Annotated in this window: 76 protein-coding genes and 4 pseudogenes; 37 read left to right on the top strand and 43 right to left on the bottom strand. The window is 75.5% G+C overall.

The window, feature by feature from the left end; all coding sequences use genetic code 11:
* Positions 1 to 109, top strand: a pseudogene (locus AB0442_RS21780) (electron transfer flavoprotein subunit alpha/FixB family protein); the annotation flags it as partial.
* Positions 110 to 208: 99 nt separating this feature from the next.
* Here the strand turns inward: AB0442_RS21780 and AB0442_RS21775 are convergent.
* The 6 genes from AB0442_RS21775 to AB0442_RS21750 all read right to left on the bottom strand — a co-directional run bounded on the left by AB0442_RS21775 (position 209) and on the right by AB0442_RS21750 (position 7,655).
* Positions 209 to 547, bottom strand: a complete 339-nt coding sequence (locus AB0442_RS21775; protein ID WP_344625157.1) for a transcriptional regulator — start codon at positions 545 to 547, stop codon at positions 209 to 211.
* Positions 544 to 1,290 carry a hypothetical protein gene (locus AB0442_RS21770; protein WP_366164619.1) on the bottom strand — a complete coding sequence of 249 codons (747 nt, stop codon included), beginning with the start codon at positions 1,288 to 1,290 and terminating at the stop codon, positions 544 to 546. The genes AB0442_RS21775 and AB0442_RS21770 overlap by 4 nt, the downstream gene beginning before the upstream one ends.
* Before the next feature lie 445 nt (positions 1,291 to 1,735).
* Positions 1,736 to 2,410 (bottom strand): TetR family transcriptional regulator, encoded by a 675-nt coding sequence (locus AB0442_RS21765; RefSeq protein ID WP_366164626.1) that lies wholly within the window; start codon positions 2,408 to 2,410, stop codon positions 1,736 to 1,738.
* A 128-nt stretch (positions 2,411 to 2,538) separates the two neighbouring features.
* On the bottom strand, positions 2,539 to 3,600 hold the full coding sequence (locus AB0442_RS21760; RefSeq protein ID WP_366164617.1) for a TIGR03617 family F420-dependent LLM class oxidoreductase: 1,062 nt from the start codon (positions 3,598 to 3,600) through the stop codon (positions 2,539 to 2,541).
* 214 nt (positions 3,601 to 3,814) lie between these two features.
* Entirely contained in the window at positions 3,815 to 5,902 is a 2,088-nt protein-coding gene (fusA, locus tag AB0442_RS21755; protein WP_366164625.1) for an elongation factor G, read from the bottom strand.
* 481 nt (positions 5,903 to 6,383) lie between these two features.
* Positions 6,384 to 7,655, bottom strand: a complete 1,272-nt coding sequence (locus tag AB0442_RS21750) for an MFS transporter (protein ID WP_366164616.1) — start codon at positions 7,653 to 7,655, stop codon at positions 6,384 to 6,386.
* A 127-nt stretch (positions 7,656 to 7,782) separates the two neighbouring features.
* Here AB0442_RS21750 and AB0442_RS21745 point away from each other — a divergent pair, with 127 nt between their 5' ends.
* A complete protein-coding gene (locus tag AB0442_RS21745; protein WP_366164614.1) occupies positions 7,783 to 8,598 on the top strand; it encodes a hypothetical protein in 816 nt (271 codons plus the stop codon).
* Positions 8,599 to 8,651: 53 nt separating this feature from the next.
* Here the strand turns inward: AB0442_RS21745 and AB0442_RS21740 are convergent, their stop codons facing one another.
* Complete coding sequence (locus tag AB0442_RS21740) at positions 8,652 to 8,999, bottom strand: hypothetical protein (protein ID WP_366164612.1); 348 nt, start codon at positions 8,997 to 8,999, stop codon at positions 8,652 to 8,654.
* Between the two features lie 4 nt (positions 9,000 to 9,003).
* A complete protein-coding gene (locus AB0442_RS21735) occupies positions 9,004 to 9,639 on the bottom strand; it encodes a peptidoglycan-binding protein (RefSeq protein ID WP_366164610.1) in 636 nt (211 codons plus the stop codon).
* 443 nt (positions 9,640 to 10,082) lie between these two features.
* Between AB0442_RS21735 and AB0442_RS21730 the strand changes: the two genes are divergently transcribed.
* Positions 10,083 to 12,173 carry a SpoIIE family protein phosphatase gene (locus AB0442_RS21730; RefSeq protein ID WP_366164608.1) on the top strand — a complete coding sequence of 697 codons (2,091 nt, stop codon included), beginning with the start codon at positions 10,083 to 10,085 and terminating at the stop codon, positions 12,171 to 12,173.
* A gap of 38 nt (positions 12,174 to 12,211) precedes the next feature.
* Here the strand turns inward: AB0442_RS21730 and AB0442_RS21725 are convergent, their stop codons facing one another.
* Positions 12,212 to 14,170 carry an FAD-dependent oxidoreductase gene (locus AB0442_RS21725; RefSeq protein ID WP_366164606.1) on the bottom strand — a complete coding sequence of 653 codons (1,959 nt, stop codon included), beginning with the start codon at positions 14,168 to 14,170 and terminating at the stop codon, positions 12,212 to 12,214.
* 81 nt (positions 14,171 to 14,251) lie between these two features.
* Between AB0442_RS21725 and AB0442_RS21720 the strand changes: the two genes are divergently transcribed.
* The 3 genes from AB0442_RS21720 (at position 14,252) to AB0442_RS21710 (ending at position 17,445) form a co-directional block, all read left to right on the top strand.
* Positions 14,252 to 14,845: an XRE family transcriptional regulator gene (locus tag AB0442_RS21720; RefSeq protein ID WP_366164604.1), complete on the top strand. Its 594-nt coding sequence runs from the start codon at positions 14,252 to 14,254 to the stop codon at positions 14,843 to 14,845.
* 171 nt (positions 14,846 to 15,016) lie between these two features.
* Positions 15,017 to 16,003 carry an ion transporter gene (locus tag AB0442_RS21715; RefSeq protein WP_366164623.1) on the top strand — a complete coding sequence of 329 codons (987 nt, stop codon included), beginning with the start codon at positions 15,017 to 15,019 and terminating at the stop codon, positions 16,001 to 16,003.
* 128 nt (positions 16,004 to 16,131) lie between these two features.
* Positions 16,132 to 17,445 carry a cytochrome P450 gene (locus AB0442_RS21710; RefSeq protein ID WP_366164602.1) on the top strand — a complete coding sequence of 438 codons (1,314 nt, stop codon included), beginning with the start codon at positions 16,132 to 16,134 and terminating at the stop codon, positions 17,443 to 17,445.
* Between the two features lie 17 nt (positions 17,446 to 17,462).
* On the opposite strand, the gene AB0442_RS21705 is transcribed toward AB0442_RS21710, so the two are convergent.
* Entirely contained in the window at positions 17,463 to 17,735 is a 273-nt protein-coding gene (locus AB0442_RS21705; protein ID WP_363541608.1) for a hypothetical protein, read from the bottom strand.
* 64 nt (positions 17,736 to 17,799) lie between these two features.
* The gene (locus AB0442_RS21700) at positions 17,800 to 18,594 is read right to left on the bottom strand and encodes a TetR/AcrR family transcriptional regulator (protein WP_366164600.1); all 795 of its coding nucleotides are present in this window, start codon (positions 18,592 to 18,594) and stop codon (positions 17,800 to 17,802) included.
* 130 nt (positions 18,595 to 18,724) lie between these two features.
* Here AB0442_RS21700 and AB0442_RS21695 point away from each other — a divergent pair, with 130 nt between their 5' ends.
* Positions 18,725 to 19,894, top strand: a complete 1,170-nt coding sequence (locus tag AB0442_RS21695; RefSeq protein ID WP_366164599.1) for an NAD(P)/FAD-dependent oxidoreductase — start codon at positions 18,725 to 18,727, stop codon at positions 19,892 to 19,894.
* A gap of 3 nt (positions 19,895 to 19,897) precedes the next feature.
* Here AB0442_RS21695 and AB0442_RS21690 read toward each other — a convergent pair whose 3' ends face one another.
* From AB0442_RS21690 to AB0442_RS21670, 5 genes are all read right to left on the bottom strand, one after another.
* On the bottom strand, positions 19,898 to 21,229 hold the full coding sequence (locus tag AB0442_RS21690; RefSeq protein WP_366164597.1) for a DUF4419 domain-containing protein: 1,332 nt from the start codon (positions 21,227 to 21,229) through the stop codon (positions 19,898 to 19,900).
* A gap of 93 nt (positions 21,230 to 21,322) precedes the next feature.
* Complete coding sequence (locus AB0442_RS21685) at positions 21,323 to 22,213, bottom strand: hypothetical protein (protein WP_366164595.1); 891 nt, start codon at positions 22,211 to 22,213, stop codon at positions 21,323 to 21,325.
* Between the two features lie 41 nt (positions 22,214 to 22,254).
* Positions 22,255 to 22,806: an isochorismatase family cysteine hydrolase gene (locus AB0442_RS21680; RefSeq protein ID WP_366164594.1), complete on the bottom strand. Its 552-nt coding sequence runs from the start codon at positions 22,804 to 22,806 to the stop codon at positions 22,255 to 22,257.
* Between the two features lie 37 nt (positions 22,807 to 22,843).
* Positions 22,844 to 24,304 (bottom strand): MFS transporter, encoded by a 1,461-nt coding sequence (locus AB0442_RS21675; RefSeq protein ID WP_366164593.1) that lies wholly within the window; start codon positions 24,302 to 24,304, stop codon positions 22,844 to 22,846.
* Entirely contained in the window at positions 24,301 to 24,753 is a 453-nt protein-coding gene (locus tag AB0442_RS21670) for a MarR family transcriptional regulator (RefSeq protein WP_366164591.1), read from the bottom strand. The genes AB0442_RS21675 and AB0442_RS21670 overlap by 4 nt, the downstream gene beginning before the upstream one ends.
* Before the next feature lie 180 nt (positions 24,754 to 24,933).
* On the opposite strand from AB0442_RS21670, the gene AB0442_RS21665 reads away from it, so the two are divergent.
* Together AB0442_RS21665 and AB0442_RS21660 are read left to right on the top strand one after the other, a co-directional pair.
* A complete protein-coding gene (locus AB0442_RS21665) occupies positions 24,934 to 25,908 on the top strand; it encodes a hypothetical protein (RefSeq protein ID WP_366164590.1) in 975 nt (324 codons plus the stop codon).
* Positions 25,909 to 26,143: 235 nt separating this feature from the next.
* A complete protein-coding gene (locus AB0442_RS21660) occupies positions 26,144 to 27,265 on the top strand; it encodes a Ku protein (RefSeq protein WP_366164588.1) in 1,122 nt (373 codons plus the stop codon).
* Between the two features lie 39 nt (positions 27,266 to 27,304).
* On the opposite strand, the gene AB0442_RS21655 is transcribed toward AB0442_RS21660, so the two are convergent.
* The gene (locus tag AB0442_RS21655; RefSeq protein WP_366164586.1) at positions 27,305 to 27,646 is read right to left on the bottom strand and encodes a hypothetical protein; all 342 of its coding nucleotides are present in this window, start codon (positions 27,644 to 27,646) and stop codon (positions 27,305 to 27,307) included.
* Positions 27,647 to 27,710: 64 nt separating this feature from the next.
* On the opposite strand from AB0442_RS21655, the gene AB0442_RS21650 reads away from it, so the two are divergent.
* Positions 27,711 to 28,037, top strand: coding sequence for a hypothetical protein (locus tag AB0442_RS21650; protein ID WP_366164584.1), 327 nt, complete (start codon positions 27,711 to 27,713; stop codon positions 28,035 to 28,037).
* A 113-nt stretch (positions 28,038 to 28,150) separates the two neighbouring features.
* On the top strand, positions 28,151 to 28,642 hold the full coding sequence (locus AB0442_RS21645) for an STAS domain-containing protein (protein WP_366164583.1): 492 nt from the start codon (positions 28,151 to 28,153) through the stop codon (positions 28,640 to 28,642).
* A 36-nt stretch (positions 28,643 to 28,678) separates the two neighbouring features.
* Here the strand turns inward: AB0442_RS21645 and AB0442_RS21640 are convergent, their stop codons facing one another.
* The 3 genes from AB0442_RS21640 to AB0442_RS21630 form a co-directional block, all read right to left on the bottom strand.
* Positions 28,679 to 29,638 carry a D-2-hydroxyacid dehydrogenase family protein gene (locus AB0442_RS21640; protein ID WP_366164582.1) on the bottom strand — a complete coding sequence of 320 codons (960 nt, stop codon included), beginning with the start codon at positions 29,636 to 29,638 and terminating at the stop codon, positions 28,679 to 28,681.
* A 139-nt stretch (positions 29,639 to 29,777) separates the two neighbouring features.
* Positions 29,778 to 30,410: an AAA family ATPase gene (locus tag AB0442_RS21635; protein ID WP_366164580.1), complete on the bottom strand. Its 633-nt coding sequence runs from the start codon at positions 30,408 to 30,410 to the stop codon at positions 29,778 to 29,780.
* 35 nt (positions 30,411 to 30,445) lie between these two features.
* On the bottom strand, positions 30,446 to 31,381 hold the full coding sequence (locus AB0442_RS21630; protein ID WP_366164578.1) for an NAD-dependent epimerase/dehydratase family protein: 936 nt from the start codon (positions 31,379 to 31,381) through the stop codon (positions 30,446 to 30,448).
* A gap of 245 nt (positions 31,382 to 31,626) precedes the next feature.
* Between AB0442_RS21630 and AB0442_RS21625 the strand changes: the two genes are divergently transcribed.
* The gene (locus tag AB0442_RS21625) at positions 31,627 to 32,346 is read left to right on the top strand and encodes a TetR/AcrR family transcriptional regulator (RefSeq protein WP_366164577.1); all 720 of its coding nucleotides are present in this window, start codon (positions 31,627 to 31,629) and stop codon (positions 32,344 to 32,346) included.
* Between the two features lie 9 nt (positions 32,347 to 32,355).
* On the opposite strand, the gene AB0442_RS21620 is transcribed toward AB0442_RS21625, so the two are convergent.
* The 3 genes from AB0442_RS21620 to AB0442_RS21610 form a co-directional block, all read right to left on the bottom strand.
* Positions 32,356 to 33,213, bottom strand: a complete 858-nt coding sequence (locus tag AB0442_RS21620; RefSeq protein ID WP_366164575.1) for a hypothetical protein — start codon at positions 33,211 to 33,213, stop codon at positions 32,356 to 32,358.
* A gap of 92 nt (positions 33,214 to 33,305) precedes the next feature.
* Positions 33,306 to 33,950: a GAP family protein gene (locus AB0442_RS21615; protein WP_366164573.1), complete on the bottom strand. Its 645-nt coding sequence runs from the start codon at positions 33,948 to 33,950 to the stop codon at positions 33,306 to 33,308.
* A gap of 246 nt (positions 33,951 to 34,196) precedes the next feature.
* Positions 34,197 to 34,757 (bottom strand): TetR/AcrR family transcriptional regulator, encoded by a 561-nt coding sequence (locus tag AB0442_RS21610; protein ID WP_363541585.1) that lies wholly within the window; start codon positions 34,755 to 34,757, stop codon positions 34,197 to 34,199.
* A gap of 92 nt (positions 34,758 to 34,849) precedes the next feature.
* Here AB0442_RS21610 and AB0442_RS21605 point away from each other — a divergent pair, with 92 nt between their 5' ends.
* On the top strand, positions 34,850 to 36,289 hold the full coding sequence (locus tag AB0442_RS21605; RefSeq protein ID WP_366164571.1) for an MDR family MFS transporter: 1,440 nt from the start codon (positions 34,850 to 34,852) through the stop codon (positions 36,287 to 36,289).
* Between the two features lie 263 nt (positions 36,290 to 36,552).
* Positions 36,553 to 37,038, top strand: a complete 486-nt coding sequence (locus tag AB0442_RS21600) for a hypothetical protein (protein ID WP_366164569.1) — start codon at positions 36,553 to 36,555, stop codon at positions 37,036 to 37,038.
* Here the strand turns inward: AB0442_RS21600 and AB0442_RS21595 are convergent.
* A complete protein-coding gene (locus AB0442_RS21595) occupies positions 37,017 to 37,430 on the bottom strand; it encodes a hypothetical protein (RefSeq protein ID WP_366164567.1) in 414 nt (137 codons plus the stop codon). The two genes, AB0442_RS21600 and AB0442_RS21595, sit on opposite strands and share 22 nt — an antisense overlap.
* A gap of 83 nt (positions 37,431 to 37,513) precedes the next feature.
* Here AB0442_RS21595 and AB0442_RS21590 point away from each other — a divergent pair.
* Positions 37,514 to 37,904: pseudogene (locus AB0442_RS21590) on the top strand (DNA alkylation repair protein); the annotation flags it as partial.
* Positions 37,905 to 37,975: 71 nt separating this feature from the next.
* Here AB0442_RS21590 and AB0442_RS21585 read toward each other — a convergent pair.
* On the bottom strand, positions 37,976 to 38,698 hold the full coding sequence (locus tag AB0442_RS21585; RefSeq protein ID WP_366164565.1) for an SMI1/KNR4 family protein: 723 nt from the start codon (positions 38,696 to 38,698) through the stop codon (positions 37,976 to 37,978).
* Between the two features lie 345 nt (positions 38,699 to 39,043).
* Here AB0442_RS21585 and helR point away from each other — a divergent pair, with 345 nt between their 5' ends.
* From helR to AB0442_RS21570, 3 genes are all read left to right on the top strand, one after another.
* Positions 39,044 to 41,209, top strand: coding sequence for an RNA polymerase recycling motor ATPase HelR (gene helR, locus AB0442_RS21580; protein WP_366164563.1), 2,166 nt, complete (start codon positions 39,044 to 39,046; stop codon positions 41,207 to 41,209).
* Positions 41,210 to 41,275: 66 nt separating this feature from the next.
* Entirely contained in the window at positions 41,276 to 42,211 is a 936-nt protein-coding gene (locus tag AB0442_RS21575) for a helix-turn-helix domain-containing protein (protein WP_366164562.1), read from the top strand.
* A 109-nt stretch (positions 42,212 to 42,320) separates the two neighbouring features.
* Positions 42,321 to 43,187 carry a carbohydrate-binding protein gene (locus tag AB0442_RS21570; protein ID WP_366164560.1) on the top strand — a complete coding sequence of 289 codons (867 nt, stop codon included), beginning with the start codon at positions 42,321 to 42,323 and terminating at the stop codon, positions 43,185 to 43,187.
* A 13-nt stretch (positions 43,188 to 43,200) separates the two neighbouring features.
* Here AB0442_RS21570 and AB0442_RS21565 read toward each other — a convergent pair whose 3' ends face one another.
* A complete protein-coding gene (locus AB0442_RS21565) occupies positions 43,201 to 43,995 on the bottom strand; it encodes a class I SAM-dependent methyltransferase (RefSeq protein ID WP_366164559.1) in 795 nt (264 codons plus the stop codon).
* 193 nt (positions 43,996 to 44,188) lie between these two features.
* Positions 44,189 to 44,833 (bottom strand): LysE family translocator, encoded by a 645-nt coding sequence (locus AB0442_RS21560; protein WP_359988737.1) that lies wholly within the window; start codon positions 44,831 to 44,833, stop codon positions 44,189 to 44,191.
* A 230-nt stretch (positions 44,834 to 45,063) separates the two neighbouring features.
* Between AB0442_RS21560 and AB0442_RS21555 the strand changes: the two genes are divergently transcribed.
* Positions 45,064 to 45,906, top strand: coding sequence for an alpha/beta hydrolase (locus AB0442_RS21555; RefSeq protein ID WP_366164557.1), 843 nt, complete (start codon positions 45,064 to 45,066; stop codon positions 45,904 to 45,906).
* 67 nt (positions 45,907 to 45,973) lie between these two features.
* On the opposite strand, the gene AB0442_RS21550 is transcribed toward AB0442_RS21555, so the two are convergent.
* On the bottom strand, positions 45,974 to 46,375 hold the full coding sequence (locus tag AB0442_RS21550) for a hypothetical protein (protein WP_366164555.1): 402 nt from the start codon (positions 46,373 to 46,375) through the stop codon (positions 45,974 to 45,976).
* Between the two features lie 265 nt (positions 46,376 to 46,640).
* Here AB0442_RS21550 and AB0442_RS21545 point away from each other — a divergent pair, with 265 nt between their 5' ends.
* Positions 46,641 to 48,662 carry an NADPH-dependent 2,4-dienoyl-CoA reductase gene (locus AB0442_RS21545; RefSeq protein ID WP_366164553.1) on the top strand — a complete coding sequence of 674 codons (2,022 nt, stop codon included), beginning with the start codon at positions 46,641 to 46,643 and terminating at the stop codon, positions 48,660 to 48,662.
* A gap of 36 nt (positions 48,663 to 48,698) precedes the next feature.
* Here AB0442_RS21545 and AB0442_RS21540 read toward each other — a convergent pair whose 3' ends face one another.
* The 6 genes from AB0442_RS21540 to AB0442_RS21515 all read right to left on the bottom strand — a co-directional run bounded on the left by AB0442_RS21540 (position 48,699) and on the right by AB0442_RS21515 (position 54,568).
* Complete coding sequence (locus tag AB0442_RS21540) at positions 48,699 to 49,547, bottom strand: class II glutamine amidotransferase (protein WP_366164551.1); 849 nt, start codon at positions 49,545 to 49,547, stop codon at positions 48,699 to 48,701.
* A gap of 58 nt (positions 49,548 to 49,605) precedes the next feature.
* The gene (locus AB0442_RS21535) at positions 49,606 to 49,992 is read right to left on the bottom strand and encodes an STAS domain-containing protein (protein ID WP_366164550.1); all 387 of its coding nucleotides are present in this window, start codon (positions 49,990 to 49,992) and stop codon (positions 49,606 to 49,608) included.
* Positions 49,993 to 50,134: 142 nt separating this feature from the next.
* Positions 50,135 to 50,707 carry a TetR family transcriptional regulator gene (locus AB0442_RS21530; RefSeq protein WP_366164548.1) on the bottom strand — a complete coding sequence of 191 codons (573 nt, stop codon included), beginning with the start codon at positions 50,705 to 50,707 and terminating at the stop codon, positions 50,135 to 50,137.
* Positions 50,704 to 52,182 carry an MFS transporter gene (locus AB0442_RS21525; RefSeq protein WP_366164546.1) on the bottom strand — a complete coding sequence of 493 codons (1,479 nt, stop codon included), beginning with the start codon at positions 52,180 to 52,182 and terminating at the stop codon, positions 50,704 to 50,706. The genes AB0442_RS21530 and AB0442_RS21525 overlap by 4 nt, the downstream gene beginning before the upstream one ends.
* Before the next feature lie 485 nt (positions 52,183 to 52,667).
* On the bottom strand, positions 52,668 to 53,816 hold the full coding sequence (locus AB0442_RS21520; protein WP_366164545.1) for an NAD(P)/FAD-dependent oxidoreductase: 1,149 nt from the start codon (positions 53,814 to 53,816) through the stop codon (positions 52,668 to 52,670).
* Between the two features lie 56 nt (positions 53,817 to 53,872).
* Positions 53,873 to 54,568, bottom strand: coding sequence for a TetR/AcrR family transcriptional regulator C-terminal domain-containing protein (locus AB0442_RS21515; protein ID WP_366164543.1), 696 nt, complete (start codon positions 54,566 to 54,568; stop codon positions 53,873 to 53,875).
* A gap of 121 nt (positions 54,569 to 54,689) precedes the next feature.
* Here AB0442_RS21515 and AB0442_RS21510 point away from each other — a divergent pair, with 121 nt between their 5' ends.
* The 4 genes from AB0442_RS21510 (at position 54,690) to AB0442_RS21495 (ending at position 57,235) form a co-directional block, all read left to right on the top strand.
* Positions 54,690 to 55,031: a hypothetical protein gene (locus tag AB0442_RS21510; protein ID WP_363541562.1), complete on the top strand. Its 342-nt coding sequence runs from the start codon at positions 54,690 to 54,692 to the stop codon at positions 55,029 to 55,031.
* 163 nt (positions 55,032 to 55,194) lie between these two features.
* On the top strand, positions 55,195 to 56,307 hold the full coding sequence (locus tag AB0442_RS21505; protein WP_366164541.1) for an ABC transporter substrate-binding protein: 1,113 nt from the start codon (positions 55,195 to 55,197) through the stop codon (positions 56,305 to 56,307).
* 86 nt (positions 56,308 to 56,393) lie between these two features.
* The gene (locus AB0442_RS21500) at positions 56,394 to 56,570 is read left to right on the top strand and encodes a hypothetical protein (RefSeq protein ID WP_366164540.1); all 177 of its coding nucleotides are present in this window, start codon (positions 56,394 to 56,396) and stop codon (positions 56,568 to 56,570) included.
* Positions 56,571 to 56,638: 68 nt separating this feature from the next.
* A complete protein-coding gene (locus tag AB0442_RS21495) occupies positions 56,639 to 57,235 on the top strand; it encodes a hypothetical protein (RefSeq protein WP_366164538.1) in 597 nt (198 codons plus the stop codon).
* A 33-nt stretch (positions 57,236 to 57,268) separates the two neighbouring features.
* Here the strand turns inward: AB0442_RS21495 and AB0442_RS21490 are convergent, their stop codons facing one another.
* The 3 genes from AB0442_RS21490 to AB0442_RS21480 all read right to left on the bottom strand — a co-directional run bounded on the left by AB0442_RS21490 (position 57,269) and on the right by AB0442_RS21480 (position 62,131).
* Complete coding sequence (locus AB0442_RS21490) at positions 57,269 to 58,897, bottom strand: alpha-amylase family glycosyl hydrolase (protein WP_366164536.1); 1,629 nt, start codon at positions 58,895 to 58,897, stop codon at positions 57,269 to 57,271.
* A gap of 205 nt (positions 58,898 to 59,102) precedes the next feature.
* A complete protein-coding gene (locus AB0442_RS21485) occupies positions 59,103 to 59,747 on the bottom strand; it encodes a DUF2993 domain-containing protein (protein WP_366164534.1) in 645 nt (214 codons plus the stop codon).
* Between the two features lie 98 nt (positions 59,748 to 59,845).
* Positions 59,846 to 62,131: an MMPL family transporter gene (locus AB0442_RS21480; protein ID WP_366164533.1), complete on the bottom strand. Its 2,286-nt coding sequence runs from the start codon at positions 62,129 to 62,131 to the stop codon at positions 59,846 to 59,848.
* A gap of 130 nt (positions 62,132 to 62,261) precedes the next feature.
* On the opposite strand from AB0442_RS21480, the gene AB0442_RS21475 reads away from it, so the two are divergent.
* The 5 genes from AB0442_RS21475 (at position 62,262) to AB0442_RS21455 (ending at position 68,348) form a co-directional block, all read left to right on the top strand.
* On the top strand, positions 62,262 to 63,023 hold the full coding sequence (locus tag AB0442_RS21475) for a TetR/AcrR family transcriptional regulator (RefSeq protein WP_366164531.1): 762 nt from the start codon (positions 62,262 to 62,264) through the stop codon (positions 63,021 to 63,023).
* 131 nt (positions 63,024 to 63,154) lie between these two features.
* Positions 63,155 to 63,304 carry a hypothetical protein gene (locus tag AB0442_RS21470; RefSeq protein WP_366164530.1) on the top strand — a complete coding sequence of 50 codons (150 nt, stop codon included), beginning with the start codon at positions 63,155 to 63,157 and terminating at the stop codon, positions 63,302 to 63,304.
* Positions 63,301 to 63,477 carry a YciI family protein gene (locus AB0442_RS21465; protein WP_366164528.1) on the top strand — a complete coding sequence of 59 codons (177 nt, stop codon included), beginning with the start codon at positions 63,301 to 63,303 and terminating at the stop codon, positions 63,475 to 63,477. Before AB0442_RS21470 ends, AB0442_RS21465 begins: the two co-directional genes overlap by 4 nt.
* Complete coding sequence (locus AB0442_RS21460) at positions 63,474 to 64,715, top strand: DUF6596 domain-containing protein (protein WP_366164526.1); 1,242 nt, start codon at positions 63,474 to 63,476, stop codon at positions 64,713 to 64,715. The genes AB0442_RS21465 and AB0442_RS21460 overlap by 4 nt, the downstream gene beginning before the upstream one ends.
* 228 nt (positions 64,716 to 64,943) lie before the next feature.
* A complete protein-coding gene (locus AB0442_RS21455; RefSeq protein WP_366164525.1) occupies positions 64,944 to 68,348 on the top strand; it encodes an AAA family ATPase in 3,405 nt (1,134 codons plus the stop codon).
* A 10-nt stretch (positions 68,349 to 68,358) separates the two neighbouring features.
* Here AB0442_RS21455 and AB0442_RS21450 read toward each other — a convergent pair whose 3' ends face one another.
* Together AB0442_RS21450 and AB0442_RS21445 are read right to left on the bottom strand one after the other, a co-directional pair.
* Positions 68,359 to 69,297, bottom strand: coding sequence for a TIGR03619 family F420-dependent LLM class oxidoreductase (locus tag AB0442_RS21450; RefSeq protein WP_366164523.1), 939 nt, complete (start codon positions 69,295 to 69,297; stop codon positions 68,359 to 68,361).
* Between the two features lie 81 nt (positions 69,298 to 69,378).
* Positions 69,379 to 70,062: a hemerythrin domain-containing protein gene (locus AB0442_RS21445; RefSeq protein WP_366164521.1), complete on the bottom strand. Its 684-nt coding sequence runs from the start codon at positions 70,060 to 70,062 to the stop codon at positions 69,379 to 69,381.
* A 320-nt stretch (positions 70,063 to 70,382) separates the two neighbouring features.
* Between AB0442_RS21445 and AB0442_RS21440 the strand changes: the two are divergent.
* Both AB0442_RS21440 and AB0442_RS21435 read left to right on the top strand, forming a co-directional pair.
* A pseudogene (locus AB0442_RS21440) lies at positions 70,383 to 71,171 on the top strand (serine/threonine-protein kinase); the annotation flags it as partial.
* Between the two features lie 495 nt (positions 71,172 to 71,666).
* Positions 71,667 to 72,896, top strand: a complete 1,230-nt coding sequence (locus AB0442_RS21435) for a branched-chain amino acid ABC transporter substrate-binding protein (RefSeq protein WP_366164622.1) — start codon at positions 71,667 to 71,669, stop codon at positions 72,894 to 72,896.
* Here AB0442_RS21435 and AB0442_RS21430 read toward each other — a convergent pair.
* Positions 72,890 to 73,945 carry a serine hydrolase domain-containing protein gene (locus AB0442_RS21430; RefSeq protein ID WP_366164519.1) on the bottom strand — a complete coding sequence of 352 codons (1,056 nt, stop codon included), beginning with the start codon at positions 73,943 to 73,945 and terminating at the stop codon, positions 72,890 to 72,892. The genes AB0442_RS21435 and AB0442_RS21430 overlap by 7 nt on opposite strands.
* Before the next feature lie 321 nt (positions 73,946 to 74,266).
* Here AB0442_RS21430 and AB0442_RS21425 point away from each other — a divergent pair, with 321 nt between their 5' ends.
* The 3 genes and pseudogenes from AB0442_RS21425 to AB0442_RS21415 all read left to right on the top strand — a co-directional run bounded on the left by AB0442_RS21425 (position 74,267) and on the right by AB0442_RS21415 (position 75,308).
* The gene (locus AB0442_RS21425; protein ID WP_366164517.1) at positions 74,267 to 74,542 is read left to right on the top strand and encodes a DUF6400 family protein; all 276 of its coding nucleotides are present in this window, start codon (positions 74,267 to 74,269) and stop codon (positions 74,540 to 74,542) included.
* Positions 74,529 to 74,747, top strand: a pseudogene (locus AB0442_RS21420) (hypothetical protein); the annotation flags it as partial. The gene AB0442_RS21425 and the pseudogene AB0442_RS21420, both read left to right, overlap by 14 nt.
* A gap of 159 nt (positions 74,748 to 74,906) precedes the next feature.
* On the top strand, positions 74,907 to 75,308 hold the full coding sequence (locus AB0442_RS21415) for a PPOX class F420-dependent oxidoreductase (RefSeq protein ID WP_366164515.1): 402 nt from the start codon (positions 74,907 to 74,909) through the stop codon (positions 75,306 to 75,308).
* Positions 75,309 to 75,400: 92 nt separating this feature from the next.
* Here AB0442_RS21415 and gap read toward each other — a convergent pair whose 3' ends face one another.
* The 3 genes from gap to AB0442_RS21400 form a co-directional block, all read right to left on the bottom strand.
* Positions 75,401 to 76,399 (bottom strand): type I glyceraldehyde-3-phosphate dehydrogenase, encoded by a 999-nt coding sequence (gene gap / locus AB0442_RS21410; protein WP_344625503.1) that lies wholly within the window; start codon positions 76,397 to 76,399, stop codon positions 75,401 to 75,403.
* A gap of 180 nt (positions 76,400 to 76,579) precedes the next feature.
* Positions 76,580 to 77,527: a helix-turn-helix domain-containing protein gene (locus AB0442_RS21405; RefSeq protein WP_344625504.1), complete on the bottom strand. Its 948-nt coding sequence runs from the start codon at positions 77,525 to 77,527 to the stop codon at positions 76,580 to 76,582.
* A 115-nt stretch (positions 77,528 to 77,642) separates the two neighbouring features.
* A complete protein-coding gene (locus tag AB0442_RS21400) occupies positions 77,643 to 78,557 on the bottom strand; it encodes an aldo/keto reductase (protein WP_366164513.1) in 915 nt (304 codons plus the stop codon).
* Between the two features lie 113 nt (positions 78,558 to 78,670).
* Here AB0442_RS21400 and AB0442_RS21395 point away from each other — a divergent pair, with 113 nt between their 5' ends.
* The 3 genes from AB0442_RS21395 (at position 78,671) to AB0442_RS21385 (ending at position 83,708) form a co-directional block, all read left to right on the top strand.
* Complete coding sequence (locus tag AB0442_RS21395; RefSeq protein ID WP_366164620.1) at positions 78,671 to 79,627, top strand: helix-turn-helix domain-containing protein; 957 nt, start codon at positions 78,671 to 78,673, stop codon at positions 79,625 to 79,627.
* A gap of 1,099 nt (positions 79,628 to 80,726) precedes the next feature.
* On the top strand, positions 80,727 to 81,137 hold the full coding sequence (locus AB0442_RS21390; protein WP_366164512.1) for a VOC family protein: 411 nt from the start codon (positions 80,727 to 80,729) through the stop codon (positions 81,135 to 81,137).
* A 168-nt stretch (positions 81,138 to 81,305) separates the two neighbouring features.
* Positions 81,306 to 83,708, top strand: coding sequence for an excinuclease ABC subunit UvrA (locus AB0442_RS21385; RefSeq protein ID WP_366164510.1), 2,403 nt, complete (start codon positions 81,306 to 81,308; stop codon positions 83,706 to 83,708).
* The last annotated feature ends 75 nt before the right edge of the window (positions 83,709 to 83,783 follow it).

Raw genomic sequence — 83,783 nt, 5'->3', positions numbered from 1 at the left:
GGTCAACAAGGACCCCGAGGCCCCGATCTTCGAGCTCGTCGACTACGGCGTCGTCGGCGACCTGTTCACCGTCCTGCCCCAGCTCACCGCCGAGGCCAAGGGCCGTTGACCCGGCCGCGGCCCGGCCGCGCGGGACCGCACGCAGAACGCCCGACCGGGCTTCCCGGTCGGGCGTTCCTGCGTCCTCGCCGCGGTCAGGACTCCGCGGTCAGGACTCCGCGGCCGGGTCGGCCTGCTCGATCTGCTGGATGAGGCGCTTGAGCTGGGCGACCTCCTCGCGGAGGGCGCGGTCGCCGGCCGGGGTGAGGGAGAGCCAGGTGCGGGCGCGCCTGCCCTCGTAGCCCTTCTCGATCTCGACCAGGCCGGCCTTCTCCAGGACGGCCAGGTGCTGGCTGAGGTTGCCGGCGGTGAGGCCGAGGGTCGTGCGCAGGAAGCCGAACTCGACGCGGCGCGCCTGGTGGGCGACGGTCAGGATGCCCAGCCGGACGCGTTGGTGGACCACGTCGTCCAGGCCGTTGACGGGATGCTGCTCGGGCTCGTCGCTCATGCCGCGCGGCGCCTGCCGGACAGCTCGGCCAGGCCGAACCCGAGGGCCCCGAGCAGGAGCAGCGCGCCGGGCACGCCGTAGCGGGGCAGCACGGACCAGGGCGAGGCGGTGTCGATCCCCGCCCAGCCGGTGGTGAGCGGGACCAGTTCGATCGCCAGGTACACCGCGGCGAGCAGCAGCAGGGCGCGGCTGCGTTCCACCCGGGCGAGCACGAGCAGCGGCAGTCCGACGGCTGCGGCGTTCCCGTTGAGGCGCTCGACGAACCTCGTCACCCCGGAGTCGGGGTCGAGGCGCAGACCCCAGAGGTCGACCGGGTCGCCGGGCTGCGGCAGACCCTGGCGCACGCTCCAGTACGCGGTCGCGCTCACGACCCCGACCAGGACGATCCCGGTCAGGACGTACGGCCTGACGGGGGTGCCGACGCCCCGGTTGCGGGAGCGCCGGATGTAGAAGACCGCCGTCGCGGCGTAGGCGAGGGCGAGTCCGACGGGCCAGTAGACCGGCGAGCCCTGCTTGATCAGGGTGCAGCCGGCGCCTGCCGCGGCCTCGGCCGCCGGACAGGGCACGGTCGAGACCTCGAAGGTGAGGCGGCCGACCAGGACGCCGCCCAGCGTGAGCAGGCCGAGCAGCAGCAGGGGGAACCAGGTGCCGCGTTGCGCGGCACGGACCTTGCGGGTCAGGGCGTCGAGGCCGGCGAGGACGTCACGAGGGGTGCCCGACGACGGCACTGTGGCATCTGTCATGCAGTCATCTTTGCATCACAAACCATTTGGGGCAAGAGACCTCACCCGGGCCCCGGTCGGCGGAGGGGTCCGGCGGGGTGCGCCGGAGGTGGGCGGCGTCCGGCACGGCCACCCGACGCCCCGGCTCCTCGCGGGCACCGCCGGGCAGCTCGCGCACGACCTCGTCGAGGACGTGCCGCGCGTGCCGCACGTCGTCGAAGGAACACGCGGCAGTCCGTCGAGAGCGCCTCGACACGATGCACCGCCGGGCCGGTGCGGGCCGAGGGCCGACGGATGCGGCCCGGCGGCGGATCGCCCCGGGCACGCGGGTCGTGTCGTCGATCGGCGCGGAGCGCGCCGGGCCGCCCACGCGGCACGGGCCCTTCGGCCTGCGGGCACGCCGCCATGATGCCGGAACCCCGAACAGGAGGCGGCGCACCGCGCCGGGACGAGGAGGCGGGACGACTCAGTCGCGGCGCAGGCTCGCCTCGACGTCCCTGACGACGCGCCACATCGGGGTGCTGCGCTTGGCGATGACGACCACCACGTCGTCCTCTCCCTCTTCGACGGCCGGCTGGGCCTGCGGCTTGGCGGGCCAGGCGTTGCGGACGTACTCGAGGGCGTGGTCCACCTCGGCCTCGGCGTCGCCCTGGCCGTTGGCGCGCAGCCAGGAACGCAGGCCGTGGTTGTGCGCGGCGACCACGGCCGCGGCGACCACGTCGGCGCGCAGGGTGCCGTCCTTGCGGGCGGCGAACCGGCCGCGCAGGTAGTCGGCGAGGGTGCGCTCGTAGCGCCAGACCACGGAGAGTTCGTAGGCGCGCAGGCCCGGGACCTTCCGGGTGAGGCGGTAGCGCTGCACCGAGAACGTCGGGTTCTCGGCGTACATCCGCAGGACGAGCCGGGCGGCGTCGCAGACCTTGAGGACGGGGTCGTCGGTGTCCGCACTGTCCTGCAGGAAGGCCGTCATGTCGGCCAGGCACTGCTCGTGGTCGGGGAAGACCACGTCCTCCTTGGAGGGGAAGTAGCGGAAGAACGAGCGGCGGCCGACGCCGGCCAGGCCGACGATGTCGTCGATGGTGGTCTGCTCGTAGCCCCGGTCGAGGAAGAGCTGGAAGGCGGCCGCGATCAGGGAGTCGCGCATCGCGGGCTTCCCGGTGGCGGCCGCGGCCTCCCCCTCGGTCTTCTGCGGGTTGCTCATGCCGTGAACCTAGCATCAATCACGCGACAGGGCACTCAGTGCACTGCTGCGAAGGTACTCGGTGTTGCATATCACCCCGAGGTGGTGTCGATCCGCCGGACGGCGCCGAGGACGTCCAGCATCAGCTCCGGGTCGGCGCCGTCCGGGGCGTGCACGGAGAGCCGGGTGACCAGGCCCGTGTACCGGCGGTGGATCTCCCGGGCAGCCTCGGCCGGCTCCCCCGCCACGGCGAAGGCGTCGAACACCTGGTCGTCGATCAGTTCGCCCATCTCCTTCCAGCGGCCGCGGACGGAGAGCGGGTGCAGCTCGTCGTGCAGGCCGCCCCAGCCGTGTGCCTCCAGCACGGGACGGTAGGCCGGGGTGGAGGCGTAGAAGGCGATCCGCTCGCGCACCCCGCGGACGTTGGCGGCCAGCTCCTCCTCGGTGCGGCCGGTGGCGGTGAGCACCGAGCCGACCACCTCGAACGGGCGGGACGTCCACGGCTCGGCGGCGGCCTCCGCCGCGGCGCGGGCGTCGCGCACGGCGGGCAGCACCGTCCCGGCGAGGTGCTGCACCGAGCTGAAGGGGTGACAGATCAGGCCGTCCGCGACGGCGCCCGCCGCCCTCGTCATCAGCGGGCCGACACCGGCCAGCAGGATCGGCGGGGTGCCGGCCGCCACCGGCTCCGGGGCGAACACCGGAGTCATCAGGGTGTGGCTGTAGAAGTCGCCGCGGAAGGCGAGGCGTTCGCCGGTCTGCCAGCTGTGCCAGATCGCCCGGACGGCGGCCACGTACTCGGTCATCCGGGCGGCCGGGCTGTCCCAGGGCATGCCGAAGCGGCGCACCACGTGCGGCTTCACCTGGGAGCCGAGGCCCACCACGGCCCGACCGCCGGACGCCTCGTGCACGCCCCAGGCCTCGTAGGCGAGGGTCATCGGGGTGCGGGCGAAGGCGATGGCCACGCCGGTGGCGAGTTCGATCTCCTCCGTGCGGTCGGCTGCGCGGGCCAGTTGGAGGAAGGGGTCGTAGGAGGTCTCGGAGAGGGTGAAGCGGTCGATGCCGCGGCGCTCGGCCTCGGCGGCCGCGGCCGGGATGCCGGCCGGCCGGCCGACGGAAGTCGCCTCCAGGCGGAGCGGGGCGGGGGTCTCGGGCATGGGCTTCTCCTCGTGGGACACCGGCCGACCGCGCGTGATCGCGATCGGCCGGTGTCCATCATGACGGGCCCAGGAGGTCACCCCGGGGGCGCGGGAGAACTGCACGGTCCGGGGGTGGGTGTCGCTGCGCATCAGGGCCGAGCCCTGGTCCGTACGGCACCCGCATCCCGATTGCGCAGTCCCCCGCGCCCCCTGGCCCGGCCCTGCCCCGGCCTCAGGGGGCGGGGGCGTAGCCGGCGGGGCGGGTGGTGAAGGTGCCGCGGCCCTGGGTGCGGCTGCGCAGGCGGGTCGCGTAGCCGAAGAGTTCGGCCAGCGGGACGGTGGCGGTGACCTGGGCCGTGCCGGCCCGGGTGGTCTGTCCGGTGACCCGTCCGCGGCGGGCCGCGAGGTCGCCGATCACCGCGCCGACGGCGTCGTCGGGTGCGGTGGCGGTGACTTCGACCACCGGTTCGAGCAGGATCGTCCGGGCGGCGCGCAGCGCCTCCCGCAGGCCGAGCCGCCCGGCGGTGCGGAACGCCGTCTCGGAGGAGTCCTTGACGTGCGTGGCGCCGTCGGTGAGCGTGACCCGTACGCCGGTGACCTGGTGGCCGCCGAGCGGGCCCTCGGCGAGGGCGTCGCGGCAGCCGGCCTCGACCGCCTGGACGTACTCGCGCGGGACGCGTCCGCCGGTGACGGTGGACCGGAACTCGAAGCGGACGGCCCCGGTGTCGCCGTCCGGGCCGGAGCGCGGGTCCGGCTCCAGCGGTTCCAGGTCGAGGACGAGGTGGGCGAACTGGCCGGCGCCGCCGTCCTGCTTGACGTGCCGGTAGACCAGCCCGGTGACGCCCTCGGTGACGGTCTCCCGGTAGGAGACCTGGGGGCGGCCGACGGCGACCTCCGGGCCGTTGGCGCGGCGGATCTTCTCCACGGCGACCTCCAGGTGGAGTTCCCCCATACCGGACAGCAGGACCTGTCCGGTCTCGGGGTCGGTGCGGACGGTGAGGGACGGGTCCTCCTCGACGAGCCGGGCGAGGGCCGTCGCCAGCCGTTCGGTGTCGGCGGTGCGGCGGGCCTCGACGGCCACCGAGACGACCGGGTCGGCGGTGGTCGGGGGTTCGAGGACGAGCGGTGCCGCGGGGGCGCAGAGGGTGGCGCCCGCCCGGGTCGTCTTCGGGCCGACGACGGCGACGATGTCGCCGGCCGTGGCGCGGTCGGTCCCGGCGTGCCGGTCGGCCTGGACCCGCACGATGCGGGCGATCCGCTCGGTGCGGCCGGTGGCGGTGTCGAGCACGGTGTCCCCCTTCGTGACGGTTCCGGAGTAGACGCGGAGGTAGGTGAGGCGGCCGGTGGCCGTGGCGTTGACCTTGAAGGCGAGGGCGGCGAACGGCGCCGCCGGGTCGGCGGGCCGGTGCTGTTCGGTGCCGTCCAGGGTGCCTCGGACGGCCGGCACGTCCAGCGGGGACGGCAGGTAGTCGACGACGGCCTGGAGCAGCGGTTCGATGCCGCGGTTGCGGTAGGCGGAGCCGCACAGCACCACGACGGCCTCGCCGGTGCGGGTGAGGTCGCGCAGGGCCGCGGCGAGGCTCTCGGCGGAGAGCGTGCCACGGGTGCAGAACTCCTCCAGGGCGGCCGGGTGGAGTTCGGCGACGGCCTCCTCCAGGGCGCGCCGCCTCCGTTCGGCCTCGCCGCGGAGCGTCTCGGGCACGGGACCCTCCTCGCAGCCGTCGAGGCCGTCGGTCCACACCTGGGCACGCATCCGGAGCAGGTCGACGACGCCGGTGAAGCCGTCCTCGCGGCCGATCGGCAGCTGCACCGCCAGCGGGGCCGGGTGGAGCCGGTCCCGGACGGAGGCGACCGCGGTGTCGAGGTCGGCGCCGGCGCGGTCCAGCTTGTTGACGAAGGCGATCCGGGGCACGCCGTGCCGGTCGGCCTGCCGCCACACGGCCTCGCTCTGCGGTTCGACGCCGGCGACGGCGTCGAAGACGGCGACGGCGCCGTCCAGGACGCGCAGCGAGCGTTCGACCTCGTCGAAGAAGTCGACGTGGCCGGGGGTGTCGATCAGGTTGATCCGGTGGCCGTCCCAGGAGCAGCTGACGGCGGCGGCGAAGATGGTGATGCCGCGGTCGCGTTCCTGCGGGTCGAAGTCGGTGACGGTGGTGCCCTCGTGGACCTCGCCGCGCCGGTGGACGGCGCCGGTGAGGTAGAGGACCCGCTCGGTGACGGTGGTCTTGCCGGCGTCGACGTGGGCGAGGATGCCCAGGTTGCGGACGCGTGCCGGCGGCCCGGCGGGGCGGGCGGCGGCGGTGGCAGTGGTGGTGACGATGGGTCGGTTCAGGTCGGTGCGCACGGCCCGGTGCCTTTCGGTGGTTCGGGAAGTGGGGCGGCGCGATTTCCGGACGGAACGGAGCGGTCCCCCGGGCCCTGGTCGGGCGGGCGGGCGGGTGCCCGTCGGCGCGGCGTGCGGCCGCGGTGCTGCCGGCCCTCGCCGGGGACTCCGGCGGAGGTGTCGGTGCAGGCAGGCTGGGCTCAGGTGTTCGTCACGGACCTCCGGTGCGGGCCGCGCAGCCTGCACCGGGTCGACGAAGACACCAGGATCACCTCGTAGCGCGAGGAGGGGACGACGGCGGCGGTGCGGTTGCGCACGGCTCTGCTCCCCTCGACTCGTCGTGGCGCGCACCTGACCTGTGGCGCGCGGCTCGCGGCGAGTCTAGGGACGGTGGCGGCCGGAGGGCACGCGATTTTCCGCGCACCACCGCACACCACCGCGCACCACCGCTCCCCGCCATCCGGGCCTCGACGTGCGGTCAGTCGGTCGGCAGGACGGTCCGGCTGACGACCGGTCGGGGTTCGGCGGCGGTCGGTGCGCGCAGGGTGCGGACGGCGGGGACGGCGAGGACGGTCGCGCAGGCGGCCACCTGCCAGAGGGCGCCGAGGCCGAGGACGGGCGCGGCGCCGAGCCGGGCGGCGAGCGGGCCGGCGGCGGCGAGGCCGATCGGGCCGAGGACGAAGGCGCCGAGCGCTTCGAAGGAGTGGACGCGGCCGAGCGCCTCGGCGGGCACGTGCTGCTGGGTGGCGGTGGTGAACAGCGTGTCGCAGACGGCGGTGCTGATCCCGGCGCCCAGCGCGGCGAAGGCGGTCCACCCGGTGCCGGCGCCGGCGGCGAGCGCGGCGGAGGGCAGTGCCCAGCCGACGGCGGCCGCGGTGGCGACGGCCAGCGGCCGGCGGGGGCGGCGTCCGAGCATCAGCAGCCCGCCGCCTACGGCGCCGGCGCCGTAGGCGGCCATCACGGTGCCCCAGGCGGCGGCGCCGCCGAGCCGCTGCTGGGCGAGCAGCGGGCCGAGGACCAGGAACGGCGCCCACACCAGCAGGTTGAACAGGCCCATCTGGGCGGTCGTCAGCCAGAGCCAGGTGCGGGAGCGGAATTCCGTCCAGCCGTGCCGCAGGTCGTCGAGGACCGTGTCGGCGGGACCGCGCGGCACGGCCGGCACGGCGACCGCGGCGAGGGCGAGCGCACCGATCGCGTAGGAGGCGGCGTCGAGGGCGAGCACGGCGGCGGGGCCGGCGGCCGCCACCAGCAGGCCGGCGAGTGCCGGACCGGCCACGGTGCTGGTCGAACGGGCCAGTCCGAGCAGGCTGTTGGCGTCGGCGAGGCGGGCCGGGTCACGGACCAGGCCGGGGACGAGGGCGCCGAGCGCCGGCAGGCCGAGGCCCTCACCGAGGCCCCAGAGGGCGACCAGCGCGGCCGTGCCCCACAGCGGCGGACGGTCGGTCAGCAGCAGGGCGGCGAGGGCGGTCTGCACGGCGCAGCGCAGCACGTCGGCGGCGAGCGCCACCCGGCGGGGGCCGAGCCGGTCGGCGACGATGCCGGCGACCGGCAGGACGAGGACGACGGGAAGGATCCGCGCGGCCATCACGGCGCCGAGGGCGGTGCCGTCTCCGCCGCTGCCGAGGACGGCGAAGGCGACAGCGACCGAGGCCATCGCCGAGCCCAGCAGCGAGGTGGTGTGACCGAGCCAGTAGCGGCGGAAGGCGCGCTCGCGCAGCAGGGCCCAGCGGCCCGGGGTGGTGGGGATCATGCGAGGAGTCTCGCGGTGTTGAGCTCCGCCGCACAAGCATTCTTGAGCCTTTGCGGCGCAACGATCGGGTGCCGCAGTAAACGACCCCCGCGGAGGGTGAGAGCGATTGCAGTGTTCTAATGACGGGGTGATTTACTGCGACAGTCCCGCACCGGTGGAGTACGCCGTCGCCGTGGAGGGCTACCTCGCCGCGGCGCCGCTCGGCGACGGCTCGCGGCGGGTGTACCGGATCGCGCTGGCGAACTGGTCCTGGCTGCTGGCCGGTCGGCCGGTGCCGGCGGGTTCGGCGCGGCGGGGTGCCGTGCCGCCGGTGCTGCCGCTCTCGGTGCTGGACGGCGCGGACGCCGCGGGGCTGCTGCGGGCGGCGCTGGCCCGGCGCGCCGCGGAGGCCGATCCGCGGACCCTCAACCGTGAGCTGTCGATCCTGCGCGGTGCGCTCGGCTGGTGGCGGGGGCAGGGCTGGCTCTCCGCCGATCCCGCGGCCGGTCTGCGCCCACCGCCGCTGCCGGACCCGTCCGGGGCGGCGCTGGGCCCGGACGAGCTGCGCGCGGTGCTGGCGCTGCGGGTGCCGCTGCGCGAGAAGCTGACCTGGCGGCTGCTGCACGAGAGCGGCGCCGGTGTGGAGACGGTGCTGGCGCTGAACGTGGACGACCTCGACCTGCTGCACCGCTGCAGCCGCCCGCGCCCGGACCGGCCGGCCGTGCACTGGCGGGCGTCCAGCGCACGGCTGCTGCCGCTGCTGATCGCGGGCCGCTCGGACGGGCCGCTGCTGCTGACCGAGCGCCGGGCGCCGGCCGGCACCCCCGCGGGCGACCGCTGCCCGTACACCGGGCGCAGCCGGCTGTCCTACCGGCGGGCCGCCGAGCTGTTCACCACGGCGACCCGCCGGCTGGACCCGGCGGGCCGCGGCTACACGCTGCACCAGCTCCGGCCCCGCGGCTGACCGTCCGCCCGGCGGGCCCGGAGGAGGGGCCGGATCGGGCGGAACGGGCCCGGTCAGGCGCGGAGGATCACCTCGATCAGGTAGCCGACCGGGCAGAGGCCGGTGTCGGTGGCGGAGGTCTTGACCCGGCCGACGGAGACCTTGGAGTCGCCGTCCTGGACGGGCACGCCGACCCGGCCGGCCGCGGCGGTGACCGTCAGGGTGGAGACCCGCCAGGAGCGGGAGGTGTCGTTCCAGACGGCGATGCGCAGCTGGGCGTCGCCGAAGTCGCAGCCGAAGGACAGGTAGACCTGGCCCCAGCCGACCGCGCCGCCGTTCTGCGGCGGCAGCGGGATCAGGGTGGCGTTGTCGGGGTGGCCGTCCAGGAAGCCGGGCTCGATCCGGCCGATCACGAGTGCCACGGTGTCACCTCACTTCTTCGTCGAGTCGGCGCCGGTCGGCGGGGGTGGTGTTCGGGACGCTGCCGAACAGGTCGGGCATCGGTCCGGGGTCGGTGTGGTCGTTCTCCGGCACCTGGGAGTGCCCGTAGTGGCCGCTGCGGGTGTCCCAGACCGTGGCGGACCGGTTGGCGGACCAGGTGGGCGGGCCCATCGGCCAGACGTCGGGGACGCCCCAGGAGCGCAGCCAGGGGACGATCCGGTCGAGGCCGGTGCAGGGCGCGTCGGCGAGGGTCGGGTAGACCTTGCCGCCGACCCGGCAGTACGGGAAGAACAGGCTCTCGATCTGGAGGCAGACGTCGCCCTTGCGGTTGGTCTCGACTCCGCCGGCGGCGTTGACGACGGACTTGCTGCGGGAGGTGGCGGCGAAGAACTGGGCGCACCGGCCGGTGAACGGGTCCCAGAGCAGGTGGGGGGCGGCGCCGGAGCCGGAGCCCGCGAAGTAGCCGGCGAGGGTGTCGAAGGGCACCAGGTCGGCGGGGGCGTCGGCGGTGGCGTTGCGGTCCCAGGTGATGTGCCAGATGGTGCGGGACCCGCCGTCCCCGGCCATCGGGGCGTCGTCGAGTTGGCGCCGTTCGGCGCCGGGGAGGTAGAGGTCGGCCATCGGGTACCCCTTTCGTGGTGCGGCGGCCGTCGCGGCATGGCAGGGCACCGCCCGGCGGCGGCCGCGACGGCCCGGGGGCCTGGGGGTGGCGTGGGATCGGGGCGCGGGGGCCCGTCGGACGGGCCGTGGGGGCGCGGCGCCCGGTCGTCGTTCGGCAGGGGTCGTGCTCGACGCCGGTGTCCTCGCGCGGGCGGTGGGCCTCCGCGGGCGTGCCTGACGTCCTGTCGGACGATATGTGCCCGTCCTGGTGCGCCTGGAACATGCCAATGAGCCGAACACGTCCGCAGGTCGGGCCCGGGTCCGCCGCCCCGGGCGGGGCCCCGCCGGGGTGCCCGCCCGGGGCGGCGGGCGTAGCGTCGCTGGTATGGGCGTTGTCCGGTTGATGCTGTGGCCTGCGCGGTCCTCCCGGCCACCGGGCGTACCGGGCCTGCGGGGAGCCCCCCGTGCCGGCCGCCGCTGACCCGGGTCCGGCGGGCTGGGACAGGCGGATCGACGGCGCGCTGACCGGTGTCGTGGAGCTGTGCGGAGCCTCGTCCGGGTGCCTGTACCTGCTGCCGGAGGGCGAGGAGGTGCTGCACCTCACGGTGGTGCGGGGCCTGCCGGCCGAGTTCGTCGCACCGTGGACCCGGGTCGCGGTGACGGCGCCCGTGCCGGTCGCCGACGCGGTGCGGCGCCGGTCGCTGGTGTGGTCGGGCAGCCAGCAGGACTTCGCCCGGGAGTACCCGCGGTCCGCGGTGACCATGCCGTACCACTTCGCGCTGGCCGCGGCGCCGGTCGAGGCGGACGGCGTCTGCGTGGGCGCGCTGCTGCTGCTGTGGCCGAGCGCCCACCCCCAGTACCTGCGCGAGGCGGAGCGGGCGGTGGTCACCGCGGGCTGCGCGCGGCTCGGCGAACTGCTGGCGGAGGCCGCCCCCGCGGTGCCGTCCCGGCCGCGGGTGCTTCCGCTGCGGCTGGCCGCGGCGAAGCTGCCGGAGACCGCCGCACGGGCCTTCGCCGAGCGCCTCCCGGGCGGCAGCTGCGCGATGGACCTGAACGGCCGGATCGTCTTCCTCACCGACACGGCCTGCGCGCTGCTCGGCGCCGGCCCGGAGAAGCTGCTCGGCGCGCTGCCCTGGCAGGCGCTGCCGTGGCTCGACGACCCGGCGTACGAGGACCGCTACCGGGCGGCCATCATCAGCCGGGAGCCGGCCGCGTTCACCGCGATGCGCCCGCCGGACCGCTGGCTGGCCTTCCGGCTGTACCCGTCCGGCGACGGCATCAGCGTAAGGATCACCCCGGCCGCCGACGGGCCGGAGCCGGTGCCGCCGCCCCGTCCGGTGCCGGTCTCCCGGGCCGGGCAGATCTACCAGATCATGCACCTGGCCGCGGCCCTCACCGAGGCGGTCTCGGTGGACGACGTGGTGGCGCTGGTCGCCGAGCAGGTGCTGCCCGCCTTCGGCGCGGACGGGCTGGCGCTGCTCACCGCCGAGCACGGCCGGCTGCTGGTGACCGGCTACCGGGGCTACAGCGCGGACGCGATGGCCCGCTTCGAGGACATTCCGCTGAAGGTCCGGGACACCCCGACGCTGCGGGCGCTCACCACCGGGATCCCCGGCTTCTACGGCAGCTCGGCGGAGCTGGCGGAGGCCTACCCGGACGTCCCGCAGGTGACCGGGAAGCAGGCCTGGGCGGTGCTGCCGCTGATCACCTCCGGCCGTCCGGTCGGCTGCCTGCTGCTGGCCTACGACCGGCCGCACCCCTTCGCCGCGGACGAGCGGACGGTGCTGACCTCGCTGGCCGGCCTGATCGCCCAGGCGCTGGACCGGGCCCACCTGTACGACACCAAGAACCAGCTGGCGCACGACCTGCAGCAGGCGCTGCTCCCCCACACCCTGCCCGCCGTGCACGGTCTGCAGGTCGCGGCGCACTACCTGCCGACCACCCGCGGCATGGACGTCGGCGGGGACTTCTACGACCTGATCCGGCTGGGCCCGAAGGCCGCCGCCGCGGTGATCGGCGACGTCCAGGGGCACAGCTTCCCGGCGGCGGCGCTGATGGGCCAGGTCCGCACGGCCGTGCACGCCGCCGCGGGCGCCTCGCCGGAGGAGGTGCTGGTGCGCACCAACCGGCTGCTCTGCGACCTCGACCCGGGCCTCTTCACCACCTGCCTCTACGCGCACCTCGACCTCGCCGCGGGCCGGGCGTACCTGGTGAGCGCCGGCCATCCGCCGCCGGTGCTGCGGCCGCCCGGCGGTCCGGCCCGGGTGCTGGACATCCCGCCGGGCCCGCCGATGGGCATCGACCCGGACGCGATCTACCCGATCACCGAGACGGCGTTCGAGCCGGGCGCACTGCTGCTGCTCTACACCGACGGCCTGGTGGAGGCGCCCGGCACCGACCTGGGCCGGGCGATCGCCGCGCTCGCCGGGCAGCTGGACCACTCGCTCTCCGGCGACCTGGAGGTGACCGTCCGTGAACTGGTCGCCCGGGCCCGGCGGGCGGGCCGCCGGTGGGACGACATCGCCACCCTGCTGCTCCAGGCCGGGCCCGCCTGAGGGCCGCCGCGGCGCGGCGGGCCGCGGCGGACGCTCCGTCAGACGGGCAGCCTGCGCAGCTTGAGGGTGTTGTCGGGCCGGGTGGCCGGCCGGCCGTCGGGGCCGGTCATCGGCTGCAGGAACTCCTCGCTGGTCAGCAGTTCCCACTCCCGCTCGGGCAGACCCAGGGCCGCGTGGACCTCGGCGGGCGTGGGCAGCCCGGCGTGGTTCCTGCACTCGGGCCCACCGTGCCCGGGGCGGTGCTCCCCGTCGGCATGGCCGTGCTGCGCGTCGCCGTGCTGGGCGTGGCGGTGCTGGGCGTCGCCGTGCTGCGCGTCGCCGTGCTGCGCGTCGCCGTGCTGGGCGTGGTCGTGCTGCGGGTGGTCGTGCCGGTGGCCGTTCCCGGGGTGACCGTCGGCGCCCGGCTCCTGCTGCCAGGACGGTGCGCCGGCGTGGCCGACCACCAGCAGCGTCCCGCCGGGCGCGACCGCCTCGGCGGCCCGGCGCAGGATCGCGTCCCGCGGCAGCTCCACGTCGGAGTGCAGGTACTGGGCGCACACCAGGTCCCAGCTGCCCTCCGGGAAGGCTGCGGCCAGGTCGGCGCGGCGGAACTCGATCAGGTCGGCGAGTCCGGCCTCCCGGGCGTGCTCGGCGGCCCGGCCGAGGGCGACCTCGGAGATGTCGACGGCGGTGACCCGCCAGCCCTGCGCGGCCAGCCAGACGGCGTCGGCGCCCTCGCCGCAGCCCAGGTCGAGGGCACGGCCCGGCCGCTCCCCGGAGACCTCGCGGACGAGCGCGCCGTTCGGCCTGCCGCTCCAGATCCGCTCGCGCTCCCCGTAGCGGGTGTCCCAGAAGGCGGCGACGTCCCCGCCCTCCGGCGGTCCGGCCGCGTCGGCCGGACCTGCGGGACCTGCGGGATCTGCCGCGTCCGCCGGACCTGCCTGGTCCGCCGGCTCCGCCAGCCCGTGCCGGCGCTCGCCGAGGACGCGTTCGCACACCTCCTGCTCCCCGGCCGCCCCGAACGGGTCGCGGCGGGCGGCAACGGCCCGGCGGACCTCCTCGGCGACCAGATCGGCGTTGATCGCCGCGGCCGCCCTGACTCCGGCGGCCGCGGCCCCGACCACCTGGTCGAAGGGATCGGCCGCGTTGCCCGCCACCCAGAGGCCGGGAACGGCCGTGGCACCGGTCGGGTCCGCGGCGATGCGGCTGCCGATCACCTGCTCGCCGTTGACCACGTCGACGGGCTCCAGGCCGAGGGCTGCCGGCACGCCGCCGCGGGCGGTGAAGCGCGGCGCCACCACCAGGGCGCGGCAGGCGACCGTCCGGCCGTCGGCCAGCCGGACGCCGGTCAGTGCGCCGTCGGCGGTCTCCACCGCGGCCACCTCGCCGGGCACCACGGCGATGCCGCGGGCGGCGAGCCCTTCGGCCTCCTCGCCGGTCGGCGCCGCGGCGGTGTGCAGCAGCAGCGTCAGGTCGTCCGTCCACTGCCGCCACAGCTGCGCCTGGTGGACGGCGAGCGGACCGGTGGCCAGCACGGCGACCGGCAGCCCGCGGGCCTCCCAGCCGTGGCAGTAGGGGCAGTGCAGCACGTCGCGGCCCCACCGCCCGGCGAGCCCGGGCACCTGCGGCAGCTCGTCGACCAGGCCGGTGGCGACCAGCAGCCGTGCCGCCGTCACCGCCGTCCCGTCGGCGAGGGCGAGCCGGAAGCCGCCGCCGTCGAGGCGTTCGGCGCCGACGACGGTGCCCGCCAGGAACCGTGCCCCGTAGCCCTCCGCCTCGGCGCGGCTCGCGGCCAGCAGTTCCTGCGGCGGGACGCCGTCCCGGCTCGGGTAGCCGTGCACCCCGGCCGCGGGGGCGTTGCGGGGCCTGCCGTCGTCGACCACCAGCACCGAGCGCCGGGCACGGGCGAGGGTGATCGCACCGGCGAGTCCGGCGGCGCCGCCGCCGACCACCACGGTGTCGTACGGCTGCGCGGTGTCCGCGGCCGGTTCGGGGAGCTTCGGGGATTCTGTCGTCATGGTGTGGACCTCCGTTCTCCTCGATCGTCGGCGGACCGCCCCGGCTTGACAAACATTCTTGCCGAACCGGCAAATGGAGGCATGGCGGACGACGACATCAGCGGTGTACTGGCAGGTGTGGGGCCCCGGCTGCGGGCGCTGCGGCAGAAGCGGGGCACCACCCTCGCCGAGGTGGCCGAGGAGACGGGCATCTCGCTGAGCACGCTCTCCCGGCTGGAGTCCGGGCAGCGCCGCCCGACGCTGGAGCTGCTGCTGCCGCTCGCCAAGGCGTACGGGGTGCAGTTGGACGAGCTGGTGGGCGCGCCGCCGACCGGCGACCCGCGGATCCACCCGCGCCCGTTCACCCGGCACGGCCAGACCTTCGTGCCGCTCACCAAGCACCTCGGCGGGCTGCACGCCTACAAGCAGATCCTGCCCGTCCGACCGCTGCCCGAGGGCACCCGGCCCGCCCTGGGCACGCACGAGGGCCACGAGTGGCTGTACGTGCTGTCCGGCCGGCTCTGGCTGGCCCTCGGCGACACCGACCTCGTCCTGACCGCCGGCGAGGCCGCCGAGTTCGACACCCGCACCCCGCACGGCTTCGCCAACGCGGGCGACCGGCCGGTGGAGTTCCTGTCGCTGTTCGGCGCACAGGGCGAGCGGATGCACGTCCGGGCCCGACCTTCCGGGGACTGAGCGGCGCCCGGGCGCGGCGGCACCGGGACGGGTGCGCCGGGAGTGACCGGTGGGGCCGGTGGTCGTTGAGGGGCATGGCGCGCGGCTCGACCAGGCGCCGCCGGGCCGTCGGGGCACGGCGGCCGCGCGCGCCGCCGACCGGCCGTGGAGGGGTTGTCCGTGGGGTTGTCCATGCAGAGCGGTGGGAGTGCACGGGCGGGACGGGCCCGGCTGGCGGCACGCTGCCGCACGGTGACGGAGGCGCCCGCATTCTCGCTCGTGGTGTTCGCCGCGATCCTGGTCAACGCGGCACTGCTCGGGATGGAGACGTACAGCGGGCTCACCGCCGAGTACCAGCAGGGCCTTCAACTGGCCGAGCGGGCCTGCCTCGGGGTGTTCACGGTGGAGATGCTGCTGCGGCTGGGCGCGCACGCGGACCGGCCGGGGCAGTTCCTGCGCGACCCGTGGAACCTCTTCGACCTGGCCGTCCTCGCCTCGGCCTTCCTGCCGCTGGTCCGCGAGAACACCACCGTGCTGCGGCTGCTGCGGCTCGCCCGGGTGCTGCGGACGGCCCGGTTCCTGCCGCAGCTGCGGGTCCTGCTGGTCGCGGTCGGCCGCAGCCTGCCGGGCACCGTGAGCTTCCTGTTCGTCGGCGCCCTGGTGCTCTACGTCTACGCGATGGTCGGCTGGGTCTGCTTCGCGGACAGCGACCCCGGGCACTACGGCTCGATCGGCCGGGCGCTGCTCACGCTCTTCCTGCTGATGACCCTCGACGGGCTCGGCGAGGCGGTGCACGCGGGGCTGGAGATCTCCCGCCTGAGCATCCTCTTCTACGCCTCCTACGTGCTGCTGGCCTCGTTCGTGCTGGTGAACGTGCTGATCGGCGTGGTGCTCAACTCCCTGGACGAGGCCCGCGTCCTGGAGGCCGAGGAGGCCGCCGGGCGGGAGGCCGGCCGGCGGGACGCACCGCGTGCCGGACAGCACGGCGGCCCGGCCGGGGCCGAGGAGCTGCGCGAGCGGATCGCCGCCGTCCGGCTCGCCCTCGCCGAGCTGGAAGCCGGCCTGGAGGCGGGCTCGGGGTCGGGCTCGGCAACCGGTCCTGACGGTGCGTCGGGACGTCCGGTCGGCGCCGGCGCAAGTGCCGCGGTGACCGCGGCGAGCGTGGACACCGTGGCCTGACCGACGCACCGGGCCGCGCGGGGACGTACTTCCCGAAGGCAGCTCGGCGACGTTTCGCGTTCGGTAGCATACGCAGCGTCGGCAGGTCCGAGCTGCCCCGGGGGCGGCGATCCGAGCAGGAGAAGCCCGTGGCCACGCAGATCCCCCAGACCCCTCCCGTCACGGGGGTCGCCGTGCCCGAGCTGCCGTCCGCCGAGGTGGAGCGGTGGCGCGCGGCGGGTCGGGGAATGCCCGAACTGCTCCGCCGGGTGGGCCGGTTGGGCCCGGTGGCGGGTGTCCGGTTGGACGGGCGGCCGACCGTGCTGGTCACCGGCCCGGAGGCCGTCCAGCACGTGCTGGGCCGCAATCCGGACCGCTACGTGAAGCGCTCGCACCGCGGCCGGATCCTGCTCGGCGACGGCGTGCTCTCCGCCTCCGGCGAGGCCTGGCGGGCGCAACGGCGGCTGTTGCAGAGCCAGTTCACCGGCGCCGGGATGCGCCGCTGGGAGCAGCGGATCGCCGCCGCCGCACGGCACACCGCCGCCCGGTGGGCCGAACACGCCGACGCGGGCCGCACGGTGGACCTGCGCGAGGAGATGCACCGGTTCGCGCTGGACACCATCTGGCGTTCGCTGACCGGCCATCCGCTGGAGGACCGGACGGTCACCGAACTCACCGCGCTGGAGGCCGTGGTGGCCGTCCTGCCGGTGCTGCCGTCGAACGCGGAGGACGCCCGGTCGGCGGTGGCCGGGGAGCTGGCGCGGATCGACGCGGTGGTGCACGTCGCGATCGAGGCGGCCCGGTCGGCGCCGCCCGGTCCGCACGGGCCGGGCCTGCTGCACGTGCTGCTGTCGGCGGCGCAGGACCGCCCGGAGTACACCGACCGGTTGATCCGGGACGAGTTCGTGACCCTGATGGTGGCCGGGCACGAGACCACCGCGACCACGCTGACCTGGCTGTACCTGTTCCTCGCCGAGGACCCCTCGGCCCGCGTCCGGGCGCTGGCGGCCGGGCCGGCCGGCTCCGAGGAGCGCCGCGCGGCGATCCGGGCGCTGGTCAGCGAGACGCTGCGGCTCTACCCGTCGGCCTGGCTGCTGCCCCGGCACGCCGCGGCGGAGGACCTGCTGACGGGCTTCCGGATCGAGGCCGGCAGCGAGGTGCTGGTCTGCCCGTACCTGGTGCACCGCGACCCGGAACTGTGGCCGGAGCCGGAGGTGTTCGATCCGCGGCGGTTCACCGTGCCCGGGCGTCGGCCGGCCGATCCGGGTGCCTACCTGCCGTTCGGCATCGGCGCACGGGCCTGCCTCGGTCTGCAGTTCGCTCTGCGGGAGACGGTCGCGCTGCTGGAGCTGCTGCTGCCGGCGTTCGAGGCCGTGCCGGCCGGGCCCGCCCCGGGGGCGTCCTTCGGCATGGTGGTGCGGCCGGGCGGGCCGGTGCCCGCGGTGCTGACCCGGACCGGCTGACGGCCGGGTGGCCGGGCTCAGGGCGGGGTGTCGCCGCGCCAGTCCCAGTGCCGGGGGTCGCCGGTGCGGGGTGCGTACTGGGCGCGGCCGCCCGGGCCGTGGGAGCCGATCTCGGTGGGCAGCGCGGCCCCCTCGGCGAGTTCGGCCTCGCTCCAGCCGGTCACGTCGAGCAGCAGTCCGTCGAGCGGCCCGGCGACCAGTTCGCGGTAGGCGTGCCCGGGCTGCGGCCCGGGATCGGGATCGTCGTAGTCGGCGCCGTAGACCCGCCCGCGCATCAGGTGCTCGTCCATGACGGCAGGATCGCAGCCGCCACCGACAGCGCCGTGCCGCGGCACGCCCCCGGGCCGGGCCCGGTCAGCCGCCGGGCGCGAGTCCGGCGGCGATGCCGTCGAGGACGACGTCGAGTCCGGCCTCGAAGGCGGTGGCGGGGTCGGTGTGGGTGCCGTACCGGACGGCGGCGGCCAGCGCCGGGTAGTTGCCGGCGGCGAGCATCCGGGAGAGGTAGGGGCCTTCCGAGCGCCGCCAGGCGTCCTTGTCCAGGCCGGTGTCCCGCTCGGCGCGCAGTTCGGCGGTCTCCCGGCGCAGCGCGCCGACGAGGTAGTCGTCGACCGTCCCGACCGCGCGCAGCACGGCGTCGATCCCGAGGAAGCCGGGCGCGCCGTAGAGGGCGGCGAGGACGGTCTCCCGGTTGCCGAGCGCGTTCGGGCCGAGCCCGGGGCGGCCGCCCAGCAGGTCGGCGAACCAGGGGTGGCGGAGCGCTGCGCGCCGGGTCCGGTGGGCGGAGGCGCGCAGCACCGCGCGCCAGTCGCCGTCCGTGCCGCCGGAGTCCGCATCCGGTGCGCCCGCGTCCGGGGCGTCCGCGTCCGGGGCGGCGATCTCGCCGTGAACGGCGTCGGCCATGAGGTCGAGCAGTTCCTCCTTGGTCGAGAGGTAGCGGTACAGCCGCATCGGGCCGGCGTCGAGGGCTGCCCCGACCTTGCGCAGCGAGACCGCCTCCAGCCCGTCGGCGTCGGCGAGTTCGACGGCGGCGGCGACGATCCGTTCGCGGCTCAGCGGGCTCGGTGCCGGTCGGGCGGCAGGCTCCGGACGCTCCCACACGCTGGACCGGGCCGCCCCTGCGGCACCGTCCGCCCCGTCCCGCCGCACCATGCCCGACCTGCCCTTCCGCGGTCCCTCCGCACCGGGGCTCACAGTACGCCGTCGCGGCCGATACAGTGTATCGACCGATACGGCGTATCGATCCGGTGGCGGCGCCGCCGGATCCGGAGGAGGGGACACCGTGGAGACCGACACCCGAAGCCCGCGGATCGCCGTGGTCGGGGCCGGGCCGGGCGGCCTGACGTTCGCCCGGATCCTGCACCTGCACGGGATCGAGGCCGTGGTGCACGAACGCGACCGCGACCGCACCGCCCGCCCCCAGGGCGGCACGCTCGACCTGCACCGGGAGAGCGGGCAACGGGCGCTGCGCGAGGCCGGGTTGGAGACCGCCTTCCTGCGCGCCGCCCGCCGCGAGGGCCAGGACCTGCGCCTGCTCGACCACACCGGCACCCTGCTGCTGCAGGAGGACACCCCGGACGACGCCCCGATGGACCGGCCCGAGATCGACCGCGCCGACCTGCGGGACCTGCTGCTGGATTCGCTGCCCGCCGGCACCGTCCGCTGGGGCCGGACCTTCCGGCACGCCACCCGCCGGCCGGAGGGCGGACGGCGGCTGCACTTCGAGGGCGGTGCGACGGACGACTGCGACCTGCTGGTCGGCGCGGACGGCGCCCACTCCCGTGTCCGCCCGCTGGTCACCGCCGCCCGGCCGGCCCACCTCGGCAGCAACACCGTGGAGAGCGGCATCTCCGCCGCCGACCGCAGCCACCCCGAGTTGTCGGCGCTGGTCGGTCGCGGCAACTACTGGGCGCTCGGCCCGGGCCGTTCGCTCGCCGCCCAGCGGCAGGGCGGGGGGCGGATCCGCGTCTTCCTCTCCTTCCACACGCCCGAGGACTGGCTCGCCACCTGCGGCGTCCCCTTCGCCGACCGGGACGCCGCGCGCCACGCCCTGACGGGCCTGTTCTCCGACTGGGCGCCGCAGTTCCGGGCGCTGATCGAGGCGTGCGACGAGCCGTTCGTCCCGCGTCCGCTCACCGCACTGCCCGTGGGGCTGACCTGGCCCTCCGTGCCCGGCGTGACCCTGCTCGGCGACGCCGCCCATCTGATGCCCCCGGTCGGCCTCGGCGCCAACACCGCCATGCTGGACGCCGCGGAACTCGCCCGGGAGATCGCCGCCGCACCGGACGACCTCGCCGGGGCCGTCCGCCGCTACGAGACCGCCATGTTCGAACGCAGCGCCGTGGCGGCCCGGGAGTCGGAGCGGATCACGGCGATGCTGATGTCCGAGGACGGCGCGGCCCGGCTGGTCCGGTTCTTCCGGCCCGACGGCGAGGGCACCGCGGACGCCTGACGGTCAGGCCAGGCGCAGGGCGTCGGCGAGGTCGGGCCCGGTGCTGCGCCAGCAGGAGACGTCGTTGGCCGCGGAGACCAGGTCGCCGAGGTGCCAGCCGCCGTCGGTGTCGCGGACCGCGCAGAGGCCGTCCCACTCGACGGCGAGATCGGCGGTGATCGGTGCGCCGCGCACGGTGACCCGGCCGAGGGGGTCGAGGACGCGGGCCTCCGGGCAGCCGGTGAGGCGCCGGACGTTCGCGAGCGTCCACTCGTCGGGCAGCGGCAGGTCCTCCTCGGTGCGTGCGGCGAGGAGTTCGGCGACCGCGACGCCCAGCCGGGGCCGGACCCACTCGCCGTCGCGTTCGATGCCGAGGACACCGCCGAGGAAGGCCATGTCGCAGGTGCCGTAGGGCGTCTCCCAGCGGAACGGCACCCGGGAGACGTGGGCGGGCAGGTCCGCCGCGTCGGTCTCCGTCCGGCCGAAGGCCTCCTTGGGCACGGGGCCGTCGTCGGTGTACCGGTGGGCGAGGAAGGCGGTGATCCACCCGGTGACGGTGTCGCCGCCCGAGGCGGACTCCCACGAGTAGAGGGACCGCCAGAACTGCTCGTCGGTCCGCCGGCCGGCGGCCGTGGCGGCGATCTCGTCCAGCACCGGGAGCAACCCGGCCAGCCAGGGGCGCAGTCCGGTGAGCCGCTCCCCCAGCGCGCGGGTGCGGTCGGCGAGCAGTTGCCAGTCCTCGGGCCTGCCCTCCAGCCGGACGCGCGGGATGCCGCACATGGTCACCCAGCGGAACCGGTGGTACGGGCTGACCACGTCCATCAGCGCCACCAGGGCCGCGGCGGTGTCCGTCGGGGTGGTGGTGGAGAACGGGGGCAGGAAGAGCTCGGTGGTGGCCTCGCCGAGGTTCCGGTGCAGCGGCTCGCGGACGCGGCGGATCGAGCGCTCCCAGTCGGCGGGGGCCACGTCGTCGCGGACCACGATCGTGCGGGTGCACCCGGGGGTGTCGGTGAACAGGTGCGCGTAGCGGTCGGCGTTCAAGCGGACGTGGACGGCGCTCTCGTGGACGACCGTGTACCAGAGCACGTCGGGCGAGAGGCTGAGCGGCAGGTGGGCGGCGAAGCACAGGTGGAGGGCGCGCAGCAGCAGGCTGGAGGAGGGCTCGGCCACCGCCGGCACGCCGGTGGGCAGGCCGATCAGCCGCTCGGTGCTGCGGTGGTGGATCCGGGCGGGGCGGGCGAGCACCGCGTGCAGGAACCGCTCGGTGCCCAGGTCGGTGACCTCGGCGGCCAGGCCGGCCGCCTCGGTGTCGGCCTCGGCGGCGGAGGTGAGCGGCAGGTCGATCTCGAGGGCCATCGGCACCCTTCGGGTAGCTGTCGGGCGGAGCGCGCCGATGGTAGGGGGCCGCCCGGGGTGTGCGGCAAGGCGTTTTCGCGGCGCGGCCCCGGGTCACTCCTCGGCGGCGGGGAGCCGCCAGTCGAAGGGGATGACCTCACGGTCCCACGGCGTGTCCCGGTCGAGTTCGGCGACGGCCTCGGGCGTCCGCAGCAGGCATCGGTGGCGCAGCAGGTCGCGCCGCTCCCGGGGGGTCAGCAGCCGTTCCCGGGGGCTCAGGTTCTCCGGATGGTCGAGCGCCAGCACGGGACTGCCGTCGACGGGGCGGTCGCCGTCGACGTTCAGGTGGTCGCCGGACGGGGTGCGGTAGTCGAGCCGCAGGTCCGTCGACCACTGCGAGTTGCCGCCCCAGCCCTGGGAGAGGTCGACCGTCTGCCGGTGGCGGCGGCGGAAGGTCCAGTACAGCGGCGAGCGGTCCGCGACGCCGCGCCGGGCGTGCGCGGCACCGGCCCGGACGCGGACGCCCGCCCGCGAGAACAGCAGTTCGCCGAGCATCAGCCCGGGCCAGAGCACCTCGGTGACCTCGATCGGCGCCGCCGGGTCGTCGGCCTGTTCGACCTCGACGATCTCGTGCAGGAAGGGGTCGAAGCCGCCCCCGCTGAACGGGGTCATGCCGAGGCCGGTGAAGAGCCCGAGGTACTCCTCGTCGGAGAACGCGAGCCCCTCGACGCCCGGGTCCCACGGGCCGGCGGGCGCCTGCCGGGCGAGCAGCAGGATGTCGCTCACCCGGCCGAGCGCGTACAGCTCCATGTGCAGCGCGCCGACCCGCTCGTCGGTGCGGCGGTCCCCCCACCAGCCGCTGCACGCGGCCGCGGTGTGCAGCCGTTCGCGGTACGCGCGGCCCGTCTCCGCCAGCCACGGGAGGGCGGCCTCCCGGTGGGCACCCGGCCCGGCACCCTCCGTCAGGCCCTCGTACAGCTCGCGTCCGCCCACCCCGGTGCCCATGATCGAAATCTAGCAGGGTGCGACTGCGGCGCGATCGCCGTTCATTTCAGCGTGGTCAGCCACTCCTCGACGGTGGTGACCTCGGCCTGACGGGGGAACACCTTGCCGGTGAGGACGCGGTGGACCTCGGGGTCGGCGTCGGCGCAGCCGTCGGAGAGGACGGTGAGGCGGTGGTCGAGGTCGGCGGCCTGCCGGACGGTGGACAGCACGACGCCGCTGGTCGCGATGCCGGTGAGGACGAGGTGCTCGATCCCGGAGCCGCGCAGGACGAGGTCGAGGTCGCTGCCCGCGAAGGCGCTGATCCGCTTCTTGGTGACCACGGTGTCGCCCTCGCGGGGTGCCAGGTCGGGGTGGACGGCGGCGCCGGGGTCGTCGGGGGTGAACGCGCCGGGCCGCAGCGCGCCGAAGCTCTTGTTGCGCGCGGGGATCTCGGGATGGCCGGGCCGGAAGCCGAGGACGACGTACACCACCGGGACGCCGGCGGCCCGGGCGGCCTCGACGGCGCGGGCGAGGCGTGGCAGGTAGTCGGGTTCGTCGATGCGGCTCACGATGCCGACCTGGAGGTCCATCACGAGCAGGGCGGTGCCGGTCATGGCGGCGTTTCCTTCCGTACGGGTGTGCGGGCGGCGGCTACGGGCCGCGGTGGGCGGCGGCCGCCGCGGGTGGGGCGGGGGTGTCCTGCTGCGGGGCGCCGACCTGCCGCAGTGAGCGGTCGGCGGCGGTGACGAGCAGGTGGAGGACGGCGGCGGCGAGCATGAACCAGGCCAGTTGGTGCAGGCCGGCGGTGTCGGCGCCGTGGCCGAGGAAGGCGCCGGTGGCCGCGGCGGCGACGATCGCGCCGAGGTAGCTGAAGGTGCGCAGGAGTCCGGCCGAGGAGCCGATCCGTGCGGGGTGCGCCTGGTGGTAGACGGCGCTCTGCAGGGCGAGTCCGTTGAGGCCCTGCGGAATGCCGAAGGCGAGCGCGACCACGAGCAGCAGCCAGATCGGGGAGTGCGGGCCGAGCAGCAGGACGAGGGTGCAGGCCGCGATCTGGCCGAGGGCGCCGGCGAGGAGTTTGCCGCGGATCTGCCGCCGCCGGCCGGTGACCGCGGAGACGACGATCGCCGTGCCGAAGAGCGGGAGTTGGACGAGTCCGGCCTGCGGGGCGGTGAGCCCTCGACCTTCCTGCATCCACTGGGCGCAGCCGTAGAGGAAGGCGTAGGCGACGGTGTACGCGAGCAGGGCGCGGGTGTAGGTGGCGATCAGCGGCAGGTTTCCGCCGAGCACCCGCAGGTCGATGAACGGGTCGGCGGCGCGGCGCTCCCGGCGGGCGAAGCAGGCTGCCGCGAGGACGGCGACGGCGGGCAGGTACCAGTCCGCGGCCGTGGGGTGCATCAGGAAGAGCAGCAGCGGGACGAGGGCGGCGGCGAAGAGCGCCATCCCGGCGAGGTCCAGGGTGGTGGCGAGGTTGCCGCGGGTGCGCTGCGGCGGGGCGGTGCGGGGCAGCCGGCGGGCACCGAGGTACAGCCCGGCGAGGGCGAGCGGGATGTTGACGGCGAGGGTGGTGCGCCAGCCGCCGAGGCCGATCAGCAGGCCGCCGAGCGAGGGTCCGATGACGGCGACGGTCTGGGTGGTGACGGCGAGGGCCGTCAGGACGGTGGCGGGGCTGTCCCGGCCGGTGCGGTCGGCTTCGCTGCGGACGAGGTACATGGCGGCCGGGTAGCCGGCGCAGGTGCCGAAGCCGAGCAGCACCCGGGCGGCGATCAGCACGCCGAGGTCCGGGGCGAGCATGCCGACCAGGCCGGCGACGCCGGTCAGTGCGGTGCCGGCCAGGAAGAGCCGGCGCGGGCCGTGCAGGTCGATGAGCCGGCCGACCACCGGCTGGCCGATCGCGGTGGCGAGGTAGAGCGCGGAGACCAGCCACGCGGTGGCGGCGGGCGGGGCACCGAAGGCGGCACCGATCGGCACCAGGGAGACGGCGAGGATCGCCGAGTTCACCGGGTTGAGGATCGCGCCGAGCATCATCGGCGCGAGCAGCCGGCGGTCGAAGGCGTCCTCGGGCGCTCCCCCGCGTCGGGGGCGCAGGGTGGAGCGGACGGTGCGGAGGTTCATGCGTCGGACAGCCTGTCCAGCAGGGCCAGCGCCTCGACGACGGTCTGCCGCTCCTGCTCGGTGAAGTGCGCCTGCAGGGAGCGGGCGAGCCACTCCTCGCCGGCGCGCCGGCAGTCCTCCAGGAAGGCCAGCCCGGGGTCGCTCAGCGAGACCAGTTGGCGGCGGCCGTCGCCGGGGTCGGGGCGGCGCAGCACCAGGCCGCGCTCGTCGAGGACGGCGAGCGTGGCGGCCATCGACTGCGGCCGGACGCGCTCGGCGGCGGCCAGGTCGCTGGCGGAGGCCGGGCCGTCCTTGCTGAGCCGGCTGAGCACGGAGGTCTGGGTGGGGGTGAGCCCGTCCGTGTCGTACGTCTCCTTGAGGCGGCGGCGCAGCCGGCTGAAGACCACGCGGAGCTCCCGCGCCGCGCGGACGGCGGAGGCGGTGACGACGGCGGTGGCGGGCTCTTCCATGCCTCCCACCGTAGAACCTTCAGGCTGAACTGTCCAGCCATGCTGTACAGTCTGGGCTGTCCAATCCGTCCGGGAAGCGGGCGGGCGCTCCCGCCCCGGCGTGCGGCGGCGGCCCGGCGGTGAGCGAATCGAGGTGCGACGGCCGGCGGGCGGCCGGACGAACCACAGGGAGGCTGCGCCGTGGAGGGCTTCGACGCCGTCGCCGACCGGCTGTACACGCTGTCCCCGGCCGGCTTCACCGCGGCCCGGACGGCGGCCGCCGCCGAGGCCAGGCGGGCCGGCGACCGGGCGCTCGCCACTCGGATCGCCGCCCTGCGCCGGCCCACCCGCAGCGCCTGGGCGGTCAACCTGCTGGTGCACACCCGCCCCGAGGAGACGCGCGCCCTGCTCGACCTGGGCGGCTCGCTGCGCCGCGCGCAGGCCGAACTCGCCGGGCCCGCCCTGCGCGAGCTGTCGGCCGAGCGCCGCCGGCTGGTCGCGGCGCTCACCGCGCAGGTCAGGGACGGCGCCGCCGAGGCCGGTGAACCGCTCGGCGAAGCGCCCTTGCGAGAGGTCGAGCAGTCGCTGCGGGCCGCGCTGGCGAGCGAGGCCGCCGCGGCGGCCTTCGCGGCGGGCCGGCTGACCGGCCCGCTGGAGGAGGGCGGCACCCTGCCGACCGGCGAGCTGCCCGCCGGGTGGGGTGCGCCGACGGCTGAACCGGCCGCGAAGCCCCCCACGGAATCCCGGCCGAAAGCTGAACGGCCGAAAGCTGGACGGCCGAAGACCACCGGCCCCGGACCTGGCCGCCGGAAGGCCCCGGAACCCGACCGCGCGGCGGAGCAGGAGGCCCGGCGGCGGCGCGCGGAGGCGGAACGCGCCCTCGCGACGGCCGAGCAGGAGGAGCGGGCCGCCGGACGTGAGCAGGCCCGGCTGGACCGGGCGGCCGACCGCCTCGCCGCCGCCGGACGGAGGGCCGCCGACCGTACCGAGCAGGCCCGCGCGGCACTGCGCACCGCCGAGGCGGAGCTGTCCGCGGCGGAGGCCGACTCGCAGGAGGCCGGCCGCGCCCTGGCCGAGGCCCGGCGGGAGGCCTCCGACGCCGCCGACCGCAGCGCCGACGCCCGCACCCGGGCCGAACGGGCCCGCACCCGGCTGGCGGAGCTGGCCGACGGCTGAGCAGGCCGACCGCCCGCCCGCCGACCGTCGGCCGGCCGACGGGCCGGATCCCCTCCCCGGCCGCGAAAGACACTGGTCGGGGCCGTTGCCGCCGAGCCGCGGGGGCCTTCCGTCCGTACCCTGGAAGCCGGTGCGAACCCGTGCGCCGCCGGCGGGCGACCGCCCGGGACCGTCGCAGACGCGGCCGGCGATCCCGTCCGGGAGGGGTGCGCGGCGCTCACTGAGAGGAGCGGCGATGACCAGGCCAGTGTGGACGGGTGTCCTGACGTTCGGCCTCGTGACCGTGCCGGTGGCGCTGTACACGGCGACGGACAGCCACACCGTCCGCTTCCACCAGCTCGAACGCGGCACCTCGGACCGGGTGCGCAACCGCCGGGTCAACGAGCGCACCGGCGAGGAGGTCGCCTTCGGCGACATCGTGAAGGGCTACGAGGTCGGCGACGGCGAGTACGTCGTCGTGGAGCCGGAGGAACTGGAGCAGATCTCGCCCGGCCGATCGCGGACGATCGACGTCTCCGGCTTCGTCGACCTCGGCGAGATCGAGCCGATCTACTTCGACAAGACGTACTACCTGGGCCCGAAGGGCAAGGAGTACGGCAAGGTCTACGCCCTGCTGACCAAGGCCCTGGAGCGGTCGAACCGGGCCGGGCTGGCGATGTTCTCCATGCGCGGCAAGGAGTACCTGACGGCCGTCCGCTCGGAGAACGGCCTGCTGGAACTCCACACCATGCACTTCGCCGACGAGGTGCGGGACCCGCGCCGGGAGATCGACGACCTGCCGGACGGCCGGGAGAAGTTCAGCGGCGCCGAGCTGCGCACGGCGGAGCAGCTGATCGACACGCTGGCCGTCGACTGGGACCCGGAGGAGTACCGGGACACCTTCGAGGAGCAGGTCCGCCGCCTCATCGAGGACAAGCAGGCCGGCCGGGAGACGGTGCTCTCCGAGGGCCCGCCGACCGAGGCCACCAACGTCGTGGACCTGATGGACGTCCTGCGGCGGAGCCTGGACGACGCCCGCGGCGGGGCCGCGAAGCGCGACTCGGGCGGGGCCGCGAAGCGCGACTCGGGCGGGGCCGCGGAGGCGACCGGGTCCGCCCCGCGGGCGAAGGCCGGGCGGACGCCGAAGGCCGCGGGCGGCAAGAAGAGCACCTCGTCGGCGGCGGACCGCGGCGGCGCGGCGCCGGAGAAGAAGCGGGTCGGTTCGTCGAAGGCGGCGGAGGACCTGTCGAAGCTGACCAAGCCCGAGCTCTACAAGCGGGCCACGGAGCTCGGCATCCCGCACCGCTCGGCGATGAACCGCGACGAGCTGCAGGCCGCGGTGGAGAAGGCCGGCCGCGGGCTTCGCACGGCGTCCTGACCGGCCGGGGCCTTCACGGCCGGGGCACCGCCGGGACCTTCAGAGCCGGCCGGACGTCCGGGGCGTGCCGCCGGGCCGGGGTGCGGCGGGCTCCGGCGCCGGCTGCAAGGCGGACGGGTCGTAGAGCACCCAGCCCCGGTCGGCCGCGCCGCTCCCCCAGCGGACGAGGGCGACCCAGGCGGTGCTGCCGCGGTACCGGCGCCAGGTGGTGAGCTCGGCGGGCCGCCAGCCGCCGCCGAGCCGGATCTGCACCCAGCGCCAGCGCGGTGCGACGTCCCGGCACGGACCGGGTCCGTTCATCAGTGCCTGCGGGGCGAACACCACGTCCCCCGGCACGGTCGGCGGCCGGGCCGCACGCGAGAACGGGACATCGGCGACCACCCCTTCATTCTCGAACACATGTTCCCATCTGGCAATGGGCGGCCTCGCCCACTACTCTCCCGCCATGGATCGGACCCGCCCGCTGGTCCGCGACGTCCTCCCGGACCTCGCCGACGAACTGACCGCCCTCCTGCTGGAGGAGGGCGAACACCGGCTGGCCGCGGGCGTCCCTGCGCTGCGGCTGGTGGCGGAGTGCGGCTGCGGCGAGGCGTCCTGCCAGAGCATCCGCACCTCCGAGCACCCGCCGGGCCAGCCGTACGGGCCGGGCCACCGCGCCGTACCGCTGCTCGCCGACGCGGGCCTGCTCGTCCTCGACGTGGTCGACGACCGGATCGTCCACGTCGAGGTGCTGGACCGGCCGCCGATGCGGCGCCGGACCGCCGGGATGTGACGGGCAGCGGGTCGATCGCGTAGTTTTCCCTGCTTACCGTCCGAACCGGGCGGGGGCGGGTAGGCGCGACGGCACCCTCGTCCGTCCGGCAGCCGCAGGGAGGTGCGGAACGCATGACCGACGACCTGCACGGCGGGCCGCTCAGGGATCCGGCCGCACTGGAGATGGTGTGCGACGCCGTCGGCGACGACGGCGCGCTGTGCCGGGTGACCGGCACCCTCACCGAAGCCGGCCTGCTCCAGGCCGGGCAGGGCCTCGACCTGGCCCTCCGGACCGGTCGGCGGCTGCTGGTCCTCGACCTCGCCCGCGTCCTGGTGTGCGACTCCGCCGCGATGGACTACCTGCTGCGGTTCGGCGAGGACGCCCGGGCCGCCGGTGTCCGGCTCCGCCTGTCGGCGGCCAGCCCCGCCGTCAGCCGGGTCCTGGACGAGACCGGCCGCCGGGCCGTCCTCGCCGTCTACGACTCGGTGGAGGAGGCGATGGCGACAGCCCTCGAGGAAGCCGTCGAGGCCGTGGAGGCGGCCGCTGACACCGCAACCACCGCAGACACGATCGCGGACACGGACACGGACACGGAGCTTCCGGAGCAGCGCCCGAGCCCGTGAGGACGGGTCGGGCCCGGTGGGCGGCGGCGTCGGCGGTCAGCCGAGCAGGCGGACGGGCGTGCCGGCCAGGAACGCCTCGATGTCCTCCACCGCCTGGCCGTAGTACGTCTCGTAGTTGCCGCGCGAGACGTAGCCGAGGTGCGGGGTGGCGAGCAGCCGGGGAGCGGTGCGCATCGGGTGGTCCGCCGGCAGCGGCTCGACGTCGAAGACGTCGACGCCCGCGCCCGCGATCCGGCCCTCGTGCAGGGCGGCGAGCAGGGCCTCCTGGTCGACGATCGCGGCCCGGGAGGTGTTCACCAGGTAGGCGGTGGGCTTCATCAGTGCGAGTTCGGGTGCACCCAGCAGCCCGCGGCTCCGCTCGCCGAGGGCCAGGTGGACGGAGACCACGTCACTGCTCGCGAGCAGTTCCTCCTTGGACGGGGCGAGGGCGACGCCGACCTCGCCGGCCCGTTCCGCGGTGAGGTTCGGGCTCCAGGCGACGACGTCCATGCCGAAGGCCAGGCCGACCTGCGCCACCCGGCTGCCGATCTTGCCGAGGCCGAGCAGGCCGAGCCGGCGGCCGTGCAGGTCGGCGCCGACGGTGCTCTGCCACGGGCCGCCCTGCCGCAGGGCGGTCGACTCGGCGACCAGGCCGCGGGCGAGTCCGAGGATCAGCGCCCAGGTGAGTTCGACCGGTGGGGTGGAGAGGCTCTGCGTGCCGCAGACGGTGATGCCGAGTTCGGCGGCGGCCGCCCGGTCGATGACGGAGTTCCGCATGCCGGAGGCGATCAGCAGCCGCAGCCCGGGCAGCCGGCGCAGCAGCGTGCCGGGGAAGGCCACCCGCTCGCGCAGGGTCACCACGATGTCGAAGTCGGCGAGCGCGGCGGCGAGCGCGTCCTCGTCGGTGAAGTGCTCGCGGAAGCTCACGACCTCGACCCGGCCGTCCAGCCGCGACCAGTCCGCGACGGTCGTCGCGACGTCCTGGAAGTCGTCGAGCACGGCACAGCGCAGCTGCATCCTGCAGTCCTCTCGGGGTTCGGAAGGCCGCGGCGGGCCCTGCCGGTCACCGATGGCCACCGGTGATCACGTGCAGGCTATCCCGCCGCCGCTGCCGGCCGACGCGACGTCAGCGGAGGCGCCGTCAGCCGAGGCGCCATCAGTCGAAGCGGATGTGCCGGAGGCTCGTCCAGGTCCGCCGGAGGGCGCCGCGCAGCGGGCCGCCGGTGTCGGGGGCGAGCCGGATCCCGGCCGACGCGGCGATCCGGTCCGCGGCCTGGGCGACGGTCAGCCGGTCGGTCCACAGGTGCTCGGCGAACTCCTCGCCCCGCAGGCGCTCCAGGCACAGGTCGAGCCTGGACACCGCGAAGCTCTCGCGGCGCAGCGGCGCGTCCTTGCCCGCGGCGGCCCGCAGGGCGTGGCCGAGGCCGCGGCCGCGCAGCCTGCGGAGCACCGTGTCCCGTTCCGCGAGCAGGGCGAAGTGCCGGACGTCGTGGCCGCGGTCGCGCAGCCGGCCGACGGTCTCCCGGAAGTACTGCGGGTCGACGACGGTCATCGGCACGAGGACGGGCCCGGGGTGCCGGTCGAGCACCAGGTCGAGGACCTCGAAGACACCCCGGCGCCACGTCTCCAGGTCCTGGAAGTCGCCGCGCAGGGCGGGCGGCAGCATCCGGTGCAGGCCGAAGCCGAGGTGCTCGGGGTCGCAGACGACGCTGCCGGGCAGCCGTCGGCGGAGCTCGTACGCGGTCTGCGTCTTGCCGCCGCCGAAGGGGCCGTTGATCCACAGGAGCACGGCCCGACCCCCCTCCGCCGGCGCCGGGACGCCGGTCACGCGGGCTGCGGGCCGCGGTGGGCCTCGACGACCGCGGTCAGCACCTCCTGCCAGGGGGTGGGAGTCAGGCCGAAGGTCCGCTCGGCGGCGGCGGAGTCCATCACGAAGGGCCGTTCCAGCTGGTAGGCGGTCTCACGGACGGCCCGGACGGTGGGGTTCACCAGACCGAGCAGGGCGAGCACCGGGCCGGGGATCCGGCTCACCGGCACCGGCGGCAGGCCGGCGGCGCGGGCGAGGTCGGCGACGGCCTCGCGCTGGGTGCGCGGCGGGTTACCGGGGACGTGCCAGGGCCGGCCCCAGGCGCGTTCGTCGCTGCCGACGGCTACCAGCAGCCGGGCGGCGTCGAGGGTGTACGTCCAGCTGTGCGTGGTGTCGGGGTCGCCGAGCACCTGGACACCTCGGCCGGCGAGCACCCGGGGCACCACGCGCTCGCCGAGCACGCTCTCCGCGCCGGGGCCGACGTAGTCGGAGCCGCGGACCTCGGTGGCGCGGATCCGCCCGGCCCGGTGCAGGGCCTCGGCGTCCTGCCACATCTTGGCCCGGACCGCGCCCTTGACGGTGTTGGGGGCCAGCGGGGTGTCCTCGGTCATCGGCCCGTCGACCGCGCCGTAGCCGTACAGGTTGCCGACCGTGGCGAGGACGGCTCCGGAGCTCTCGGCGGCGCCGAGCAGTGCGGCGGCGAGCGGCGGCCAGTCGGTCGCCCACCGGTGGTAGGCGGGGTTGGCGCAGTTGTAGAGGACGGCGGCACCGGCGGCGGCCGCGCCCAGGGCCTCGGCGTCGGTGGCGTCGAGGCGCAGGTGTCGCACGCCGGGCAGCGGTGCGGCCGTGCGGCCGGAGCGGGTCACCACGGTGACCTCCTCGCCGCGGTCGGCGAGCAGCCGGGCGGCGGCGGTGCCGACGGGGCCGGCGCCGACGATCAGGTGCTTGCTCACGATGGGCTCCCCCAGGGACGGGTCGGGCGGGCGGTGACGGCGCACTGCACCGCATTGCGCTGCGGTGCAGTGCGCGGCAGCGCGGTGCGACGGTGTGCGAGAACGCCGTTCTCGCTCGACCACGAGCCTGGCGGACGCGGCCGCCACTGTCAAGAACACCGTTCTCTCCCATGCGCGCCGTTCTCGTCGGCGCGGGCCGTGCTCGATCGTTGCCACCGTTCTCGCCGACTGCCAGGATGGTGGCCATGCCCGCCGCCCCCAAGCCGCTCACCGCCCGCGAACGCGCCCGCATCGAGTTCACCCGGGACATCAAGGAGGCGGCCCGCCGCCAGCTCGCCGAGCACGGCCCGGACGGCCTCTCGCTGCGTGGGGTGGCCCGGGACATCGGCCTGGTCTCCGCCTCCGCGCTCTACCGGTACTTCCCCGGGCGGGACGCGCTGCTCACCGCGCTCATCACCGACAGCTACGACGCCCTGGGCGACGCGGCGGACGCGGCCGTCACCGCGGCGGCGGACCGGGAGCCGGCCGAGCGCTGGACGGCCCTGTGCCACGCCGTCCGCGACTGGGCGGTGGCCCACCCGCACGAGTACGCGCTGATCTACGGCTCCCCCGTCCCCGGCTACTCCGCCCCGGAGGACACCACCGCCCCCGGCACCCGCCTGCCGTTCCTGATCGGCGCCCTGTTCGCGGAGGCCGCGGCGGCGGGCGGCTACCGCCCCGGCCCGGCACCCGCCGCGCCCGAGGAGGCGCGGCAAGCACTGCAGCCGCTGCTCGACCGGCTGCCCGCCGAGGTGCCCGCCGACCTCGTGGTCGCGGGCGTCTCGGCCTGGACGTACCTGTGCGGCGCGGTCTCCTTCGAGGTGTTCGGCCACCGCTCGGCGATCGTCGCCGACCCGCGGGCCTACTTCGACCACGAGATCCGCCGGATCGGCACCCTGCTCGGGATCGTGCCCGCGGCCGGCTGAGGCCGGCCTTCAGGCCCCGGCGCGGACGATCTCCTGCCAGGTGTCCGACGGGCAGAGCCCCTGCGGGGTGTTCTTGAGGAACTGCCGGTACGGCACGTCGCGGCGCCGCAGCTCCAGCCAGTGGTCCTTGCCGGAGACCAGGTCCCAGCCGTCGTTGGGCATCTTGACGAAGTCGTCGCGGTGATCCTTCGACTGGCTGGTGATCTGCAGGACGGTGGCGTGCGAGGCGTGGCTCTCCAGGACGACGCAGTAGTGCCGCAGCGCCTGACTGCGGTCCTCGCGCAGCGGGATCTCGGCCAGCCAGACCTCGCCGGGGGCGGGCCGGCGGACGGTGGTACGCGGACGGACGGGGATGTGCACCGGCCGCGCGGGTGCGGCCGGTGCCGCGCCGCGCCGCCCCCACCAGCGGACGACGTAGTAGCAGACCGCGGTGGCGACGGCGGAGGCCACCGTGCCGAGGGTGGCCGCGAGCACGTGCTCGCCGGCCGCCTGGGTCGCCGGGTCACCGAGCGACCGGCCCGCCAGCCCGGCCCGGACGACCGCCGGAGCGGCGAGCGCGGCACCGGCCGCCGCGGCGCCGATCAGGGCGGCACGGACGAGCAGGGCGACCGGCCGCGGTCTGCCCCGGCCGCCGGCCGTCCAGCCCAGCAGCAGCGCGGTGAAGACGGAGATCGCCCACAGCACGGCCCGCTGGGAGGCCTGCAGCGGGGGTTGCGGCGTGCTGGAGGCGGCCATCACCCAGGGCAGCACCGCGGGCAGGGCGAGCAGGTACCCGGCGACGAACCAGCCGGGGAACAGCAGGAGGACGGCGCACCCGCAGCCGCCCCCGTCCGCCCGTCCGACCCCGGGACCGTAGTGTCCTGACATCGCCACCCCCCGGTGCCGCCGTTGCATTCCGGCCGACGATAGCGGGGGCACCCGCCTGCCGGGGCGAAATGACCGAAATGGTCGACGGACCGTCAGGCGACGATCTGGTAGATGCCCCTGGCGGTCAGGTACAGGCCCGCCACCAGCGACAGTGTGACGATCAGCCGCTCCTGGTGCTGCGTCAGCCAGGTCCGCAGGCCGTTCAGCCGGGCGTTCGCGGCGGCCGGCGACCGGAGGGCGTACACCTCCATGAGGGCCAGGCTGAGCGTGGCCAGCAGGCAGTAGACGATCAGGGCGATCCAGTCGGTGAGGGAGGAGAGGTCGGCGTCGACGACGACGGCCGCGCCGGCCCCGACCAGCGCCCAGGGCTGCAGCAGCCAGGCGAGTCCGGCCGCGGTGCCGAGCGAGGCGTTGTCGACCCGGGCCGTCCAGCGCGGCGGGCCGTGCGGCCGGGGCGGCCGCCGGTGGCGGTACACGGCGTAGCCCGCCAGGCCGACGCCGATGGCCAGCTCGGCGGCGTCGGCCGCGGTCGACGGCGTGCTGTGGCGGGCGGGCGGGGTTCCGCCGGTCAGCAGCAGCACGCACACCACCACCGCGACCAGGTTGGCGAGCCAGGACAGCACGAAGGCCAGGCCCTTGCGGGCGCCGCGCTGCGAGGAGAGCAGCAGGATGAAGGCGCTGTTGTGCAGGGGCCCGAGGGTGATGGCCGTGCCGATCACGACCAGGTCGACCAGCATCGCCTCAGCCGCTCCCGAAGGTCGGGGCCGCCTGCCGTCTCCGGACGGGCGGGCCGGTCGGGCACGGACGGGCGGCACCCGCGGCGCCGCACCCCGACTCTCCGGCCCGCCGCCGCACCGGTCAAGCGGACCACGCCGACACCGCCCGGAATGCCACCGGGGTCTCGACGGTCACCCGGATCGTCGTCGCCATGATCCGATTCCACCGACGGACCCCGCGCCGCCCCATCCGGCCGGCCGCCGCCGTCAGCGCACGAGCGGGAGGAAGATCGTGTCGACGATCTCCTCGAGGACGTGGTCGGGCACGGGGGCGTAGGTCGTGAGGATCTCGTGGCGCAGCAGGTCGAAGGGGAGGGCCTTGATCCGGTCGCTGAGGCGGTCCGGGTCGATCTCGCCGCGGGCGGCGGCCCGTTCGAAGAGCACGTCGCCGCTGGGCTCGTGCCCGCCGGCGAGGAGGTCGCCGGGGCCGGTGCCCGTCTCCTGGTAGTAGCCGGCCAGGTGCACGCTCATCACGGTGACGAGCCGGACGCGGGTGGCGTTGATCGTCCGCATCAGGGTGAGGACGTCCTCGCGCAGGCTCCCGGTGTCGGGCGCCTCGATCCGGGACTCCTCCAGGACGTGGGCGATCGCGGCGCGGACGAGCTCGTCGCGGTCGGCCCAGCGACGGTAGAGCACCGGGGGGCTGGTGCCGGCGCGGCGGCCGACGGCGTCCATGGTGAACCGGGCGTACCCGTTGGCCGTGAGTTCCTCCCAGGCCGCGTCGAGGAGTGCCTTCTCCAGTGCCGCCCCGCGGCGCCGCTCGGGCATCCGCACCTCCATTAGAAAGACTTGCCTATCTTATCCCGCCGCCCTACGCTGGGCGCCGCAAGATAGGACTCTATATCTTAAGGCGGTTGCCCGTGAGCATCCCCGAGATCACCGGGGCCGGCGCCGGAACGACGGCGCCCGACCCCGACCGCATCGACCCCGCCCTGTGGCGCACGGCCTTCACCGTCGTGGTCGGCGCCCTCGCCGTCGTCTTCGACACCACCGTCGTCACCGTCGCCCTCGGCGACCTGGCCCGCGAACTCGGCGCTCCGCTCGCCACGATCCAGTGGGTGAGCACCGGCTACCTGCTGGCCGTCTTCGCCACCGTCCCGCTCGCCGGCTGGGCGCAGGCCCGGCTCGGCGGCAGGCGCCTGTGGATCGCCGCCCTGGGCGTGTTCCTGCTCGGCTCGGTGCTGAGCGCCCTGGCGTGGAACGCGCCCGCCCTCATCGTCTTCCGCGTCGTCCAGGGGATCGGCGGCGGCATCATGATGCCGCTCATGGCCACCCTGGTCGTCCAGGCCGCGAAGGGGCGCAACATCGGCCGGGTGATGGCCGCCGTCACCCTGCCCACCGCACTCGGTCCCGTCCTCGGCCCCGTGCTGGGCGGCGTCGTGCTGAGCGTGGCCGACTGGCGCTGGCTCTTCCTCGTCAACGTGCCCTTCTGCGCCGTCGGCGCCTGGCTGGCCCGGCGCAACCTGCCCGACGACCGGCCCGCACCCGACGGCTCCCGCACCCGTCTCGACGCCGTCGGCCTGCTACTGCTCTCCCCGGGGGTCGCGGCGACCGTCCACGGCCTGTCCCGGGTCGCGGGCAGCGCGGGCTTCGCGAGCGCCGGGGTGCTGGTGCCGCTGCTCGGCGGGCTCGCCCTGATCGGCGGATTCACCGCACGGGCCCTGACCCGCGCCGGTGCCCTGGTCGACCTGCGGCTCCTGCGCCACCGGGCGCTGGCCTCGTCCTCCGCCCTGGGCTTCCTGGCCGGCGCCGCCCTGTACGGGGCGATGCTGCTGCTGCCGCTGTACTGGCAGCAGGTCCGCGGCGAGGACGCGCTCGGCGCCGGGCTGCTCCTCGTCCCGCAGGGCGTCGGCGCGCTGCTCGCCCGCACCCTGGCCGGCGGCCTCACCGACCGTCTCGGGCCGCGTCCGGTCGCCCTCGCCGGGTTCGTGCTCACCACCGCGGCGACCGTGCCGTTCGCGCTCGCCACCGCCGACTCCGGCGAGCTGCCGCTGATGGCCGCACTGCTCCTCCGCGGCATCGGCATGGGCGCCGTCATGATCCCGCTCAGCGGCGCCGCCTTCACCGGCCTGGGACACCGGGAGATCCCGGACGCGAGCATCATCACCCGGATCGCCCAGCAGGTCGGCGGCTCGGTGGGCACCGCCGCGCTCGCGGTCGTCCTCCAGCACGCCACGGGCGGAGCCCGCACCCCGGACGCCCTGGCCAGCGGCTTCGCCGACGCCTTCTGGTGGTCGGCCGGCCTCACCGCCGTCGCCGTGCCGCTCTGCATGCTGCTGCCCGGCCGCCGGCGGCCCTGATCACCCGAACGGTCGACCGCTCTCGACCGGCCTCTCCCGACCGGCGGGCTTCCGGACTGCGGCTTCCGGCCGACAGCACCCGCCGGGCGGGGTGCGGCACTCCCCCGGACACCCGGACGGTGGCAGCGGGCGTCCGGCCACTCGCCCGGTCGGGGCAGATCCGCAGGACAGGTGGTCGGCCGGCGGCCGAACCGGGCACGGATGACCGGACGGATGCCGAGAACCGGTCCGGCGACCGCCTGCGCTTCCAGGAAGGGACCACCGTGCCCACGAGCCGTGCCCAGGATCCGGGTCCCTCCCCCGAGACCGGCAGGGCGTTCCGCATCGCCCGGGACTTCGTCTTCGAGGACGCCGCGCTCGGACGGCTGCGCTACCACCTGCTGCGGCTCACCACGGTCGGGCTCACCCGGGACGAGGTCGAGGACGTGCGCGAGCTCGGACGGCTGGCCTTCGACGGCGCCGACCCGGCGGGCTGCGCGGCACGGATCAGGGACCGGGCCGGTGCGAGCCGCCTCGCGGTGGCCTTCGTGGAGATCGTCGAGCGCGCGGAGCCGGACGAGCGGGGCCCGGTCCTGGTCGGTGCGGTGCTCGGCGCGTACGCGGGCCTCGGCAGTGTCGGCAGCGGCGAGGGCACGGCAGCGGCGCTGCTGGGCGCCGTCGGGGGTGCGGTGGTGGCGGCCTCGCGGTTCTTCGTCGAACGGCGGATGCAGCTGGAGGGTCCGGCCGTCTACCTCGGCGCCGAGGACTGACCTCCGTCCGGCGCGGGCGCGTCCCGGGCCGCGGCTCTCGCGAGGGCTTCGCGGGTCGCGTGCCGGCCGCCGAGCAGGAAGGCGTACTCGCCGGAGTCGACGGCGTGGGCGCGGGCGCCGGTCAGCACCACCCGCACGGCGGGCCGGGTACCGGGCGCCGCCGCGGAGAGTTCGTCGCGGACGCCGTGCTCGCAGGCGGCGAAGAAGACCGGCAGGTCCTCCGGCCAGTCCCAGTCGGCCAGCACACCGGACGCCACCTCGAAGACGACACCGTCCTCGGCGGGCTCGAAGTCCAGGGTGACGTCGACGAACGGACCGCAGCCGCCGACGCCGTGCTTGCGGTACCGCACGGCGCGCACCGGACGGACGGGGAAGCGCACCGGCTCGGTCATGGCGGCACCCTACCGGGGTCCGCGGGCCGGCGCTGCGCCCCTCGAAGGCCTGCCACCGGACCGAGCCGAACCGCGACCGTGGGCTGGGCGCGATCGCCGAGCGGCTGAAGACCCAGCACGACCTCGCCCGCGGACTCCGGGCCCACGGGCGACTCCGCGCGGACGGCTGCCGGCCGCCCTGATCTGCCGTCCGAAGGTCTTCGGGCGCGACGAGTTGGACGGCACGCTGCGCGGGGCCGCACGCCCAAGGTGCAGGACTGGCTCGTCAACCACGTGGTGAAGAAGAGCCCGCACGCCGAGGAGCCGCGGGTCGCCCGGTCCGCCGATCCGGTTCCGGTGGTCGCGAGCGCCGAGCACCGTGCCCGCGCGATCGGCATCGGCGAGCGCCTGCACGTCCTCGAGGACCACCCGACCCCACCGGGCTGCACCTCGCCGTTCGCACCCGTCCGGATCACCGGGACGGTCCGCCGCCGGGCGCAGCTCGTCGGGGGCACCACCGCAGCGGCGGACGGCACCGGGCCGGGGTGCCGCCGCGCGGGCGGCCGTCAGCAGACCCAGGGGCCGGGGAGGTCGGCGCGGAGGGCGTCGAGGTCGCCGGGCGTCCGGCCGCGGGCGTGGAGCCAGGAGCGGTCCTGCACGCCGTCGCGGCGCAGCAGGCGGCCGGGGGCGGCGTACCAGCGCACGGGCGAGTCCTCGTCGCAGGCCCACATCGGGTGGTCGGGCAGGTCGAGGCGGGTGTACCCCGCGTGCAGCCGCGGGAGGAGGGTGTCCGGCAGTTCGCAGGCGTCGTAGGTGCTGACCGCGGCGAACAGCGACTCGCTGAGCACGAGTTCGACCCAGGCGAGGGACATCCGGTCGAGGAAGGGGATCCAGCCCCGGTGGGACTCCACCAGCACGGGCGGGTCGTCCCGGTCGGCGAGGTCGAGCGGGACCGCCCAGGCCGCGCAGTCCTGGTTCTCGCGGCGGAAGACCAGCAGTCCGCCGAGGGCGTCGTCGACATGGAGGCCGCCCGGCGGGACGAGCGGGTCCTGGTGCCGGGTCAGGTCGTCCCGGCGGCCGAGGAGGGCGTAGCCCTCGCGCAGTGCGGCGGGGAGTGCGAAGCCCAGTTCGGCCTCCGCGGCGGCGAGTTCGTCAGCGGGGCAGCCGTCCTCCGGTCGCAGCGGCCGGTCCGTCCAGGCCTCCGCGAACCAGCGCAGGAAGGCGGAGGCCCGGTCGCGGGTGGGCACTCCGCCGCGCAGGGCCGCGGACACGTCGACGGCGTCGGGCATGCCGCCGACGCTACCCCCTGCCACTGGCCGCCCCGTCGGCGGGACGACAAGGGACGCCAAGACGGCAGGACTTCAAGGGCGGGGGGCGCGTACGGCGTCCGCAGCAGGCGGTGCACGGGCGGGGGTCCGGCAGCGCGGACGACGAAGGCAAGGGAGTGAACCCGTCCCTTGCCACTCTCAACGTATAGCGCACCGGGGGTCTTGCGGCAAGGCCCCCGTGATGCCGCACAATCGCTCGTCTGAGCTGGTAGCTGCGGATTTGGGAGATTCACGACGTGTGTTCAGGTATGCCCGTTCACGGGACGCGGGACGGTGCGGGTGCGGCCTCGGATCGGAGTGCGTGAGATGAACCCTTCGACCACCGGTGCGTTCGACCTGCCCGGGCACCTCGCCGCCAAGGCGGACCCGGCGCTGATCGCCGCCGACGAGCGGCACTTCGCGACCGTCGCGAGGGCCCTGGACCGGGAGACCGCCGAACTGTCCGGCCGCCTCGACGAGATGCGCAGGGCGCCCGGCGGCCCGGGCCGGGCTGCGATGGACCGGGACGCGGAGATCCACCGGCTGACCGCCCGGCTGCGCGCGCTGCGCCGCTTCGGGCTGGACCTGTGCCTCGGCCGGATCGTCGCCGCGGACGGCGCCGATCCGGTGTACGTCGGGCGGCTCGGCCTGACCGACGACACCGGCCGCCGGCTGCTGATCGACTGGCGCACCCCCGCGGCCGAGCCGTTCTTCGCCGCGACGCACGGCAACCCGATGGGCCTGGCGAGCCGCCGCCGGTACCGGTGGACGCGCGGCCGGATCGGCGACTACTGGGACGAGGTGTTCACGGCGGACGGCCTGGAGGGGCACGCCGCCCTGGACGACCAGTCGGCCTTTATCGCCGGCCTGGGCAGCAGCCGGTCGGCCCGGATGCGGGACGTGCTCGGCACCATCCAGGCCGACCAGGACGCGATCGTCCGCGCGGGCTCCCGCGGGGCGCTGGTGGTCGACGGCGGCCCGGGCACCGGCAAGACGGTCGTCGCGCTGCACCGATCCGCCTACCTGCTGCACTCCGACCCGCGGCTCGGCCACCGCCGCGGCGGCGTGCTGTTCGTCGGCCCGCACCAGCCGTACCTGGCGTACGTCGCCGACGTGCTGCCGAGCCTCGGCGAGGACGGCGTGCAGACCTGCACCCTGCGGGACCTGGTCGCCGAGGGCGCCGACGCGGGCGTCGAGGGCGACCCGGAGGTGGCCCGGCTGAAGTCGTCGGCGGCCATGGTGAAGGCGATCGAGGCGGCGGTGCGGATCTACGAGGAGCCGCCGACCGAGGGGATGACGGTGTCGACGCACTGGTCCGACCTCCGGCTGAGCGCCGCGGACTGGGCCGACGCCTTCGACGCGCCCGATCCGGGCACGCCGCACAACGAGGCGCGCGACCAGATCTGGGAGGAACTGGTCACGATCCTGCTGGACCGGCACGAGGACGAGCACGGGGAGGAGGAGGTGCCGCCGCGCGACCTGTTCCGCAGGTCGCTGCTGCAGGACCGGGAGCTGGTCACGACCCTCCACCGAGCCTGGCCGACGATCGAGGCGGCCGACCTGGTCGGCGACCTGTGGTCGGTGCCCGCCTACCTGCGGCTGTGCGCCCCCTGGTTGAGCCGCGAGGAGGTCCGGCTGCTGCAGCGCGCGGACGCCCGGGCGTGGACGGTGTCCGACCTGCCGCTGCTGGACGCCGCACGGCAGCGGCTCGGCGACCCGGAGGCGGCCCGGCACCGGCGCCGCCGGGAGGCCGCGGTCGCCGCCGAGCGCGAGCGGATGGCCGGGGTCATCGACGACCTGCTCCGGGCCGACGACGACGGCGAGGGCGCGGTGACCATGCTGCGCGGCCGGGACCTCCAGGACAGCCTGGTCGACGGGAGCGCGCTGCCCGGCACCGACCCGGACCGGCTGGCCGGGCCGTTCGCGCACATCGTCGTGGACGAGGCGCAGGAGCTCACCGACGCGGAGTGGCAGATGCTGCTGCAGCGCTGCCCGTCCCGGAGCTTCACGATCGTCGGGGACCGCGCGCAGGCGCGGCACGGTTTCCCGGAGTCCTGGCGGGAGCGCCTGGAGCGGGTGGGGCTGGACCGGATCGAGCTGGCCTCGCTGGGCATCAACTACCGCACGCCGCAGGAGGTCATGGCGGAGGCCGAACACGTCGTCCGGGCCGTGCTGCCGGACGCCAACGTGCCGGTCTCGGTGCGCAGCAGCGGGATCCCGGTCCTCCACGGGTCCGTGGCGGACCTGGACTCGGTGCTCGACGGCTGGCTCGCCTCCTCGCCCGACGGGACGGCGTGCGTGATCGGCGCACCCTCGTTCCGGGGGACGGGCCGGGTCCGTTCGCTGACCCCGGAGCTGTCCAAGGGGCTGGAGTTCGACCTGGTGGTGCTGGTCGACCCGGAGGGGTTCGGCGGGGGCGTCGGAGGCGCGGTCGACCGCTACGTCGCGATGACCCGGGCGACCCGGCAGCTGGCCGTGCTGACCGGCCCCTGACGCACCGGAGTGCGGCCATGGTCTGGACCACTGGACGGGTCCGGGCCCGGTCGGGAGACTTGCCCGATGAGTCGTCAACGAGGCACGCCCGGGATCGAGTTGCACCGGCTGGCGGTGCCGGACCGGGGCCGACTGCCGTTCGCCGTCGGTACCTTCGACACCATCGGCCCGCTCTCCCGGGCCGGTTTCCCGCACCGGCACTCCTTCTACGAGTTGGCCTACGTCACCGGCGGCCGCGGCAGCCACGTCCTCGACCTCGCGGACCAGCCGCTGCGGCCGCCGCAGCTCTGCGCCATCGTGCCGGGCCAGGTCCACCACTGGGCGCGGGCCGCGGGGCTGGACGGCTGGGTGCTGCTGTTCGAGGAGGACTTCCTGCTGCGCCACCCCGAGGACGCGGCACTGGCCCGGGAGCTGGCCGGCGCCCCGCCGCTGCGGCCCGACCGTGCGGAGGCGCGCCGGCTGGCCGGGCTGCTCGCCGACCTGGACGGCGAGTACCGCACGGCCGGGGCGGGCCACCCGGGTGTGCTGCAGGCGCTGCTGCACGTCCTGCTGGTACGCGCCGTGCGGGCGCTGCCCGACCGGCCGCGGCAGGCACCGCCGGCCGCGGAGTCGGCGGCGGCGCGGCCGCACCCGCTGGTCGACCGGTTCGGCCGGCTGGTCGCCGAGCCCGGCCGGGCGGACCGGTCCGTCGGCTCCTACGCCCGGGAGCTGGGCGTCTCCACCGGGCGGCTGCACGAGCTCGTCCGGGAGGCGACCGGCCGCACCCCCGCACGGCTGATCCGGCAGCAGCAGACCCTGGAGGCGAAGCGGCTGCTGAGCGCCACGGACCTGACCGTCCGCCAGGTCGCGGCGGCCGCGGGTTTCGCCGACCCGGCGTACTTCTGCCGCTTCTTCCGTCGCGAGGTCGGACTGACGCCCGGGGAGTTCCGCGCGGGCACGGGCGGAGGAAAGCACCACGGCCCGGGCGCCGAGTCCATCGACCCGCGGACGGCCCGGCCGTAGCGTCGGTGCACGGCGGGCGGGTCGCTCCCGCACCGCCGCCGGACACTGCCTGTCATGCGCAGGACACCCCCACGGTCCTGCGCCCCCACCCCGAACGGAGCGATCCGCCATGCCCACTCCGCCTCCGCCGCAGCCCCAGGACCAGCCCCAGGAGCGACCGCAGTCCCGGCCGACCGGCGAGCCCTGGATCACCCGCAAGAACCTGCTCAAGGCCGCCGTGCTGGCCGGCGCCGCCCCCGTCCTGCTCGGCGGCGGCGCGGCGCTGGCCCGCGACGGCGACGGCGGCCCGGTGGGCCTGACACCGGCCTGCCACGACGGCGACGAGCCGACCACCGAGCAGATCGAGGGCCCGTACTTCAAGCCGGGCTCGCCGCTGCGCACCGTGCTGACCGGCTCCGGCACAGCGCTGACGGTGAGCGGCTACGTCTTCGGCCGGGCCTGCCGGCCGCTGGCGGGCGTGCTGCTCGACTTCTGGCAGGCGGACACCGCCGGGGCCTATGACAACTCCGGGTACGGCTTCCGCGGACACCAGTTCAGCGACGAGCAGGGCCGGTTCACCCTGACCACCGTGGTGCCCGGGCTGTACCCGGGCCGCACCCGGCACCTGCACGTGAAGCTGCAGGCCCCCGGCCGCCCGGTGCTGACCACCCAGTTGTACTTCCCCGGCGAGCCGAGGAACTCGACGGACACCGTCTTCGACCCGCGGCTGGTGATGACCGTCCGGCAGTCCGGGCCCGGGCGGGAGGCGTCCTTCGACTTCGTCCTGGACGTGCCGCAGTCGCCGTCCCCGTCACCCACCGGGCCCACCCCGACCCCGACCGGGCCGACGCCGGGCGGCACCTGGCGGGCCGGCACGGCGTACCGGGTCGGCGACGCGGTCACCTACGACGGCGTCGGCTACGTCTGCATCCAGGCGCACACCGCGTTCGCCGGCTGGGAGCCGCCGAACGTGCCGGCGCTGTGGCGGCGGGTCTGACGGACGGGACCGGTCAGCGGACGGCGGTCACCACGTGGGCGCGCATCGCGCCCACGACGGGGCCGCCGCCGAACCGCTCCTCGATCGCCGAGGCGACCGCGTCGGTCGCCTCGGCGAGCGAGATCCCGGGCCGGGCCTCGATCTCGTGGCGGATCGGCGTGCCGTGGCAGAAGGCGGTCGCGACCTCGACCGCCGACCCGGCCCGGCTGCGGGCCTCCACGGTCTCGATCCGGGGCGCCTCGAACCCGCCGGCGCCGACGTCCCGCGCGATGGCCACGTGGTCGTGGTAGCCGTGCGGGATCCGGGCCATGAAGTCCGGCGGGTCCTCGGGCACCAGCGCGGCCACGGTCGCCGCCGCGGTCGCGGCGAACTCGTTGGCGGCGATGTGGTCCCACACGTTGAACAGCAGCACGCCGCCCGGGCGCAGCACCCGCCGCGCCTCGGCGAAGGCCCGCGGCTTGTCGGGGAAGAACATCGCGCCGAACTGGCAGACCACGGCGTCGAAGGAGCCGTCGGGGAAGGGCAGGTCGAGGGCGTCGGCCTGCCGGAAGTCCACCGGGCGTCCGGTGTGGGAGGCGGCGGCGAGTTCGATCATCGGCCCGCTCAGGTCGGTGGAGACGATCCCGGTGGACCCGGGCAGCACCGCGGCGAGCTCCCGGGTCACCGCGCCGGTGCCGGCCGCCGTCTCCAGCACCCGGGCGGGCCTGTCGGACATCAGTCGGGCGGCGAGGTCCCGGGCGTAGGGGCGGAAGAGGAGCGGCACCATGTACTGCTGGTAGACGCCGGGGATCGAGCCGTCGAAGGCCATGCCGTCTGCCTCCCGTGGTGGGCGACCGTGGACCGGCGGGCCGGTCGCGGCCGCGGCCGGACTGCCGTTCCTGCGAGTGTGGCACGCCGGCAGGGCGGTGAGCAGCAGGATCGACGCCTCCGCAGCCGCGGGTGCACCACCGGGTGCCCCCGCGCCCCCTGAGGTGACCACCCGCACACCCTTGAAGCCGTTCCTAGGCCACGGCGGCGCGGCTGCGTTCGGTGGCGATGCGCAGGGCGAAGGCGGCGAGCAGGGTGCCGGTGGCCCAGCCGTGCAGGCGCTGCAGCAGCGGGCGGCGGGAGAGGAAGCCGGCCAGTGCACCGGCGGTGAGCACGAAGGCGGCGTTGCCGAGGGTGCCGACGGTGATCTGGGTGAGGCCGAGCAGGGCGCTCTGCAGGGCGACCTGCCCCTTCTCCGGCCGGACGAACTGCGGGAGCAGGGTGATGTAGAGGACGGCCAGCTTGGGGTTGAGCAGGCAGGTGAGGGCGCCCATGCCGAAGAGCTTGAGCGGCCGCTCGTGGGGCATCTCGGCGGCCCGGAAGGGCGAGTGGGCCGGGGAGCGGAAGGCCCGCCAGGCCAGCCAGAGCAGGTAGCCGGCGCCGGCGAGCTTGAGCGCCAGGTAGGCGGTCGGGACGAGCGCGAAGAGGGCGGATATCCCGGCGACCGCGGCGGTGAGGTAGACGAGGAAGCCGAGGACGACGCCGCCGAGCGAGATCAGTCCGGCGCGGCGGCCCTGGCTGACGGACCGCGACACGCAGTAGATCATGTTCGGCCCGGGGGTCATCACCATGCCGAAGGAGACTGCGGCGATTCCGCCGATGGCACTCGCGCTGATCACCCGGTGAGCCTATCCCGACCTCCGTTCAGGTGTTCGACGGGCCCACCGCGCCGATGCCGATCCGAGACCGACCGACCATTGTTCGACATTGTCGAATGGCGTAGCGTCTTCACGAACGGGCTGCCCCCGCACCCGGCGCGCATGGCGACGACTGCACGCCCCGGCCTCGGCGGCCCCCGGGCCGCCTCCCCTGCCCGCGGCCCGCGCACCACCTGCCGAGGAGCCGCCGGATGTTCACCTTCACCAGCAGCGACGGGTTGGAGATCCACGTCCACGAGTGGCAGCCCGTCGGCCCGCCGCGCGGCATCGTCCAGCTCGCCCACGGCACGGGCGAGCACGCCCGCCGCTACGCCCACCTCGCCGCGTCGCTCACCGGCCAGGGGTACGCCGTGTACGCCGCCGACCACCGCGGCCACGGCCACAGCCTCGGCGCCGGCCCCGGCCACCTCGGCGAGGACGGCTGGAACCTGCTCGTCCAGGACATGGTCGCACTCTCCGACCTCGCCCACCGGCGCCATCCCGGGCTGCCGCTGGTGCTGGTCGGCCACAGCCTGGGCTCCCTCGCCTCCCAGCAGTACGTCCTCGACCACTCGGAGCGGCTGGCGGGCGTGGCGCTCTCCGGCACCACCGCGCTCGACCGGCTGCTCACCACCCTGGCCGCGGCCGGCGGCGACGCCGCGGCCGCCTTCAACGCGCCCTTCGAACCCGCCCGCACGGATCACGACTGGCGCACCCGGGACGAGGCCCAGGTCGACGCCTACCTCGCCGACCCGCTCTGCGGCTTCGCGCTGGACGACCGGGGCTGGGAGGACCTCGCCGCCGCGGCACACCGGCTGGCCAGGCCGGATACCGTCCGCCCCGACCTGCCGGTCTACGTGGCGGTGGGCGACCGCGACCCGATGAACGCCGAGCTCACGCTCTCCGACGTGGTGGTGGAGCGCTACCGCCGGGCGGGCCTCACCGACGTCACCTACCGCACCTACCGCGGCGCCCGGCACGAGATCCTGCACGAGACCAACCGGGTCGAGGTCGCGGCCGAGCTGGTCGCCTGGATCCTCTGCGTCACCGGCTAGAAGACGATTCCCGGGCGGCCTCGGCGGAACCGCGACCGGGACCTCCCGCAGCACGCCCCGGGCCCGGTCACGGGACGGGGGTGGACGGAGGGGGCCGGTCGGTTCCGTCGGGGCCGTGGATCTCGCGGCCTTCCACCAGGGTCACCGGGACACTCCCGGCCAGACCGCCCAGAGCGGCCCTGAGCTCCTGGGAACCGGTGCCCCCCTCGGCGGTCCGCACCTGGACACCGGCGGCGCCCGGCGCCATCCGGGCGGCGAAGACCTGCACCGGGAGGGTGCCGGCCCGGGCCGCGTTCCCGATCCTCTCGATGACCGGGTCGACGTCCACCCGCGCGCAGCGGCACTTCGCGACCTCGGCGCGCCCGGTCTCGATGCCCGGGTGGGTGGCGGCGGCTGCGGCGATGAGGGCGTGGCCCTTGCCCTCGTCGGTGGCGTGGAGCTTCACCGCGGCGGGTCGGGAGATTCGCACGAGCGGCTCCTTCGGTGAGACGGACCGACCCGGATGTGGCGGATGTCCGAGCCACCCGAGTGCGCGAGGCGAACTGACGCCACATCAGCACCCCCGGGCGGCCCGGGGCCACCCCCTCCGACCCCGGCGACCTATGCACCTAGTTGCACAATCGGGTCCCGGCGGTCTACAAAGGGCCCGGGCCTGTCCGACGAACGGCGCCGCACCGGCGCGCGGCGGGGATCGCCGGACGGGCCCAGCCACCCGACCGTGCGAGGAGCCCCGGATGACCGCGTACCCCCACCTGCTGAGCCCGCTCGACCTGGGCTTCACCACGCTGCCCAACCGGGTGGTCATGGGCTCGATGCACGTCGGCCTGGAGGAGGCGCCCGACGGCTTCGAGCGGATGGCCGCCTTCTACGCGGAGCGCGCCCGCGGCGGCGTCGGCCTGATCGTCACCGGCGGCATCGCCCCCAACGAGGCCGGGCGCCCGTGGGAGGGCGGCGCGATGCTGGCCACCGAGGAGGAGGCAGCCCGGCACCGGGTGGTCACCGACGCGGTGCACGCCGCCGGCGGCCGGATCGCCATGCAGATCCTGCACTTCGGCCGGTACGCCTACCACCAGGACCTGGTCGCGCCCAGCCCGCTCAAGGCGCCGATCAGCCCCTTCACCCCGAACGAGCTCACCGACGAGCAGGTCGAGCAGACGATCGAGGACTTCGCCCGCTGCGCCGGGCTCGCCCGCGCGGCCGGGTACGACGGCGTCGAGATCATGGGCTCCGAGGGCTACCTGATCAACGAGTTCATCGCCGCCCCCACCAACCACCGCACCGACCGCTGGGGCGGCTCCTACGAGAACCGGATGCGCTTCCCGGTCGAGATCGTCCGCCGGGTCCGCGAGCGGGTCGGCGAGGACTTCATCCTGGTCTACCGGCTCTCCATGCTCGACCTCGTCCCCGGCGGCTCGACCCTCGCCGAGGTGGTGCAGCTCGCCAAGGCAGTCGAGGCGGCCGGCGCCACCGTCATCAACACCGGCATCGGCTGGCACGAGGCCCGCATCCCCACCATCGCCACCTCGGTGCCGCGCGGCGCCTTCACCTGGGTGACCCGCAAGGTGATGGGCTCGGTCGGCATCCCGCTGGTCACCAGCAACCGGATCAACACCCCCGAGCTGGCCGAGCAGATCCTCGCCGACGGCCACGCCGACCTGGTCTCGATGGCCCGGCCGCTGCTCGCCGACCCCGACTTCGTCGCCAAGGCCGCCGCCGGCACCCCGGAGGCCGTCAACACCTGCATCGGCTGCAACCAGGCCTGCCTGGACCACACCTTCAGCCTCAAGATCACCTCCTGCCTGGTCAACCCGCGGGCCTGCCACGAGACCGAGCTCGTCCTCTCCCCCACCAAGCTGCGCAAGCGGATCGGCGTGGTCGGCGCCGGCCCGGCCGGCCTCGCCTTCGCGGTCTCCGCCGCCGAACGCGGCCACGCCGTCACCCTCTACGACGCGGCCGACACCGTCGGCGGGCAGCTGAACGTCGCCCGCAAGGTGCCCGGCAAGCAGGAGTTCGACGAGACCGTCCGCTACTACCGCCACCAGCTGGACGCCCGCGGGGTCGAACTGCGCCTGGGCACCACCGCGACCGCCGGGGCGCTGGCCGCCGAGGGCTACGACGAGGTCGTCCTCGCCACCGGCGTCACCCCGCGCGTCCCGGACATCGAGGGCGTCGACCACCCGAGCGTCGTCGGCTACCTGGACGTGCTCCGCGACGGGGCGCCGGTCGGCGAGCGGGTCGCGATCCTCGGCGCCGGCGGCATCGGCTTCGACGTCGCCGAGTTCCTCACCGACCCGGGCGAGCAGGCCGCCCACAACGCCGACGTCTTCTTCGCCCAGTGGGGCGTGGACACCGACCACACCACTCCGGGCGGCCTCGCCGAGCCGGTGCGCAGCGCCTCCCCGCGCCGCGTCCACCTGCTGCAGCGCAAGACCGGCAAGGTCGGCGCCGGCCTCGGCAAGACCACCGGCTGGATCCACCGCACCGAGCTCAAGCACCGCGGTGTCACCACCGTCGCCGGCGCCACCTACAAGCTGATCGACGACCGGGGCCTGCACTTCGAGCTCGACGGCGAGCCGCAGCTGCTGCCGGTCGACACCGTGGTGCTGTGCACCGGCCAGGAGTCGCGCCGCGACCTGCACGAGGAGCTGCGCGCGCTCGGCATCGAGGCGCACCTGATCGGCGGGGCCGACATCGCGGCCGAGCTCGACGCCAAGCGCGCCATCGACCAGGGCACCCGCCTCGCCGCGGCGCTCTGACGGACGACGGGGACGCGGACAGGGCCGGGAACGGGGTCAGGGCGCGAGCGGGCTGAACGTGTGCAGCTCGCCGTGCCCGTCCTCGACGACGCCGTAGGAGGACTCGGGCACCTCGTGCCAGGCGCCCTCCAGGTCGCCGAGGGGCTCGGAGACCACGATCCGCGTCCCGTCCGCCACCTCCTGCAGCGCCTCGATCTCCGGGTGGAGGGTGCGCAGGGTGCGGACGTCGGTGCTGAAGAACAGCGAGCGGGAGTGGCGCTCGGTGGAGTAGCGGAAGGCCCACAGCCGGTGGCCGTCGGAGACCGCGACCGTCATCTGCAGCGGGTCGGGGACGCCGTGGCGCTGCGCGACCGCCTCGATCGTGCCGATCATCCGCTCGACGGCGCGCGGGGCGTCGTCCTGCAGCCCGAAGGTCAGCGCCACGTAGAACATCAGCTCCGAGTCGGTGGACCCCTCGATGAACGGGTACAGCGTCGGGTCCACGGTGAGCGCCAGGTCGCGCTTGAGCTCCGGGAAGCCGCTGATCGCACCGTTGTGCATCCACAGCCAGCGGCCGTACCGGAAGGGGTGGCAGTTGCTCTGCTGCACGGCCGTGCCGGTGGAGGCGCGGATGTGCGCCAGGAAGAGCGGCGAGCGGACGCAGCGGGAGAGTTCGAGCAGGTTGCGGTCGCTCCAGGCCGGTCCGGTGGCGTGGAAGATCGCGGGTTCGGCACCGTCGGTGCCGCCGCCGATGTCCGGGTACCAGCCGACGCCGCAGCCGTCGCCGTTGGTGGTCTCGACGCCCATCCGGGCGTGGCGGCTCTGGTCGATCAGGGAGTGCCGGGGCTTGTAGAGCAGTTCCGCCAGCGCGATCGGCGACCCGGAGTAGGCCAGCCATCTGCACATGTCCTCACCGTCCCCTCGCGGGCGCACCGGGCGGCCGGGCGGACCGGCCGCGGACCCGTCACCCGCCTTCCACGGTAGGCGGGGCCGGACGGGCGGGCCCTCCGGACGGCCGACCGGAATGCAGGGTGAGGACCTCGTCGGTGCCGGTCACCGCCAGCAGCCGTCGCAGCTGGTCCGGCACGTTCTCCAGCCGCAGGGTGCTGCCCCGGTCGCGGGCCTGCCGGTCGGCGTCCAGCAGCACGTTGAGGCCGCGGGAGTCGCAGAACGCGACCGCCGCGAGGTCGACCCGGACGGCCGGCGGCGCACTGCGCGAGGCCCACGGCTGCTGCAGCGCGTCGGCCAGCCGCGGCGCGGTCTCGCGGTCGATCGTGCCCGCGACGCGCACCAGCGGGCCGCCCGCCTGGGCCAGCACCACGACCGTGAGGTGGGACGGTGTCCGGACCATCTCGGAACGCTCCCTTCACCCCCGCCACTCCACGGTAGGCCGCGCCGGCGGACCGGGCCGTACGCGGCCGCCGGGTGCGGCCGTTTGGTGCGGCCGTCGTCGGGCGGTCCGTCGTGCGCGGCCGTCGTGCGGAGCGGGGCTGTCAGGGGCCGTCGACCAGCCGCTGCAGCGCCGGGGCGCAGAGGTCGGCGAGCCGCTCGGGAGCGGTCTGCTCACCGGCACCGCCGTCCCGGTGGATGCTCAGCGTGGCGCCCAGGCCGAGCAGCTGTCCGAGGATCAGCTCGGCGCGCAACTCGGCGTCCGGGCCCTCCAGCCGGTCCGTGAGGCGGCGGGTCGCCTGGTCCCGGAACCGGACCCTGATCACCGTCCGCTCGTCGGCCATGCCGAGCGAGAGGACGACCCGCAGCAGCGGGTCGGTGTGGCGCTCCCGCCGGACGCGGACCAGCGTGAGCACCAGGTGGCGGCCCAGCCGCTCCAGCGGGGCGTCGAGCAGTTCGTCGAGGTCCGCGGAGAAGTCCGCGGTCTGCGCGAAGAGCTCCTCCTTGCTGCCGAACAGCTTGACGATCAGCGAGGCGCTGACCTCGGCCTCGGCGGCGATGCCGCGCAGCGTGACCTGTGCGTACGGCTGGAGGGCGAAGGCCCTGCGGGCGGCGCGCAGGATCGCCTGCCGTCCGCCGCCGGCAGCGGGGTCGGGGTCGGTGGTGTGGTCGGTCATGCCCGACCCTCCCCGACCGCCGCGGACTCCCGGTCGCCGGCGACCGGTCCGTCCGCGGCACCGGTGGCCGCCGGGCGCTGCCGGCCGGGCAGGGCGAGCGTGACCAGCAGGGCCAGCACCGCGGCCGCGGCGGCGACCAGGAAGACGACCAGGTAGGCGTGGAGGGTCGGGGCGGTGCGTCCGCCGACCCGGAAGGTCAGGTTGGCGAGGACGGCGGCGACCACGGCGCTGCAGACGGCCTGGCCCAGCGAGCGCATCAGGGTGTTGAGGCCGTTCGCCGCTCCCGTCTCGGAGGCCGGCACCGCCCGGATCACCAGGGCGGGCAGCGCGCTGTAGGCGATGGCGGTGCCGGCGGAGACGACCGTCGCCCCGGTGATGATCATCCACAGCTGGTGGCTGGTGAAGAACCGGACGACGTAGCCGATCGCCATCACGCCCGCCGCCACCGCCAGGGTCACCTTCGGTCCGAAGGCGGCGGAGATCCGCGCCGAGACCGGCGAGAGCGCCACCATCGAGAGGCCGCCGGGCAGCAGGCACAGGCCGCTGACCACGATGGACGCGCCCAGCCCGTACCCGGTGCTCTTCGGCTCCTGCACCATCTGTGCGGTGACCAGCGAGTTCGCGTAGAAGGCGAAGCCGATCAGCAGGGCGGCGACGTTGGCGAGCAGCACCGCGGGGCGGGCCGAGATCCGCAGGTCCACCATCGGGCCGGGGTGGCGCAGTTCGTGGCGCAGCCAGAGCGGGGCCAGCACGACGGCCGCGGCGACCAGGCCGAGGGTACGGCCGGAGGTCCAGCCCCACTGGGCGCCCTGGGTGACCGCCAGCAGCAGCGCCACCAGCACGGCGGAGAGGCCGACCGCGCCCAGCACGTCGAAGCGGCCGGCGGTGCGCACCGGGGACTCGGGGACCCGCCACAGCACCAGGGCCATGTCCAGCAGGCCGAGGCCGGCGGACACCCAGAACATGGTGTGCCAGTCCGCGTGCTCGACGACGAGTGCGGCGGCCGGCAGGCCGACGGCGGCGCCGATGCCGAGCGTGGAGCTCATCAGTGCGACGGACGGGAGCACCCGGGCGGGCGGCAGTTCGTCGCGCATGATGCTGATGCCCAGCGGCACCACGGCCAGCGCCGCGCCCTGCAGGGCGCGGCCCGCGATGAGGACGCCGATGTGGGAGCTCACCGCGCACAGCGCCGAACCGAGCACGAGCACGCCGAGCGAGGCGAGCAGGACGCGGCGTTTGCCGTACATGTCGCCGATCCGGCCGAGCAGCGGGGTGCAGACCGCGCCGGTGAGCAGGGTGACGGTGACCAGCCAGCTCGCGGCGGTCGGGGTGCTTCCGGTCAGCTGCGGGACGTGCGGGAGCAGCGGCACCACCAGCGTCTGCATGACGGCGACGACCACGCCGCAGAAGGCGAGGATGCCGACGAGGTACGGGGGTGCGGAGGGCTCGGTGCCGGGTGGCCCGGTCTCGGTCATGGTGCTCCTGATCGGCAGCCGGGGACTGGTGTACGCGTGTTCACCCCCCAGGGTAAACGTCTGTGCACCCGGGCGGGTGAGCGGGGTACGGGTGGGGCAGGCGGGGCCGGAGAGGTCGTCGGTCCGCCGCTCCCGGCCGGGCGGCGCGGCATGCGACCGGACGGGGTCGGGGTGCGGGCCGGTCGGGGGCCGTCGCGGGGCCGGGCGGGTGAGCCGCCCGTCGTGTCGGCCGCCGGACCGGAGTCCGTGCAGGCCGAAGCGGAACCGCGGTGGACGGTCCAGGGGGGGGCGAGGACCTGGCCGGCATCGCCGAGGCCCGGGGGTCTCCGGCGGCCGGCAGGCCCTGCACGAACTGAACCGCGACCTCATCGGCGACGACCCGGGCCTCGTCGTCCCCGGCCGGGGTCCTCCGGCTCCCCTCGTAAGCCGTTCCCTCGGGCCGTTCCCGCACAGGCCCCCGGGGAATTCCGGGGATCCGTCGGACGTCAGGCCGAGGCCTGGTACGCGGTCATCCGTTCGAACAGGCCGCGCGGGGCGTCGGCGGCGAAGCAGAGGTCGAGGTTGTCGGCGGACTCCGCGGCGGACGCCTCGCTCCGCGGGAAGAGCTCGCGCTCGTAGGCGGCGAGCGCGGCCTCGGTGTCGCCCGGGTGGGCGACGATCGCGGCGGCGAGCTCCGCGCCGTCCAGCATGGCGAGGTTGGCGCCCTCGCCGGCGAAGGGCGACATCAGGTGGGCGGCGTCGCCGAGCAGGGTGACGCCGGGGGTCCGCGGCCAGCGGTGCCCGATCGGCAGGGCGTGGATCGGCCGCGGCACGAGGGCTCCCTCGGCGTCGGCGATCAGTGCCCGCAGCCGCTCGTCCCAGCCGTCGAAGTGTGCGAGGACCTCGGCGCGGGCGGCACCGGCGTCGGTGAAGTCGATGCCGCCCGCCCACTCCTCGGGCACCCGCAGGGCGGCGTAGCCGTGCACGGTGCCGTCGTTCTCGAGGTGGGTGAGCAGGCCGCGGTCCTCGCCGAGCGCGAACATCATGCCGCGCCCGGTGAGGCCGAGCGTCGCGGCGTGGGCGGCGGAGGTCGCGGGCAGGTCCGTCTCGACGAAGGAGATGCCGGTGTAGGCGGGGACGGCCGCCGAGACCAGCGGCCGGATCCGCGACCACGCGCCGTCGGCGCCGACCAGCAGGTCGGTGGTGAGGACGCCGCCGTCGGCGAGCCGGACTTCGTGCCGCCCGTCGCCGAGCGGCCGGGCGCCGGTCACCTTGGCACCCCAGCGGACGGTGCCGGCGGGCAGCGAGTCGAGCAGGATGCGGCGCAGGTCGTTGCGGTTGACCTCGGGCCGGCCGCCCTCGTCGCCCTCGTCGTCGGCCATCAGGACGCTGCCGCGCCGGTCGACGATGCGCATCGCCTGGCCGCCGGGGTGGACGATCGCGAGGAACTCCTCGTACAGGCCGGCGGCGCGCAGCGCGACCTGGGCCGAGTCCTCGTGCAGGTCGAGCATGCCGCCCTGGTGGCGGGCGGTCGGCGAGGCGTCCAGGTCGAGGACGATCGCGTCGATGCCGTGGACGTGCAGCACCCGGGCGAGGGTCAGGCCGCCGAGTCCGGCGCCGACGACGGTGATCGGGTGGTGGGTGGTGGTGGTCATGTCGGAACTCCTGACAGGGGTGCGGGCGGAGGCGGCGACGGGGTGGGCGCGGCGGTTCAGCGCGGGGTGTGCAGCACGCCGTTGAGCAGGACGCGGAAGCCCCAGGCGAGCCGTGCCTCGCCGGGGCCGGCGAGCAGGTCGGCGCCGAGGGCGGCGAGGTGCGGGCGGGTGTCCGCGGTGGCGCCGCGCACGGCGGCGGCGAGTGCGTCCCAGTCCTCGGCGCGTGGGCCGTCGTCGCTCGCGGCACCGGCCCGCGGGGCGTGTTCGGCGGCGGTGGCGGTGGCGAACTGCAGCAGCAGGTCGAGCGCCCAGGACGCCCGGTCGCCGGGGACACCGCCCTCGGCGAGCAGGGCGAGCACCGCCTCCACCAGGTCGAGGTAGCGCTCGCCGGAGGGGCGGGCCACCAGCGCCGACTGGGCGAGGCCGGGGTGCGCGAAGAGCAGGTCGGTGTACGAGGTGAGGACCGCGACCAGGCGGTCCTGCCAGTCGCCGGGCGTGGTGACGGGGGTGAGGTCGACGGAGCCGAGCAGGTCGTCGAGGACGGCGGCGTGCAGCTCGGCGGTGTTGCGGACGTAGACGTACAGCGAGGCGGGGCCGGTGTCGAGCTCCTGCGCCAGGCGGCGCATGGTGACCCGCTGGAGGCCCTCGGATCGCATCAGCTCCACGGCCGTGGCGACGATCCCGGAGCGGCTCAGCGCGGGCTTGGCGGGTCGTTCGCGGCGGCTGCGCGGGGCGTCGGGGTGTACGGTCATGCCTCCACAGTAACGAACGTGTTCGTGACGAACAAGTTCGTAACGAACACGTTCGTCCGAGCTCGGCGACGGGCCTCCGCGTTCCACCGCCCCGGCGGAGCCCCCGGACTACGATCGGGCCATGGTCGCTCGCACGCCCGCCCGGGCGGACTCGCTGCTCTCGCTCTGGTCCAAGGACTCCGTGCTGTCGATCGCCTCGACCGGCTCGGCCCTCTCCATCGGGTCCGTCGGCTCGGTGCTCTCGGTCGGCTCGGTGGGCAGCGCACTGTCCGCCGGTTCCATCGGCTCGGCCCTCTCGCTGGTCTCGGTCGGCTCCTGGCTGAGCACCGGCTCGCTGCTCTCCGCCCGGTCCTGCTGGTCGGTGCTCTCCTGGCGCTCCTCCCGCGGGGTGATGGCCGCCGGCGCCGTCGCGGCGGTCGCCGCCACGGCCCTGCTCGCCGGCCGCCGGACCACCCGGCCCTGAAGCGCCCGTCCCCGAACCCGCCCCCGAACCGGCCGAGGCCGCGGGCGCGTCCTCGCCCGCCTGACGACCGGCCGGCTCCCCCACTGCCCGCCCCCGCCGCCCGACCCGGGCGGCGGCGGGTAGCCTGCCCGGACGACGGACCGTCACCCGGGAGACGCCACGCATGAGTACGCCAGCATCGCCGCCCGAAGTGGAGCGGACCGGCCCGCCGCCCGTCCGGATCGGTGCCCTCGTCCCGCTGACCCGGCCCGGCTGGGTCGAGGCGGGCCGGCACCTGCTCGCCGGACTCGAACTGGCCGCCCGCGAGGCCAACGCCTCCGGCGGGATCGCCGGAAGGCCGCTCGAACTGCTCGTCCGGGACACCGCGGCCGACCCGCAGCGGGCCACGGCGGCCGTGGACGAACTGGCCCGCCTGGGCGTGGCCGCCCTCGTGGGCGAGTACCACAGCGTCGTCGCCCGCGCCGCCGCGGCCAGGGCCGACGCGCTCGGCCTGCCGTTCATCTGCTCGTCGGCCGTCCTCGACGCGCTCACCGAGCGGCCGACCGAGGTGGTCGCCCGTCTCGCCCCGGCCCAGTCCCACGGCTGGCGGACCTACGCGGACTTCCTCCTCGGCGCGGGCCACCGCAGCATCGCCGTCGCGGCCGAGCCGAGCGTCTACTGGGCGACCGGGACGGGCATCCTGCGGGACCGCCTCGCCGCGCACGGGGCGACCGTCGCCGAGTGCGACATGCGGGCGCTCTCCCCCGCGGACCTGTGCGAGGAGCTCGCCGGCCGGCGGACGACCGCCCTCCTGCTGCTGGTCGGGCACCCGGAGCCGGCGGTGCCGATCGTCCGGGCCGTCCGCCGCGACCCGCGCCTCGCCGGGGTCCTCGTCGGCGCTCCCGCCGGGCAGCCGGAGTTCGCCGCGTGGGCGGCGCTGCTGGGCGAGGACGGCGCCGGGATCCCGTTCCTGCGCTACCTGCCCGAACGCCTCGGCCCGCTCGGCACCCGGGTCGGGGCGGCCCTCCGCGAACGGCTGGGCGAGGCCCCCTCCTTCGTCGCCTTCGAGGGCTACGACACGATCGCCGTCCTGACCGAGGTGCTGCGCACCCGCGGCATCGGGCGGACCGACGTCTCCGGGGCCTGGCCGCACGTCGCGGTCGAGGGCACCCGCGGAACGATCCGGTTCTCCCGGGTGCCGGGCATCGGCGTCCGGCAGTGGGCCTGGCCGCCCGTCCAGGTCGTCGACCGGGATCCTGCGGCCCCCGACCGCTTCCGGGTCCTTCACTCCGGTTGAGGGCTCGCAGCCCCGGCGGGGCGGGCACCGCGGCCGCGGCGTACGGCCTCCTCCAGTGCGGCGCCGGTCGGGCGCCCCTCGGTCGCGTGTCCCTCGGCCGCGCGCCGCAGCCGATCGAGCACCGCCGCGCCAGCCCCGGTGACCTGGCGTACCGGGTCGCCTTCGACGAGCCCGAGTACGACGTCGACGGGGACGGCCCGTACCGCAAGGCCCTGATCCGGGAGCAGCACCTGCGTCCCGATCCCGAGCCGGCGGAGGGCTGACGGGCGGTCACGGCGCGGTGCGGCCGGCGGTCGGTACGATGCACGCCGGACGACCGGGGGGAGCCGCGGTGTACTGGGTCGGGCTGGCGTTGTGCGTGCTGTCCGGCGGTGAACTGGGGGCGATGGCCGCGGGCATCGCGGACACCAGCGTTCCGCTGATCGTGATCAGCGCGAACCTGGCGCCGTGGACGGCGATGCTCGGATTCGCGCTGCTGCTCGCGGGCCGCCGGAGGCGGCAGGAGGCCGTGGCGGGCCCGGTGCGGACGGAGGCCGCGATGGCCCGGATCGAGTCGTCCCGGGCGGTCGGCGAGGGCCCGGAGATCCCGCTGCAGCTGGATCTGACGGTGGCGCCGACGGGCCGTTCCGCGTACCGGGCGCACGCCACGGCCGTGGTGAACCTGATGGACCTGGAGGACTACCGGGCCGGCCGGACGGTGGTCGTGGACCACGATCCGGAGCGGCCGTGGGACGTGCGGGTGCGCCGGCGGCCCGGCGCGGAGTTCGCCGGCCGGATCGCCCTCGCCAAGATCGACACCGCACCGGTGGAGACCCGCCGCAGCGCCCCCGCCCGCACCCGCGAGGCGGGCGGCATCCGGCTCGGCCTGCTGGCGGCCCTCGCCGGGGCGCTGCTCTCACTGGTGCCGTTCCACGGCTTCTACGGCTGACGGCTGACGGCATCCGGCGGGCCCTCCACGGCGTCAGGTACGGAGGTCGAAGACGCCGTAGGAGAAGCCCTCGGCGCGGATGCGGGAGCCCTCGACGGTGACCCGGTCGACCTCCAGGGGGCGGGCGCCGGCCGGGGCGGTGCCGGGGGCGAGGGAGGCTTCGGCGGGGTCGCGGCGCGGGTTGACGACCACCAGGTGGGTGCCGCCGCGGAGGTAGACGAACGGGTAGCCGCTGTGCAGGACTTCGACTCCGGCGCCGGCGCCCAGGGCGGGGTGCGCGCGGCGCAGCGCGACCAGCCGCCGGACGCGGTGGAACAGCGAGTCCGGGTCGGCGAGGGCGGCGGCCACGGTGGGGCGGTCCTCGGCCGGGTCGATCGGCAGGTAGAGGCGGTCGGCGGGGGCGGTGGAGAAGCCGGCGTTGGGGCCGTCGTCCCACTGCATGGGGGTGCGGGAGCCCTGGCGGACCTGGCCGTCGTCGAGTTGGGCGCCCTCCTTGTCGGGGGTGCCGGGCACGTACCGCATGCCGATCTCGTCGCCGTAGTAGATGGTCGGCAGGGTGGGCCAGGTGAGTTGGAAGGCGAAGGCGGGGGCGGTCATGTCGCGGGTGCGGGTGCCGCAGGCGAGCCGGGAGAAGTCGTGGTTGGCGGTCGGCAGGGCGACGTGGCCGGAACCGGCGACGGCGGCGGACGCGGACTGCCAGGCGGCGAGGAAGGGCTCCATGCTGCCGCCGCCCTCGGGGGCGAAGTAGCAGGGGGCGGTGCCCCAGTCGGCGCGGTGGCTGCCCTGCGCGTTGCCCCAGAGGGAGCGGAGCGCGTCGCCGACGAAGTGCAGGAAGAAGTCGGCGTGGAAGCCGGCGGGGACGGAGACCGCGGGGTCTCCCCATTCGGCGACGAGGGCGCAGTCGGGGTAGGCGGTGTCGATCCACTCGCGCATCTCGGTCCAGAGCTTGCCGGTCTCGGCGAGCCCGGGGTCGTCCTTGACCAGGGAGAAGGCCATGTCGACGCGGAAGCCGGCGATGCCGCGGTCGAACCAGTACGCCATGATCTCGCGCAGCGCGGCCCGGTTGGCCTGCGGGCCGGGGGCGTCGACGCCCTGCCGCCAGGGTTCGTCGGGGTGGGGGCGGGCGTAGCCGAAGTTGAGGGCGGGCTGCACGGGATAGAAGTTGGCGAGGTAGTAGCCGTCGCGGGCGCCGGGGGCGGGGATCCAGTGCGAGACGGGGGTGCCGATCCGGTCGGACCAGATGTAGCGGTCGTCGTCGGGGTCGGCGGCGGAGGCGGTGAACCAGGGGTGCCGGTGGGAGGTGTGACCGGCCACCAGGTCGAGCATGACGCGGATGCCGCGCCGGCGGGCCTCGGCGACGAGCCGGACGAGGTCGTCGTTGGTGCCGTAGCGCGGGGCGACGGTGAGGTAGTCGGCGACGTCGTAGCCGGCGTCGCCGAAGGGCGAGGTGAAGCACGGGCTGAACCAGACCACGTCGACGCCGAGCCGTTCCAGGTGGTCGAGGCGGCTCAGCACGCCGGGGAAGTCCCCGATGCCGTCGCCGTCGGAGTCGGCGAAGGTCTGCGGATAGATCTGGTAGATGACGGCGTCGGCGAGCCAGGCCGGGGTGCGGCGGCCGGGCGGGGCGGGGACGGGCCGGTGCGGCGGTGTCGGCTGGGTCATCGGAGGCGGTTCTCCTTCGGCGACGGCGAACAGGGGCCTTCAGGGCATGCTGCCAGGCCCCTACCCGCCGGGCCCGTCGTGGACGCGGCCGGGTCGGGGCGCCGGTGCCGAATCGGACACGCGACCGCCGCCGGGTGGACCGGGCCGGAGGGGCCGGACGGGCCGGACGGGCCGAGGACGGCGGGTCGCGTGTCGAGCAGGGGTGTCAGGTGAGGGTGGTGCGGTCGGCCCTCGCGTGGACGCTGAGCCCGTCGCCGTCCACCGAGACGCTGCTCGCGGCCAGGCCGATCGGCAGCTCCGGCAGGGTGCGGTCGCGCTGCTGGAAGACCGCGGCGAAGCGGGCGTCGGCCGGGTCGAGCGGGCGGCCGGCCAGGGTCGCGGTCGCCGGGACGACGGTCACGGTGTGCCCGGTGAGCCGGACGTCGGCGGTGACCTCCAGCGGCAGGCCGAGGACGCTGCGGGCGAGGTGCAGCCGGCCGTGGTCGGCGGTGACGGTGGAGTCCGGGCCGAGTGCGGTGGCCAGTGCGTCGAACGGGACGGTGAACCGTGCCTCGGCGCCGGCCGCCGTGTAGTGGCCGGACCGGTCCGAGACGTCCCGCAGGTCGACCCGGGCGGCCACCGGCAGTCCGGCGGCGGTGTGCGCGTCGGCCCGGACGGTGACGGCCGGGAAGGCGCCGCGGGCCGCCTCCAGCAGGAACGGGAAGCCCTCGACGGTCACCTCCGGCGTGCCGACGACGGCCGGCTGCCGGTCGGCGACCCGGTGGGCGAGCCGGTCCTCGGCGGCTCCGGCGGCCACCCGGTCGGCGCCGAGCGCGGCCGCGACGAGGCCCGCCAGTGCGGCGGCGGCCACCCACCGCGGACGGATCCGCCCCCGCAGGACTGCCCGGGGCGGATGCGGCGGGCGCGGCACCGTGGCCCGGGTGCGGCGGGCGGCCGCCGTCCGGGGCGTCACGGTGCACCGGCCGCGGTGGGCAGGGCGGTCCGCTCGGCGTCCGTCCGCTCGGCGACGGCTGCGGGCTCCGCAGCCCCGGGCTCCGCAGCCCCGGGCTCGGCGGCCGCGGGCTCGGCGGCCGCGGCCGACGGCTCCTCCGTCCCGTCGCCCTCGATGTCGATGTGCGGCAGCAGCGCGTCCAGGCGGCGCGGGAGCCACCAGTTGCCGCGGCCGAGCAGCACCATCGTCGAGGGCACCAGGATGCCGCGCACCACCGTGGCGTCCAGGGCGACGGCGGTGGCGAGGCCGATGCCGAACATCTTCACCACGGGGTCGTCCGAGAGCAGGTAGCTCAGGAAGACGCTCACCATGATCAGGGCGGCCGAGCTGATGATCCGTCCGGTGCCGCCGAGGCCCTCCACGACGGCGCGGCGGTTGTCCCGGTGCCGGAGGTAGGCGGTGCGGACGGCGGTCAGCAGGAACACCTCGTAGTCCATGGAGAGCCCGAACAGCACCGCGAACATCAGCAGCGGCACGTAGCCGGGGATCGGCACCGGCCCGTCGAGGCCGAGGAGGCCGGCGCCGTGGCCCTGCTGGAAGACGGCGGTGAGCACGCCGTACGCGGCGCCGACGGAGACCAGGTTCATCACGGCGGCCTTCACCGCGACGACCGGGGCGCGGAAGGCGAGCAGCAGCAGGAGTCCGGCGATGGCGAGGACGAAGCCGACGACCAGCGGCATCCGGCGGGCCAGCCGGTCGTTGAGGTCTGCCTGGGCGGCGGGTGTGCCGCCGACGTGGACGGTGTCGCCGCGGCCGGCCGCGGCGGGCAGGGTCTCGCCGCGCAGCCGGTCGACGAGGTCGGCGGTGGCCGGGTCGGAGGGGGCGGTGGTGGGGGTGACCTGCCAGCGGACGGAATGCTTGTCGGTGGAGAGCTGCGGCTGCCCGGCGGCGGCCACGCCCGGGGTGGTCTGCAGGGCCCGGGTGACGGCGGTGACGCGGTCGTCGGTGAGGCCCTCGGCCGGGGTGGCGAGGGTGTCGGTGACCTGGAGGGTGCCGTTGATGCCGGGGCCGAAGGCGGTGGCGAGCCGGTCGTAGGCGGTGCGGCTCGCGGAGCCGGTGGCGTTGGATCCCGCGTCGAGCTGGCCGAAGGCGAGCTGGGCGGCGGGCAGCGCGAGGGCGCCGACCAGGAGGGTCGCGGCGATCAGACAGCGCCACGGCCGGGCGGCGACGACCTCGGCGATCCGCCCCCAGCCGCGGGGGCCCGCCTGCTCCGCCTTCGCGCCGCGCCGGGGCCTCGCGGCGAGGCGGGGGCCGAGCAGGACGAGGACGGCGGGCAGCAGGGTCAGGTTGATGCCGACGGCGACGAGGACGGCGATGCCGGGGGCGAGCGCCAGGGCGTACAGCAGCGGGATGCCGCCGAGGGCGAGGCCGGCGAGTGCGGCGATCACGGCGCTGCCGGCGAAGGCGACCGCCTTGCCGGAGCCGGCCGTGGTGCGGACGGCGGCCTCCTCGCGGCCGACTCCGGCGGCGAGGAGTTCGCGGAAGCGGGTGAGCCCGAAGAGGGTGTAGTCGATGCCGACGCCGAGGCCGATCATCGCGGCGATGGTCTCGCCGGAGGACGGCATGTCGACCAGGTGGCCGACCAGCCCGAGCACCGGGAGCGAGATGCCGAGGCCGAGTCCGCCGGCGAGCAGCGGGAGGCCGGCCGCGACCAGGCCGCCGAAGGTGAGGGCGAGGACGACGAAGGCGGCGGCGAGGCCGATCGCCTCGCTGTGGCCGGTGGAGCCCTTGTCGACGGCGGCGGCGAGGAAGCCGCCGGGGGTGACCTCGATGCCGGCCGCGGTGGCCGGGGCGGCCGCGGCGGTGATCCGGTCGGTGATCCCGGGGGTGATCTCGCGTCCGGTGACGTCGAGTTCGACCGACAGGTAGCCGGTGCGGCCGTCGGCGGAGATCGCCTTGGCGCCGTCCGGGCCGTACGGGGTGGTGACGGCCACGACGTGGTCGACGCGGGCGATCGCGGCGGCGGCCTGCTTCACGGCCTCGGTGCTCGCGGGCGAGGTGAGCAGCGGCCCGTCGGCGGCGGTGTGCAGGACGAGCGGCTGGCGTCCCGAGGCCGAGCCGGGGAAGGCCTCGTCGCCGAGGTCCCGGGCGGCCTGGCTGTCGCTGCCGGGGATGGACACCGCCTCGGTGGTGACGCTGCCCAGCACGCCGACCGCGGCGAGGGCCGCGGCCAGGAGGAGCAGCCAGGCGGCCACCACGCGTTTCGGTCTGCGGGCGCACCAGCGCCCCACGGCGGTGAACATCGGCACACCGGCCTTCCGTACGGGGACGGGGTGGCACCGGGCCCCCCGCCGAACTCATTGCACTCTCCGTGCAATCAGTACGTTGCACTGGCGGTGCAATAATGTCAACGTGACGGAAGGAGGCCCCGGCGTGCCGCAGAACCCCGACCCCGGACGGCCCGCGGAGGGCCGGACCGCGCGGCCCTCGGACGACCCGGCCGCGCGGCCCTCGGACGACCCGGCCGCGCGGCCCTCGGACGACCCGGCCGCGCGACCCGTGGACGGCCGGACCGAACAGCCCGCGGACGGCCGCACCGAACGCGGGCGGCTGACCCGCGAGAAGATCGCCGACGCGGTGCTGTCGCTGTTCGACGAGGGCCTGGTGCAGTTCCCCGCCGAGCGGGTGGCCGAACGGGCCGGCGTGTCACGGCGCCTGGTGTTCCACCACTTCGCGGACATGGCGCAGCTGACCGACACCGCCGTCACCCGGCGGATCGACCAACTGCTCTCCCAGATCAAGCCGTTGCCGAGCGACGGCCCGCGGGAGCTGCGGGTCGCCGCCCTGGCGGAGCAGCGCGGCCGGATCCTGGAGTGGCTCACCCCGACGCGGTTGGCCATGATGCGGCTGGAGAACCCGTCCGAGCGCGTCCAGGAGGCGGTGCGGATGATGCTCGACTACGGCCGGACGCGGATCTCGGAGATCTTCGCCACCGAGCTGGACCGGCTGCCCGAGGCCCGCCGCACCGACCTGCTCAACGCGCTGGACGCCGCCACCACCTGGAGCACCTGGCACCACTGGCGCAGCTCCGGGCTCGACGTGGCGGCCGCCCGCCGCACCATGGCCACCGCCGTCCACGCCCTGCTCGCCGCCACCGACCGCCCGGAGACGATCCCCGGCCCCCCGGACGGGTGACGGTCCGCAGGAGCGCGGGGCGTTCTCGGAAGAATTGTCGGCGGGGGTGTCGGATCGGGGCGCAGGCGTTCGTAGAAGGGGTGAGCGGCCGCCCGTGAGGGGCGCCCCCGAAGCACAGGAGATGGTTCACGATGCAGTACCTGTTCTCGGTGATCCACGACGACTCCGGCCTCGCCACCGCGGAGGAGATGGCGGCGATCGACGTGTTCAACGACGGGCTCCGGGCCGAGGGCCACTGGTCTTCGCCGCCGGCCTCGGCGGACCCGACACCGCGACCGTGATCGACAACCGCGGTGAGGAGGCGCTGTTCACCGACGGGCCCTTCGTGGAGTCGAAGGAGTACCTGGTCGGCTTCTGGATCGTCGAGGCCGCCGACCTCGACGTGGCGCTCAAGCTGGCGTCCGAGGGCTCGAAGGCCTGCAACCGGAAGGTCGAGGTGCGTCCGGTCCTGTGAGCACGACCGACGTCCGGGAGGCGGTCGCCCGCGCCCACCGCGAGGAGGGGGCCCGCGCGGTCGCCGCCCTGACCAGGCGTTTCGGTGACCTCGACATCGCCGAGGAGGCGGTGGCCGAGGCGTTCGCCACGGCGGTCGAGCGGTGGCCGGCCGACGGCGTGCCGCCCAACCCCGGCGCCTGGCTGACCACCACCGCCAACCGCAAGGCCATCGACCGGATCCGGCGCGAAAGCAAGCGCGACGCCAAGCAGCGGGAGGCCCTGATGGCGTACGACATGGCGCACGACGAACCCCCCGACCCCCTCGGCCCCGTCGGCGACGAGCGGCTGCGGCTGATCTTCACCTGCTGCCACCCGGCACTGGCGACGGGCGCCCGCGTGGCGCTGACGCTCCGTCTGGTCGGCGGTCTGACCGTCGCCGAGATCGCCCGCGCCTTCCTGGTGCAGGAGAGCGCCATGGGGCAGCGGATCACCCGCGCCAAGGCCAAGATCAAAACGGCCCGCATCCCCTACCGGGTGCCGTCCGCGGAGGACCTCCCGGAACGGGTCTCCGCGGTCCTCGCCGTGCTCTACCTCGTCTTCAACGAGGGCTACCTGGCGACCGGCCCCGGTACCGATCCGGTACGGCACGACCTCACCGCCGAGGCGATCCGGCTCACCCGGCTGCTCCGCGGCCTCCTGCCGGAGGACGGCGAGGTGGCCGGGCTGCTGGCCCTGATGCTCCTCACCGAGGCCCGCCGCACCGCCCGGGTCTCCCCCGGCGGCGACCTGGTCGCCCTCGGCGAACAGGACCGCGGCGCCTGGGACACGGCACTGATCGCCGAGGGCCACCGGCTGGTACGGGAACGGCTGGCCACCGGGGCGGCCCCGGGGCGCTACCAGATCCTCGCGGCGATCAACGCCGTGCACACCTCCGCCCGCCACGTGGACGACACCGACTGGTCGCAGGTCGTCGCCCTCTACGACCGGCTCCTCCGCCTCGACCCCTCACCGGTCGTCGTCCTCAACCGGGCCGTCGCGCTCGCCGAACTCGACGGCCCCGGGGTGGCGCTGGCCGCCGTCGACCGGCTCGGCGACGCCCTGACCGGCTACCACGCCTACCACGCGACCCGCGCCGACCTGCTGCGCCGGCTGGGCCGCAACCGGGAGTCCCGCGCCGCCTACGACGGGGCCGTCGAACTGGCCGGCAACACCGCCGAGCGCGCCTACCTGGCCCGCCGCCGCGACCTGCTGGAGTAACCGGGGCCGGCGGACCTGCTACGCGGGGCACCACCACTGTTCCACCGGGCCGGCCCCGGAGTCCGCCGCTGGAGGACCGCCTCCGGTGACGGGCCGTCACAGCTCCGTTCACCGGGCCGAGGCGGGTCCGGAGATCCGCGAGGGGCCGGCGACCTGCAGGAGGCTCGCCGCGCTCTCGCCGGTTCCCGGGCTCATCGGACTGCGGTGCACCGTTACGATGATCGTGTCATGGTCACATTGAAGGTGCTCGGCTCGCTCCGGGTCGAGGTCGACGGCCGCGCGGTCGATGCGGGTGGCCGGCTCGCCCGGATGGTCCTGGTCCAACTGCTGCTCGCCGGTGGGGCGGTCGTTCCCACGGAGCAGATCGTCGAGCGGCTGTGGCCGACACGCGTCCCGTCCAGCGCACAGGGCTCGCTGCACGCCTACGTCGCACGGCTGCGGCGCGTCCTCGAACCGGAACGGGCGCCGCGGGCACCCGCGCGACTGCTGGTCAGCGCACCCTACGGCTACGCCCTCGCCGTCGAGCAGGACGCGGTGGACGCCTGGGTGTTCGAGCGCAGGGTGGCGACCTGTTCGGGGGCGGAGGTGCCCGCCCGTTTCGCCGCCAAGGGCCTGGCCGAGGCGCTCGCCTCGTGGGGCGGGCAGCCGTACGCGGAATTCCTGGACGAGCCGTGGACCGCCGCCGAACGCACGCGCCTGGAGGAGGTGCACCGCACCGCCCGGGAGCGGCTCGCCGCAGCACGGCTGGGCAGCGGGCAGGCCGCACAGGCACTCGCCGACACGCTCCTGCTGACCCGGGAGGAGCCGTTGCACGAGGAGGGCTGGCGGCTGCTCGCCCTGGCGTTGTGGGCGCGCGACCGGCAGGGTGACGCCCTGGCCGCGCTGCGGCAGGCACGGCGCGTCCTCGGCGAGGAACTCGGCGTCGAGCCCGGGCCCGCTCTCCTGGAGCTGGAGGGGGCCCTGCTGCACCAGCGTCTGGACGTGCTTCGGCGGGCGACCGGCGCCCCCACCGTGCCCGCCCCGGCCACCGTACGGGCCGAGGTGTCCACCGCCGTGGCCACGGTGGAAACTCCGGGGGCGAGCGTCGGGCGCCGGACGCCGACCGTCCTGGCGGCGGACCGGCTCCTGGGCCGGGACGAGGAGTTGGCCGGGCTCGCCGCCGCTGCGGACCGGGCACGGGACGGCCGGGCCCAGGTGGTCCTGGTCTCCGGCGAGCCCGGCATCGGCAAGTCGAGTCTCCTGGAGGCGGCCGTCCGCCAACTGCCGCAGCAGGGCTGGCTGGCCGGGTCCGGGCAGTGTCCGGAGAGCGAGGGCGCCCCGCCCGGCCGGGCCTGGTTCGACATGCTGCCGGCTCTGGCGGAGACCGCGCCGCCCGGCCGGTACGCCGACGAGCTCGCCCCGCTGCTGGCGCCGGGCACCGAGAGCGACTCCGAGCAGCCGGACGGCAGTCCGGCCCGGCGCTTCCGTCTGCACAGGGCGCTGCTCGGCTGGCTCCGCGACATAGCGCGTCGGCGGCCGCTGCTGGTCGTGCTGGACGACCTGCACCGGGGTGACCAGGAGAGCATCGAGCTCTTCCTGCTCTGCGCCGAGCAACTGCGCGACGTGCCCCTTCTGTTGGTGGGCTCGTACCGCACCGGCGAGGGTGACCTGACCGGAGCGCTGGCGCGCCTGGCCGCCTGCTCGCCCGTCCGGATGGCACTCGGTGGCCTGTCGGACGCCCAGGCCAAGGAACTGCTGCGGCGCACCGCGGCCGGCATGAGCGAGCGGGCTGCGGTGGCCCTGGCCGAACGGGCCGGGGGGAACCCCTTCCACCTGCACGAGAGTTCGCTCCTGCTCGCCGGTGAGGGCGAGCAGGAAGCGCTGGCCCGCGTCCCGCAGGGAGTCCAGGACGTACTGCGGCGGCGGCTCGCCCTGCTCGCACCGACCGTCACGGCCGGGCTGCGGCTGGCGGCCGTCGCCGGCCGCGAGGCCCAGGTCGCCCTCCTCGTCCACGCCGCGGACGGCGACGGCGAGCAACTCCTCGACGCCTTGGACGCGGGAGTCACCGCCGGGCTGCTCACCGAGCCGCGTCCCGGCACGGTCCGCTTCAGCCACGCCCTCGTACGCGACGCCCTGGAGGCCGACCTCACCCGGCTGCGGCTGGCCCGGATGCACTCCCGGTTGGGCAGGAGCCTGATCGCCCTCGGCTCGGACGACGTCGCCGCCACGGCCCACCACCTGCTGCAGGCGGCCGCGGTCGTGACCGCCGACGCCGGGCCCGCCGTGCACCACGCCCGGCTGGCGTGCGAGCAGGCGGTGCGCCGCTACGCCCCGCAGAACGCCGAGGCCCTGCTGAACGCGGCGCTCGGGCTCCTCACCGATCATCCGGCCGCCTTCGCCGGCCAGGACGCCGCCCTGTTGCGGGTCATGCTGCTGGGTCAGCTGGTGGACTGTCGGATCCGGATGGGGGCCGTGGTGCCCGCCCGCGAGGCGCAGCAGCAGGCCGTCGCGGTGGCCCGTGCAGCGGACCGGGCCGACCTGCTGACCGCCGCCTACACGACGTGGACCGAACCGACGCCGTGGCGCGTCCGCGCGTACGACGCGGCATCCGACCCCCAGGCCGTGGCGGAACTCGGCAGGCTGTTGGAGAGCCCGGGACTGGCCGACCGTCAGCGGTGCCTGCTCCTCGACCAACTCGCCGACGCCCTCGACGACACCGATCCGCGCGCCGTGGCCGTGGGGCGCCGGGCCGTGGAGCTCGCCCGGTCCGTGGGCGAGCCCCGACTGCACGGCCTGGCGCTCGCCTCGCTGCTGCGCCGGGTCGACTGCGACCTCGAACCCGCCGTCTACCGGGAGCTCCAGCAGGAACTCGCCGAGCTGGCCGACTCCCAGGACAGCCCCGAGTACTCCTGGATGAGCGCCTACACCGCGGCCCGGATGGCCGCCGGCCGCAACGACCCGGCGGAGATGGAGCGGTGCCTCGGCCGCGCGGACGACATCGCCCGCACCTACGAGCTCCAGGGTGCGTTCGCGGTGGCCAGGCTGCGGCATCCGATGGTCGCCATGGCCCGGGGCCGCTTCGACGAGGCGGAGCAGGCCATGGCAGAAGCGGTGGAGGCGCTGCGGGCACGCGGGGCCGTGGACCTCAACGGGCTGGCCGCCCTGGGCCTCGGATGCATCCGGCTGCAGCAGGGACGGCTCGCCGAGATGCTGCCCGTACTGCTCGCGGTGTGGGAGCAGTACCAGCCGCTCAACGAAGCCCTCACCGCGCTCGCGCTGCTGGACGCGGGCCGTCCCGGCGAGGCCCGCGACGTCCTCGGCCGACGGGTGCCGCTCCGACGCGACTTCGCGTTCTCCGTCCTGGCCGAGCTGCGGGGCGCGGCCGCCGTCGTCTTCGAGGACGAGGCCCTGGCGGCCGAGGTCTACCGGGAGCTGCTGCCCCTCGAGGGCCTGGCGGGCGGCGCGAGCACCCTCAGCATCGTCCTCCGGCCCGTCGCGCAGACCCTGGGCGAACTGGCCCGGTTCCTGGGCCGCCCCGAGGAGGCCCGCCGCCACTTCCTCGAAGCCGTCCGGGTGGCGGCCGCCTGGGACTCCTCCCACTGGGCGGACGCCGCCCGGACCGCCCTGGCCGGACTGCCGCCGGCGCCCATCTGACGGGCGGTCCTCACGGCAGGGGCTGCCGGGGCCGGGACGGCCCGGCCAGTTCGGCCAGGAACGCCGCCGCCAGGTCGAGGAACTCCTCGGGCGAGTCCGTGGTCAGCTGGAGGTCGACGAGCACCTCGTCGGTCTCCGCCGCGCACATCACCCGGAGGTGGTCGCAGATCTGACGCACCGTACCGCGGTGGTGGGTCTCCTCGGGTCCGGCCTCGGCCTCGGTGACCTCCGGGTTGACCCGGAACACCCGGCGCAGCCCCGCCGGGTCCCGCCCCGCCCGCTCGGCGGCCTCGGCGGCCACCGCCCACAGGGCCTCGAAGAACGGCAGCGGCATCGAGGCCGCCAGCCAGCCGTCCGCGCGCCTGCCGACCCGCTCCAGGGCGGGCGGGGTGAACCCGCCCAGCAGGACCGGCGGCCTCGGGCCCTGGCGGGGCTTGGGGAGGACGGTCGACTCGGGGACCGTCCACAGCGGGCCGGTGTGGGACACCGTGTCCGACCGCCAGACGGCGTCGAGGACGTCGAGGGTCTCCTCCAGCCGCTCGCCGCGACCCCGCCAGGGCACCCCGGCGGCCTCGTACTCCTCGCGCATCCAGCCCAGCCCGAGACCGACGTCCAGACGTCCGTGGCTGATCAGGTCGAGGGTCGTCAGCGCTCGGGCGAGCACCACGGGCGGATGCCACAGGGCGTTGAGCGTGCTGCTGCCGAGCCGCACCCGCTCGGTGGCGGCGGCGGCCACCCCCAGGGCGAGCAGCGGGTCGAGGTGGGTGGCGTACCTGACGGGCATCGTCTTCCCGCCGGGGTAACCGTCGGGCGGGGCGAGCGGCGCCAGGAGCCGGTCGGCCACCCAGAGGCTGTGGCAACCCAGCGTCTCGAGTGCGGCGCACATCACGGCGGTGCGGTCGGGATCGGCGAACGGGCCGAACTGGGGGACGGAGAATCCGATGCGCATGGGTGGCGGTTCCTCGATCGGTACGGGCGGGTCGGACGGACAGTGCCGGCCCCGGACGGGCGGCCGGACGCGGGACGCACCTCAGGCGGTCGTGCGCGGGCCGCGGACCCGGTCGATCTCGCGGCGGTACTGCCGCTGCCCGAGGAGCTTCCAGAGCACCCGGGCCGGGACCGGCAGCCGCGCGAGGAACTCCCGGCGCTCCTCCGGCGAGGTGTCCTCCAGGATCGCGCCCAGGGCGATCATCAGCCGGTTCCGGGGCGTCTCGGCGAGGCCACGCTCGCCGACGGCGTGCCACTGCTCCTCGTTCACGTGGAGCGCGACCAGCGGCATGACCTCCCGCTCCTCCTCGTCGAGGTGGGCGCACAGCTGCCGGTGGTGCCTGTGCAGCGCCTCGGTGAGCTCGTCGCGGTCCTCGGGCAGGACCCGGGCCTGCCACCGGTCCACCAGCCGCTGGACCTCGGCGATGCCGTCGGAGAGTTCACGGTGCTGCGCCTCCATCGCCAGGACCTGCTCGGCATCGAGGTCCAGGTGGGGCAGCAGGACCGGCCAGAGCATCTCGTCCTCACCGGTGTGGTGGGCGTGCAGGCCGATGGAGTACAGCCGCCAGTGCTCGGCGAGGATCCGGGACCGTGCGGTGTCACCGGGCCGTACGTCCTGGACGAGTTCGGCCAGCAGGCGCGACTCGCGTCGGAACACCTGGTGGATCATCGCCATCTCGCGGGTGTAGGGGTGGAGGGTGGAGTCGGAGTTGTTGTTCGAAGTCATGACACCCAGTCTCCGCAGCACTGTTGCAGGGCACTTGCAGCCGACTTGCGTCGACCGGCCCACGCAGGGCCGACCGCGACGGCCGGCCCTGTGTCCCTCGCGCCCGGCAGGGCGGGGTCAGCGCGACAGGTCGGCCGGCAGGCGTCGGGCGGCGGTGCGGCCGCCCCGGCGGACGGTCCGGCGGTCCCCCGGCGGGCCGGGCCCGCGGTACCCGTGCCGAACCGTCCGACCAGGGCACGAGGAAGGTCCGTGCACGTGCGGGTGCAGATCGATCACAGCTCCTGCGATCCCTTCCCGGCACCGCCACCGGGCCCCCTAGAGTGTCCGCCGTGACCCAGGACGACGCGGAACTCATCGCCGGCCGGTACGAGCTGATCGAGCGGATCGGGCAGGGCGGCATGGGCCGCGTCTGGCGCGGGACGGACCGGCACCTCTTCGGCCGCGAGGTCGCCGTCAAGGAGATCCTCTTCCCGCCCGGGCTGCAGGACGACGAGCGCGCCGTGCTGCTGCGGCGGTTCACCGGCGAGGCGCGGGCCGCGGTCATCCTCAACCACCCGGGGATCATCACCGTCCACGACGTGGTCGAGCACAACGGCGCGCCGGCCATCGTCATGGAGTTCGTCCGCGGCCGGTCGCTCGCCGCCGAGATCCGCGAGCGGGGTCCGCTGCCGGTGCGCCGGGTCGCCGAGATCGGGGCGGCGATGCTCGGCGCGCTCGCCGAGGCGCACGGAGCCGGCATCGTCCACCGCGACATCAAGCCGGACAACGTGCTGCTGACGAAGGACCGGGTCGTCCTCACCGACTTCGGCATCGCGCACCTCGCGGACGCCACCACCAAGCTGAGCCACAGCGGGACGGTCATCGGCACCCCGCACTACATGCCGCCGGAGCAGCTGGAGGGCAAGCGGCCGACCGCCGCCAACGACCTGTGGGCGCTCGGCGCCACGCTGTACCACGCGGTCGAGGGCCGGACGCCGTTCGACGCCGAGGGCCTGCACGCCCTCGCCATCGCCATCTTCACCCGGCCGCACCGGCCGCCCGTGCTCGCCGGGCCGCTCGCCCCGGTGCTGGAGGCGCTGCTCGCCAAGGACCCGGCCGAGCGGGCGACCGTCGCGCAGGCCGAGGAGCTGGTGGCGGCGGTGCTGCGCGGCGACACCACGGCGGGCGGCGGGCCCGCACCGGATCCGGCGCCGCCCGCGCCGCGGACGCCGACCGCACCGGATCCCGTTCCCGTCCCGGCCGACCGGCAGCCGCCGCCCCCGCCGCCGCAGGCCCCGGCGGCGGAACAGCCCGTCGAAGGGCCCGCCGAAGCCCCCGCCGAAGGGCCTGCGGACGGGCCCGCCGGGGAGGTCGGGCCGGCTGCGCCCGTCCCGGCGCCGCCCGCCGACCCCCCGGCCGTTCCACCGCACCTTCCGCACGTGCCGCAGGGCCGGCCGGTGCCGGACAACCCGTACGCCGCTCCCCCGGCCGACGGGCTGCCGCAGCCGGCCGCCGACGGGACGCCGGAGGACGGGGTGCCCACCGGGCCCCTGGAGGGCCACCGCATCGAGGAGCTGACGGCCGACCGGCCCGGGCGGCGGCCGATCGGCCGGAAGGCCACCGTGCTGGCGGTGGCGCTCGCGACCCTGGCCGTCGGCGGCGTCCTGACCTGGACCCTCCTGCCGGACTCAGGCCGCGGCAGCGGCAGCGCCCACGGCGGCAGCTCGTCGAACGACACGGCGACCACGACCGTGGTGATCGGCGTGGACGCGCCGCTCACCGGCGGCCTGGCGAGCTTCGGCACCGGCATCAAGAACTCGGCCGACCTCGCCGTGCGGACGGCCAACCGGCGGACGTACGTCCCGGGTGTCACCTTCGAGCTGAAGGCGCTGGACGACCAGGCCCAGCCGCAGACCGGCCGGCAGAACGCCGATGCGCTCGTCGCCGACGACCGGGTGCTCGGCGTGGTCGGTCCGCTGAACTCCAGCGTCGCCCAGTCGATGCTGCCCTCGTTCGCGTCGGCCGGGCTGGTGGACGTCTCGCCGGCCAACACCAACCCGGTGCTCACCCTGGGCAGCGACTGGCAGAAGGGCGTCAAGTCGCGCCCGTACCCCGTGTACTACCGCACCACCACCACGGACGCCCTGCAGGGCCCGTTCGCCGCCCGGTACCTCGTCAAGGTCGCGAAGAAGACGAAGTTCTTCGTGATCGACGACCGGAAGACCTACGGCGCCGGGCTCGCCGACGGGTTCACCGCCGAGGTCGCCGCCCTCGGGGGCACGGTCGTCGGTTCGGAGCACGTGGAACCGGGCAGCAACGACCACACCGCCCTGGCGGCGAAGGTCCGCGCCAGCGGCGCCGAGGCGGTCTACTACGGCGGTGAGTACCCGGACGCGGCGCCGCTCTCCCGGCAGCTCAAGGAGGGCGGCGCGACGGTGCCGCTGATGGGCGGCGACGGCATCTTCGACACCGAGTACACCCGACTGAACGGCCGGGCCGAGGGCGACCTGGCCACCTCGGTGGGCGCGCCCACGGAGGCGCTCGGCGGCGGGACGGCCTTCCTCGACGACTACCGGGCCGCCGGCTACCCGGAGGACGCCGGCCAGTACGGCGCCTACGCGTACGACGCGGCCTGGGCCGTCATCGAGGCGGTCAAGTCCGCGGTGGCCGCGAACGGCGGCACGCTGCCGTCCGACGCCCGGGCCAAGGTGGCGGAGGCGATGGCGGGCGTCTCCTTCGACGGCAGGACCGGGGCGGTCTCCTTCGACGACTACGGCGACACCACCAACCGGCAGCTCACCGTCCACACGGTGCAGGGCGGCGCCTGGCACTCCGTCAGGACCGACACCTACTGACCGTCGCGCGCCCGGCCGGCGGCAGCCTCCTGCAGGGTGCGCAGCAGGCCCGCGCCGGCGGCGTCCACGGACCGGCCGGTGTTGCCGAGGACGGCGACGGCCGTGCCGGTCTCCGGGTCGAAGCCGGCGTACGAGGCGAAGCCCCCGGTGCGGCCGTTGTGCCAGACCTGTAGGTGACCGCCCTGCTGCGGGTGCAGGCGGTGCGCCGACCAGCCGAGGTGCGTCCAGGAGAACGGGCTGGTGCGGTGCTCCACCTGCCGGGTGAGGACGATCGCCTCGGCGGTGTCGGTGGGCGCCCCGCCGAGCTGGGCGCGCAGGAAGGCGGCGAGGTCGTTGCCGGTGGAGCGCAGGCCGCCGGCGCCGGCCAGGTCGGCGAGGTGCCACGGCGCGGTGGGCCTGCGGTTGGCGGTGTGGCCGCCGGCGAGCCGGCCGGCGCCGTCGGCACCGGGCGTGACGACCGTGTCGGCGAGCCCGAGCGGCAGGCAGACCTCGCGGCGGACGAGCTGCTCGTAGTCGGTGCCGGCGCGCCGGGCGAGGGCGAGGCCGAGGAGCCCGGCACCGAGGTTGGAGTACCGGAAGGTGCGGCCGGGCACCGAGCGGAGCTTCGTCCGGGCGAGCCCGTCGAGCAGCCGGTCGGCGGTGCAGCCGGCGTACGGGTCCGCGGCCCGCGGGTTGAACAGGGCGGGCAGCAGCATGCCCTTGGGCAGGCGCGGCAGGCCGGAGGTGTGGGTGGCCAGGTGCTGGAGGGTGATCCGCCGGCCGCCGCGGCCGGGGACGGTGCAGCCGGGCAGCAGGCCGGCGAGCGGCTCCTCCAGGGCGGCGTCGCCGGCGAGCACCGTCCGGGCCAGCAGCAGGGCGGTGAAGACCTTGGTGATCGAGCCGATCTCGAAGAGGGTGTCCGGGCCGGGCGGCCCGGACACCGCGCCGCCGGCCCGCCCGGCGCCGCGGATCTCCGCCGCGCCGTCCGCGAGGCCGACCACCACCGCGCCGACCTGCTGCTCCGCCAGCCGGTCGGCGGTCCGTCCTACGAGGTCCCCCAGCTCTGCCATGTCCACCACCCTAGGCGCGGCACGCGGCCGGTCCGTCCGCCCGCATGAGGAATCCCACCCCCTCCGCCTCGTCCGCCAGGTGTACGCCGCTGGACGGACCGGGCGCCGGCCCGGCTCCCCCGGAAGACAGACCCGGTCCACAGCGCCGACGGGCCCTCAGTCCCGGCGCCCGGACCGCGGCATGACGGACCGCCGGCCAGCATGGCTCCCGGGCGGGAACTTCGCCCACGGACGGCCCTTGTCTCGGAAGCATCTCAGCTGGTGAACGGGTTGCGCACATCACCTTGACAGCGAAGGAAGGGTTACCTAAGTTCTGCTGGCATGTCTCCGCAGTCGCACCACCGCACCGAGGACGCCGACCGCCCCGAGCCGTCGACGGCCTTCGTCTTCGACGTCACCGCCGACGAGATCCGCCGCCGGTCGCTGGCGGCCGCCTCGCTCGGGCCCATCCGGGACATCGCCGAGGAGGAGCGCCGCGAGGCCGAGGCCCACGCCCTGCTCTACTCCGGCCTGGACGCCGAGCAGCAGCGGCTCTACGACGACCTCGTCACGGCGGGCGTGCTGCCCGTGGAGGAGCGGACCGATGCTGCCCGTTGACCCGCAGGCCGACGTCGGTCGCCGCGCGTGGATCGCCTGCCCCAACTGCGACGACGCCCGCGACTGCGCGCCCTGCGGGGAGCGCCGCTCCTGCTCCGAGCACTGGCGCTACCTGATCTCCAACACCGGGAGCCTGCTCCACCTGCAGTGCCCCGGCTGCACCCACGTGTGGGACCACGAGACCGGCATCGGCGCCACCCGCTCGGCCCTCGGCCGGGTGCCCGGCCCGCGCCGCTCCGAGCCGACGGCCGGCGTGCTGCCCGAGGACGGCCCGGAGGCCGGCGACCGGGCACCGCACGACGCACCGTGATCCACGGCGGACCGTGATCCACCGGGGGGTCGGGCAAGCCCTAGACTGCGCGGCATGAACGCCACGCCCGACGACCGGCTCGAACGCCTCGTCCGCCTCGCCGCAGGCAGCTACCTGCTGGTCACCACCTTCAAGAAGGACGGCACGGCGGTCCCCACCCCGGTGTGGGTGGTGCGGGACGGCGACGCGCTGGGCGTCTGGACGGTCTCCGACTCCTGGAAGGTCCGCCGGATCCGCAACCGGGCGGACGTGCTGGTCGGCCCGTGCGACGTCCGCGGCAGGCCGACCGGCGAGCAGGTGCCCGGCACCGCCGAGATCTGCCCGCCCGAGAGGACCGCCGCCTACCGCACCCTGCTGCGGCAGAAGTACGGCCTGCTCGGCGTGCTCACCCTGCTCGGCAGCCGGGTCCGCCGCGGCGACCGCGGCACGGTCGGCATCCGGATCACCCTGACCTGACCCGCGGCACGCCCGCGGGAAAACGACGCGCCCGACGGCGCGGCCGGGCGGACCCGGTCGCGCCGTCGGGCGCGGTCGCACGTGGCGGGTGCTCAGTTCTCCGCGAGCAGTTCGAGGGTGTCGATGACGCGGTTGGAGAAGCCCCACTCGTTGTCGTACCAGGCGACCACCTTGACGTGCTTGCCGTCGACCCGGGTGAGGGCGGCGTCGAAGATGGACGAGGCGGGCTGGCCGGTGATGTCGCCGGAGACCAGCGGCTCGTCGGCGTAGTCGAGGATGCCCTTGAGCGGGCCGTCCGCGGCGGCGCGGTAGGCGGCGAGCACCTCCTCGCGGGTGACCTCGCGGGAGACCGTGGTGTTCAGCTCCACGATCGAGCCGACCGGGACGGGCACCCGGATCGAGTCGCCCGACAGCTTGCCGTCGAGCTGCGGCAGCACCAGGCCGATGGCCTTCGCGGCGCCGGTGGTGGTCGGCACGATGTTCACGCCGGCGGCGCGGGCGCGGCGCAGGTCGCGGTGCGGGCCGTCCTGGAGGTTCTGCTCCTGGGTGTAGGCGTGCACGGTGGTCATGAAGCCGTGCTCGATGCCGGCCAGGTCGTCCAGGACGGAGGCCAGCGGGGCGAGCGCGTTGGTGGTGCACGAGGCGTTCGAGACGATCACGTGCCGGGCGGGGTCGTACGCGTCGGTGTTCACGCCGTAGGCGAGGGTGACGTCGGCGCCGTCGGAGGGGGCGCTGACCAGCACGCGCCGGGCGCCGGCCGTGATGTGGGCGCGGGCGGCGTCCGCGGCGGTGAAGCGGCCGGTGGCCTCCAGCACGATGTCGACGCCGAGCTCGGCCCACGGCAGGTTGGCCGGCTCGCGCTCGGCGAGCACCTTGATGCGGCGGCCGTCGACGACCAGGTCGGTGCCGTCGATCTCGACGGAGCGGCCGAGCCGGCCGAGCGCGCTGTCGTACTTGAGCAGGTGGGCGAGCGCGTCCGGGGCGGTGAGGTCGTTGATGGCGACGACCTCCAGCTTGCTGTCGCGCTCCAGCAGGGCGCGCAGGGTGTTGCGTCCGATGCGGCCGAATCCGTTGACGGCGATGCGGGTCATGGAGGTTCCTCTCGTGTCGTCCCGCCATCCATGGTCGGCATCCCGGCGCCCGGCAGACAGTGGCCCGGATGACAGCGTGCGCAAGGATCTCGCCAGATCCTTCGCCAACGCTCGCAAGGATCCCGCCACCCCGCCCGGCGGGCCCCGACGGAGCACCCGTCAGGGGCCCGGATCCGGCCGTCAGGCCGAGAAGGTGTGGCGGTACTCCGTCGGGGAGGTGCCGAGGATCCGGTGGAAGTGCAGGCGCAGGTTGGCGCCGGTGCCGAGGCCGACCCGGTCGGCGATCTGTTCCACGCCGAGGTCGGTGCGTTCGAGCAGCTCGCGTGCCAGGTCGACGCGGGCCCGCAGCACCCACTGCATCGGCGTGTAGCCGGTGTCCTCCACGAACCGCCGGGAGAAGGTGCGCCCGGAGACCTTGGCGTTGCGGGCCAGGTCCTCCAGGGTCAGCGGTTCGGCGAGGTGGGCGAGGGCCCACTCCCGGGTGTCCGCGAAGAGGTCGCCGAGCGGCTCGGGGACGCTCCGAGGCACGTACTGCGCCTGCCCGCCGCTGCGGTAGGGCGCCGCCACCAGCCGCCGCGCCACGTGGTTGGAGAGCCCCACGCCGTGGTCGCGGCGGAGCAGGTGCAGGCACAGGTCGATGCCGGAGGCGGCACCCGCGGAGGTGAGCACGTCGCCCTCGTCGACGAACAGCACGTTGGCGTCGACCCGTACCAGCGGGTGCCGTTCGGCGAGGGCCCGGGTGTAGTGCCAGTGGGTGGTGGCCCGCTTGCCGTCGAGGAGTCCGGTCGCGGCGAGGGCGAAGGCGCCGGTCGAGATCGCGGCGAGGCGGGTGCCGCGGGCGTGGGCGGCGGTGAGTGCGGCGACGACCTCGGCCGGCGGTTCGGTGGTGGCCGGCTCGCGGTAGCCGGGGATGAAGACGGTGTCGGCCTGCTCGAAGGCTTCCAGGCCGTCCGCCACGTGGTACGAGAGGCCGTCGCCGCCGGTCACCAGCCCCGGTGCGGCTCCGCAGACCCGCACGTCGTAGGGCATGCTCGGCCGGTTGGAGAACACCTGGGCGGGGATGCCCACGTCGAGCGGCTTCGCGCCCTCCAGCACGAGCACCGCGACCTGGTGGTTCCTCCGCCCCATCGGGCCTCCTCCTGCGCACTCCGCGGCCACCGGTCGTCCGTTCCCCCACGGGTGGCCCGAACGACGGCTGTCGCAAGCATCCTGCCACCCGTGCCCGGCCGGGGCCCGGCACGGCTCAGCCCGCCCGGTGGTGCAGCGCACCGAGGACGGCCAGGTCATCGGCGGTGAGCCGGAGGGCGGCGGCCGCCACGTTGGCGGTCAGGTGGTCCGGGTCGCCGGTGCCGGGGATGGCGAGCACGTGCGGGCCGCGGTGCAGCGTCCAGGCGATCCGGACCTGGGCGGGGCTCACGCCGTGGCGGCGGGCGACCGCGAGCACCTCCGGCGGTTCCTCCCCGGTGCTCCCCGCCTGCCGTCCGGGGCCGGCGATCGCGTAGAACGGCACGAAGGCGGTGCCCCGCTCGCCGCAGGCGCGGAGCAGCGCCTCCTGCTCGGGCGGGCTGCCGATGCCGTAGGGGTTCTGCACGCAGACGACCGGGGCGATCGCCGCGGCCTCGGCGAGGTGCTCGGCGGTGACGTTGGAGAGACCGAGGTGGCGGATCAGGCCGGCCTCGCGGAGTTCGGCGAGGGCGCCGAAGCGGTCGGCGACCGGGGCGGTGCCGACGACCCGCAGGTTGACCAGGTCCAGGTGGTCGCGGCCGAGCTGGCGCAGGTTCTCCTCGACCTGGCCGCGCAGTTGCTCGGGGGTGGCGTGCGGCAGCCACCGGCCGGAACGGTCCCGGCCGGGGCCGACCTTGGTGGCGATGACGAGGTCGTCGGGGTAGGGCGCCAGGGCGCGGTTGATCAGCTCGTTGGCGGACCGCAGCGGCGAGAAGTAGAAGGCCGCGGTGTCGATGTGGTCGACGCCGAGGTCGACGGCGCGGCGCAGCACGGCGATCGCCTGCTCGCGGTCGCGGGGAACGGCGCGGCGGACCAGGGCGGGGCCGGTCTGCGGCAGGCGCATGGCGCCGAAGCCGAGCCGGTTGACCGTCAGGTCGCCGAGGGCCCAGGTGCCGGCCGCGGCCGCGGCCGGGGTGATGGTCTGTGAGGTCATGTCCGGCATCATCGGCGGGGCCGTAGAGTGGCCGCCATTGATTCGGGCAGGGGCGAATCCGGGCGGGGGCGCGGGTGGCGGAGCTGGTCTTCTCGGTGCGGGACCTGGCGCAGATGCGGTTCGCCGTGTCGCCGATGTGGGAGGTGGGGCCGAGTCTGCGGCTGCTGCGGTCGGGGGTGGAGCATCCGGTGCACCGGCGGTGGGCCGAGCAGGTGCGGCCGCGGCTGGCGGCGGCGGGTCTGGACCGGGGCCGCCTCGCCGAGTTGGTGCCGCCGTCGGGCTACGTGCCGGACTTCCTCAATCCGACGCCCGCGGCGCCGATCGCCGAGCTCGCCGAGGAGGTGGACGGCATCCTGGCGACCCCGCCGGAGCGGGTCCGCCGCGACCTGGACCGGCTGCGGCGCGAGCAGGGCGGGCTGGGCCCGCGCACGGAGGCGCTGTACGCCCGGCCGGAGGCCCGGCTCGCCGGGGTGGCCGAGGAGGTGCGGCTGTACTGGGAGTTGGCGCTCGCGCCGTACTGGGCGCGGATCCGGGCCGTGCTGGACGCGGACGTGGCGCACCGGGCGCGGCAGGTCGCGGAGCGCGGCGCGGCGCACCTGCTGGGCGGTCTGCACGCCTCGGTGCGGTGGGACGAGGACACCCTGCGGCTGCTGCGCCGGTCGAGCGCGCTCTCCCGGCCGACGGCGGGCCGGGGGCTGCTGCTGATCCCGTCGGTCTTCACCGGTCCGGTCCCGTTCACCCGGGTCTCCCCGCCGGACCCGCCGCAACTCGCCTACCCCGCCCGGGGGATCGGCTCGCTCTGGGAGGCGCCGTCCGGGGACGGGGGCGAGGCGCTGGCGGCCGTGCTGGGCCGTACCCGGGCCCGGCTGCTGGCGGAGCTGGACTCCCCCGCCTCGACCACCGAACTGGCCCGCCGCACCGCCCTGTCGCCGGCCGCGGTCTCCGAGAACCTGACCGCGCTGCGCACCGCAGGTCTGACCACGGCCCACCGCGTCGGCCGCTCCGTGCTGTACGCCCGCACGGCGGCCGCGGACACCCTGCTCGCGGCGGCCGCCGCCGCGGGCGGCTGAGCGGTCGGGCCGTTCAGCCGTCCTCGAGCACCAGGCCGCAGCTGAACGGGAAGGACCGCAGGAACTCCCGCCGGGGCCCGGTCCGGTTCGGCCTCCGCGAGGTCGGCGGTCGTCCGCAGCAGCCGGGTGCGCTGCTCCCCGGGCAGGTGGAGCAGTTCGGCGGCGACACCCTCCGTCGGCTTCACGGCGGTGTCCGGGTCCACCTCGTCGTCCTCGCACCCGTCGAGGTGGCGGACGACGTCGACGAGGAGGCCGGCCAGGACGGCCACCAAGGGGTCCGTGTCGGTCATCCGGGCACCTTGGCGGAGTGGCCGGTGCCCCGCCGCGGACTGCCGCGGCGGGCACCGGGGTGGGCGGGCTCCGCTGACGACGGTGTCCCCGGCCCGGGTGGCCCGGACGTACATGTTGAGCTCCTCCGGCCCCGGACCGCCCGGATGGATCAGCAAGCCCGTACGTCGGTCCTCGACGTACTGGATCACCCCTGCGTCGACCTCGGAGACCGGCCGGCCGATCAGTCGGATGCCCTCCAGGTCGACCTGGGGCCCGGTGCGCCCGTGCACGGTCACGGCCGCACGTGCGGGGAAGCCTTCCAGGTACCAGTAGTGGGCGGTCGCCCCGGCCGCGTCGAACCGCTCCTCCCTCAGGTTCCACTGCCACTCGCCGTGTCCCGACCACCGGTACCACCCCCGGCGGGCGGCCGGCGCTTCACCGTCCAGCGCGGCGGCCACCTGGTGCGGGCTCATGCCGAACCCGAGCGGGCCGAGCCCCGCCCACGGGCCGAGCCCCGCCCACGGGTCGAGCACCCACCGTGCCCGTTCGTCCTCCGGCTTCCCGGTCCACCGACTCACCGGCACGTCCCCGATCGCTCCGAGCAGCCCCGGCGCCGCCTGCCGTGATCTTGTCGGCCACCCTGCCCGGGCCCTCTGACGCAGCGGTCGTCGACGACATCGCCGGAGGTCGGCACGCTCCAGCAGGGGCGGACGAGTCGGCGGCCTCCGGGCGGACGGCGATCCCGCACCGCGGCGCCCGCCGGCGGGCGCCGCGGACCGGTCAGGAATGGAGAAGCCCTGCTCACCGCTGCGTGGCTAGCGTGACGGCCATGGACATCACCATTCAGTGGACCTTCCTCCCGCACACCGACCCGGAGGCCTCGCTGGCCTTCTACCGCGACCTCCTCGGCTTCGAGGTCCGCAACGACGTCGGCAACGGTGCGATGCGGTGGATCACCGTCGGCCCGGCGGAGCAGCCCGGCGTGTCGATCGTCCTGGAGCCGCCCGGCATGGACCCGGGCATCACCGAGGACGAGCGCCGCACCATCACCGAGATGATGGCCAAGGGCACCTACGCCCGGATCACCCTGGCCACCGCCGACCTGGACGGCGTCTTCGACAAGCTGAAGGCGGGCGGCGCCGAGTTCGTCCAGGAGCCGACCGACCAGCCGTACGGCCTGCGCGACTGCGCCTTCCGCGACCCCGCGGGCAACCTGGTCCGTTTCAACCAGACCGGCTGAGCCGTCCGCGGCCGCGGCCCGACCCCGCCCCACCGGGTGGCGGACGGGCCGCGGCCGCATCGGCGGAAGTGCACCGGGCGCAGCGCCCGGGCTGGTTGGATCGGACCGGGCAAGGCCGGCGGTGACCGCGGACGCGGCCCGCCCGACGGACGGACGGACGGAGAGACGATGAGCAGGGCCACGGGGACGGACGGGCAGCCGCCCACCATGCACGGTGCCGACAGCCACCACGTGATCCGCGTGCACGGCGCGCGCGAGAACAACCTCAAGGACGTCAGCATCGAGATCCCGAAGCGCCGGCTGACGGTGTTCACGGGCGTCTCCGGCTCGGGCAAGAGCTCGCTGGTGTTCGACACCATCGCGGCCGAGTCGCAGCGGCTGATCAACGAGACCTACAGCGCCTTCGTGCAGGGTTTCATGCCGACACCGGCGCGGCCCGAGGTCGACGTCCTCGAGGGGCTGACCACCGTGATCACCGTCGACCAGCAGCGGATGGGCGCCGACCCCCGCTCCACGGTCGGCACCGCCACCGACGCCAACGCGATGCTGCGGATCCTGTTCAGCCGGCTGGGCGAGCCGCACATCGGCCCGCCCAGCGCGTACGCCTTCAACGTGCCGTCCGTCCGGGCGAGCGGGGCGATCACCGTCGAGCGCGGCGACCGGAAGACGGTGAAGGCGACCTTCGACCGCACCGGCGGCATGTGTCCGGGCTGCGAGGGCCGCGGCTCGGTCACCGACATCGACCACGCGGAGCTGTACGACGAGGCCAGGTCGCTCGCCGGTGGCGCGATCACCGTGCCCGGCTACAAGGCCGGCGGCTGGAACTACCGGCTGTACAGCGAGTCGGGCTTCTACGACCCCGAGAAGCCGATCCGCGACTACACGGCGAAGGAGTTGCACGACTTCCTGCACCACGAGCCGGTCAGGATGAAGATCGCCGGGATCAACATGACCTACGAGGGCCTGATCCCGCGGATCCAGAAGTCGATGCTCTCCAAGGACCGGGAGGGGATGCAGCCGCACGTCCGGGAGTTCGTGGACCGCGCGGTCACCTTCACGACCTGTCCCGAGTGCGGGGGATCCCGGCTGAGCGAGGGCGCCCGGGCGTCGAAGATCGGGCGGATCAGCATCGCCGACGCCTGCGCGATGGAGATCCGCGACCTCGCCGAGTGGGTCCGCGGCCTCGCCGAGCCCTCGGTGGCGCCGCTGCTGGCCTCGCTGCAGCGGACCCTCGACTCCTTCGTGGAGATCGGGCTCGGCTACCTCTCGCTCGACCGGGCGGCCGGCACGCTGTCCGGCGGCGAGGCGCAGCGGGTCAAGATGATCCGCCACCTCGGCTCGGCGCTGACCGACGTCACCTACGTCTTCGACGAGCCCACCGCGGGCCTGCACCCGCACGACATCCAGCGGATGAACGAGCTGCTGCTGCGGCTGCGGGACAAGGGCAACACGGTGCTCGTCGTCGAGCACAAGCCGGAGACGATCGCGATCGCCGACCACGTCGTGGACCTCGGCCCGGGCGCCGGCACGGCGGGCGGCAGCGTCTGCTTCGAGGGCACCCTGGACGGCCTGCGGGCCAGCGGCACCGTCACCGGCCGGCACTTCGACGACCGGGCCGCGCTCAAGAAGGACTTCCGGACGCCCAGCGGCAGGCTGGAGATCCGCGGCGCGTCGACGCACAACCTGCGCGACGTCGACGTGGACGTGCCGCTCGGGGTGCTGACGGTGATCACCGGTGTGGCGGGTTCGGGCAAGAGCTCGCTGGTCCGCGGGTCCCTGTTCTCGGGGCGGACTCCCGGGGCGGACGGGGTGGTCGCGGTCGACCAGACGCCGATCCGCGGCTCCCGGCGGAGCAACCCGGCGACGTACACCGGGCTGCTCGACCCGATCCGCAAGGCCTTCGCCCAGGCGAACGGCGTGAAGCCGGCGCTGTTCAGCGCCAACTCCGAGGGCGCCTGCCCGACCTGCAACGGCGCCGGGGTCGTCTACACGGACCTGGCGATGATGGCCGGCGTGTCCAGCACCTGCGAGGACTGCGGGGGCCGGCGGTTCGACGCCTCGGTGCTGGAGTACCGGCTCGGCGGCCGGGACATCAGCGAGGTGCTGGCGATGCCGGTGACCGAGGCCGAGGAGTTCTTCGGCGCGGGTGAGGCGCGCACCCCGGCCGCGCACCGGATCCTCCAGCGGCTCGCCGACGTCGGCCTCGGCTACCTGGCCATCGGCCAGCCGCTGACCACGCTGTCGGGCGGCGAGCGGCAGCGGCTGAAGCTGGCCACCCACATGGCGGAGAAGGGCGGCGTCTACGTCCTCGACGAGCCGACCACCGGCCTGCACCTCGCCGACGTGGAGCAGCTGCTCGGGCTGCTCGACCGGCTGGTCGAGTCCGGCAAGTCCGTCGTCGTCATCGAGCACCACCAGGCGGTGATGGCGCACGCCGACTGGATCATCGACCTCGGCCCGGGGGCCGGCCACGACGGCGGCCGGATCGTCTTCGAGGGCACGCCGGCCGACCTGGTCGCCGCCCGCTCGACCCTCACCGGCGAGCACCTCGCCGCGTACGTGGGCGCCTGACCACCCCCGACCGTGCCCGACCCGACCGGCCCGACCGACCCCGGCCGACCCGACCTGCCGGCTGAGCGCGGCGGG

This window comes from Kitasatospora sp. NPDC085895 (assembly GCF_040702125.1).
Lineage (GTDB): Bacteria > Actinomycetota > Actinomycetes > Streptomycetales > Streptomycetaceae > Kitasatospora > Kitasatospora arboriphila.
The sequence above is the reverse complement of the archived record's forward strand: the minus strand, read 5'-3'. Positions and strand labels throughout refer to the sequence as shown.

Coding starts and splice junctions, on each gene's coding strand:
- AB0442_RS21680 (WP_366164594.1), bottom strand. CDS start 22,806: ATGACCGGCACCGCCCTGCTCGTGATGGACCTCCAGGTCGGCATCGTG.
- AB0442_RS21765 (WP_366164626.1), bottom strand. CDS start 2,410: ATGCGCGACTCCCTGATCGCGGCCGCCTTCCAGCTCTTCCTCGACCGG.
- AB0442_RS21565 (WP_366164559.1), bottom strand. CDS start 43,995: ATGGCCTTCGACGGCTCGATCCCCGGCGTCTACCAGCAGTACATGGTG.
- AB0442_RS21720 (WP_366164604.1), top strand. CDS start 14,252: ATGGCGGACGACGACATCAGCGGTGTACTGGCAGGTGTGGGGCCCCGG.
- AB0442_RS21640 (WP_366164582.1), bottom strand. CDS start 29,638: ATGCAGCTGCGCTGTGCCGTGCTCGACGACTTCCAGGACGTCGCGACG.
- AB0442_RS21615 (WP_366164573.1), bottom strand. CDS start 33,950: ATGCTGGTCGACCTGGTCGTGATCGGCACGGCCATCACCCTCGGGCCC.
- AB0442_RS21705 (WP_363541608.1), bottom strand. CDS start 17,735: ATGGACGAGCACCTGATGCGCGGGCGGGTCTACGGCGCCGACTACGAC.
- AB0442_RS21525 (WP_366164546.1), bottom strand. CDS start 52,182: ATGACCGAGACCGGGCCACCCGGCACCGAGCCCTCCGCACCCCCGTAC.
- AB0442_RS21750 (WP_366164616.1), bottom strand. CDS start 7,655: ATGATCCCCACCACCCCGGGCCGCTGGGCCCTGCTGCGCGAGCGCGCC.
- AB0442_RS21775 (WP_344625157.1), bottom strand. CDS start 547: ATGAGCGACGAGCCCGAGCAGCATCCCGTCAACGGCCTGGACGACGTG.
- AB0442_RS21425 (WP_366164517.1), top strand. CDS start 74,267: ATGTCTCCGCAGTCGCACCACCGCACCGAGGACGCCGACCGCCCCGAG.
- AB0442_RS21470 (WP_366164530.1), top strand. CDS start 63,155: ATGCAGTACCTGTTCTCGGTGATCCACGACGACTCCGGCCTCGCCACC.
- AB0442_RS21570 (WP_366164560.1), top strand. CDS start 42,321: ATGCCCACTCCGCCTCCGCCGCAGCCCCAGGACCAGCCCCAGGAGCGA.
- AB0442_RS21660 (WP_366164588.1), top strand. CDS start 26,144: ATGACCAGGCCAGTGTGGACGGGTGTCCTGACGTTCGGCCTCGTGACC.
- helR (WP_366164563.1), top strand. CDS start 39,044: ATGAACCCTTCGACCACCGGTGCGTTCGACCTGCCCGGGCACCTCGCC.
- AB0442_RS21395 (WP_366164620.1), top strand. CDS start 78,671: ATGCGGTTCGCCGTGTCGCCGATGTGGGAGGTGGGGCCGAGTCTGCGG.
- AB0442_RS21520 (WP_366164545.1), bottom strand. CDS start 53,816: ATGACCACCACCACCCACCACCCGATCACCGTCGTCGGCGCCGGACTC.
- AB0442_RS21670 (WP_366164591.1), bottom strand. CDS start 24,753: ATGGAAGAGCCCGCCACCGCCGTCGTCACCGCCTCCGCCGTCCGCGCG.
- AB0442_RS21700 (WP_366164600.1), bottom strand. CDS start 18,594: ATGGTGCGGCGGGACGGGGCGGACGGTGCCGCAGGGGCGGCCCGGTCC.
- AB0442_RS21510 (WP_363541562.1), top strand. CDS start 54,690: ATGGTCGCTCGCACGCCCGCCCGGGCGGACTCGCTGCTCTCGCTCTGG.
- AB0442_RS21545 (WP_366164553.1), top strand. CDS start 46,641: ATGACCGCGTACCCCCACCTGCTGAGCCCGCTCGACCTGGGCTTCACC.
- AB0442_RS21595 (WP_366164567.1), bottom strand. CDS start 37,430: ATGACCGAGCCGGTGCGCTTCCCCGTCCGTCCGGTGCGCGCCGTGCGG.
- AB0442_RS21585 (WP_366164565.1), bottom strand. CDS start 38,698: ATGCCCGACGCCGTCGACGTGTCCGCGGCCCTGCGCGGCGGAGTGCCC.
- AB0442_RS21535 (WP_366164550.1), bottom strand. CDS start 49,992: ATGGTCCGGACACCGTCCCACCTCACGGTCGTGGTGCTGGCCCAGGCG.
- AB0442_RS21675 (WP_366164593.1), bottom strand. CDS start 24,304: ATGAACCTCCGCACCGTCCGCTCCACCCTGCGCCCCCGACGCGGGGGA.
- AB0442_RS21690 (WP_366164597.1), bottom strand. CDS start 21,229: ATGGCCCTCGAGATCGACCTGCCGCTCACCTCCGCCGCCGAGGCCGAC.
- gap (WP_344625503.1), bottom strand. CDS start 76,399: ATGACCCGCATCGCCGTCAACGGATTCGGCCGCATCGGACGCAACACC.
- AB0442_RS21625 (WP_366164577.1), top strand. CDS start 31,627: ATGCCCGCCGCCCCCAAGCCGCTCACCGCCCGCGAACGCGCCCGCATC.
- AB0442_RS21650 (WP_366164584.1), top strand. CDS start 27,711: ATGGATCGGACCCGCCCGCTGGTCCGCGACGTCCTCCCGGACCTCGCC.
- AB0442_RS21505 (WP_366164541.1), top strand. CDS start 55,195: ATGAGTACGCCAGCATCGCCGCCCGAAGTGGAGCGGACCGGCCCGCCG.
- AB0442_RS21400 (WP_366164513.1), bottom strand. CDS start 78,557: ATGACCTCACAGACCATCACCCCGGCCGCGGCCGCGGCCGGCACCTGG.
- AB0442_RS21540 (WP_366164551.1), bottom strand. CDS start 49,547: ATGTGCAGATGGCTGGCCTACTCCGGGTCGCCGATCGCGCTGGCGGAA.
- AB0442_RS21390 (WP_366164512.1), top strand. CDS start 80,727: ATGGACATCACCATTCAGTGGACCTTCCTCCCGCACACCGACCCGGAG.
- AB0442_RS21735 (WP_366164610.1), bottom strand. CDS start 9,639: ATGGCCGACCTCTACCTCCCCGGCGCCGAACGGCGCCAACTCGACGAC.
- AB0442_RS21555 (WP_366164557.1), top strand. CDS start 45,064: ATGTTCACCTTCACCAGCAGCGACGGGTTGGAGATCCACGTCCACGAG.
- AB0442_RS21770 (WP_366164619.1), bottom strand. CDS start 1,290: ATGACAGATGCCACAGTGCCGTCGTCGGGCACCCCTCGTGACGTCCTC.
- AB0442_RS21515 (WP_366164543.1), bottom strand. CDS start 54,568: ATGACCGTACACCCCGACGCCCCGCGCAGCCGCCGCGAACGACCCGCC.
- AB0442_RS21685 (WP_366164595.1), bottom strand. CDS start 22,213: ATGGGCACCGGGGTGGGCGGACGCGAGCTGTACGAGGGCCTGACGGAG.
- AB0442_RS21490 (WP_366164536.1), bottom strand. CDS start 58,897: ATGACCCAGCCGACACCGCCGCACCGGCCCGTCCCCGCCCCGCCCGGC.
- AB0442_RS21530 (WP_366164548.1), bottom strand. CDS start 50,707: ATGACCGACCACACCACCGACCCCGACCCCGCTGCCGGCGGCGGACGG.
- AB0442_RS21450 (WP_366164523.1), bottom strand. CDS start 69,297: ATGCGCATCGGATTCTCCGTCCCCCAGTTCGGCCCGTTCGCCGATCCC.
- AB0442_RS21645 (WP_366164583.1), top strand. CDS start 28,151: ATGACCGACGACCTGCACGGCGGGCCGCTCAGGGATCCGGCCGCACTG.
- AB0442_RS21575 (WP_366164562.1), top strand. CDS start 41,276: ATGAGTCGTCAACGAGGCACGCCCGGGATCGAGTTGCACCGGCTGGCG.
- AB0442_RS21715 (WP_366164623.1), top strand. CDS start 15,017: ATGCAGAGCGGTGGGAGTGCACGGGCGGGACGGGCCCGGCTGGCGGCA.
- AB0442_RS21725 (WP_366164606.1), bottom strand. CDS start 14,170: ATGACGACAGAATCCCCGAAGCTCCCCGAACCGGCCGCGGACACCGCG.
- AB0442_RS21455 (WP_366164525.1), top strand. CDS start 64,944: ATGGTCACATTGAAGGTGCTCGGCTCGCTCCGGGTCGAGGTCGACGGC.
- AB0442_RS21430 (WP_366164519.1), bottom strand. CDS start 73,945: ATGGCAGAGCTGGGGGACCTCGTAGGACGGACCGCCGACCGGCTGGCG.
- AB0442_RS21385 (WP_366164510.1), top strand. CDS start 81,306: ATGAGCAGGGCCACGGGGACGGACGGGCAGCCGCCCACCATGCACGGT.
- AB0442_RS21415 (WP_366164515.1), top strand. CDS start 74,907: ATGAACGCCACGCCCGACGACCGGCTCGAACGCCTCGTCCGCCTCGCC.
- AB0442_RS21405 (WP_344625504.1), bottom strand. CDS start 77,527: ATGGGGCGGAGGAACCACCAGGTCGCGGTGCTCGTGCTGGAGGGCGCG.
- AB0442_RS21760 (WP_366164617.1), bottom strand. CDS start 3,600: ATGCCCGAGACCCCCGCCCCGCTCCGCCTGGAGGCGACTTCCGTCGGC.
- AB0442_RS21445 (WP_366164521.1), bottom strand. CDS start 70,062: ATGACTTCGAACAACAACTCCGACTCCACCCTCCACCCCTACACCCGC.
- AB0442_RS21620 (WP_366164575.1), bottom strand. CDS start 33,213: ATGTCAGGACACTACGGTCCCGGGGTCGGACGGGCGGACGGGGGCGGC.
- AB0442_RS21610 (WP_363541585.1), bottom strand. CDS start 34,757: ATGCCCGAGCGGCGCCGCGGGGCGGCACTGGAGAAGGCACTCCTCGAC.
- AB0442_RS21480 (WP_366164533.1), bottom strand. CDS start 62,131: ATGTTCACCGCCGTGGGGCGCTGGTGCGCCCGCAGACCGAAACGCGTG.